The organism is Corynebacterium sp. PCR 32 (assembly GCF_037464985.1).
Lineage (GTDB): Bacteria > Actinomycetota > Actinomycetes > Mycobacteriales > Mycobacteriaceae > Corynebacterium > Corynebacterium kroppenstedtii_D.
Map to the genome: position 1 here is coordinate 57,672 of NZ_JBAHVL010000002.1, position 115,343 is coordinate 173,014.

Here is a 115,343-nt window from a genome sequence, read left to right on the forward strand (position 1 = left end):
CGAGTGCTTACCAGGTGTGGGTGAATCTGGAGCAACGGTGCCTTCTGGTTCGGAGAGTTCCGTCGTTGCCAGTGTTTGGCTCGGCGTCGTTACTTTATTCTGTGCAGCGAGAAGGTCGCGGATTTCGAGAAGGAGGTCTTTCTCTGTGACGGGGACCTCGTCCTCTTTGACGCCCATGTGTTTTTTCCTGACTTCTTCCAGTTTGTTCATGGGAACAACGAGGATGAAGTAGACCACGGCCGCAATAATGAGGAAGTTAATGACGGCAGTCAGGACAGAACCAAAGTCGAGGAAAGTTTTTTCATTTCCACTGATGAGCCGGAAGCCCCAACCGTCGGTGTTGGCTCCGCCGAAGCATGCGACGAGTGGGTTAATGATGTATTTAGTGAAAGCTGTCACGATGGCGGTGAACGCAGAACCGATCACAACGGCAATGGCGAGGTCAATGACATTGCCTCGCATAATGAAATCACGAAAACCTTTAAGCATTATTCCTCCTCAGAAGGACTTGTTTCTACAATATGGAACGAATTTTACAAGGCCACGTATTCTATCGTGCCATGTAACTAAGGGCGACTAGCACAATCGCTGCCGAAATTATCCAGCATAGTTGTCGTAGTCGTCGTGTTCGTCGCCATGGTGAACTGTAAAGATCGGCGATGAAATAGACCAACCATAGGCGGAGGCCCCGTAACGGGCGTTGGTGTGGTTCGGGGTGGCGCCGAATGAGTCGCTGAGGTTGTACATCGCGGGTACGAAATAGTGTCATTCTAGTATCGACGCAATGGACAGGTCATTGGTTCCCACCGCCCAATCGGATTCTGCTTCTGTGTCTCGTATGGTGCAATTATGGCGAATTATGTGCTCGGTAATTCATGACATCCGGACGCTGTGACGACGGTGTTTATTTGTGCGTCCCAATACTCATGGGGGACGGTGGGGAGGATTTCGTGCGGGTGCACAATACCAATTGTATGCAGCGGTGTGGCCCGGTGTTGTGGGGCGAGCGCCCGATCGTAGAAACCGCCACCTTGTCCTAGCCGGTGGCCACGAGTGTCATACGCGAGTGCCGGGACGAGCGCGATAGTGACGGTTTCGAAGGGGATGGGGGTTGAGTGTTCATCGGGTTCGATGAGACCGAACGATGTGGTCGTGAGGGCACGTGGGTTCCACGGATGCCATGAGAGTTTTCGTGCAGGTTCTCTGCGGGGAATGACAATCTGCGAGTGGACGTGGTCGTGTAGGGCAGAGAGAAGTTGAGGGATGAAACCGTGTGGGGTGTGTGCGCCAGGTTCATTGTTAATTGGGACGTAGGCCGCAATGCTTAGTGGGTGAGAAGAATTGCTGTCACTGTGTGATGCTTGAGCATGTCTCCACATAGCGGTGACAATTTCAGTAATGAGCTGTTGATCCCAGGTTGTGAGAGTATTTTCGGGTAGGTTACGGCGCTGACGTCGCAGTTGGCTGCGGTAGTTTTGTTTCTGGTCTGCAACGTTAATTTTCCCCGAATTGCTAAGGGATAGAGCATCGCTCTCCTGCATAGAATTGAGCGTAACAAAAAATTAACCAGATATGGGTCCACAAACCAATGGGAGACAGGGGGAGGTCATCGGCAGTGGTCGTGCTGGCTTTCGCGATCATGTATCACATGATTTATCTATGGGTATCGTGAGGCTTCATATGATGTGTCGGTGGATTACCGGTGTAGAAAGCGGCCTACGATACGAATCTCGGTTAGCATGGCTCATATGACTAAAAATGGTAATGGAGGTAATGGTCAGACTGTGCTCCGCACAGTCATTGTGCCGGCCGCTGGTTTGGGAACGCGGTTTCTTCCGGTAACAAAGACCGTCCCTAAAGAGCTTTTGCCAGTCGTCGATCGACCGGGGATTGAGTTGATCGCGGAGGAGGCTCACGAGGCGGGAGCATCTCGTCTCGCTGTTGTCACGTCGCCCCGTAAGAGTGGCTTGATGAAGCACTTCGACACTGATGAGGTGTTGGAAGAATCGCTAAAGAAGCCTGGTAAAGAGGAACGTCTGAAAAAAGTTCAGCGATCCAGTACGCTCATCGATGTTGTCTCAGTCACGCAAGACAAACCTTTGGGTCTTGGCCATGCCGTTGCGCAGGCTGAAGGTATCCTCGGGCCTGACGAAGATGTGGTCGCTGTCATGTTGCCGGATGACTTGGTCATGCCTTACGGGGTGATGAACAAGATGCTCGACGTGCGGGCGAAGCATGGGGGGTCTGTGCTTTGTGCAGTCGATGTTGCTCAAGAAGAAACCTCTGCTTACGGCGTGTTTGAAGTGAGCGATCAACCTGAGGACGACGTCTACACTGTCACAGGAATGGTGGAAAAGCCGGAGCCTGACGATGCGCCCTCAACGTTGGTGGCAACGGGTCGTTACCTGTTGGATCGAGAGATCTTCGATGCTCTGGGTAAGATTGAGCCCGGCAAGGGCGGCGAGTTGCAGTTGACTGATGCAATTGAGTTGCTCATTAGGTCGGATCACCCTGTCCATGTGGTGGTCCACCGTGGAACTCGTCATGATTTGGGTAACCCGGGCGGGTTCATTAAGGCGTGCGTTGACTTTGGTTTGAAGGATCCAGAGTGTGGCGACTCGCTGAGGGCGTATATGACGGAAAGGCTGGCGCAGGACAGCTAGCCTTAACGGGTGGTATACCCCGGCACTCCGGGGGCAGTGTCAGGTGGCAGCATCCGCTGCTGTGTAATCCGGGCGAAAGGACATGACGTGCGCTCAGTGGAAGAGCAGCTTGCGATTATCGCGGATGCTGCCGTAACGCCGGAGCCCGTTCGTGTTTCTATTTCGGATTCGTTGGGGTTGCGTAGTGCAGAGGAAGTCCGTGGTGACCGCCCGGTGCCCGGTTTTAACCAGGCAGCTATCGACGGATATGCGGTGCGGGCTGTTGATCTTGTTCCTCAGCAGATGCCTAGTGAGTCACCAGGTGATGCGGAGGATGCTCAGCGCCCATTGATGGATCAGGACAACCCCGGTGATCGTCCCAGTGATGGCCGTTCCCGGAGGTTTGAAGAGCTTCCAGTGGTAGGGGATGTTGGTGCGGGGTCGCACAAGCCTCTCCGGTTGCAGCCTAATCAGGCTGTGCGGGTAGAGACGGGTGCACCGGTACCCACTCTGTCTGATGCGATTGTGCCGGAAGCCTGGGTCGAGCGACGAGGTCGCCGCATTCGGCCGTTGTTTCCGGTCAAGTCAGGCGATTTTATCCATCGCGCGGGTACGGACGTGCTTGACGGTGACGTTATTGTCAGTGAGGGGACGGTTCTGGGTGCTGCGCATATTGGCTTGTTAGCTGCGGTGGGTCGTTCGAAGGTGCTTGTCTATCCACGCCCTCGAGTGTCGGTCATGTCAATTGGTCAGGAGCTGATTGCCTCAGATCGCCAGCCTGGTCGTGGCCAAGTGTTTGACGTAAATTCGTATTCTCTGGCTGCTGCTGCCGAGGAGGCGGGGGCGGATGCTCACCGCGTGGGGGTTATTGCGGGGGAACCGAAGCGGTTACAGGAAATCGTGGAAGGTCAGATCCTCCGTAGCGAGATCATCGTTATTGCTGGTGCTGTTGGGGGTTCGGCGGCGCGGCGAATGCGTGAGATTGTGAGCGGTTTGGGTGACATTGAGTATACCCGCGTTGCGATGCATCCTGGTTCGACCCAAGGGTTTGGGCTGTTGGGGCCGAATAAGGTACCAACGTTTTTGTTGCCCTCGAACCCTGTGGGCGCGTTAATTATTTTTGAGACGATGGTTCGTCCATTGATTCAATTTGAGGCTGGGCGGCGTCGTGGGCGGCGTCGGATTATCCAGGCGAGGGCGTTGCATGGTGTGAGTTCCATGCCGGGGAGGCGTGGTTTTATTCGCGGTCAGTTGATGCGGGATCGCGGTACGGATGAATATTTGGTGGATCCGTTGGGTGCATCAGCAGGTGCCCCGCAGCATTTGTTGGGTAGTTTTGCTGAGGCTAATTGTTTGATCCACGTGCCGGAAGACGTGGTCGGTATTGCACCGGGGGACGTTGTTGATGTCCTGTTCTTGTCGAACCGGGCGTAGTAGCGGGTACTCAGGTGCGGGTGTTCTCTCGTCTCATCGGCCGGTTTTGTGGTGGTAGTAGTGAGGATTGGGAGCTGTACCGACGCTATGGTGTCATGCCGGGCGTGCGGCATCCGGGGTGGCCGGAAGAAACGCAGACGTTGTGTGTTCCAGCAGGTGCGGTGAGACTTCGACCAGTGGTGAAGGATGATGGGCCAGAATGGGTGCGGCTTCGTCGCCATGATGAGGATGTATTGAGTGCTGTCGAGCCCACCGCGGAGGAGCCGTGGGATGAGGTGCACACCGTGCCTTCGTGGTTGAAGCTGGTGGCGTCATGGTATGCCTCAGCTAGCGAGGGAACAGTGGTTCCTTTTGCTATTGAGCTCGATGGGCGCTTTGTAGGACAAGTGACATTGGGCTCGATCCAGGGTGGTTCTTTGTCGACATGTTGGATTGGTTACTGGGTGGCTAGCCCGCTATGGGGGCAAGGAGTGGCGACAGCTGCGGTAGCTCTTGGTGTTGATGCGGCGATGCAGTCGGTGGGGGTTCACCGGGTGGAGGCGACCGTGTTGCCAGAGAATGTAGCGTCGAGAAAGGTGTTGGCCAAGGCTGGCTTTCATTATGAGGGTAAATTACTGCGCAATATCAATATTAATGGGCGGTGGCGTGACCATCTTTTATATGCTGTGACGGTGGAGGAATGTCCTGGTGGTGTGGTGCCACGCTTGAACAATGATGGCCGTCGTGGGTGCGGATACGGATGATGGTGAGGCAACGCAAATATTTTGGTATTCGTATCGTTGGGCGTGGCATGAGCATGTTACGGGTGTGACGGGTTAGTCTGTAGTGAGAATTATCGTTGCCCGTGTTCGATTCCCCGCGGCTGACATCAGTTAAGGAGATTCCGACGTGTCGAGTTCCCTCTTGATCGTTCTTATTGTGGTGTTGTGGCTTGCTGTCTTGGCACCACTCCTGTTGCGGAACCAGGGGCCAGTGCGTCGCACCTCGAAGGCGTTGCAGCAAACTCGTGTTCTCTACCGTGGAGGGTCAGGCTCCGTGTCCTCTTCGGCCCGCCCGACGCGTCGTCGATGGAAGCGGTCTGTATCTCCTGATATTGAGCCTGAGAAGGGGGATGATGTCTATCGTTTATTGGATGAAGATGACAGAGATCCCCGCGCAGATGATGACCTGACCACTTCTTCTGGAAATACTGCAAAGCCCGGGGACTGGGCTTTCGAGGATCACGGGGACACCCCTGGAACGACGACCATTCCGGCTGACGATGAACGCGAGAACGACGAGGGAGATGTTGTTGTCGCAGAGTTGGAACCCGAGGATTCTAACGAGTCGCTTCCTGAGTCTGCTGTTGTGGCCAACGAGATTGACGACGCCGTCACCGTCGCCGTCATTGATGATGACTCCGATGATGACACCGTGAGGAATGAGAAAACGAGCGTCTCTGTTGATGTTGTCGAGGGGGATATCGTCGTGGGTTCCTCAGGCTCCCTACCGAATGTCTCCCAGGTGAAAGTTGCGTCGTCCGATGAGGAGTCATCTGATGATATGCCTGCTTCTGTCACGTATACCGGTGTTTTTAGCGATGACGATGCCACGATGAAGGACCGTGAGAATTTCCCTGATGCCTATGATCGCCCAGAAGACGTGGCCGATTATCGTGATGGGGATCCCGCCTTCGCACGCGCCCACGACTTCGCTGATGAGTCTGCCGAACAGCGCGAAGAACGACGACATACTCAGCGACGATCGAGCGCAATGTTTTTCGATGATGGCCTGGATGCGCTGTTTGATGACGAGCTTGAGGAGCTCGCGCGCATGGATGACGATGCCTCCTTGACCGATGAAGATCGGGCATATGTGAACCGCCGACGTGGGCGAGGTGTGTATGACCCTGAGATCGCTCAGCGGAACGCACGTCGTCGTTTCACCCAGCGTAAACGCATACTCTTTGGCTTGGTTGCGGTGACAGCTACGCTGTTCATTCTCGGCTTTGTGGTGGCGGTAGCCTGGGCGGGCTGCGTCGTTGGTATTGCTGCGACTGGCCTGTACCTGACATTTTTGCGGAAGCAGGCTGTGGAGGAACAACGGCTGGCAGCTCGTCGTCTGCGGCGTATGCGCCGGGCACAGATGGGTGTTCGAAACGCTGCCGATGATGATGCGGAGCATGAGGCGCCATCGCGGTTGCGTCGTCCGGTGGGGACAGTCATTGAAACGAATGACACTGACCCGGAACTGGCGGAACTGGACTATGTCGATGCGGCAGACTACTTCACCCTCGGTGTGCCTGACGACGCCCAACGCCATGGCGACTACGTTAACGAACGGGAAGCTCGTGACTGGGCGGGTCACACAGACCATCGGGGTGGTCGCGATGGTGAACGTCGAGCAACAGTGACACACATCCGCCACGTCGGGTAAGTGATCAGGCCGTAGTTTTCTCGAGGAGAGAAAGTTAGACAGCCTGACTACCCGGCATGATAGAGAACAATTGATGACTGTGCTGTCTCGTCCAGCCCCGGTGAATCAAGACGAAGCAGCCTCGTCTTTTTTATCAAGTTTAAGAACTTTGATTTGATTCCACGACGTGAGTACGTGGTCAGCAATGCCGTAGTCGACGGCATCGTGAGCTCGGAACCAGCGATCCCGTTCGCTGTCGTGGTGAATAACGTCCAGCGGTTGACCGATATTAGCTGCTTGCTCTTCCTCAAAAACCTGGCGTGTGAGCCGGTGTTGTTCGACCTGAATACGGATATCCTCAGCAGAGCCACCGATGCCGGATGACGGTTGATGCATCATAATACGAGCGGATGGGAACACCCATCGGCGGCCTTTGGTTCCAGCGCTGAGAAGGAACTGCCCCATAGAGGCTGCTAAGCCCATAGCCACGGTATTAACGGGCGCTTCGATGGTTTTAATGAGGTCATAGACCATCATGCCAGCCATGAGGTTTCCGCCGGGGCTGTCGATCAGAATGGTAATAGGCTTGTGAGGGTCGTCTTCGACCATGGCTAGGATTTGTCCGCACATAGACTGGCACTGTTCGCTGGTGACCTCACCGAAAAGCGTGACTGTGCGGCCGCGGAAGAGCCCCTGTTGAATGAGTGCTTCAACGGGGGGGGGTGGGCATGTGAGCTGGTGTGGTGGATTTCTCGTCGTGCTCGTTAGAGCTCCTCGTATCTATGGACATGGTGAATAATCTACACGAGCAGACAGCGCGCCAGGGGCCACCGCGCGTGTCGAGCGTCCTCAAACCACCCCCAAGCTAAAGCATGAGTGACGCGGCGTTTCCTCTGGTCATTCAACGTTGGGTTCGCAACGAGAGACGCGGATTGTGATGGGAGAGAGGAAGGGAGGGTGTTGGCCCATCGATAAAAATAGTTCACAAAGGAGAGAATTGCACAAATGGTTCTTCTGTAAAAGAAAAATATTCTGTCTTATTGTTCTTTCATATGGCTGTGCGTTGGGGTAAAGAAGCGGATTGTTCAGTGAAATAACCACATCACTGAGAATCTTGTGATAGACGCTTGATGAAAGCACCAGAAGGGCGAAAAATCGTCTTATCTCTTGCGGATCATGATGTGATGGTCGGTATCGGTGGGTGCTTGTTTTTATTGGGTTGTAGGATGTGAATCATGACGGGGAAGGTAGATAGTGGGGGAGTATCTCGTGTACGGGCAATCGTTGCATAATGAACAGTGCAATCAGAAGGTGTGGCCTATTGTGTGCCAACGTGGATCATTGCGTGTGTGACGAGCATGTTTATGCGTTACAAAGTCAGCGGCTCTGACTATTTCTATTCAGCTACCGTGAAAGATTGCTTTCTAAATGATGGAAAGATAGATCTTGTACAAAGCATGGCCATTGGTGCAGGCAAAAAGGAGAGAAAAATGTTGGAGGAAAGATATATAAAGAATATAATTCGGGGAGATTTGATAAAGTTATAAAGGCGTCTGGGTCGACAATATGTGTTTCCTATCTTGAGACGACGATCGGAAGAATTGGATCAAGTTATATGGATGATGAAAAAACGATGTCTGAGGCGCAGTTGTGTGAAAAAGCACGTGAGAATCTGGCGAAAGTGAGTAAGTAAATGGGGGCCTCCGTTGGGTAATGTTGGTGTGATGCCCGGTAGGTGTGCGGGGTGCTGGTGTGGGCCCTGCGGGTGTGGGGTCATCTGGTGGTCAGCGTGGCCGGGGTCAGCGTGATCGGGAGCGTACGGGCAGCCACCAGCCGATTACCAGCCGGTGTGAGGCCGAGTACAACCTCCACCAACTACGCGGCGACATGGGCCCCCTCACCCCACCAGTGATCACCAAACAACTCCGCAACAACAACTAACACCACATAAACAACAGCCCCGACCGTCACACGGGCGGGGCTGTTGTTTATGTGGAGCATAGGAGTACCCAACTTCTAACTTTCCGCTATGCAGGTAGCAGTAGGTTTCATCAAAGGACATGTGAGGCTTATACGCAATTTGTGCGCAATCTCTCGCAAAACTTGGCCTTGAAGCCAATGAACACCGCCCCTCAAACACCGTCTCAGACAAGGACAAGAACAGCTATGGCACTACCGAACCAAGAACACGCTACGCAGACAGACCACGTGCCACGAAAGACCAAGCGTCCATTGGTGTTCCACTTCTACTACTACATCTCAGAGGACGGCGTACGCCACACGTTTTGCGGTAAGACAATCCAGCCAAGCCGCGTTGAGCATCGAAAGACCGCGATCCTCGCGCCCTGGGAGCAATGCACTGACTGTGAACTGGTTCATCAGATGGAAGTGCAACTAGATCAAGAGCACCCATAAGGCACCACTCCAGCCCCGCCCACACTCTCGTTGGGGGCTTTCTCCGTACTCTCGAATAACTCGGAATCAACAGTCTTTCGCTAGTGCTACTTCTGATTCTCTCGTCTTCTCCGACGTTCCCAACTTTTACGCTGTAATACAAATAGCGGAAGGATAAGTAAGTAGTAGCAGACGAAAATATAGATCATATAAACGGGGATATTTCCCCATTCAAAATGATGTTCCTGACTGCTGTCAGCACCTAATAGCTTTGTTGCTTCAAAAACTAATGAAAGGAGCACGGCACCTACGGGCACTACAACGAGCGAGTCTCTCCAACTAGGAACCCACGGAGCTCCATTATCATCCTTCAGTATCAGAGTTTGAAGCAAACTAAAAGGAACGATTCTCATTATCTGCACCCGTTCTTTTTAAATTCAGACTGTTTCACTTCTTAAAAGATCTGATTTCGATGGACTTTGCTCACCTGGAAAATCCCTATTTTGGCATTTTTTCACCAAGAGCACACGAACCTGCAGAAATCGCCAACTTGGCAGCTAAACCTACAGGCCCTCCAATAGCTCCGAATCCAAACTTCAATAGCGCAGCGGAACCATTTAGTGAAGCTACTGCAATCACCTTCCTAGCAGCATCATTCCAGCGTTTTTCCTTAAGCAGATTGCCGATAGCAACTGCGTCATCCGGCGACAACGGAAGCTCAATCGCGTCCACGGTGAGGCGTGACGTGCTTATCAACTCCCGCCGCCCGGCGCGCCTTATCCAGCTCATTGCGCAAATTCGTGTCCATGAGCACGTTGCCCCGCTTGGTCATGGTGAGATACTTACCGCCCTGATAGACCTCCTCGAGGTGAGTTTCTACGTAGCGTGAAAAGACCTCGAAGATCGGCACCGTGCGTTTACCGGCCTCTGTCTTTGTCGATTGTTCTGCCATGTAACTGTGGCCGTCGTCGTCCTGTAGACGCTGCATGTTCCGGCTCACTCTCACCTGCCACAGCCCCGTTTGTGGATCGCGGTTCACGTCGTCGCGCTTGAGTCCTAAGACCTCACCAATGCGCAGGCCGTGGAAGTAGCACAGCACCGCCGCTAGCTGGTAGTGCCGTGGTGTGTGGTCGACGATGGCCTGCAGTTCGTGCCGGGTGGGTAGTTCCTTGCTCTTTGGCTTTGGCCGCTTGCTCGCTTTCTTGATCTGCACGGGATTGGCTGTGATGAGTTCACGCTCTAGCGCTGCTGCCATTGCCGATTTCAGGAATCCATACGCGCGGTAGTTCGTCTGCTCCGTGGTGGAAAAGACCTCTTGAACACCGTCCCACCAATCGAACACGGCTTGACGGTCAACATGAACAAGTGGCACATCCTTGAGCTTTCCCGCCGCGCCGTCGACACCTGTAATTCGGTTGTTGATTGTTCGCTGATAGGACTGGAAAGTTGAGGGTTTCAAGCCCGTACGTTGGGACTCTAACCAGCGCTCCATCCACATACCCAGTGTGAGTTGTTCGCTCTGTGCTTTCTTTTCAGCTCGAAGCTTTTGCAGCTTGGGGTTTCCCACACTCCGAGCTGTATCAGCCGGTGTTGATCGTTGAGCCATGCGCTAGCCATGTTCTTGTTGGGGAAAGACCGCCCCGGCGTGTATCGCCCGCCGTCGTGCATGTAGGAGGCAGCCCACATGCCGCTAGGTAGTTTGCGGATACTACCAAAATCGTTCTTTGCCATGCCGTGCCCTTTGCCGTGAAGGTCGCTGGGTGATTGGGTTCACCGTCCGTGCGCAATCTGTGCGTAATGGGGTTCCAATTGATTCCCTTGGATTCCACTAGCGACCGATACTAACATGGTGCTTGACCTGCACAGGCAAAGAAAAAAAACCAGCTCCTCGCGGAACCGGGTAATATCGTTTGTGGAGCATAGGGGAATCGAACCCCTGACCTACTCGATGCGAACGAGTCGCGCTACCAACTGCGCCAATGCCCCGAAGACTGTCTAAATATTACTCCGGGGATTAGAGATCCTCAAAAAGAACAGGTCGCCCGCTACTGGTGACCTGAGAAATATCACCCCACTTTTATGACGACAACTCCTCAATAAGGGTTTTTGTAAACGCTGGGAGATCCTGCGGGTTGCGGGATGTGATCAGCACCCAACCATTCCCAGGACAACGAACCACCTCATCATCAACCCAGTTGGCGCCAGCATTCTCAAGGTCCACACGAATAGATTGATACGACGTCATCGTCTTACTCTCGGCTAAGCCAGCATCGATAAGAGCCCAGGGGGCATGGCAAATCGCGCCTACCGGCTTACCTGCAGAAGAGAACTCAGTGAGAATCCGCCGGGCGTCGGAATTAATGCGCAACGTGTCAGCGTTGACTGTCCCACCAGGGAGAATAACAAGATCAAAGTCGTCCGCATTAACCTCATTCAAGGACATATCGACGTCAATAGTTGATGCCCAATCCTTATCGCCGCTCACTGTCTGGATATGTGTGCCAGAGTTTGATGCGACGGTGACGTCAATACCTGCTGAACTTAACGCGTCGCGGGGTGAAACAATCTCTGGCTCTTCCACGCCAAAATCGGTCGCGATGATCACTGCTTTCCGTGCCATAATGACAACTCCTCTGAATGTGCAGGCTGTGTATCCTCCCATCTAGGCGCAACAGATATCACGGTCATATATTCCATGGTCGATATGTGCTTGCGTCGACGCCGGCTATCTGTTCCCTTCCTTTCCTTATGTGTGGGTGATGTGTGGGTGGATCGATATGCCTGACGGGCAGGTTGTGGGGCCTCGGTGGTAGGAGGGAACGATAATGAGGGGCAAGTGTGCGGGCGAGTGTTCCCCGACAAGTAGGGGGAGGTGATTGCTTGGCGTACGCCTGTGCTGTTGCTGTTCTGCGGGCGTTGTGTGCGGTGTGGGTGCGACACCGAGGTAACAAAATGATAACGATAGCTAAGCTAGCCTAACAGGCAGCCGCCTGATTCGCTATTGTGAATATATGACCGATGTGCAGCCATTTCCCTCACAGGATAACGAACAAGAATATAGCTCGACTCCAGAGGGAGCCTACTTTGGCCCTCACGACGCTCCAGATTTCGGTGGTGAGCCGCCATTGTCACAGCCGTACTATGGGGCCAGTCTCCCCGCAGCGGTCAGGAGGTTCTTTACCCGAGCGATCCGCTTCAAAGGACGTTCCTCACGCTCCGAGTTTTGGTGGGTAGCGCTCGTTATCTTTGTTATTGCCGTTATTCTCGATGCTGCTATAACCGCAACAGGAAACGCCAATAATATGTCCTTTGCGCTGGGCACCATTCAAACAGCATTTTTCCTGATACTCCTGGTCCCCCACGCTGCACTGACCTGGCGGCGTTTGCACGACGCGGGTTTCCCAGGCCCGTTCTGGTTCCTCAGTTTTGTTCCTATCATCGGTTGGATCGCTCTCCTCGTGATGACGGTTATGCCGTCACGCCCGGAGAAAATGAAAGTCGAATGGGACGACAAGGAAAACTCATCTCAAGGGTCGTAGCTATGCCCTAAGCTGGAGTGACCACGTCGTACGTCGCACCGCCTCAGCATCCGCTGAGGCTACTTGTTTGTTCAGCCAATCCAAAGGTCAGATGAGCCCCGAGGTTTCGGTTAAAAACTCTAAAATAGCCCGCACGCGGCGATTATCTTCTCCCGGCTCAAGGTTAAGCTTCATGAAAATATTGGAGACATGCTTAGCCACCGCAGCGCCAGAGAGGAACAAACACTGAGCAATTTGCGCGTTCGACTTCCCGCGTGCCATCAGTTCCAACACTTCCCGTTCCCGTGCAGTCAACAGGCCTAAACCAGACCGCCCGGATTTCATCAAGGCCGTGGCCACATCGGGGTCAATCACGACACCACCGTTCGCGACGACGTCGAGCGCCCCAAGAAAATCCTTCACCTGTCCCACACGGTCTTTCAACAAATACCCTGTGCCTCCACCATTGGACATACCTGGCGCGAAAAGTTCTCGCGCATAGGCTGGTGCAACATATTGGGAGAGCACCACAATGCTGAGCGATGGGAACCGCTGTCGGAGGGTAAGCGCTGCTCGTAGCCCATCCTCTCGCATCTCCGGGGGCATACGGACATCAGTGATCACGAGGTAGGGCAACTCACCCGAACCGTTATCGAGCGACGTCACCGTATCAACCAATTCTGTGGCCGAAGCAGGTTTAGCAATGACCTCGTAGCCCCGTTTTTCTACCAGCCCTGCGACGCCTTCACGCAACAGTGCAGAGTCATCGGCCACGACTATTTTCATGCTGTGCCTCCTCTCTTGACCTCGGCCCATCATCGATGGACGTGGCAGCGTCCACCCGCAGGGAATTGTCGGCTGAGGCTACGTTGCCTGGCCTCGCAATACCGCCTGTACCTGCACTGGTCGAGCCGGCACTACCTACTGTATAACCGTTGTTTGCATAGTTGCTGTCAGGAAGTGTACTAGCTCTCCGGTCGCTGTCCATGTAACTTCCCACAGATTCGTGTGATGGAGGATAACCACTCTGACCGCGGTTGAGCATCACAGGAATCCGTGCAACAACCTTCGTCGGCCCACCACTAGGCGAATGTAAAGACATCGACCCACCAAACGCAGCCAAACGCTCACGCATCCCAGTGAGACCTTGCCCAAAATGAGCACCACCATTACCCTCATCGACCACTGAGATCCGAAGATCCTGGTCTGATATCAACAGTACGGTGACAGGAACCCCCGGAGCGTATTTGGCAGCATTTGTCAAGCACTCAGCGCAGAAGAAGTACGCGGCGGCGAGGACACTGGGGTAGAGCGTGGGAAGGTCATATGGGCAGCGCACGATGACATTCGACCCGTAGGATTCCGCTATTTCCTGCACTGCCGCGTAGAGGCCTTGGTCGCGGAGAACCTGCGGATGAATGCCATGGACCGTTTCGCGCAGAGCGTGGAGTCCGTCGTCAAGATGGGACCGTGTCTCATCGAGCAGACGTCGGAGTTCCTCACTGCCGTCTTCCGCTTCAAGTTCTGCCTCTCCAAGTTTCAATGAGGCTGCGACAAAGTATTGCTGAGCCCCGTCGTGAAGGTCATTTTCTATTCGTCGGCGCTCGACCTCGTAGGCATCAGCAATGGCCCGACGCGATGCTGTTAATTCGGCAATCCGCGCAGCGGTTGCATCCTCATGCGATAAGAGGTCATTGTGGTCGTCTCGCGACCATACTCGATGAAATAACCGGCGCCAGCTCGATAATGCCATGACCTCCATGATAGGAATCCGACGCTGGAATGGTGGTGTGAGGCACGCTTCTGCGTACAGTATCTGATGGAGAATGGTACCCGTCTCCTCGGGAGGTACACCGTGCATACAAGGAACTAGTGTTTGTCGGTGGCTCATGTGGGGTAGTGGCAGCTCTACCACGATTCGGGTGTGAGGACTGTGGCGGCTCTGGCGGGGACCACGTGAGATAGGTGCTATGAGGAAACACAGTGAGCAGCACAACGGCCGAAACCACGGCAAGTTAGCATTGGCCGTCAACGACATCACACAATCATTCGGCGCCACACAGGTACTTATGGGTATCTCGTTAGATATTCACCGTGGCGAAAGTGTAGCCATTATGGGGCCCTCCGGGTCAGGTAAATCCACGCTTCTCCACTGCATGGCCGGGGTTCTTGTTCCTGATCACGGATCCGTGTACTGCGGTGATACAGAAGTCTCTCGGCTGAGCGATGCTCAACGGTCAGCACTCCGCCTCCGCGAATTCGGCTTCGTCTTCCAGGATGGTCAACTTCTCCCCGAATTGACTGCTCAAGAAAACGTTGCTCTTCCCGCAATTCTTCAGGGGACCTCCCGCAAACAAGCATTCGATGTCGCCACTGACATGCTGACACGCATGGGGTTAGAAAAACTGATCCGCCGACGACCAGGAAAAATGTCAGGTGGCCAGGCGCAGCGTGTCGCGATTGCGCGCGCTATCGCTGGTCGACCCTCCGTCATCGTTGCCGATGAGCCCACAGGTGCACTTGACCAGTCCACCGGGCATGAGGTCATGCAGCAACTGATCGCGATTACTGAACAATCGGGTTCAACCTTGGTCATGGTGACTCACGATGTGGCCGTGGCTAACTGGTGTCAGCGCCGGATCGAAATCCGCGATGGCATCATCCATGATGACCGCATCTTGTCGGGGACGGTGAATTAAATGGCGGTGTCAATGTCAACGCTGGCGAGCCTAGGTGTTCAATTGCAGAGAGCATCGCGCACGACGGGAACGGGAAACACCTGGCTCACCACCTGTGCAGTGTTCGCGTTTACAGTGAGCACGTGGATGGCAATGACTGTTGCGGGTGGAACCTGGATGTTTTACCAACGCGCCAAGCACCCGTGGACAGATTCTCTGAAAGACATCGATGAGGGCTATCGACAAATCTACGTGGGTCTTGCTGTCGTTGCCTGTGTGTTTGTTGTTCCAGCCATGATGTCCTTGGTGGCGCAATCAGCTGTGCTGGGCGCATCGGGTCGCGATCGCCGACTAGCAACATTACGATTACTGGGGTTATCCAATGGAGACATCACACGAGTCACCCTTGTAGAAACTGGTGCCCAGGCAATAACGGGCCTCGTGATCGGGACCGTTCTTTACGTTGCTCTCGTCCCTGCGTGGTCCCTGGTCAGCTTCGAAAACACTCCGATTGGGACATGGGAAGTACTCCTACCGTGGTGGGCCTACCCAGCATTATGGGCGCTCATCATCGCCCTTGCGGCGCTCGCTGCTGTGATCGGTCTCAAACGCGTTATGGTCTCCCCGCTCGGAGTATCCAAGCGGCAGATGCCTAAAGCGCTCAAATTCTGGCGCGTTCTGCTCTTCATTGCGATTATCCTTACCGGCCGCGCCCTGGCCACGAGTATCAATGTGAACCCGCAAAATCTGGGGGGTGCGATGGTGATCATGGCAATGATTCTCTTTGCCATGATCCTCGCCATTAACATCGTGGCCCCATTCCTCATTCAATGTGCTGCCTGGGCCTCACGTGCGTTTCCCGGGAACCATCATTTCTTAGCAACGCGGCGGGTCATGACAGATGGCCGTACTGCATGGAAACGTGTCAGTGCATTGACGTTTCTTGCTCTGCTGCTGGGTTACGTCGGCACGATTCCACGAGACCCGGTGGGTGATATTGGAAACCAAACGATCAGTACAGACACGTTCACTGGTGCCGTGATCACGTACTGCGTGGGACTCATTATCTCGGCCAGCGGGACGCTTCTCAACCAAGCATCCGCGGTGTTTGACGAACGAGAACTCACCCGAGCACTCGACTTCATCGGTGTCCCATCATCCCTACACAACAAGGTGGCCATGACACAGACCCTCTACCCACTGCTCATGACCAGTGGACTGAGTTTCCTCTTTGGTCTCTACATGGGAAAACTGTCATACGGACGGGTGACTAGTGACCATTCTGGGACTCACATCGGGTGGACAGTCATTGCCTTCCTCCTGAGTTTGGCACTGTCCGTGGGAGCGACATTCCTGGTCGACCCACTTCGCCACAAGCAACTCGGCACACGAGTGCGTCGCAATGACTAACCGTAGCCGGGGGAGTGTGGCACGCACGTAACCGTCCATCGCAGTACAAGGATAGTCGTGTCAGTTCCAGCTTCGCGTCACCCTCGGGTACGGTCATGTTTATGAATAAACCGGAGGTTCGTGACGCAGCCCTGCTCCTGCTGCGCATTGTCGTCGGTTTGATCTTTATTGCCCACGGCTGGGATAAAGCGATACTGACTGGCTTATCAACAACAGGAGGACAGTTTGATCAACTCGGCATTCCTCAGCCGGAACTCCTTGCCGCCCTAGTCTCATTCGTCGAAATGATCAGCGGCGCCATGATCGTTATCGGGATCCTAGCACCCGCCGCGGCCGCAGTTTTGATCATCGATATGATGACCGCCATGTGGCTTGTTCACCTCCATCATGGATTCTTTGTCGCCAACGGCGGGGTTGAATTTGCAGCACTCCTTGTGGTTACCCTAATAGCCATCGCCATCTTCGGAGCAGGAAGAGCCAGCTTGGACTACTTCTTCCAACGACGATCCTGAGCGGAGGGACACTGGGGCGCGCTCACCCGTGAGTCGGCCAGCATGAGGCTGCCACCGTGACGCGGCCCGCATCATACGAGGGCACCATCACACCACAAAGGGGACATATGGAGTGCAATGAGGTTCGCCACGCACTCTCAGCGCGCATCGACGGTGAACAACCACGCGCAAGCTGGGACGATGATGTCATTGACGCTCACCTCGCAGAATGTAGCGAATGTCAAAAATGGTACGCTCACGCGCTCACCTTAGGCAGAACTCTTCGCGTCACACCTGCCGCAGAAACCGACCCCATCCCGGATTTCTCAGAAACCCTCCTCGGTGCTGTTCCCGACTCACAACTGCCACAGCCACGATCATGGCGCATCATGTCGCTGTCGCTCTCACGAATTGCTCTTATCCTTCTGGGACTCATCTACGTGGGATGGGCTATCTATCTTCTGAGCAGTTCCACCACATTCGTCGGTGAGCCTGTCGTGGCAGGACGACCTCCAGAGGGTGCGGTAGGAAATTCCCGGAATCCTGACGTCGCCCGTCTGTTCATTGACGCAGCTGCCATGAGGCTGGCACTGGGGTTCTCGTTGCTCTGGTGCTCCTGGCGGCCACGAATGACCGCTGGGATGATTCCCTTTTTCGGCGCGCTCTGGGCCTTCTCTGCTGGATTTGTCTCCCGCGATATTGTGCTAGGTGTTGCTACATGTCAGCAGATCATGGCGCTTATTCTCTTCATCATAACAGTGGCCATCATGGTTGTATGCTGGTTCAGCCACTTCGGAGTAAGTCCAGGCGATGTGGGGGGCTCATTGAAATCGCTGAGTGCCCGCCCCGTCCGGTCCACGTTCGAGGACGCCAGGGAAACTGCTCGTCTCATAGACGAGATGAGTGACGATGTTCGCCGTCACGTCGGAGGCTAACGTCTGACCAGGGTCGTCCCAGCGGCCAGACTAGCCTGCGAGGCATGATGCTGTGAACCCATGGTGTTATCGCCAACTTGGTAGCCACATATGATCATCCCATTCCGCCGCTGATAAAGGCATGGCAACCATGAGTGGCAAAAAGTAGACAAACATGGCGACGACAGCACCAAGATAGACACACGCAAGGACGGAGCCCGTGTGATCAAACCACACAGCTTTCACCTGGGCCCAGCAGGATTCGATCGTCAGGCGTCGAGACTGAATAGCACCCTTGAGACGCGGCATGGTGATAGCACCCGTTCCCTGACTATCACTGCCCTGATTAGCACGGTGTCGAAGCGCCCACGGGTAGAGCTGCCCAAGAGACAACGCAATGGCCATAATAAGGAAAGGAATCATGTTCGTGGCATAGAAGAAATACATTTGACGGTCCACATTCGTCAACCACGGCAGGAAACCTGCAGTATAACCGACGACCGGTACAGCCCAGCGTCGATCCCGACCTATAACCCAACACCACGTCGCCCATGCCATAACAGGCACAGAAACCCACCAAATAATCGGAGTTCCCAACAACATTTGCGCGTAATGGGTGCCATCGTCGTGGACCGCATCGTAATACATCATCGGCCGAGTGGATGCTAACCATGACCACGGTTTGGATTCCCACGGATGGTGATGACCGTGAGAATTCGTCAACGTCGAATGGAACTCCAGGACCTGCTGCTGGTAATACAACCAATTGCTGATAGGGGCGGGGACACGGTGCAGAACGCTCCCGCTATCAATCATCCCCGACTCCTTCGCATGACGATAAACACTGGTTTCGCTGGCAAACCACGCCCGCCACGAAAACACATAGACAGCGATCGGAAGCACCACGAGGGATGCCACCGCGGGAGCGATATCTCGGCCCGCAGTGCCCCGCACAGGACGCTGAACAGAGAACCGACGCCGGCGAGCACAGTCTGCCATCACGGACAACAGGCCAAAAAAGACGAGGTAGAACAACCCTGACCATTTCACGCCACTAGCCAGGCCAATACTGACTCCCGCAGCGAAACGCCACCATCGATACCCCATGCGCGGGCCCCACGGGGAATCTGCTATTCGCCCCTGTCTGCGCACTGTGCACATTCGCGCATCCATCTGCTGCGCATCGCGAACCAACAGATACGCGGCTGCGACGACGAAAAAGCACTGAAATACATCAAGCATCGCTGTGCGCTGAGTAACCAAGAGAACCCCATCACACACCGCGATGATCCCTGCCATACAGGCCACCATGGTCGAATCCGCTAACCGCTTGACAGTGCTCATCAGCAGGGAAATGGTGACAACACCACTCAAGGCCGACGCGGCCCGCCATCCGAGCGCGCTATACCCAAACAACCACTCGGACACCATCTCTATTTGTTTCCCCACCGGCGGATGAACCACCAACCCATACCCCGGGTTGTCTTCAATACCACCAACAAAGGGGTTCTTCCACGACTGCACCATCTGCCACGCTTGTGGGGCATAGTGTTTTTCGTCGAAAACAGGTGTGCCACCATCTGTGGGGGACGTCAAACCGATGAACCGCGTAAGGAAAGCCACAATTCCAATCACTATGTGCGTCCACCGGTAGGGTGAGATCAGAGGCGTTGGTGAAGGATGTCGGGCAGTCACGGAGAACAGTATGCCAGCTGTGTGGGAAGCTAGACAGATGAATCAGAACAACACGACCCATGGTGGCGCCATTATCGTCGCAGGTACTCCACTGGGAAACAGTGATGATGCCTCGCCACGTTTGCGTCATGCCCTGGCCACAGCGGATGTCGTTGCCGCGGAAGATACTCGCCGGGCTCGATCATTGGCCGCCGCCATGGATGTTGATATTTCGGGGCGCGTTGTATCCAATTTTGATCACAACGAGGCTAGTCGTGTCGACACACTCATCGATGAGGCTAAACACGGCCGCACCGTTCTTGTAGTCTCTGATGCTGGCATGCCTGTGATCTCTGACCCAGGATTCCCTCTTGTCGAGCGGGCCCATGATGAAGGAATCCACGTGGGGTGTGTACCTGGTCCTTCAGCAGTGACAACGGCGTTAGCGATGTCGGGCCTCCACGTTGGAACGTTTTGCTTTGAAGGTTTCGCGCCGCGCAAGACAGGCGCGCGACGCGAATGGCTAGCATCATTAGTCTCCGAGCGGCGTGCGTGTGTCTTCTTCGAATCACCTCACCGCCTTGCTGAGACCCTCGCGGCAGCCGCAGAGATGATAGATGATCAACGGCGTGCGGCAGTATGTCGTGAACTCACCAAAGTGTACGAGGAAGTGCGCCGTGGAACGCTCGCGGAGCTCGCGGCGTGGGCTGCTGGCGGGGTTCGAGGTGAGATCACAGTTGTTATCGAGGGGGCCCGGAATAGGGTAGTGCACCCGCCCATTGACGACCTTGTCGACGATGTTGAGGCTCGAGTACGGGCCGACGGGCTCCGCCTGAAGGACGCATGCAAGGTTGTCGCTGAGCAGTGGGGAATGAAAAGACGGGAACTTTATGAAGCTGTCCTCGACACGCGAAAACGAAGTGAATAAGCAGAGCTTAGTAATTGCTGACATATCAGTAACAATTGAATAAAAAACTGGCCTGTTACATAGTTGAGTAATGGACCATAAAAATATCGATCCAGAAGTCATCCTTGGTGACCACGATCCCGAAGTGCTGACGGGGGAGGAACAGCTCGGCATGTCCGACGCTACCGACGATGCCCCCACCGACTGGAAAGTCGTCGGCCCCGCAGCAACTCTCGTGCTCGTTGTCATTCTCTGGGGCCTCATCACCCCCAACGGATTTGCCCAGTTCGCCTCCAACGCCTTGAGCTGGATCGTTAACAATTTAGGCTGGATGTTCGTCCTCTTCGGAACAGTCTTTGTCTTTTATATATTGTCCATCGCTTTCTCACGGTTCGGCGCAATCCGACTAGGACGTGATGACGAGGAACCAGAGTTCTCTACCCCCTCCTGGATTGCAATGATGTTCGCCGCTGGCATGGGGATCGGCCTCATGTTCTACGGAACAACCGAGCCCCTCACCTTCTATCGAGACGGCGTCCCCGGATCCACACCAAAGGACCTCAACTCTGCGTTCGCATCGACACTGTTTCACTGGACCCTCCACCCCTGGGCGATTTACGCCATCGTCGGACTCGCCATCGCCTACGCCACCTTCCGTATGGGACGGAAACAACTATTATCCTCAGCTTTTATCCCCCTCATCGGCGCGAAGCGCGCCGAAGGCTGGGTGGGCAAAGTCATCGATATCCTCGCCATTTTCGCCACCGTATTCGGTACTGCAGCCTCACTCGGTTTAGGTGCGCTGCAAATTGGTTCCGGCCTCGACGACACCGGCATCATCCACAATCCCGGAACACCAGTACTCGTTGGCGTCGTGATCGTCCTGTCGGTATGCTTCCTCGCCTCTGCGGCCTCAGGTGTCGGTAAAGGAATCCAGTATATTTCGAACGCAAACATGATCCTGGCCGCTATCTTGGGCCTTTTTGTGCTCATCGTTGGACCTACCGTCGTCATCTTGAACATGATCCCCACCGCATTTGGAAGCTACGTCCAACAGTTCTTCGAAATGGCGGCCCGCACCGCAGATACCGACAACGGTAAAGCGGGAAAATGGTTGGGCACATGGACAATCTTCTACTGGGCATGGTGGGTCTCGTGGTCACCTTTCGTTGGGATGTTCATTGCCCGAATCTCACGAGGCCGGACCATCCGCGAGTTCGTCGGTGTGGTGCTATTAGTGCCGTCAGCTATCACCGTATGCTGGTTCTCCATCTTCGGCGGAACAGCTGTTCACCTTGAAGGAAAAGGACACTCTATCTGGGGCGACGGTGATGCCACCCACCAACTCTTCTCACTGCTGACAACAATGCCAGCAGGCCAGGCTTTCTCCATCCTGGCAATGGTTCTCCTGGCAACCTTCTTTATTACGTCCGCCGACTCAGCATCGACCGTTATGGGATCCATGTCCCAGAGTGGACGTATCGTGGCTGACGTTCGTGTGACCTGCTTGTGGGGTGTCCTCACCGCCATCATCGGCATTGTCCTGCTTGTGTCGGGTGGTTCCGATGCGCTGAACAACCTGCAATCAGTGACGATCATTGCGGCATCCCCGTTCTTGCTCATCATCATCGGTTTAATGTTTGCCCTGGTGAAAGGATTTAGGGAAGACCCTGTATACCTAGACCACCGTGAACAACGACGCTTTGCCCTCAAACTTGCCCGAGAACGCCGTGTGGAAGCCGCCCACCTCGCCCGCCGCCGACGTCGGCGCGCGGAACGTGCACGAGGAAAAGAGCGTCGCTCCTCACCATCCAACGACACCTCGACGGCCGCTACGACCACAACCTAGACCCACCCCCACCACCGTTAGCCCACCTGGCTGTCCCCAGCACAATCCCCACCAGCACACCACGGCAGAAGCTGCTGGAGTGATGAAATGAATAGTGGTGGTGCCGACCACCACTTATCGACAAGCAGCACTACCCACGAAGCGTCGACGTTTTGGCAATGATCTCAGCCCATTCGTCATCAGCAGTGGAATCGATCGTGATTCCACCACCTGTACCCAGGAGCAATTCGCCATCCACCCACTCCGCCGTACGGATCGCGACGTTGGCAACGAGCCGCCCCCAATTCATCCCCACCGTGCCACAATGGATTCCACGTGAAACCGGCTCCCACTCCCTGAGATACTCACGGGCGCGCAATTTCGGTGTACCGGTCACTGAGGCTGGCGGAAAACAGGCGTCGATAAGCTGGGAATCCCGTGAGGACGACACCTCGGTGAGTCGACCGCGAACCGTTGACACCAAATGCCACACCCCCGGAGCCGGTACGACATCCAACAATGATGGCACCGCAATATCAGTACACACGTGACTGAGATCATTGCGAACCAAGTCGACAATCATGATGTTCTCCGCACTATCTTTCAAGCTCGCTGCAAGAACACTCGGATCCTGACCAATCGGGATTGTCCCTTTAATCGGCGATGACCACACCATGGAGCCGCGGCGTTCCAGAAACAATTCTGGGCTCAGGGACGCGATAGCACGGTCCTCAGTGGCGAGAAAAATTGCGTAGCGGGGACGAGTTCGTCGAACCGTCGAGAGCCACCACCGGGCAGCATCAGTTCGTGACTCCATCGGAGTGCGAAATTGCGCAGAGACACACGTTTGGTAGACCTCACCAGCGCGGATAGCCTCGAGACACCGGAGGACACCCCGGCGATGAGCCTCACGGTCACCCGCACTCCACGTCGTCGTCGGTACCAGATCCTCAGCATTACCGTGGCAGTGATGCTCAGCCGCCGCCAAAATATCGCGAGCCCACTGGGGATCACCATTCGTGAACCAATCACCGTCCCGCCGCCATAGGACATACCGTGCTGTGACACCTGCGGCGTACACCTCGGGGTCAGGATACGAGATAAAACCAAACCGCACTCCACCCGCAGGGCAGGGCGCATCCTCGTCACCACGTTGAACACCCGGAGATAACTCCGAGTTGTCCGAGTGGGTAGCGGGAATCGACCCCGCACACCAGCCACCACCTGACAGAGAAAACGATAACGCCTGGTCAGGGTGGCAATATGTGCATAGTGCGTCCGGGGCGATAACGGCTTCCACACCGCTCCACGTGCCGATAGCAATCGCTGGGAGCTCGCCCTGATCAATCAGTGACAAGCCTACGTCGACTGGGTCAATTGAAAACTCTGGAAGGTGGGTAACCTCAGAGGGCCTGTGAGGGAACACATCGTGGGCGCCGCGAAGCATGACAACACTCTAACCGCTGGCATCCTTCCGAACATCATCCGCGGCCGGTAGTTAGATTGCCCTTCATGCCGGGAAATCCGAGGGGGCGTTGTAGCCTAGACACTATGTCTGCACCCATACTTACGTCTGTTGCCTGGCCCTATGCCAACGGGCCCCGCCACATTGGACACGTCGCCGGATTCGGCGTCCCCTCCGACGTTTTCGCCCGCTATCAACGAATGCGGGGGCGTGAGGTGCTGATGGTGTCCGGCACTGACGAACATGGGACCCCGCTGCTGGTCCAGGCAGAAAAAGAAGGCGTCAGTGTGCAGGAACTGGCGGACACCTACAACAAACAGATCGTCGAGGACCTCGTCGGATTGGGTTTGTCCTATGACTTGTTCACCAGGACAACGACGCGGAACCACTACGCCATTGTGCAGGAACTCTTTACCACGTTGTACTCCAACGGCTACATGGTGAAGCAGACAACACTAGGCGCAATCAGCCCCTCTACTGGTCGAACATTGCCAGATCGCTACATTGAAGGAACCTGTCCACTGTGTGGCGCGGCCGGCGCGAGGGGGGATCAATGCGATCACTGTGGTCACCAACTAGATCCCTCTGACCTCATCAACCCGGTGTCGAAGATCAACGGGGAAACACCCAAGTTCATTGAAACCGAGCATTTTTTGCTCGATCTCCCCGCCCTGGCCGACGCGTTAGGGGAGTGGCTCACCACACGTGATGATTGGCGGCCGAACGTCCTCAAGTTCTCGTTGAACATTCTCAAAGACATCAAGCCCCGCGCAATGACACGTGACATTGATTGGGGTGTGCCCGTCCCCCTGGAAGGCTGGGCAGACAACAAATTCAAAAAACTCTACGTGTGGTTCGACGCCGTCGTCGGGTACCTCTCTGCCTCCATTGAATGGGCATACCGCACCGGTGACCCCGATGCTTGGCGCAAGTGGTGGACCGACCCTGACACCAGGTCCTACTACTTCATGGGCAAGGATAACATTACATTCCACTCCCAAATTTGGCCCGCTGAACTGCTGGGATACCGGGGTCTTGGCTCGAAAGGGGGGTCCGATGGTGACCTGGGGGAACTTCAACTCCCCACAGAAGTAGTATCCTCCGAATACTTGACGATGTCTGGATCGAAGTTCTCCTCCTCCAAGGGTGTCGTCATCTACGTCAAAGACTTCCTCCGTGATTTCGGCCCCGACCCCCTGCGCTACTTCATTGCTGTTGCCGGACCAGAAAACAACGACACCGATTTCACCTGGGACGAATTTGTTCGCCGCAACAACAACGAACTCGCCAATTCGTGGGGCAACCTCATCAACCGCACTGTCTCCATGGCAGCGAAGAATTTCGGCGAAGTCCCCGACATCGCCGGACTTGACCTCACCGATGAAGATAAAGCCCTGCTTGACCTCGCGGAACGCACCTTCGATGATATCGCGGAGAGCCTGGAACACTCCCGGTTCCGGGCTGGGATCACCGCGGCCATGCACGTTGTTGGTGAAGCTAATGCTTACATTGCGGCCCAGGAACCATGGAAACTTGCGAAGGATGACACTCAGCGGGATCGCCTGGCAGTCGTGTTGCATACCGCGCTGCAAGTGGTGTCCGATTGCAACGTCATGTTGACTCCGTACCTGCCGCATGCGGCGCAAAAAGTTCACGAAACCCTGGGGCGGACCGGTGAATGGGCAGCGATGCCGCGGATCGATGAAGTCGTTGACGATACCCCAGTATCGCTCATGGGTGTTGGCCTTCCGGAAGAAGGACGCACCTACTGCGTCATTACGGGTGAATACTCTGGTCAGCAGGCTGCCTGGAAGCGAATCCCTGTGGAAGCTGGAACCGTGTTGACAAAACCGCGCCCGATTTTCGCGAAATTAGACCCCGAACTAGCTGAAACCGGGCCTGAGTGGGCTCCTGTCATGGCCTAGGACCAGGCCCACGAGGGCCGTGGTGCGTGTCTCTGGGTTGAGGTGCCATGCCTTGTCGTTGGCGCGGTTTACACCTTCGCCAACACGGCGACGAGGAACGTACTGAGGTCATCGAACGGATCCGCGTTCCATGAGGAGAACAAATGCTGAGGCTTCAGGCCGGCGGCTTTGGCGTCAGCAAGGAAATGTTGAGCGGAGTATCCGCGGTCTGTACTGAACCCGATGACCACTCGGCCATCATCCGCCAGCCGGGACGCCACGTTGGTGACAGCCGTGGCGCGCTGATCGGGGTTGATGAAGGGGAAGACGTTTCCAGCGGAATAAATAATGTCGAATGGGCCGGCGGGGAAGTCCTCTTTGTCGGGGTCGTCGGCGCCTAAGTCTGCGACGTGCCACTCACCATCGGGAAGGCGGCTCTGCGCAACGGACACGAGATATGGATCGATATCCACACCAGTGACCGCATGTCCTTTCTTTAACAGATACGCCCCGACACGGCCAGTGCCGGCGCCGGCGTCGAGCATCCGGGACTCCCGCCCGGCTAAAGCATCAATAAGCCGTGCCTCACCGTCGATATCTTTCCCTTGTGCGACGAAAACATCCCACCGCTTCGCGTAGTGGTGGGAGTGATCGGGGTTGGCAGCAACAATGTCATTCCACGTAGGCATGCCATTGAGAATAGCCGTGATGGAATAACTGTGGCGATTATCCTCGAGCTAGCGAGCCCATAGGGTCCCATGCGGGAAGAACGTGGGGTTCTTTATTGATGGCATCACGATATTCTTTCGGCAACCGTGATAAGGGGACGGCGATTTCGTAGACGTTTTCGGAGAACCAGGAGTCATCCATCGTCCAGAAGCCCTTGTCTGCTTTGTCCGCGCCCCAGGAGTTTTCGACGCGCCACCGGCGGGCGTGAACTGTGTTGGGAAGTTTATCCGAGGAGGTCATCGCGGTGGGATCGAAATCCGGGTTGTCCTTGTCAACGAGGTCGACGCCGGTGAAGACCATGGCATGGGTCATCATGGAATCACCGGAGAGGAGACGGTCTTCCTTGGACAGGGAAAGATCAACACCGTAGATTCCTTCGTAGTCATAGAGGTCGAGTGACCAATAGCCATGGTCGCGGTTCGATTGTGCGAGCGTGTCACAGCCGAACCACACTGGGTGTCCATCCACCAGGGCTTCGATGGTGGCCTTCTTGAGCACTTCGATGGGGGCATTGAGGTAGGTGACGGGTTTCGCTCCGACGACGTTGCCGAGGTATTCCACTGTGAATGTGTCACCGTACGGGCTGGTTTGGCGTGGGTCGTTGACGACGCACACGTAGTCGCCAAGGTCATCGGGTAGGTAGGTGGTGGCGAAGTCTTGTGGTGTCAGGGTGCCTTTGCGGACGAATTCGTTGTCCTTGGTGCGGTACTGCCAGACGAATTTTTCTGGGGGCACGCCGAGGTGGATGGTGAGGATGCGGTAGATGCCGGTCAGGGTGTTGTTGTGAATGGTGTTGACGGTGTCGCAGTCGGTGGTGCCGTTGGAGTTCGCGATGGCGTCGCGGAGGCGGGTCGCGCCGGCGCGGAGGGCGGAGGCGAGGTCGCGGTTCATATGGCGAGTGTTGGAGCTCGACTGTGTTTCTGGCATGGCGTAGTGCGGAACGACACCATATTTGTTGATGAGTGCGACGAACATGTTCCATTGGCCGCCGTCGTCTATGGGGGAGTGGAGGAGGTGTTGAATGGTGCGGTCTTCAATCGGTCGATGAGCGAGTTCGCGCATGGCGGTAAGGAAGTAGTTCGCTTTTTCCAATTTGTCGTAAAAGGCGACGTAGTTTTGGGATAGCTCAAAGTCTGTGGTTCCTGTGGTGGCCATGATGCGGCCACGCAGGGAATTGAGGCCTGAGAAGATCCAGCATCGGCCGGATTTCTTTTGATTGGCGACAGCCCACGTGTCCGTTTTGTGTGAGACGGAGTGGTCGAGCGCGGTGACTCGCTGGCGGTTGAGGGCGACGTTGTCGACGTCGGTGGTGGTGACTGCATTGATTGCGATGCGGGCGGTGGGGTCGGTAATGATGGCGTTAGAGAGTGAGGCAACGGCTGTGGGGTCGAGGACGCCGGAGTTGCGTGTGGCGAGTTGTGGTGTTGATGTGGGTGTATTGGAGGAAGGCATGTCTGTCCTTTACGTGAGTGGTTGGTAGTGGAAACGTGGATTGTTTGCCGTGGTGGAAGGCCTATCGTGTCGGGCGGTGGGGCGATAACAATAGTGGCACCGCCGCGGTATGATGCCGTCGCATAGTGCGATTGTGGCCGCCGTGTAGTGGCTAGACCATGGCGTCCCAGATGGGGAGGAGTGTGGGGGGCTCATCGAGGCGTGCACGTAGATCGTTGGGTAGTTCGTCGCGGTGCACGACGATCTGGAAGACGTTGTCGTCGAACCAGGAGTCAGACATGGTGCCATAGTCTGCGCCGGCAATGTCGTCGTGCTCGTTGTGTGTGCGTGTGCCCCATGAGTTTTCGACGCGCCACCGGCGGGGTGTTTCTGTGTCGGGGAGGAAGTCGACGCCGGTGAAGACCATGGCGTGGGTGAGGCGGGATTCTGCGGTGAGCATGCGGTCGGCTTTCGTTGTTGTCGTGTCGGTGCCGTAGATCTGGTCAACCTGAATGAGGTTGGCGTCCCAGACGCCGAGATCGGCCCGGAATTGGCGGTTGACGTCGCAGGCGAAGAAGACGGGCTTGTTGGTGCGGAGGCGTTGGATGGCGAGTGCTTTCAATGTGGGGAGTTCGACGTTGAGGTAGGTGAAGTCGTCAGTGCCCCACATGTCGTTTTGGAATTGGGTTGTGTAGCGGTGTCCGAAGGGAATATCTGTGCGTGGATCGTGGGCAATATTGACGTACTGGTCAAGGTCGTTGGGTAGGAATTCCTGTGCGAATTGGTGAGGTGTGTAGGTGCCGCCGCGGTGGAAGTGGTTGTCTTTGTCGCGGTATTGCCATACGAATGTGGTGGGTGGTGTTCCCAGGTGAATGGAGAGCACGCGGTGAACGTCGCGGAGTGCGGCGGAAATAATGCCGTTGGGGTCAAACGTGGTGGTGGCGTGGCTGTCAGAGTTTGATGTGTCAGGTGTCTCTGTTGTGGTATCTGTTGGCCGTGTGGCATCGGTGGTCAGCGCAGCTTTGAGTTGTAGTGCGGCTTTGCGGACGATGGTGTTTAACGCGCGGTCCATGTGAGGGGTTGATGAACTCGATTGTGTTTCTGGCATGGCGTATTTGGGGACCGCACCGTATTTTTTCACCACATTGACGAGGTAATTCCATTGGCCGCCGTCGCTAATGGTGTTGGTGTAGAGGGTGTCGATGGAACGGTTGCGGAGTTCGTCGGCTGAACCGGTTGTTGACGGGTTGTCTGCGGGCGTGATGGTTCCGTCGTAGAGGCCTGCGATGGAGCGTAAGAAATAATTGGCTTTTTCGAATTTGTCGAAGAATTGAAGATAGGATTCGGAAAATTCAAAATCGTCGACGTTGAGTGAGCGTGCGATGTCGTGGCGGAATACATTCAGTGCTGCGAACATCCAGCATCGGCCGGATTGTTTTTGGTCGGTGACGTTGAGGGAATCAAGTTTGATTTCTGATGTTTCGTCGAGTGCGACGACAGCGCTGTGATGAAGGGCGACGTGGTCAACGTCGGTCGTGGTGATCGCGTTCATGGCTACACGGTGGGTGGGATCATCGTCGATAGCTGAGCGGAGCGTGGCGAGGCGGTGCTCGGATAGGGCTGTATCTAGTGGGGTTGATGATGAATCGTCCACGGGGTCTCCTTACAAGAACGTGAAATGGTATTGGTTTTCGATAGTGGAAAGAGTGGTGGTGAACATACTAGCGGTGGCCGCAGGAGGAGCGGGTATAACAAGGATTGTGTGGGGGTGGTGGGGCAGCGAGGTGAATGTTGTCGACGTTGACCCCTCCCGATCGAGCCGAGGTTGTGCGACGTGACTAGCCTGAGTCTATGAGTAAAAAGCGTCGACCAGAACCGATACCTCCTGAGTGCCTCCCACATCTCGTCGATGCCCATACTCATCTATGGGCGACTGGGGCTCATAATAAGGCGGAGATCATGCAGGTGATGAACCGTGCTTCTGAGTGCGGTGTGGAGTGGGTATGTACGGTGGGAGATGGTCTTGATGAGGCGGAAAAAGCCTTGGAAGCGGCGCGGCTTCATCCTGACGTCGTCGCAGCATGCGCCATTCATCCAACGCGCGCCGCAGAACTGACCGATGATGTGCGCATTCGCCTTGAGCAGATGGCGCAGGACCCGGCGTGTGTCGCCATTGGAGAGACGGGCCTGGATTACTATTGGTTGGGAAAAATGGATGAGTGTGCTGATGTGGCGACTCAGCGGGAAGCGTTGCAGTGGCATGCTGAGCTTGCTCGGTGTGTGAAAAAACCGCTCATGATTCACAATCGTGATGCTGACGAGGATGTGTTACGTATTCTGGCTCCGTATGATGACCTCGCCGTGATGCTCCATTGCTTTTCGTCGCCCGTTGACGTTGCTGATGAAGCGTTGGATCGCGGTTATATTTTGTCATTTTCTGGGAATTCGACGTTCAAACGTAATGGTCATCTTCGTGAAGCGGCGCGTCGCGCCCCGGTGGGGCAGATTGTTGTAGAAACGGATGCTCCATTTATGACGCCAGAACCATTCCGCGGTGCGAAGAATGAGCCTGCGTATGTTGGGTACACGGCTCGCCGATTGGCGGAGGTGAGAGGTGAGTCGCCTGAGGAATTTGCGATTCATACTAGTCGGACTGCTGCTCGTCTGTTTGCTGTGGAGCGGTAGATAGCGGGTGTGTGTTGCTGTTTCTCTGTGTTGTCCCTCACAAGAATAGATGCTCGTGGTGTCGGGGTTGAGGCTGTATTGTTCCAGTTCATGAGGGGGAATGGGGCCGGTGGGACCCTGTGAAAGTTGCGAAAAGGTAACGGCTTAAAGATACTTTGGTTACAAAATCGTTGCTTTGGTTTGATTCTGTTGCTACTCTGTCGAAGTTGTTATCTGATCGTGACATTGAGCAGGCTCCTCTATTCTGAGCCGGAGAGAAAGACGTGAGCACTCATAAGAAATCCCGCATCAACCACATCAACCATTCGTCTTCTAAGCCAGTACGCGTCGCTACCGGCGGCATGCTGGCTACGTTGGTTGTTGGTGGCGCTGTTGTCGTTGACGCTCAAAAAGATCTCATTCTAAATGTCAATGGCGAGACATCCCATGTCAGCGCGATGTCTGGCGATGTCAAGAGCATTCTTGCTTCCCACGATGTTGACCTCAAAGATGGCGACTTCGTCTCCCCAGCTCCGAATAGCTCCGTCAAAGACAAACAGGAAATCACGGTCCGCACCGCTCGACCCGTGACTTTGACTGTCGACGGCGACGCACGGACAATCCAGTCCACCGCGCTCACCGTTAAAGACTTCCTCACCCAGGTGGGCAACATCAACCCGGATGACTACGTGTCTGCCCAGGGCAGCACAAAGATTCCGGAAGAGGGTATGAAGCTCGATGTCGTCCCGCTCAAGGACATCACCCTCGATGACGGTGGCCAGATCGGCAATATGAAGGTCCCCGCCGTCACGGTGAAAGACTTCCTTGATCGCCGTGGCATCACGGTTGGCCCTGAGGATAAGGTGACCCCGGAACTTGGGAAGAAACTGGTCAATGGTGACAAGATCACCATTGAGCGGAACAAGACCGAGGATAAAACCGTCAAGGAAGCCGTAGAGCCTGTCGTCCGCTATGTGGATGATCCCAGCAAACCCAAGGGTTCTGAGACCGTTATCGCTCCGGGTAAGGCCGGCGAACGCGAGGTCACCTACACCATCAAATCCCACAATGGGAAAGAAGTTCAGCGGTGGGAGAAAGCCTCGAAGATTTTGACTGAGCCCGCCGAGAAAGTTGTTTCTCGGGGTACTAAGGCAGCATCGTCTGCCTCCGCACCCGCCGTCGGTGATGGTTCTGTGTGGGATACCATTGCTCAGTGTGAATCTGGTGGTAACTGGAGCATCAACACAGGGAACGGATTCTCAGGTGGGTTGCAGTTCACTGACCAGACGTGGCAAGCATTCGGCGGTGGCGCTTACGCTCCGACCGCAGCTGGCGCGAGCCGCGAGCAACAGATTGCTGTAGCGAAGAAGGTTCAGGCCGCCCAGGGTTGGGGCGCATGGCCGGCTTGTACGTCGAAGCTCGGAATCCGCTAATCTAACGGTGTGATTCAACCCCTCAACGTTCCATCAGCAACCAGCGTGAGTTCCCCAGAGGTTCAGCTTCTTGGCCCTCGAGAAATCAAGGAACTCGCCGGGACGGTGGGGGTATCACCCACTAAAAAACTAGGCCAGAACTTTGTCGTTGATCCCAATACGGTGCGACGAATCGTTACTGCTGCTGATCTCCGCGATGATGATCACGTCCTCGAAGTGGGTCCTGGGCTTGGCTCCTTAACCCTCGCTCTCCTCGACGTTGCACCGCGTGTGACCGCGGTTGAAATTGACCACACCCTCGCCAAACAACTTCCGCACACCGTTGCGACATATGCGCCGACCCGCGTGCAGAATCTCAGCATTATTCATTCTGATGCGCTAGCACTCACGCCTGAGACCAGTGACGAGCTTGCTGCGCATCCGCCCACAGCATTCGTGGCCAACCTGCCGTACAACGTCGCAGTTCCTATACTTCTGCATGTTCTCGAACTTTTCCCGACGATGACGCGTGTGCTCGTCATGGTTCAAGCTGAAGTTGCCGACCGATTAGCTGCTGAGCCGGGAAACCGAGTTTACGGTGTGCCCAGTGTGAAAGCTCGCTTTTATGGGTCGGTGAAACGTGCAGGCGCCATCGGGAAAAATGTATTTTGGCCAGCGCCGAACGTTGATTCAGGGCTTGTGCGCATTGATTGCGGAACGCGGCCGTGGACACCTGATTCCGCTGCCCGGTCTCGATTGTGGCCCCTGATAGATGCTGCTTTTGCGCAACGCCGGAAGACGCTCCGTGCTGCTCTTAAAGCTCATTGTGGTGGTGCGGCCGCCGCCGAGGAGATGCTCCGGGCAGCTGGAATTGACCCACAACGTCGCGGAGAAACCCTGTCGATTGATGAATTCATTACCCTTGCGGACATCTCCGAGGGCTCCAGTCGGTGACGCCATGGCCAATGACGATGGTGGTACATATATCACCAGTACGACGTGGGATCAGTACGTCGAAGGGTGGGCCGGTATTACGGCAACAGCTCCGGCGAGTTTGTCGGTCTATCTTCGGGCGCATTCGTCGGGCTTGTCGTCTGTTGTTCAGACAATTTCGTTGAAGAATGCTGTCAATATTTGTGCAAGCGAAGGGACGCAGAATCGTCGATACCATGGCCTGACAGACATATCTGCTGGTGGTGGTGCGACACTCACGACTGGGCGCGTGGTTCATCGACTTGGTGTTCACGGTACGGTTCCGATGAAAACGGTGCCTACTAACGGTGACAATATCGTGTGGCGAATCATTGAACGGGTTGCTGATGCGTACCGTGAGGTTCTCGCCCCATCGTTGGCGCTGCCGCGAGTTGATGTCACCGTGACCAAACGTATTCCCTTGTCTGCTGGCTTAGGGAGCAAAGCTGCGGATGCGGCAGCAGCACTCGTTGCTGCTGACCGGTTCTTTGGCTATCACTTCATTGTGCGTGCCATGGGCTTCTCAACGCCTGCTGGAGTCGACACGAGCGCTATTGGCTCACTACCTGCTGGTGTTCTCCGTCGAATTGGCCGCGAGGTGTGCCCTGACGAGAGCGCGGTGATTGACCTTGTGTTGGACGGTGGCACCAGCATTATGCGTCGTGATCATGATGATGGCGATGAATCGTCGGCCAATACATGTCGTCGGACCCCTCTGTTGACGAGGGGGCCGTATTGGTGGGTTGTGGCTGTCCCGATGGTGCTCTCTCCCGGGGTTGACTTGCCACCCAGTGGTGGTAGCGAGAGGCCGGGGACCAGCTTTGAGACCGAGGACATTGCTGTGACGCTGTGCGAGCGTGTCATGAATCGTCTCACTGACCAACGTGCGGAGATGGCCCTAGGGAAGAAAGCTCATCGTCGCGTTGGAAGGATGGAAGATCTTGAGCGAGCCCTGGTTTCCGGCGACCCCTCGGCGGTTGCCTGCACCATGGGTAGTGATCTTCAACCAGCGGCGATCAGTGTTGTACCGTCGCTTCGTCGAGTGATTCAGGCAGGCGATCGCGCTGGCGCTCTTGGCGCTCTTGTGGCTAATCAGGGGCCGGCGTGTGCGCTGCTCTGTATGGATGAAGCTCATGCGGAGAGTGTCCACAATGAGCTGATGGGAAGTGGAGCTGTTCGCATGGCGAGAATTGCGTCGAGCCATGCGCCCGGTGACGAGACCGGTACTCATATTGTGTCTCACGCACATGACGAGACACCCTGACTAAGGAGTTCTGAGAAAATAATGGCTGTAGTACGCCCACTGATCACCACAGATTCAGTCACCATGAGTCGAGGCATGAAAACTGTCCTTGATCAGGTGACGGTGGCAGTGAACGAGGGCGACCGGATCGGTGTCGTCGGACTCAATGGTGGTGGGAAGTCCACGCTACTTGGTGTGCTGACCCGTGAGGTCGAGCCGGATTCTGGTCGGGTCACGCATGGGCGCAATGTTCAGATTGCGACGGTGGCCCAGCGTGCGTCGAGTTCGTCGGACACAGTTATTCAGGCGATTGTGGGGGAGAAGGCGGCGCATGAGTGGGCTGCGGACCCTGAGGTACGGTCGATTATCGCAGGCCTTGAGCTCTCTGATCTGTTGGATGAACCGACCAATGCTATTTCGGGTGGACAGTTTCGGCGCACGATGTTGGCTGCTGCGTTGGTGCAGGATGTTGATGTGTTGATTCTTGATGAGCCGACAAACCATCTTGATATTGAGGGTGTCCAGTGGTTGGCGGATTTCTTGCGGCGTCGGAATTGTGCCCAAGTGATCGTTACTCACGATCGGTGGTTTTTGGACACGGTGGCGACCCGGACGTGGGAAGTTCACGACGGTGTCGTTGATACGTATGAGGGTGGGTATAACGATTGGATGTTTGCGCGTGCTGAGCGCCAGCGTCAGGCGGATGCGGCCGAGCAGCGTCGGCAGAATTTGGCGCGGAAAGAGTTGGCCTGGTTGCGCAGGGGGGCTCCGGCGCGGACGTCGAAGCCGCGGTATCGCGTTGAGGCTGCGGAGGCGTTGATCGCGGATGTGCCGGCGCCGCGTGATTCTGTGGAGCTCATGGCGTTTTCCGCGCAGCGTCAGGGGAAGATTGTGGTGGATGTGTGTGATGCCAGGATTGCGACGCCGGATGGTCGGGTGTTGGTGGATGATGTGACGTGGCGTTTGGGGCCAGGGGAGAGGATTGGCCTTGTTGGTGTGAATGGGTCGGGGAAGACGACGTTGTTACGCACGATTGCGGGGGAGTATCCGTTGGCGGCGGGTTACCGTCGTGAGGGAAAGACGTTGAGGTTGGGGTGGTTGCGTCAGGAGCTGGAGGATATCCCGGATGACCTTACGGTTCTTGAGGCAGTGACGGCGGTGGCTGAGTATGTGGTGCTGGGTACGCGGGAGATGTCGGCGTCGCAGGTGGCGGAGCGTTTGGGGTTTCCGGTGAAGCGTCAGCGTCAACCGGTGCGTGATTTGTCTGGTGGTGAGCGGCGTCGTTTGCAGTTGACCAGGATTTTAATGTCGGAGCCGAATGTTTTGCTTCTCGACGAGCCAACGAATGATTTGGATATTGATACGCTCCAGGAGTTGGAGTCGATGCTTGATGGTTGGCCGGGGACGTTGGTGGTGATTTCGCACGATCGGTATCTGGTGGAGCGCGTGTGTGATAGCACTTTTGCATTGTTTGGTGATGGGCGTGTGACACATCTACCTGGGGGTATTGATGAATACCTTGATCGCCGACGCTCGATGGTCGGGCATGCGGCGACGGGGAGTGGATTTGCGGCGGGGACGGAGGCAATCTCTGGCCCTGGCCATGCTCGGCCTGTGACCACTGGTGCGGTGGGGGGTGAGAACAGTGGCGCGAGTGCTGGTGGAGAAGGTGCCGTTTCTGGCCGGCCGGTGGGGCGGCCTGGGAGTGGGCAGTCCGCCGTGGAGGTTCTTTCTGCTGCAGAAAAGCACAAGATTTCCAAGGAGATGAATTCTCTTGAGCGGAAAATTGCGAAGATTCAATCGCGGGAAGAGATGATTGAGAGAGAGATGGCTGAGATTGCGAGTGACCCGGGTGGCATCGATACAGAGAAACTCACTGTGTTAGATACTAAGCTGTCTCAGGCTCGTGAGGAGAGGGAAGAGTTGGAGATGGCGTGGATGGAGTGTGGCGAAAAGATCGAGAATAATTAGTTAAACGTTGAAAGTGTATTGAGGCTTTTGGTCACTGTTCCATCCTTCGAGCCAGTGGAGTGGGCCACAAAGCAGGGCACAATGGGGCGGCACATCATCGTTGTTTTCGCAAAGGGGTGTGCTGGGGAGCCTGGTTCGTGCATGTCACATGTGGGGGAGTCGTGATGCCGCTAGGCTGGGGTGCATGATCTTTATTAATGTGAGGTTCCGCCCGAAGCAAGAGTTCCTTGAATCATTCCGTGAGCAGATGGATGAGTTTACCCAGGCATGCCGCCAGGAGCCGGGATGTGTGTTCTTCCAGTGGTATCGGAACACTGATGACCTCAACGAATACATCTTGGTTGAAGCCTACGAGGACGCCGAAGCTGGTAAGGCACACGCGGAGTCTGATCACTTTGCTGCTGGGATTGCTGCGATGAATGATCTGCTGGAGTCCACGCCGGCAATCATCAACACCACAATCGAGGGCCGTGTCGGTTGGGACGACATGTCCGAAGTCACGATTGACGACGATGCATCATAGGGTTGTGTCGGGGTGCATGAGCCCCGACATGGGAGCGTGATTCCTGTGGTGATGCTCGGGGGTTCTGCGCCGTCGGGATGCTGAATTTTCGTGGTGAGGGTGGCGCGTTATCCTCGTCGGTATGACTGTGAGCACATTTGAACTATTTCGCATTGGTGTGGGGCCGTCGAGTTCGCACACTGTGGGGCCAATGCGTGCCGGACTCGAATTTGCACGCAGCTTGAGGGAACAGCTGACAGGATCACGTGGGGGGGACGTTCCCGCCTCCAGCCACTCTGTCCTTGCCGATGACGAATATGTCGACTTGCGTGGAGATCATGATGGCGCTGATCCTGATCCAACGGTGTCCACTGGGCGGGAGTCAGTGGAGTTAGCGGGTGGCGCGGTGACGCAGGACCCAGAAAGCATTACGGTTATTCTCTATGGTTCATTGGCTGCGACGGGAGTTGGGCACGGGACGCTGGGGGCGTGTTTGCTCGGGCTTGATGGTGCAGATCCAGCCACTGTCGATCCTGATTTTATGGAGCTTCGTCTGGAGGAGATTCGCCGGACACGGACAATCAACCTGGCGGGTGATGAGTCCATGCCGGTCCAATGTGGTTTTGAAGATATTATTCTTCGCCCAACAGTGGTGCGCACGATTCATACCAATGCCGTGACATTCTCGGCAATTGTGCGTGGCCAGCGTTGTAAGCAAACGTTCTATTCCATCGGCGGCGGCTTTATCCGCACAAAGGATGAGGTGCCTGACCAGGATGCGCTGACAGGCCCGTGGTTGTTCACTTCAGCTAAGGAGTTGATCGCGAAAGCTGAGGAACTGGGTGGTTCCATCGCCGAGGTTCAGCGCAAGTGTGAACAATCCCGTCGTAGTGATGAGCGCATCAATGCCGGCCTTGATGCCATTGCAGAAGCGATGGCGGAGTGCGCTAAGCGCGGCGTCACCCAGGACGGTATTTTGCCTGGTGGGCTGGGTGTTCGTCGTCGTGCGAAGAAGTGGTACCGTGATTTGCTCGCCGATGATCCGCATCAAACTGCCGAGTTCTCAACTGACTGGATGAATCTCGTCGCCCTGGCGGTCAATGAGGAAAATGCGGCGGGGGGGCGTGTGGTGACAGCACCGACCAACGGCGCCGCCGGAATTATTCCCGCTGTGGGATTCTATGCTCTCACGTTCACGCCGGCAGGCAGGAAGGATCCGCAAGATGCGGCACGACGGTTTCTCTTGGCCGCGGCGGCAGTAGGTTCGCTCTATAAGGAGCGGGCGTCGATCTCGGGTGCAGAGGTTGGATGCCAGGGTGAGGTTGGGTCTGCAGCCTCGATGGCTGCTGCTGGTTTGGCCGAAGTGTTGGGGGGGACACCACAGCAAGTGGAGAATGCCGCTGAAATAGCGATGGAGCATTCACTGGGTCTGACCTGTGACCCCATTAGTGGCTTAGTTCAAGTCCCCTGCATTGAGAGAAACGCCATTTCTGCTGGTAAAGCTATTAATGCGGCCCGTATGTCTCTGCGTGGCGATGGAACTCACCGGGTGTCCCTCGATGAAGTGATTACCACGATGAAGGAAACTGGTGCGGATATGTCGGATCGTTACAAGGAGACTGCTGGCGGTGGGCTCGCTCTGCATGTTGCGGTGAATGTTCCAGAGTGTTAGCGACTCTTTGCGGTATTCGTGCCGAGCATGTGAGCCCCTGGCGCGGTCTGGTCGGTGGTATTTGTGTGCTGTCCGGGGGCAGGAAACGAGGGTGATTTGCCAAATTTTTGGCGAATCCCCTGTCATCTTGCGGTCGGGAGTGTAAGACTGCCTTCATGGCACACGCACTAAACAGTGACCAGCACAATGGCAGTGGTCAGCATCGCGTTTCGGCACCGGCGGGGAACTCTACGGTGGTGGCATCTCCGTCGGAGTGGGTTCATCTTTTTGTCGTGGGATCCGTGGGGCATATTGTTCTCGACCGTCCCGAAGCATTGAATTCGCTGACCACTGAGATGTGTGCGGCCATTGAGAAGGCATTGACTGTGTGGTCTGATGATGCCGCGGTTGATGTTGTTGTGGTGACGTCGACGTCGCCGAAAGCCTATTGTTCGGGCGGGGATGTTCGGCGTGTGCGTGAACTCCAGTTGGAGGGCACAGAGGAGGGGCATGCTGCTGCTGATGCGTTTTTCACGGACGAATACCGCATGAACACGCTGTTGGCGGAGTTCCCGAAGCCATGTGTTGCTGTGATGGATGGGCTTGTTATGGGTGGTGGCCTGGGAATTTCCTTGCACGGCTCACATCGCGTGATTACGGAGAAGACGTGGGCCTCGATGCCAGAGATGGCTATCGGCTATTCGACGGATGTTGGTGTGTCGTATGCGATGCAGCATGTCACACAGCCCTATGGAGATCCTGGTGGGACATCGTCGGTGGGGTTGGCGTTGTTCATGGGGTTGACGGGGTATCGGTTTACCCAGGCTGATTTGTTGTGGTCGGGTGTCGCGACGCACTTTGTTCCCTCAAGTGACATCGATAATTTCGTGACAGCGATTGATGCCGACGGCCTCGACGCTGCGTTAGAGTCGTATGCTCGTCCGCCCAAAGATGCTGGTCCATCCTATGTTGCTCGCCATATTGATGAGATTAATGACATTTTTGGCGAGGGGGATTGGTTCGATATTGAAGCGAAGCTAGACACAGGTGACTACGATAAGGAGTTTATTGCCGTCGTTGATAACCTGCTCAGCTTGGCTAATCCCACCTCGTTGGTGGCAACGACGCTACTTTTTCGTGCAAATGAGAAAGCTGTTGATCTGCGCCATGGCCTCCGCAACGAGTATGAGGTAGGTAAGGTTTTACGCCGTCAAGAAAATTTTGCGGAAGGCGTGCGGGCTGTTCTTGTGGACAAAGACAAGCGCCCAAGTTTTGACCCACACGTGACCGCCGAGGTCAGCGCAGAGCCTTTCGACGAGGCTCTGGACGGTGCTCACTGTGAGTAGTGGCTATTCCCGTGGAGTCGTGTCCACACGGTAAAGCCCCACACTACGAATCCTGCGTATATGATGTACAGCACGGCGGATGGGTAGTATCCCGCTGTGAGGAGGAGTGGAACACCAACAACGTCCACTCCGATCCAGATGAGCCAGAACTCGGTCCACCCCTTCGCCATTCCGTATGTGGCCAGCATGGAGCCAACGAAAATCCATGCGTCGGACCACGGGCCCCACGAACCTAGCCTGCTGAACACCCATGCGCACACCACCGTGCCAACGATGGCGACACCAACCATCATGAGGCGTTGCCGTGGTGACGCCCAATGGGGTTCGATGGCTGCGTCGGTGGGTTCTGAGACAATCGAGCGCGACGGATCAGCGGCATGGCTTTCACGAAGCCCCTTGTGGCGCGCTGTCCGCCACCGATACCAACCGTACGCGCTCACCACGAGAAACATCACTTGGCGACCAGCCTGGCCATAGAGATCAAGATTCTGTGGAGTATCAAACACACCCCCCAAAAACACGGTGAAGAGCAAAACATTGCCCACAATGCCGACGGGCCAGGCCCATACCACGCGTTTCATCCCGCCGATGGCGGAGGCAAGTCCAAAAAGATTGCCGATGATTTCCCGCCACAGAATAGGGTAGCCGGCGATGACGACGGAGGCGTCGAGACAATGGGATAAAGGATTCACGATGTTCTCCCTAGTAAGGCGACGTGATCCTCAGAGGCATACAGAAGAAGGCATACAAAAGTACATTCTCTTTCATCCGGACTATGACCGTCGGCTCCGGAATCACACCGGATCTGCTAGACCCCTCCCGCGACAGACTGCATGGACCTGGCACGTGAGGGCGCTCGCGGGCTTACCTCTTCGTCTCTGTCGGAAGTGGCTCACCGCCGGTGGGGAATTTCACCCCGCCCTGAGAATGACCTTAATGGTACTCATCGATTCCCCAGGCCGTGCCACAACCCACCACAAAGGGGCCGCCACGACCCCTGAGACAATAGGGTGGTTGCGGCCCCGCACGCGCTTGGCATGCGTGCGGTGCAGGATTAGCCGACGGGAGTGTCGATAAAACGATTCCGTATCGTTGCGAATGACTGGCGTAGGGTGCTCAGGAACTCATCTTTGGGAATACCCTGATCGGCAAGTGATTGTCCACGGCCTAGACCGAAACTACTCACTGTTGCGTTCATTGCTGCGACTGAGAGTTCATAGAGTAAGCACACATGCAATGACCGGGGGGAGTATGGCACCCCGCAGAGGATTGACTCGCGAGCAGCGATGGCTGCGTGCATCTTGTCAATATCCGCATGGTACTGATCAGCACATTCAGATTCTCCTGAACTGAGTAAATATAGCGCGATAGCTTCCGGGTTGATAGCAGCCCACCCCTTATCGAAGATGGTGTGTATCAACTGTTCAGCGGCGTGCTCAAAACAGGAGAGAATATCCCACTCGGCAGGTGCGCTCACCATAGTGGACGCGAACGCATCAAACAGGATCGAGCATTGATATTGCAATGCCTCACTGACCGAGGAGAAATAGTTGTGGAATGTCCGGACGGACACACCTGCCTCCTCAGCCACTGCGGCCACCGTGAATCCATCAATCCCGCGGTGCGTCATCACCGTCAGTGCAGCCTCGGCGATGGCGTGTCGCGTGGCTGTTTTCTTCGATTCACGACGTCCACTCATTAGTCAGCATCTACCTTTGTGCTCCCCGACGAGTGTTCATCATTGGAGATATCTGTGATCCCTTCACCTTCGACGTCGACGCGTGGCGTGATTCTATCCAGCCACTTGGGAATCCACCAGGCTTTCTCATCAAGGATGAACATTGTCGCTGGGATGAGCGTCATGCGCACGATAAATGCATCAATAAACACCGCGACCGCCAAGGCGAACCCCATCGTCTTAATAACCTGCAAATCCTGCAGTACGAATGCTGCGAAGACGGAGATCATAATTAAGGCTGCGGCTGTCACCACACGGGCACCGTGTTTGAAGCCATTGACAGCAGCATTCCCAGCGGCCTCTCCGTGATGCCACATCTCACGCATCCGTGACACCAAGAAGACCTCATAGTCCATGGCGAGACCAAAGACGATACCGATCAGGATGATCGGAAGGAACGATGTGATCGGCTGCGGATCAGAAATGATGCCCAACCATCCTTCCTGGAAGACACCCACTGTCAGGCCGAAGGTTGCACACACTGTCAGGCCGAATCCAAGTGCAGCCACAAGTGGCACAGGAATGGAACGGAACACCACCATCAGGATGAAGAACGCCAAGACAAGAACGATCGCAATGTAGGGAATTAAGACGTTATCGAGGCGGTCTGAAATATCCGTCTGAATCGCTGTAATCCCGGTGACACCGTAGGTTGCTTTAGTCTCGTTCGTGAACGAGGTTTCCTTATTGCGGATAGCCTGTAATGTCTCTTTAGTCTTCTCATCGACGCTGCCGGTCGTTGGTTCAATGAGAATCTGGGCGGTATCGCCAGCCTTATTAAGTTGGCCCACCATGGCATTCTTCACACCATCGACGGTGGTGAACTCCTGAGCAGCCTTCGCAAACACGAGTGGACGCTGGTCCTGTGGTACATCTTTCGCATCAACGACGGCAAGCAGTGGGGCATTCCGGCCGGGGCCGAAGGCGTCGTCAACCAGTTCGTAGGCATGGCGAGGTGACTTGGCTGGATCTGAGGTGGCATCCGTTGGTAAAGCGAGATCCAAACGGGTCATGGGGATAGCAATGAGAACAAGTGCAACGACGCCGACACCCACAAATGCCCACGGCTGCTTGCGCACGAGGCGAACCCAACGTAGGCCCATCGTCGGTTTGTCACGCTCAGGGTCAGGCGCTTCGATGAACGGAACGTTACCTTTGAAGAATGCGGTGCCGAACAAGCCCAGGACAGCGGGTAGTAGTGTCAGTGCAACTAACACAGCGATAGCTACCGTGGCAGCGGCCGTGAGAGCCATCGTCGACAAGAAAGGAATGTTGACGACGGTGAGGGCACACAACGCGACGATGACGGTGAGTCCAGCGAAGACCACCGATGACCCAGCGGTGCCGACAGCGCGTCCGGCAGCGTGAATCCTGTTATTAGTCTGAGTTAATTCATTCTTGTACCGCGAGGTAATAAACAGGGCGTAATCAATGCCCACAGCCAGACCCAACATAGAGGCCAACATCGGGGTCGAATTATTGACACTGTCGACCAAACCCGTCAATGCCACGACGCCCAGGTTGCCAATAGCCACACCGACGAGTGCTGTAATGATCGGCATACCTGCGGCAATCAGACTACCGAAGGTGATGATGAGGACAAGGAAACCAACAGCAATGCCGATGAGCTCGGACACACTGGAGCTCGGTGGCTGCATCGTGAAAGCTTGGCCTTCATATTCAATGGTGAGGTCGGACGATCGGGAGTGACTAATGATGTCCTCAAACTTGTCGATACTCGACGCGGGAACCGACGACACCGTCTTCGCATCAAACGTAATGCCAACGGTGCCCGTCTTCTGATCGTGAGACAGAGGCGAGGCCGATTGAATATTCTTGGCGATCTGCGGTTCCGGCAGCTGTTGCTGTTGTCCTGCTGCCGCAATCTTCTGACTGACCCCGGCCGCTGCGGTCGCTGGATCCACCAGGGCATCCGTATTTTTGAGAATGCCCGCATCCTTCAATGCGATCAGCGTGCTGTTGATTTTTTGTTGCATATCCGGGTCAGTGAGCGTTTTCCCGTTGTCAGCTCGGAAAACGACAGTCCCTGTGGGGGTGCTTGCTTGGTTTCCTACCCCAGGGAAACGCTCTTTCATCAGGTTTTGAGCTTTTTCGCTCTCAATGCCGGGAATGGAGAATGTGGAACTCGTACTTTCCGACAGGGATGTAGCAGCAGCGCCCATACCAATGAGGATGAGCAACCACACGGCGATGAATCGCCATTTGTGCCGGTAGGCAGAGGAACCTACCCGGTAGAGAAAACGTGCCATAGAAAAGCAGCCTTTCGTATCAAGGGGTGAGGTCTCCCGAGGCGCCACGTATACGTCATAGAGTGCGCAGAAGGGGATCACATCTACGTTAGAAAAACTTGCACGATGCGTGCAATATTTATCGAGCTTTGGTACACATTTGTTACAAACACACCCCTCTGAACACGACGATTCATCCCAGACACGTCCTGCACCCACACCCCTGCCCGCCCAGCAGGCATCTATGGTTAGGTGGACTCCATGGAATCCCACAATGGACATCACGCTGACGCCACCACCGGGCTCTACCCCACGACAACCCCATACCACGAAGGAACCATCGAACGACCTGCACACCCAGGCTCCGCGGCAAGCACACAGCACATAGCATTCGCAGAATACGGAAACCCCCACGGGGTGCCCGCCGTCTTCATACATGGCGGACCCGGCGGCGGAACAACCGCCAACGACGCCCGGTTCTTCGACCCAGAGCGATACCGAATCATCCTCATCGACCAGCGCGGATGCGGGAAGTCCACACCCCACATGGCAGACCCCAACACCAACATCGATGCCGAACTCTCCGCCAACACCACCGCGGAACTCATCGGCGATATTGAGGCCGTGCGCACAACCTTGGACATAGACAAGTGGGTAGTGTTCGGCGGATCATGGGGATCAACACTCTCCCTCGCGTACACCCAAGCACACCCACAACGAGCACTCGCCATTATTCTCCGCGGCATATTCATGCTGCGACGCACCGAACTCGATTGGTACTACAACGGTGGCGCAGCCTACCTATTCCCCGACAAATGGGAGCGGTACCTCTCTGTCATTCCCGACGACCAGAAACCCGATCCACTCAACCCGGCCGGAATGACACACCTACCCGATGTCAACCTCATGGAGATCTACCATGACCTCCTCAGGTCGGACGACCACGACACCGCCCTCGCAGCAGCACGCGCATGGAGCGTATGGGAAGGCTCAACCTCCTACCTGCGCGATCACTCCACAGACACCCACGAGGACGAACACTTCGCCCTCGCATTCGCCCGCATTGAAAACCACTACTTCGTCAACGGCGGATTCATGAAAGAAGGACAACTCCTCCGAGACGTCGACAAAATTCGACACATCCCCGCCATCATCGTCCAAGGACGCTACGACGTCGTCTGCCCACCCATCACAGCCTGGCAGCTCCACAAAGCCTGGCCCGAAGCTAAGTTCGTGTGGTCACCAACATCAGGACACGCCTCCTACGAGGCCGAAACAACCTCAGCACTCGTCACAGCAACCGACACCATCGCCGACCAATTGGGAGCACACCGGCGCTAGTCAGCCACCATCGGCTCAAGCGTACATTCAGGATGCTCCCGCTCAATGAACTGGAGCTTCCATTTATCACCAAAAAGCGCGATGAGCTCCCCGTCGTCACGAGTGAAAACCTCCACACCACGCTGCCGGTTCAACTCAGGCGCCGACTGTGCATCAGTACGACGCGCCACCGAGTACGGCACCGGAGTTGTTTCCGTCTCAACGTTGTACTCATTGTCCATTCGGCCCTGCATGACCTCAAACTGCATCGGGCCCACCGCAGCCATCACGGGGGCAGCATCACCACGTGCATCATTGCGCAAAATCTGCACCACCCCCTCCGACGACAACTGCTCCAACGCCTTACGAAACTGCTTATACTTCCCCAACGACCGCGCCCGCAACGTCCGGAAATTCTCCGGCGCAAACTGAGGCATCGGCGCAAATTGCACCCGCGTCCCATCATAAATGGTGTCACCAGGAGCCAAAGCGCCCGCATTCACCAATCCCACAATGTCACCGGGGTAGGCTGTCTCCACCGTGGAGCGCGTGCGACCGAACACCGTCAACGCGTACTTCGTTGAAAATGACCGGCCCGACTGCGCATGAGTCACCTGCATACCGCGATGAAACTCGCCGGAGACCACCCGCATAAACGCCAGCTTATCCCGGTGGTGAGCATCCATACCGGCCTGCACCTTAAACACCACACCAGAAAACGCATCCACGGGCCTGCGCACCGCATCAATCGCACCCGAGGATTTCCCCGTAGACTCCATTATCTTCGGATCCGACTCCCGCGGCCCCGGCTCAGGAGCAAGCTCACACAACACATCCAAAATCTGGTGAACACCAAAATTCAACATCGCTGACGCAAACACCACCGGCGACGTCGTACAGTCCAGAAAAAGCTCCTGATCATGGACAGCACCATCCATCGTGAGAAGCTCACACTCCTCAACAGCCGTATCCCACACATCGCCTTCCTTCGACGACGCATCCTCAGGGGAGTAATGCTCCTCAGGCGCAATGGTCGAGCCACCCGCCGTCCGCAAAAAGTGAATATATTCAGTGACCTCACCATCGTCGCCGCGCCGGGCTAGACCGTGAAAATCGCCAGCCATACCCACCGGCCAAAACAACGGGGTGGGTTGAAGCCCAATCTCATTGACGATCTCATCCATCAACTCAAGAGGCGCCCGGCCCGGACGATCCCACTTGTTAATCACCGTAATAATGGGAAGGCCCCGCGCCTTACACACACGGAACAGCTTGAGAGTCTGGGGCTCCAAGCCCTTGGCACCGTCAATTAGCATGACAGCAGCATCAACGGCGGTGAGCACACGATAAGTGTCCTCCGAGAAGTCCGCGTGGCCAGGAGTATCCACCAAATTAATAACGTAGGGGGCCGCACCCTGTGGTGCATCCTCCGGGAGGTACTCAAACTGCAACGCCGACGACGCAATGGAAATACCGCGGTCTTTTTCCATCTCCATCCAGTCCGACACTGTCGACTTCCGCCCCGCCTTACCATGGACAGCGCCAGCTTCGGCGATAACATGCGCGTGGAGGGCTAGGGCCTCAGTCAACGTGGACTTACCAGCGTCGGGGTGTGCAATCACTGCGAATGTCCGGCGCCGTGCGCTCTCCTCCGCGACCGTGCTCATCAAACTAATCCTTATCGTCTACTGTGATCTACCGTGTGCCATTAACGTATTGGAAGGCTAGCGGCGCCAGTAATTACTGTGGCCTTCAGCAACTCCTGCCCACCTTAAACATGTGCACCATCTAGCCGTGGCCCACACCTGGGCGTGGCAGCAACCCAACCGCTTCATGATAGCGGCATCTGAGCGAACCTCACGTTTTCGGTGAACAACTCACATGGCGGTGTACCGGTCGGTATCGTCTCCACTATGAACACGGCACCGAACTCACCCTCAGCAGTGCCCATAAAATCTACGGCCTGCCGTACCATCATTGCTGCTCCTATGGCTGGTGGCCCATCATGTCCAGCACTCGTTGACGCGGTAGCTGCGCATGGGGGATTAGGATTTCTCGCCGCCGGGTATAAAACGCCGGACGCGATCGATCGCGAATGTGACGAGGTTGCTCGCCGGGCGCGTGACCGTGGTGCGGAGCCCTTCTTCGGCCTCAATATATTCATACCCCAACCTAGTCCGAGCCGGCCCGAGCGTGACCGTGCTGAAGCCTACCGCGATACACTCCAACCGTACTATGAGAGTCTCGGGCTGGATACACCCGAGCTGACCTGGAACACTGACGATCATTGGGAAGGGAAACTCGCGATCATCCGCCGGCGTCTCTCCATGAGACGATCGCGCCAGAAGGAGACAGAAAAAGTCCTCACCGATGATCACGCCGCATGCCCCTCAGTGGTGAGCTTCACCTTTGGCCTCCCATCGACGGAATTAATCGACGAATTTCACACGCACGGAATTGAGGTATGGGCCACCGTGTCCACCGTTCGAGCAGCATGTGATGCTGCCAAACGAGGCGTCGCAGGAATCATTATTCAGGGGGTTGAAGCAGGCGGACACCGTGCAACACTGACACCTGGTGAAGAACCCAATTCTGAACCGCTTCTCACTCTCCTGCGCTCTGTCTCCGCAGTCCTTGCCGATACACCACAGGGCGAACCCAGACCTGCCATCATCGCCGCTGGCGGAATATCGACACGTGAAACGGTTGTCGCCGCATTGAGTAGCGGTGCCGATGCGATCGCCGCCGGCACCGTGTTCGCTGCCACTGAGGAGGCGGGAACGAATGAGCCGTACCGGCAAGCACTCATTTCTGCGACGACGGATGACACTGTTGTTACCCGCGCATACTCCGGCCGCCCCGCGCGTGGACGTCGAAACGAGTTCATCGACGCACATCCTGACGCGCCCGCCGTGTACCCAGCGGTGAACGGGCTGACCTCTCCGATCCGTAAAATCGCGACCACACAGGGAAATACCGAGTACATGTCACTCTGGGCAGGGCAGGGTGTTTCTGCTGTTCAGGGTGGACAAGTGGGCGATGTTGTTTACCAGTTGGATGTAGAGAGGAGGGGCCTTTCCTAGGGGGTGCTACGGTTTCACCTCAGAGTGCAACGAAAGGCAACCTGTGGGTAAGCGTACAAACGACCATTCCGCTATTGATCCCGCGATGAGGCGGCTGAGCCTGTTCCGTGACAAAGAAGCTGAATACGAAGCCCGCTATTACGCCCGCGTGGAGGCGCGCAAGAATGGTGCCCTTGGCCATGAGGTATCAACCTCATTAGGGCGATCGGCACTCCATGAGGAAGTGGAGAAATGCCTGTATAAGGGCCCCAAAGAGAGGTGTTGTCAGTCGTCGCCTCGGTGTATCCGGTGTCCGTACGTCGTGGCTCACTTGCGTCGAATGGACATAACAACACTTGACGACGACGCCCTTGGGATCATGATTAAAAAGTTGAGAAAACGTCACCACACACCTAGATGAGCACTTTCCGGGTCTAGTATTCCCGCATAGACCAGGGGAGTAGATGCTCTCTTGTCAGTGAACCTCGTTTTGCGCGTACTCCAGACCGTGTGCGATGAGGAGTTCGACGGCGTCCGCAGCATCAGCGCACATGATCTGCACGTCCGTAGCTTCCTTTACAGAGAACTTTGTGAGCACGAAGTCTGCGGGAGACATCCGCCCAGGTGGACGGCCAACCCCTACACGCACCCGGAGATAGTTCTTCGTTCCCAGCGCCTTAGTGATATCCCGCAGACCATTGTGACCACCTTCACCACCACCTCGCTTCAGACGTATCGTCCCGAACTCGAGGTCAAGATCATCATGAAGAACGATCACGTTGTCTGCTAGGACATGGAAATACCGCGCCAACGACGCGGTCGGCCCACCCGACAGGTTCATATAGGACCGCGGGCGGCCAAGAATAACCGGCACACACGAACCCCCAGGCCCGGGCAATGACATCTGGGCCACATCCGTGTTGGTCTTCTTATGCCGTGACAATGTCAATGGCGTGGGAAGCGCGCGCGACGCGAGCTCGTCCAGCGCCATCTGACCAATATTGTGTCGAGTGTTGTCATAGGAGGACCCCGGATTGCCTAGGCCAATCACAAGAAACGGGTCGGCACTGGAGGGACTATGGGAACCCGGCCGTGATGCACGACCACGACGCGATGCAGACGATGACAACACACCCACGAGAGATAAGCCTTACTCAGCGTTGCTCTCGGACTCAGCCTCAGTGGACTCGCCCTCAGCTTCGGCGTTGTCCTCATTGTCAGATTCGGTGTCCGCAACCTCAGGAACGACAACGTTGACAATCAGGGTGTCCGGATCAGAGACTAGGGTGGTGTTGGCCGGCATCCGGATGTCACCAGCGGTGATCTGGTCGCCAACCGCAAGGCCCTCAACACTGACGGTGATCTCTTCTGGAATGGAGAGAACATCAGACTCAACGTTAATAACATCAACGTCCTGCATGAGCATGCCACCAGGAGCAACTGTGCCTTCGGTAACAACTGGAACCTCAACCTCGACAGTTTCGCCACGGCGAATAGCTAGGAGGTCAGCATGGTCGGCGTCGAGAGTAAGAACATTCTGATCAACAGCCTTCACCATGGTGAGGTGCTTGTCGCCCTCGACGTCAATGTCGACAACGGCGTTTGAACCATGATTACGCAGGACAGCATGGAATTCAATGGAATCGACCGAGATATGGATCGGCTCGTCCAGCTCATTGCCGTAGATCACGGCGGGGATGCGGCCTGCGCGACGCAAGCGGCGGGATGCACCCTTGCCGAACTCGTGGCGGGCGGAAGCATCAAGGTTAGAAATGTGAGTAGCCACAATAATCTCCAATCATCAGCGATAAACGCGCAGATAACGGATTCCATGAAATGAATATCAGCGCGTCTGCCGCCCCGGAGAGATCGCGCAGAAAAAGGCGGAATAGTGACTTCATGAGGCCATAGCGCTCACTGTGCGCCCACACCGCTGGTGATTTTCATCGCGTCGATAACGGGGCCATGCATGGGACAGGGCCACCCTCGCCGAGACATACCCGGTAAGAATAACAATATCGGCCGGAGGAACCAAACGTTCCTCCGGCCGAGGAGACCACCAAGCAAACAGCTACTACTCAAAGAGCGTTGTGACAGACCCGTTTTCGAAAATCTCGTGGATCGTTTTAGCCAAGAGCGGAGCAATTGACAACACAGTCAGATTCTCCCAGTGGTCGGCGTTCTGGGGAAGCGTATCAGTGGTGATCACTTCACGGGCACCGCACGCGGAGAGACGCTCGCGGGCTGGATCCGAGAACACACCGTGTGTCGTGGCAATAATGACATCGTTGGCACCAGCTTCGCGAAGAACTTTGACAGCGCCGGCGATAGTTCCACCGGTATCAATCATGTCATCAAGCAGGACGCACGTGCGCCCGGAGACATCACCGACGACTCGATTCGACGTGATCTTGTTGGCAACATCAATGTCACGTGTCTTGTGGACGAACGCGAGGGGCGCATTCCCAAGTTCCTGCGCCCACTTTTCGGCGACCTTGACACGGCCAGCGTCGGGGGAGACCACAACAATGTTTGATGTGTCGTACTTGGATTTCACATAGTCCGTCAGGATCGGCATGGCGTGCATATGATCCACAGGCCCATCGAAGAAACCTTGGATTTGGTCGGTATGAAGATCGACAGACACGATCCGATCTGCGCCAGCCGTCTTCAAAAGGTCAGCCACCAGGCGGGCGGAAATCGGTTCGCGGCCGCGATGTTTCTTATCCTGACGGGCGTAGGGGTAGAACGGGAGAATAGCTGTGATGCGCTTCGCGGATCCACGCTTGAGCGCGTCGATCATAATGAGCTGTTCCATCAGCCATTTGTTGAGTGGCTGGGGGTGGGACTGCAACACGAAAGCGTCGCTACCGCGGACGGATTCTTCGAACCGGATGAACACTTCGCCGTTGGCAAAGTCGCGGGCGGTGGTGGGTGTGAGCTCGATACCTAGTTCTTTGGCGACGCGTTCTCCCAAAGCAGGGTGTGCGCGTCCGGAGAAGAGCATGAGGTTTTTCTGGTTTTCCGTCCAGTGTGAATTCACGGTATGCCTTTCTGTGGTGACCACGGTGATCACGCTTGTCGGCGGTCAGGTTAGGAACCACGTTGATTGTGCAGGCGTGGATTAGTGGGACTCATCAACAATACCTGGCACGTAGTGATACTACGTGCTGACGGCAGGGGTGTGATCGGGTGGTGCCATATTGCCAGACTCTTAGTGTGTGCCATCGGGGGAGGTGTCGTTGGTAGTGCCCCCTGCCTCGTTGGTACTACGCATAGCGGCTTCGGCTGCTTTCGCTGCGGCGCTACCCGGGCGTTTTGTGGACACCCACCCTTCGATGACTCGCTGGCGTGCGCCGGGAACGACGAGTGCTCCGGCTGGGACGTCATCGGTAATGACGGTTCCTGCGCCTGAATAAGCACCATCGCCAACGGTGACGGGGGCGACGAACGTGGTGTCAGATCCCGTCCGGACATGTGAGCCTACGGTCGTGCGGTGTTTGTTGACACCATCGTAGTTGGCGAACACAGATGAACAGCCAATATTGGAGTACTCGCCGATCGTGGCGTCACCAACGTAGGTGAGGTGGGGAACCTTAGTGCCACGTCCGATGGTGGAGTTCTTCGTTTCGACGTATGTTCCGATTTTGCCGTCGTCACCCAGGTGTGTTTCGGGTCTGATGTACGCGAAGGGGCCGACGGTGGTGTGTGCGCCGAGGGTGGAGTCTGATCCGTGGGATCGGATGACGCGCGCGCCTGTTCCGACGACGACGTTGGTGAGCGTGGTGTCGGGTCCGATTTCTGCTTGGTCGTCGATCTGTGTTCGTCCGTGGAGCTGTGTTCCCGGGTGGATGGTGACGTCACGGCCGATAGTGACGGTGACGTCGATCCACGTGGATTCGGGGTCGATGATGGTCACTCCGTTGCGCATGTGATGCTCGCACACCTTGCGGTTGAGGACTCGCCCGGCGTCGGCCAGTTGGACGCGATCATTGACGCCGGCGAGTTCTGCGGGATCGTGTGCCATGTGTCCGCGGGCAATGAGCCCCTCGTTTCGTGCGATGCCGAGGACGTCGGTGAGGTACATCTCGCCCTGTGCGTTGTTGGTGTCGAGTTTGCCTAGTGAGCGACGTAATACATCAGCGTCGAAGGCGAAGACCCCGGTGTTGACTTCTTTGATGCGTCGCTGTTCGTCCGTGGCGTCTTTTTCTTCGACGATGGCTGTGACTTCACCATCGGCGTTGCGGATGATGCGCCCGTATCCCGTGGGGGTGGGGGCATCTACGGTGAGTACGGTGACTGCGGCTGCGGGGGTGCGGGTGTGGGCGTCGACAAGGGATTCCAGAGTTGTCGACGACAGAAGAGGAACGTCAGCGTTGGTAACGACGACAGTGCCTGTGAACCCGTCAAGCTCGGGACTATCGATGCCGCACATGACAGCGTGGCCAGTGCCATTCTGCTGTTCCTGATGGGCTAGTGCGACGCTGGACGCTGGTGATGATTCCTTCTGCCAGTTATCAACAGCGTGGGCAACGAGTTCTTTTTGATGCCCCACGACGACAACGAGATGGTCGGGGCTGAGCCCTGTGGCTGCATATAACGAGTGGGAGAGAAGTGAGCGCCCCCCAATCTGATGCAGCATCTTGGGGGTATCTGACTTCATTCGGGTGCCAGCCCCTGCGGCCAAAACAATGACTGCAATTGGGGTAGTGCTCACGGACTCTCCCATCGGTTTAGCGGGTTCGGGTGATAGATCCGATCATATAGCTGTGCATATAGTTGTGGCTCTCCCGCCAGGACTCGAACCTAGAATGGCTGGACCAAAACCAGCTGTGTTGCCAATTACACCACGGGAGAAAATGCGGAAACGACGATTGCCCGTCGCTGCGGCGCTTAACTCTACCCGACGACCCGGAGAAAATCCCATTTCTCCTGAACAGACCCTTGCAACACGTGGCATGAAAGACAGTTGCTGTGCACCATGAGGTCATTTCCGGAACTGGGGCAACCGTGTCGTCAGTTCCAGATATTCTGTGGATATGACACGTCAACGTATGTCAGCCGAACAGCGTCGTTCCCAGCTGATTGCTATGAGCAGACCAGTTTTTGCTGAAAAAGGTATTGAAGGAACTAGCGTAGAGGAACTCGCGTCCCGGGCGGGGGTATCCAAACCCGTTATTTATGAGCACTTTGGCGGAAAAGAGGGGCTTTATCAGGCAGTTATTGATGAAGATATGGTTGCTCTTGACCGCACTATCGACGACGCTCTCGTCCAAGGGCGATCCCGGATCCGTATCGAGCGTGCCGTGTATGCAGTGTTAGATTTTGCGGAGACGAATGAGGATGCATTCCGGATTCTGGTTCGGGATGGTGCCGTGGTCGGCGCTGTGGGGCGGTCGTCCCAATCGACGGCGTCAACGTCGTATTACGGTGTCTCGACGGGGCACAATTCCCGGCCTGGTGGTGGGCATCAATCCACGTTGCTGGGGTTATCTGTGAACAGGGCGTCCCATATTCTTGCGCACGCATTTAAGAGGAATGGTTTAGATGAGCGTTTAGCAGAGCTATATGCCCAGGGGATGATGGGATGCGTGGCCATGGTGGCACAGTGGTGGACAGTGAACACGATGGGTACTGATACCAGCGCGCAGACTGGCCAGGGTGGTAGTAATGCCACGGCCCTCTTTAGTAAGGACGTTGTGGCAGCACACATCGTGAACCTCGTGTGGAACGGTCTCGCAGGTATGGAGAAGAACCCGATTCTCCACGAGGATGTGGAAGGCGAAGCAGGCCAACAGGGCGCACGCCTTGGCGCAGGTAAGGACGCGGATCCAGCGGAGGTATATAGGCAGACACGGAGCGCAGAGGTATTCCGCGGCGAAACCTAGATGGAAGGGCCGTTACAATCAGCGTCATGACAGACTCCTCTGCGACCACCCCTGCGCCCGTGCCCGACGCTGCATCTGAAACACCACGGTCATGTGATGCGGAGACAGTGCAGGCTCAGCCTAGGGATGGCGTGCAGGCACCGTTGACGGGGGTAGCGCAGCTGGCACTGCAGTCGCCGAAGCTCAGGGGAGTCACTGCCTCAGTGGGGGCACCGCGTCTCCACGTTTCCGCCATCGACGAGGCACGCCCGTGGGTCACCAGGGCAATTGCGGAGAAGTCGGTCGTGATTGTGGTCACGGCCACTGGCCGCGAAGCACAAGATCTCACCGCGGAACTGCGTGAGATGATGGGCGATGCAGTTGCCCTCTTCCCAGCATGGGAAACACTTCCGCATGAGCGTTTGTCTCCTAGTTCGGAAACCATCGGGGCGAGACTGCGCGTCCTTCGTCGTCTTACTCACCCCGACGATATTCCTGGCCAGAAGCCGATACGCATCATTGTTGCTCCCGCGCGATCCTTCATTCAACCGATCATGAAGGGGCTAGGGGAGCGCGAACCCATCCTCCTCGCCCCGGATACCGATGTCACGGGCATCGCCACACAGCTGGCCGCAATGGGGTATCAGCACGTGGACCTCGTCGGCAAGAGGGGCGAATTCGCTGTGCGTGGTGGGGTTATCGATGTTTTCCCCTCGACAGCAGACCTCCCCGTCCGCGTCGAATTGTGGGGCGACGAGATTTCGGATGTGCGGGCTTTTTCCGTGGGGGATCAGCGCACGATCGATCACGTTGATCCCGGCATTGTCCCTGTGTATCCGTGCCGTGAACTCCTCATCAACGACGCCGTCCGTGACCGCGCACAGGCCATGGCGCGCACCCACGCCTCGAATGCGACACTGGCAGATGCATTCATGAAGATTAGCGAGGGCATCGCTGTGGAGGGAATGGAATCCCTGATTCCCGTCCTTGTCGACGGGCCGATGGTGACCCTTCCCGAGGAAGTCGCGGCCGCAGACCCATCGTCGACACCGACGGTGCTGGTGATGTCACCAGAAAAAGTACAGCGCCGCGCAGAAGATCTCATCGCGACGGGTGAGGAGTTTATCAAGGCCGGATGGAACGCCGCCGCGATGGGCGCCGAGGCTCCAATTGATACCGCCGCACTCGCCGAAGGTCACGAGGACGACTACGAGCTCAATGTGGAACAAAGCGCCTACCGATCACTCGGGGCGATGGAGAAAACCGCGGAAAACAAGGGTCTTCCTTGGTGGACATGTGCCCCTCCCGGCTTCTTAGGCACCGCCGACCTATCATCCACGCTGGAGCTAGACTTCACCACCGGCCCGCAGCCGAAAGGCAAACCAGGTGATGTCGAGAAAGCCATGACGGATCTAGTTGACCACGTCACCGGTGGCGGCCGCCTGGTCTACACCGCCCTCACGCCGGCGTCCGCGAAACGCATGGCCACCCGTTTTAAAGAAGCAGGAATCGGCGTTGCCACCGACCCAGACCCGCAGGCCGCACCAACACGGGGACAAGCCACCATCATCCGCGCCCTCCTGCACGGCGGACTCATCATCCCCCACACCGAGGACACTGATACCTCCCGTCCGCTCCTCATCGTTGCCGAAACAGACTTCACAGGCAACCGCATCGCCGCCTATGGCGATGGGCGTCGCCGCCCACAACGCAAACGCAACCGCGTCGACCCATTGTCCTTAAGCCCAGGTGACTTCGTCGTCCATGAAACCCACGGCATCGGTCGCTTCGTGAAAATGCAAGAGCGCACCGTCGGCAAAGGGGAGGATGCAACCCGCCGGGAATACATGGTCCTTGAATACGCGCCGTCCAAACGCGGGGGAGCCTCCGACCATTTGTACGTACCCATGGACAGCTTGGATTTGCTCTCCCGGTACGTCGGTGGAGAGAACCCCTCGCTATCCAAGATGGGCGGCTCCGACTGGAAAAACACCAAGAAAAAAGCGCGTGCAGCTGTCCGCGATATTGCCGCTGACCTCGTACAACTCTATGCCAAACGCCAAGCCGCGCCGGGGCATGCATTCGCATCAGATAGCCCGTGGCAACGAGAGATGGAGGATAATTTCCCCTTCACGGAGACAGAGGACCAGTACAACGCGATTGAGTCCGTCAAAGCCGACATGGAGAAGCCTGTCCCCATGGACCGTGTGATCGTGGGCGATGTGGGGTATGGGAAGACAGAGGTTGCGGTTCGGGCGGCGTTCAAGGCGGTGCAGGATGGAAAGCAGGTTGTTGTTCTTGTGCCGACAACACTGCTAGCTCAACAGCACTTTGTCACGTTCAGCGAGCGAATGGAGGGTTTTCCTGTCACGATTCGCCAACTTTCCCGCTTTACGACCCACCAACACGCGCGTGAGATTCTCACCGGTTTGACGGAGGGTGAGGTCGACATTGTTATTGGTACGCACCGTTTGCTGCAGACGCAGGTGCAGTGGAAAAACCTGGGCCTTGTCATTGTTGATGAAGAGCAGCGTTTTGGTGTGGAGCATAAAGAACACATTAAGACGTTGCGATCCCATGTGGACATGTTGACGATGTCGGCGACACCGATTCCCCGCACGTTGGAGATGTCGATGGCGGGTATCCGTGATATGTCCACGATCCTGACGCCACCCGAGGACCGCCACCCGGTGTTGACGTATGTGGGGGTGCAGGAAGATAAGCAGATCGCGGCTGCGATTCGCAGAGAATTATTGCGCGATGGCCAGGTGTTTTATGTGCACAACCGTGTTCGGACGATTGAGCAGGTCGCGCAGCATATTCGTGAGCTTGTTCCGGAAGCACGCGTGGTCGTGGCGCATGGTCAGATGAGTGAGGATCAGCTCGAAAATACCGTCGCGGGGTTCTGGGACCGTGAGTATGACGTGTTGGTCTGTACGACGATTGTCGAAACTGGATTGGATATCTCTAACGCGAACACACTCATTGTGGAGAACGCCCACCATATGGGGTTGGCGCAGTTGCATCAGCTTCGTGGTCGTGTGGGGCGCTCCCGTGAGCGTGGTTACGCGTACTTTTTGTATCCTCCGTCGCAGACGTTGACAGAGACGTCCTATGACCGATTGTCGACGATTGCGCAGAATAATGATCTGGGTGCTGGTATGGCTGTCGCCATGAAGGATCTTGAGATGCGTGGCGCCGGTAACGTGCTGGGTGCGGAACAGTCGGGTCACATTGCGGGTGTTGGGTTTGACCTCTATGTCCGCTTGGTTGGGGAAGCCGTGGAAGCATTTAAAGCGATGGCTGATGGGAAGCCGATTGATGGCACTGATAAAGAGGTCAAAGAAACACGCATTGATATCAATGTGGATGCGCACATTCCGATCAGCTATGTCGCTTCCGAGCGCCTTCGTTTGGCCGCGTACCGTGATCTCGCTCAGGCGAAGAGTGAGCAGGCGCTAGAGAATGTTCGTGCTGAACTGGTCGACCGGTATGGGCAGCCGCCGGAGGAGATCGATCGGCTCCTCGTCGTTGCACGATTGCGAATGGTGTGTCGTGAGTGTGGTGTGACGGACGTCGTTGCGACGGGAGCGCATAAGGCAGCCATTTCGTTTTCCCCCATTGATTTGCCAGATTCCGGTCGCGTGCGCTTGGCCAGACTGTACCCTGGGGCGCAATATCGGGCTACCACGCATAATGTGGTTATTCCCGCGCCAAAGAAAGGTCGTGGTATCCGGGCGCAAGTATGTAGAGATGAGGAATTGCTGCAGTGGTGTGCGGACGTCATGACGTCACTGATGGGTAAGCCTCGGCACGATGTGTGTGGGTGCCGCGCGGCGGGTGTTCACGCTGCAGCGGGGGGTGAGCGTGGCCTGGGGTGAGGACCGTGGGGGTGGCGGCTGGTATGGGGGGAGTCACCATAAGTGGGGTAATCACCAAAAAAATTCCCCGATTAGTAAGTTCCGTTAATATAAAAATTATGTCTGTCATTGTCCTCGATCCCCGTTTTCCTGGCATGGTGCCCGTTGAAGCTGTTCCGCTGGTGGGCAATGATGTGTGTTACACCGAAGAAGTTCCTGTTCGCATCCGTTGGGTCATCGCTGATCTTGGTGGGCATGTGGTGGAGGATACTGCGACTCTCATTACCACCGATCCGTATAACGACGTGGTACGGGAGCGCCTCCACGACGGAGATAGACTTTTGGTCGCCCCGTCACTGTCGTGTCAACGACGTGAAACTCGGGCGTTGCCGGTGGGAGAGTCGGACAGTGGCCGCGATCGTGTGTCTGAGAGTTCGGCGTCACCCGCGGAATATGATTTTGCGCTGAAAGATATTCCGCAGCTCACCGCCGGTGATGGTGCAGGTGACGGAGCAGCGACGGTTATGCCTGGTGGTGATCAGCCCGTCGATGATCCGCTGAGTGCTGGCACCGTAGTTGAGGATGAGGTAGCCACGTCAGCGGGTTTATCGTCGGATGATGGTGGTGATAGTGGTGTTCCTGCCGCTGTTGTGGATGAGATTGAAGAAGCAATTGTGGTGATGTCTCGTGCGTTACGACAGGGGGAATGGGAGCAATCACAAAGTCACGAATCTCTTTTGGCATATATGCATGAAGAGGTTGGTGAGTTTGCAGATTCCGTCACCGCCTGGCAGCCCGGTGATGTAGCGGCTGAGAAGCGCCTGTGTGATGAGCTGTCAGACATTCTTTTGCAGGTTCTGTTCCATGCTGAGATTGCTAATCGGCGTGGCGCTTTTGACATTGGTCATGTGGCGGCGTCGTTTGTTCATAAGATGCGGTCGCGTGCTCCGTACCTCTTTGAGGACGTTGAGCGGCTGGTTTCTCAGGACGAGCAGAATCGTTTGTGGGAAGAAGGCAAACGGCGAGAGCAGTCGTATACGAAGACGTCTGAAAGTAGCGACGACGATGATAATGAAGAACAAAGTAAAGGGAGTCTCTGTTCCGGGTCATGAAGTTTGTGCGAACACTTTTTGCTGTCTTTGCAGTGTTGTCGCTGGTCATCGTCGCTATTGGTTGGTTGATTTCGCACGTTCACACTGATAATTCGTCGATGCGGAAGCCGATACCGCCGGGCGCCCCGCCTCCCAATGGTGTTGCGGCTCCGGCGGTTGATACGAGTAAAGATGCCCGCACGTCGATTGAATTCAGGTCGTGGGCACAGCCGATCTCGCAGAAAACAGGGATTTCGGTGGAGGCGTTGAGCGCTTATGCTAACGCGAATGTGATGGCTCGTCATACGAAGCCAGAATGTCATCTCGATTGGACGACGTTGGCTGGTTTGGGATGGGTGGAGACACGCCATGGGACTTATACTGGACACCATTTTGATTCTGCATCGATTGGGCCTTCTGGTGAGGTGAAGCCGCATATTCGGGGAATCCAACTTGATGGTTCTGAGGGGTTAGAGGATCTACCTGATAGTGATGGTGGGCAGTTGGATGGTGATAAGGAGAAGGACCGGGCGATGGGACCGTTGCAGTTTATTCCTCAGGCCTGGGACAAATATGGCCGTGATGCTACTGGTGATGGTAAGGCCGACCCGGACAATATTGATGACGCTGCGGTGGCTGCGGTGAACTTGTTGTGTGATTTTGATCGTGATCTGTCAACGTCGAGTGGGTGGGTATCGGCGGTGCGGTCATATAACAATTCTGAGCAGTATGTGGAGGATGTCCGGCGTGCAGCGGCGAATTATGCCCTTGAGCAGCGTCCTGCGTAAAACTGGGTTGTATGGCGTGGTGACTATATCGGCATGGTTGCATCGTGTATGCCATAACGGTGGGATCATGCCACAATGGAACGCGTAGGTCGCGCTGTGCCGTCACCATCATCTGCTGTGTTGTTTACGGACTCACCGGTGGCGCTGGTTGGTTGAGGCGAGACCACCGTTACATAGGTTGTAGTCGTATAAACAGGAGGCCATGGTGGCTCAGATTATCGATGTTCAGGCTCGTGAGATCCTTGACTCACGCGGCAACCCCACTGTTGAGGTTGAGGTGCTTCTTGACGATGCATCGTTTGGACGTGCAGGTGTCCCGTCCGGTGCGTCGACTGGTGTTCATGAGGCGCATGAGCTCCGTGACGGTGGTGATCGCTACCTGGGTAAGGGTGTTGAGCAGGCTGTTGAGAATGTTAATGAGAAGATTGCTCCTGCTGTGATTGGACTTGAGGCTGATGATCAGCGTCTTGTTGACAAAGTGATGTGTGACCTCGATGGGTCGGATACTAAGTCCAATCTGGGTGCTAACGCGATCCTTGGTGTGTCGTTAGCGACGGCTAAGGCTGCGGCGAGCTCGGCGAATTTGGAGCTGTTCCGTTACCTCGGTGGCCCGAATGCGCATGTACTTCCGGTGCCTATGATGAATATCGTCAATGGTGGTGCTCATGCGGATTCTGGCGTTGATGTTCAGGAATTCATGATTGCCCCCCTTGGTGCTGGTTCTTTCCGTGAGGCGCTGCGTATGGGGGCAGAGGTTTATCACCACCTGAAGTCGGTCATTAAGGATAAGGGCCTCTCTACTGGTCTTGGTGATGAGGGTGGTTTCGCTCCGTCGGTGGGCTCTACGAAGGAGGCTTTGGATCTCATCGTCGAGGCTGTGAAGAAGGCCGGTTACACGGTGGGCGAGGATATTGCCTTTGCTTTGGATGCCGCATCGTCTGAGTTCTACGACAAGGACAAGGGTGTCTATAGGTTCGAGGGTGGTGAGCACAGTGCTGAAGACATGATTAAGGTCTATGCCGAGCTCGTCGAGAATTATCCGATTGTGTCCATTGAGGATCCGCTTCAGGAGGATGATTGGGACGGCTACACTATGCTCACTGCAGAGATCGGTGACAAGGTCCAGATTGTTGGTGACGATTTCTTTGTTACTAACCCGGCCCGGTTGAAGGAAGGCATCGAGAAGAAGGCTGCGAATGCTCTGTTAGTCAAGGTGAATCAGATTGGTTCTCTCACCGAGAGTGCGGATGCTGTGCAGTTGGCTCAGAATAACAACTACCGTTGTATGATGTCGCACCGTTCTGGTGAGACGGAAGACACCACTATTGCTGACCTGTCTGTTGCGTACAGCTGCGGCCAAATTAAGACCGGTGCCCCGGCACGTTCGGAGCGTGTTGCTAAGTACAATCAGTTGTTGCGCATCGAGGAATTCCTTGGTGACGCTGCCGTGTACGCCGGCCGCTCAGCTTTTCCACGTTTTAACGGCTAGGATCACTGCCTATGGCACGCACACCTGATTCAGATTCGACGAGAGATTCCTATTCTCTCGTAGCAGGGAAGTCGCGCGATCATGTTGATGATCGTGTCGGCGCTGTGTCCGGAGACAGCGCACCTCACGGGGCGTCTCGATGGGATGGGGATTCTGATCAGGGTGTGTCGTCGGGGAAGGGGGCTTTACCGAAGCCGAAGCGTCAGTCACGCCGTCGTCAGGCGCAACGTCGTTTGCAGGAGCTCCGCATTGGGCGGGGGAGGAAGCAATGGGTGCTCACTGTTCCCAGCCAGCAGTCGGCGGTTCGGTTAACGATTCTGGCGGTTCTGGTGGTGGCGATGACGATGACTGTTGCATCCCCATTGAAGTCATATTTCCAGCAGCGTAGTGAATTGCAGCAACTTCATATTGATATTGTGCATCAAGAAAAAGAGAAGGCCGAGCTGCAAAAGCAGTTGGCTCTCTATAACGATGATGATTTTGTGAAAGAGCAGGCTCGGCTGCGTTTAGGCATGGTTGAGCGGGGGGAAACAGCGTGGCGGATTATTGATCCCTCGATTAAGTCCAGTACCCCGGAAGAATCATTGCGGCAGAAGGATAAACAGCAGGATCCGTGGTATACGCAGTTGTGGAGTTCGGTGCGGACGAAGCCAGCGGATAAGCATATGCAGGATGAGGATGCCCCGGCGTTGGGTGTTCCGACGGTGAAGGATCCAGATCCGAACCACGGGGAGTAGGCACTAGCGCATTAGAATGTGGGGTCATGACAACTTTCCCTGGAGTGTCTAGTGATGACATGGCCATTATGACCACTCAATTGGGTAGGCCCCCGCGTGGCGCCCTTGAGGTGGCGTACCGTACTCCTGATGGTCAGCCTGCTGTGGTGACGACGTCACCTCGGCTTGATGATGGAACTCCTTTTCCGACGCTGTACTACCTGACGGATTCACGATTGACGGCGGAGGCCTCACGCCTTGAAGTGGCTGGGGTCATGAAGACGATGACTGAACGCCTTCAGCATGATGTAGACCTTGCGGCGGATTACCGCGCGGCGCATGAGCACTATTTGAGTGTTCGCAACAGTATTGAGGATTTAGGAACGTCGTTTTCCGGTGGTGGTATGCCTGATCGAGTGAAGTGTCTTCATGTGTTAATGGCGTACGCACTGGCTGAAGGGGCTGAGAGGTTTCGGTTAGGAGCCGAGACTGTGGCGTTGGCTTTGGAACACAACCCGGGGTTGCGAGGTACAGCGTTGCCGGCGGACTGGCCGACTGTGGGTGAGTTGGGCATCAGCTTGGATGAGGCGACGGGATTCGTTGTTGCAGGCGAGGGTGGCGTGGATCCTGTGGGTCGACAGCGTGGGCCCGGCGTTGTCGTTGATGTGCGTGATGGTGTTTCTTCTGAGAGGGGGGCTGGGGACGGTCGTGGTGGGGGTCGTTCGTTAGCTGCGGTGGATTGTGGGACGAATTCGATTCGTCTTCTTATTGCTGATGTTGATGTGACCTCTGGTCAGGTTCAGCGTGAAGTGATTCGTCAGAACACGATTGTTCGGTTGGGTGAGGGGGTGGATGCTACTGGGCGGCTCACTCAGGCGGCGATGAACCGCACACGGAGTGCTCTGCGGGGTTATGTGGATCTGATGCTGGAGCATGGTGTGAGTGATGTTCGTATGGTGGCGACGTCGGCAACACGAGATGCTACTAACCGTGATGAGTTTTTCGACATGACAGCGAAGGAACTGGGCAGGGTGGTGCCGGGTGCTGTCGCTGAGGTTATTGATGGGACAGAAGAGGCGTGGTTGTCGTATCGTGGCGCGACGATGGATGTCGACGTGGCGGGTCCTGTTGTGGTTATTGATGTTGGTGGTGGCTCGACTGAGTTCGTGATGGGGCACAGTGATGGTGGTGTGATCGCAGCGGTGTCCACCCAAATGGGTAGTGTTCGATTGACTGAGCGTTTTCTCCACTCTGATCCTCCGACGGTGGTTGAACAGGACGCTGCTCGCGCGGTGATAGAGGGGAAACTCCGTGATGTTACGGAGGCGTTGCCGTTGGCGTCGGCGGCGGCCGTGGTGGGGTGTGCAGGCACGTTCACTACTGTTTCAGCCATTGTGCAGGATCTGCCGGAATACGACCCAGGCAAAATTCACCTTTCGACACTGCGGATTGCGGATATTCTGGCAGTATCGTCGGCGGTACGGGGTGAAACGGTGGCGGAGCGGACGAGGCGGCCTCAGGTGGTTCCGGGGCGTGCTGATGTCATTGGTGGGGGGACCCTCATTGTTGATACCATCGCGCAGTTTATTCGCCGTGAGATCGGCGTGGAGACGATCACTGTGAGTGAGAAGGATATTTTGGACGGGATTCTTGCTGAACTCGCAGTGCGATAGTGCGTGTTGTGGTGGGTGACCACGGGATTCTTTTCCCGTGGGGTGGAGGCGGTATGATGATGCACATCATTGCGTGTTCTGGCCCCTATAGCCCAACCGGCAGAGGCAGTGGACTTAAAATCCATTCAGTGTGGGTTCGAATCCCACTGGGGGCACACCCTATTTTTACCGCCTGACCAGGGGTTTTGCACCTTGGGAGGGCGGTTTTTGTGATCTAGGCCATAGTGGCCTGACCAGCAGTTTTATAATCGTTTAAAACGGATGTCAGCCAAAAGTCAGCCAAAAAATCAGACCGCCCGCAACCGGCCAACTCCTTCCACAAGCTCGTCCATCGCAGACGAAACAACATCCAAATCATCATCAAACAGAGCCGAATACGTATCCAACGTCATCGCCGCCGACGCATGTCCCAACTGACGCTGAACCACCTTCACATTCGCACCCGACGACACCAACAAACCCGCCGCAGCATGACGCAAACCATGCGGAGTCACCGACGGAAAACGGGCCTCCCCAGCGCGCCGCCGGCGATCCTCCGACCACCGCGCCTCACGCACCGCATCCTTCCCCTTCGGCGCTTGAAGGCGGGCAACGGCCTCATAAAACCAACTACCCGTGCTCGGCAACATCAACGGCTCCCCATTCTCCCGGCACCACACCCAATCACCAGGAGCCTTCCCCTCAATGATCGGGGCGAGCAATTCACACACAAAGCTGGGCATGGCCACACTCCGTCGCTCGTGTGTCTTCGGGGTCCCAATGTGAATCGATCCCGCGGCGGTCACCGCAGCCCGCTCAATGTGCAACCGGCGACGCGCAAGGTCAACATCTTCCACCTTCAACCCGGCCAGCTCGGAGAAGCGAATACCTGTAGTTGCAAGCACCCACACAATTTCCCCATAGTGTGAATACTTATCAGCCAATGCTCGTATCTGATCGGTCGTTGAGACCACTTTCCGGGCGGGTGTTTTGCGCGGCAAAGTAATATCACGAGCAGGATTATCCTTCAGGTGATCATTATGAAGTTCCTTGAGAATAGCCACTTTGTCACCATGTGATTTTGGGTCGGAGGCTCAACGTGGTTAGCCAAGGGTCTTATATGTGGTATGCGGATTGGGTGCGGTTATGTCAATGTATCTAGTTCTGTGGATGTTGAAGGGGTATTCCGTATTTGTGGCGTACGCGTGTATGTAGGGAGAGCTTAGATATAGAAAAACCGCCCTCGAAAGGGCGGTGATGTCAGCTCTTGTTACTTAGCTGCTTTCTTTGCTCCGGGGAGGCAACCTGCGAGGCCGCCGGTGATTCCTCCGCCGATGCCGCCGATGATCGCGCCAGCGATGTTACCGGGGCCAGGGCCGAAGACGGTTCCGGCAGTAGCGCCTGTGAGGATTCCGCTTAGGGTTCCTCCGATGGTGCTGAGTGCGCACTTGGCAACGTATGCTTTGTGCTCAGGGGAGTTCTTGGATGGGGTGGCTTTGTCAGCCGGCTTGACCTGCTGGACGGTTGCAGTTGCCGGGGTTGAAGGAGCCTCGGCGGCCTGAGCTGCCGGGGCTGCAACGGTAAGGGCACCAGCGAGAGCGAGGCCTCCGACGAGAGCCTTAGCGTTCTTCATGAGATTTCCTCTCTGAGGGATGGACAAATCACCTTATTTGTACCTCGCCGTCAGCTAAAATGCCAACTCGTGCAGCCTGTAAAAGTGTTAAAAAAATGTTAAAAATCATTGTTGCGGCCTGGTGGTGAAAGTAGTGCTAGGTCCACTGTGCACCCCGGCATGGTTAGTTAACCTCGCTATCGTAAGGTTAACAGTGACGAAGCCTGTTGTGGTGATCGTCAATTCCGCTGAAGGAGGCATCATGAACTATGCACTATCACCCTTGATTCTCGCAGGATCTGACAGCGACGCTTTCGGGCCGGCCATGGCGGTCGGCTTGGTCGCCCTGATCGCCATACCGTTGGTCATTTTTGTTGCCGCGTTTGTGTCCATTGTGGCCTCGAAACGCTATACCGCCTTCGGGAAAATCGTGTGGATTGTGGTGACCTTCACCTTCCCATTGCTCGGGCCTATTGTGTGGTTCTTGTGGGGGAAGAACGCGGAATCACTAGACCTTTTAAGGAAATAAGGGACCTTTATCTAGACGGATAAACACCACGGTTACCGGTCGCGTCTCGACGTGGTTGTCCCTCAGGCGTTTGTTGCCAAGCTGGCCAGGGGTGGTGTTGCCCAGTTCAGCGTTTTACCAGGGAATCCACACGGGGTTGTCGCTATCGGAACAGCGGAGTCGCTCACCCTGATCTGTTTGTCCTGTAGCGCCACGGAGCGTATCCGGGCCACAGGGAGAGTTCTTGACAACCGGATGTTTCACGGTGAAATTTTCCCACGGTTGAAGGTGGGGCTCGCTGGGTGGCGCTAGTGGTGCTGGCGCGGGTGCCGATGCTGGCGCGGGTGCAGGTTGGTCTGGGGGAGTAGGCGGCGTCGGCGCTTGGGGTCGTTGCTCTGGTTGCGGGTGAGGTTTGTTGCCGTTGCGCTGTATATCCTTCGGTCCTGCGTTGTGATCCGTGTCGTTGTTGTCGGTGTGTGCACGGTGGCCCGGGGCTTCCGCCGGTGGGGCGGGGTGGTCAGGTGAGGGGCCAGCCGAGGGGGACGATGGTGGCGCGATCGCAGAGGAGGGCACCACTGACGTCGATGATGACGGCGTTGTGTCATTTTTGTCGTTGTGCGTGCAGCCGGTGAGTGCAAGTGTTGCGACAATAATAGAGCTTAGGGCAACAGTGGAGCTGGGGAGGCGCATGGTGTGGGTTCCTATTCTATTCTGTTCCTGTCTTCACAATGTGGGTAGTCCAGCGTTAGTTAGTGTATCGAGGTGGCGGAGGCTATGGCGGCCGGTTACACATATTTTCTGGTTCGCAGCGACGCTGCCCCGGGGGAGTGTTGTGGGGTGGGAACAAACTTGCTACGTTGTCCGTTACTCTTGACGACGAGCAGTTAGCGCAAGCAAGGGCGACTATCAGCGGTTGCTATGGTTCAGTTAACTCATGAGTTCGGTGCACGATGAAAGGATTTACCCCACGTGCGTAGTTCAAATCCATACTTTAACTCCCTGACGGAAGAACGAAACCGGGGAGCGTCGGTAGCTCATGCCCAGCAGTTCGGGCAGCAAGCCATGCAACAGGCTTATGGCACCACCGCGGAACGGGAGCGCGGGATGACTATTGACGATGTCATTGTCAAGACTGGCATAACCCTCGGCGTGATCATCGTTGGTGCTGTCATCAATTACATGTTGTCCCTCTCGAACCCGGGACTGGCTAGCATGCTGACTATGGTTGGCGCGATCGGAGGCATCATCACGCTGGTGGTGTCGACCTTTGCCAAGAAGTTCGGTTCCCCGGTGGTCACGCTTCTTTACGCCACGTGTGAAGGATTTTTCGTCGGCGGCCTAACCAGTGTTTTCGCGAATGTGATGGTCAGTGGGGCCAGTGCTGGCGCAATCGTTGGCCAAGCTGTCCTGGGGACTATCGGTGTATTCATCGGTATGCTCATTGTCTACCGCACCGGTGCCATCCGTGTGACACCAAAATTCAACCGCATCATGGTGGGCGCAGTTGTTGGTGTCCTGGTCCTGGCCGTAGGCAATATGCTCTTGTCCATCTTCACCGGGAATAATCCTCTCACCAACGGTGGTCCGCTAGCGATTGGGTTCTCTCTTCTCTGTATTGTCTTGGCCGCGATGAGCTTCCTGCAGGACTTCGACACCGCCGATAAGTTGGTTCGTGCGGGTAGCCCGTCGACAATGGCGTGGGGTGTTGCCTTGGGTCTGGCTGTCACGCTGGTCTGGCTCTACACTGAGATTCTCCGGTTGCTCTCCTATCTGAATAGGGATTAACCCCGAGCCCACGCCTGCTGTGGGGTGTGTTTTCCGTTGCGGATAATCATCGTGGCGGAGTAGAAGAAACATTGAAGCATCATGAAAGCCTCCGTGACTAGTCACGGAGGCTTTCATGATGCCGGGTTCAGCGTAGGTTACTTCTTGGACTCGTCGTAGGGCTCCGCCTTGACGACGGTGACAGACACGGTTGCGCCGGCTGGTGTCTGGTACTCGCGGGTCTCACCCTCCTTAGCGCCGACAATAGCCGCCCCCAGGGGCGCATCCGTAGAGTATGTTTCCAGATCAGTGGTGGACGTCTGGACGCCACGGGTGCCGATCAGGAACGTTTCGGTGTCATTCTCATCACCGTCGTAGTAGACGTGGACAACTGAACCAACCAACGCGACACCGCTTTGGGATGGTGCCTCACCGATCGTGGCGGAATCTAGTAGCTCCTCCAGGTAGGCGATGCGGGCTTCTTCCTGGCCCTGCTGCTCGCGTGCCGCATGGTAGCCGCCATTTTCTTTGAGATCGCCCTCTTCGCGTCGCTCATTAATCTCGGCAGCAATGAGGGGCCGGTTAGCTTTGAGGCTATCCAGCTCCTCTTTCAGGCGGTCGTAGGCGTCCTGCGTCAGCCAACGGGTGTGGTCCTCAACCATGTTTGTCAAGCCTCTCCATTGTTGCGGTCTTCAGAGGTAAAACACTCGATTCGTATATCGCAGAGCATGGTACCACTGAGAAGAGGGATTCAAAGCCAACGAGGCGAGGTTATGTGTCGAGTGTTCTTATTTCCCGCCGGTCCTCACATCGTCGGTGTTGTCAAGATAGCTGGGGATCTCAGTGGAACACCCGTATTCTTTTCCAGCGACAGCACGTGCCCGGGTGGGGATGGGAACGGTGAATCGTTCTGTGCCTTCACCGCCAGCAGGAATAACAAATTCGCGACGTCCGACCTCGTTTTTGTCATAATCCAAGGCAGTGACAATGCAGTAGGCACCACGGGACGCTTGATCGCGCGTCACGTCGACTGTGAAGTTGAGAAGCGAATCATTCGGTCGGTCAAACCCCGCCGACGAAATAGAGACATCAGATGCAGATTCATGTCGCCACAGATTCCACATAGACAAGCCACTGACAACGAGGACAAGTGCGACGCCAATGACGATCACTTTGCCTGGTATCGATGATGACCGGGACGAACCATAGCGCGTCTCTTCCATGGCACGGGGTGATGGTGATGTGGAATCCTGGTCAGTCATGATCCCTATAGTAGGACAGCATATGGTGACGCGGATATGGTGATCCCCATATATCAGTACATTGGTAGCTATCCTGCTAGTCCGGATGGCGGGCCACACGTAATGACCTAAGACATGGACAAAACCGGAGGATACATGATGACAACGTTGAGGCTTTTATCAATTCACGCCCATCCAGACGACGAGTCCAGCAAAGGTGCCGCAACATTAGCTCGCTACGCTGACGAAGGCCATGATGTGATGGTGTTGACATGCACCGGTGGCGAACGCGGTTCCATTCTTAACCCAGCCATGGATCGCCCTGATGTTCGGGACAATATTATCGAGTTCCGCAAGAACGAGATGGCCAAGGCTGCAGAAATTCTGGGCATTACACAACGGTGGCTGGGGTATGTTGACTCTGGATTGCCTGAGGGGGATCCACTTCCGCCGCTGCCCGAAGGGTCATTTGCCTTGGCAGATACCGATGAAGCCACCGCTGACGTTGTGGGGGTCATCCGGGAGTTTCGTCCCCATGTCATCATTACCTACGACGAAAATGGTGGATACCCGCACCCTGATCACATTAAGACTCACGCAGTGTCGGTGCGCGCTTGGTTGCGGGCTGGGGACCCTAATTTTCATCCAGAGAAAGGTCAGCCGTGGGTACCTTCCAAGATGTATTACACCCACGGATTCATCAAAAGTCGCTTTCTAGCACTCCATGATGACTTTGTCCATCGTGGAGTGCCCAGTCCCTATCAGGACCATGTCGACAACGCTGATAAGTGGCCGGACTTGATGGAGCGCGTCACCACACGTGTCGATGCCGCTGATTTCTTTCACAAGCGTGATGACGCACTCCGTGCCCATGCAACACAAATTGATCCGAATAGCTGGTGGTTTGCCGTATCTCCCGAGGATCAACGGCGGATCTGGCCGACAGAGGAATTTGAATTGGCAGCAAGCCGTGTCGAGGTTTCTCTTCCTGAAGATGACCTTTTTGCAGGAATTGATCCTGACCATCAACCGGAAAATACCCCAGGCATGGTCTCAGACGCTGCTCGACAGGAATACGCACACAGCGACGAAGTCTACGGGACCGAGTAGGCGGAGTGATCCCGGTACCGAAGGGTGCCCTAAAGGACGTACACTGATAGGGAAAAGAAAACCATATTTTGTTGCGCGTGCCGCGGTCACACGCACATGCGGCAGACCGTACGAGACGATGTCCCGAGTATCCGGGCAGTCATGAATAGGAGCAGGAGCGGTGGCAGTATTAATTGGGCAGGGGGCAATAGGGGAGCACATGAGCCTGGTCACGGCTACTAGCTTCTCCGCGATGCAGCCCCGCATAGATGCGGCTGTGGGCACTATTCTGGCGCAACAAGGACAAGGCGGTCCCCTCGGACCAGAGTTCGGTAAGGCATCCCCGGTGGGTCTCCTTATCCTGATCTCCCTTCTTGTCGTCGTTATTATCCTCGGGCGCTCTGTCACTAAGCGGATCAAGAATCTCAATATCCGCCGAACTTTTGCGGAGGAAGAGGGCATTGATGTCTTCGACTCCGAGGAGCTGAATCGTCGCATGGCGGACAAAGGAATACACACCGTCGAAGCGAAATCGATTTTTCCCGACATTCGATTCAAAGGCCGGTCACGTCAGGTGCACCCTGACAACGACCAATAATCGCTATATCGTTAGCCGCCGACATCCCGCCGAGAAAGCCACTACGACACCGAATATAAAGCTATGTGCCCTACACCTGGATCCCCCACTATCACACCCGATATCGCGGCTAGCGCCCCAGCATCGGTTACCAATCACCTGGCCACTCGACTCCTGCCGACCCCACATGAACTGCGGCGGCACAGTCCACTGGAGGACACCGCCCGTCATGTCGTCATGATGAGCCGCCGCGACATTGCCACCATCATTCATGGTCGAGATGACCGATTGCTTGTCATTGTTGGCCCCTGTTCCATCCATGATCCCGTTGCGGCGCATGACTATGCCGTTAGGCTCGCTGACCAGATACAGCGATTCAGTGATGACCTGTACATCGTCATGCGAGTCTACGGTGAAAAACCGCGGACCACGGTGGGGTGGAAGGGGCTCGTCAACGACCCCGACCTCGACGGGAGCGGAGACATTGAACGAGGTTTGCGCATTCAGCGCGACGTTTTCCGTGACGTGCTCTCATTAGGTGTGCCCACGGCCACCGAATTCGTCGAACCGATCACAACAACGTACATCCACGACGTCGTGGCGTGGGGCTGCGTTGGAGCACGGACAGTGGAGAGCCCTGTCCACCGCCAGATGACCTCTTCACTATCGATGCCCATCGGGTTTAAAAACGCCACAGATGGTGGCATCCAACAAGCCATTGACGCTATTCAGGCTGCGTCATCCCCGCATCACTTTGTGGGTACTGATCAGGATGGTCGTGTTGGCGTTATCACCTCACCGGGCAACCCCGACGGCCATGTGATTCTCCGCGGTGGCGCATCGGGCCCAAACTATGACACGAACAGCGTTCTCACGGCCAACGAGCGGCTCACCGCTGCCGGCCTGCACGCCGCGGTCACTATCGATGCATCACACGGAAATTCGGGTAAAGACCACATACGTCAGCGGGCCGTCGTCAGCGATATTGCCGAACGTATTGCAGAGGGCGAGCCCGGTATTAGTGGCATCATGATGGAATCCTTCCTGGTTCCAGGACAACAATCACATGATGAAGCTATGATTCGGCAGCACGGTAGAGAAGCATTGACCTACGGACAATCCATCACTGATGGTTGCATGGGTTGGGAAACGACAGTCAGTGCGTTGGAAGAACTTGCGCGTGCTGTGCACGCGAGAGGACATAAGGCATAGGCGTACCATAGGAGTGTGACTACTCCGCCCACACCCCGGCATCATGATGGCTATGTGGCTGGCAGCCGTGTGTTGTCGTTACTGCGTCATTTTGGGAAGCGTATTCGCTCCGCGGTGAAACGCCTTGCCCTCATCCCGACATATCCGTTGTATGAAGCCAGCCTGGTGAGGGCGCTGGAGGGCAAGCCAGTACCGCGGCATATCGCCGTCATGTGTGATGGGAACCGTCGGTGGGCGCGAGAAGCTGGTTTTATTGACGTCAGTCATGGGCACCGGGTAGGAGCAAAAAAGATCAGCGAGCTTGTCCAGTGGTCTGGCGAGCGCGGGATTGAACTTGTCACTATTTACCTGCTGAGCACCGAGAACCTCCACCGCGACAAAAACGAGCTGGACCTTTTATGCAGGATTATCGGGGACGTGTCTGACGAACTGGCGAAAGGGAAGTTGAATGCGCGTGTTCGTGTCGTTGGGCATCGCGATATCCTTCCCGGAGTTCTCACCGACCGTCTCGCCGCAAATGAAAAAGCAACCGCGGACCACACTGGAGTCTGCGTAAACATGGCGGTGGGCTACGGTGGCCGACAAGAAATAGTCGATGCCGTGAGATCCCTGGTGAAAGCACGTCTCAACGATCAGGGTGGGGAGCAACTGTCCTCGGACGATATCACTGGTGCTATCACTGTGCAGGGTATCTCTGATCACCTCTATACATCAGGTCAACCTGATCCCGACCTCGTTATCCGAACATCCGGGGAACAGCGGCTTTCCGGATTCCTCCTGTGGCAATCGGCGTATTCCGAGATCTGGTTTACCGACACGTACTGGCCGGCCTTTCGTCGCGTCGACTTCCTTCGCGCGTTGCGTGACTTTTCACGCCGTACCCGCCGATTCGGCAGGTAAATGACGGTACAACAAAAGCTGCACGGTTGGGTAGACGTGAACCTTCGTCGCCGCTCATACTGTAGAGAACAGAGGTGAGGGGCCGTTGGATTGTGCTGAGGTAGTTCTTCTCAGCCAGGCACCATGTCAACAGAATGACTATGGGGCAGCGGCGATCGACCGAGAATCACACTCCCACACTCCGTCGAGATATGAGTGTGAGGGAATGTGATGATGGCTACTTCTACGCTGTGGATCTTAAGCGTTTTGCTGGCACGTTGGGTATAGCAGTCGGAAACTTAAGGAAGTTCGAGGTAGAGGGTCTCATTACTGACCTTAGAAATGATCCAGCGCACCGCGACATGACCAACGACGAGATCCAACAGGCGTCGCAGTGGCTGAAAAACAGCCTGGCCCTAAAACGTATGCGGAGTATAAAACTAAGAGACTGGATTGACGCTCATCTCCACATGATTCAAGCACAACCGTAGAGTTCGACAACAGGAGGGTTGAGGGCTGTCGGAGCAGCAACTGTCGTTGGAGGATGGGTGGACGTCCCCCGGGATACTTCCGGGGGACTACACGGGTGCGTGACCGTTGAACAGTAACAATGGTGAGGACAGGTTCAGCGACCGCGCAGACCCTACAGCTTCCGCATGCGGACCCGCTCGACAGCGTGATCCCGACCTTTCATGAGCACCAATGAGGCACGCGGTCGCGTGGGCAGCACATTCTCCGTCAAGTTCGGCAGATTCACCCGCTGCCAGATTTCACGAGCCTCCCGGACAGCAGCCTCGTCATCAAGATTGGCGAAGTGATGGAAATGCGCATTCGGAGCAGAAAAAGAAATACTCCGCAATTCCAAGAATCGCTCCACATACCAGCGCTCGATATCGGCCGAATGTGCATCCACATACACACTGAACTCAAAGAAATCAGACACCATCAACGTTGCCCCAGTCTGAAGAACATTCAATCCTTCAACGATCAAAATATCGGGGCGATCAACAGTGATGAATTCATCGGGAACAATGTTGTATAACTCATGGGAATACACGGGAACCTGAACATTTCGACACCCTGCTTTGACGTCGGTAATAAAACGCAACAAAGCACGACGATTGAAACTCTCCGGGTACCCTTTTCGATCCAGGATTCCGCGCCGGGTGAGCTCCTCGGTGGGGTAGAGGAATCCATCGGTGGTGACAAGGTCGACTTTCGGATGAGAATCCCACCGTTGGAGCAGCCTTTGGAGTAAACGTGCAGTCGTTGATTTGCCGACAGCGACAGAACCGGCAATGCCGATAATGAATGGGATATGCGGAACATCTTCGCCCATGAACGTTGCTGTTGCTTGTCCCAAACGCCGATGTGCCTCAACCTGAAGATGGATCAGGCGTGACAGTGGTAAGTACACTTCTGTGACTTCATCCAACGCAATGTTCTCGCCAATGCCACGAAGCTCTTTCACCTCATCTTCGGTCAGTACTTGAGGCTGCGACATGCGCAAGCGTTTCCATTGGTCTCTGTTGAATTCCAGGTATGGGCTGGATTCAGTCGCGCGTGACATGTGTTTCATTGTGCCCCTCGGAATGGTGTAGGCCATAAGTGGGGTGCATAATCCGTACTCCAGTTAAGCTAATAGGGTAGTTTTTACACATCTACCGTGTAGTGCTCGCATCAATGACACGTACCCCAGTGCATTACTGGTGTTGGCACTGTAGCGATAACACTCCAGCCAGGGAGGGCCCTTATGAGTCATTCATCATCAAGCACGTCCCCGTCCACCGACGATGCGTCCGTGACGCTCCTTAACCAGCCGTTATCTGAGTTTGACCCGGATGTGGCGACCGCCATTGCTGGAGAAGTGAACCGGCAGCGCACCACACTTGAGATGATTGCCAGCGAGAACTTTGTTCCACGTGCGGTACTTCAAGCTCAGGGCTCGGTACTGACGAACAAATACGCAGAAGGCTATCCGGGTCGTCGATACTACGGTGGCTGTGACAATGTTGACGTCATTGAGAACCTTGCGAGGCAGCGGGCGCAAAAACTCTTCGGCGCAACATACGCGAATGTACAGCCACATTCGGGTGCACAGGCGAATGCTGCCGTACTCATGGCGATCGCGAAGCCGGGGGACACGATCCTGGGGCTATCGTTGGCACACGGTGGACATTTGACTCACGGAATGAAGTTGAATTTTTCGGGGAAGCTCTATAACGCAGTGGCCTATGAGGTGGACCCCGCGACCATGACTATCAACATGGATAAGGTTCGTGAGCAAGCACTCGCTGAGAAGCCTGCGGTTATTATTGCTGGGTGGTCTGCCTATCCACGGCATGAGGATTTCGCAGCATTCCGTGAGATTGCTGATGAAGTGGGGGCCAAGCTGTGGGTTGATATGGCGCACTTCGCTGGATTGGTGGCTGCGGGTGTGCATCCGTCGCCTGTGCCCCATGCCCACGTGGTATCGACCACGATCCACAAGACGCTGGGCGGGCCCCGGTCGGGAATGATCCTGACCAATGACGCGGATCTGTATAAAAAGATCAACTCGGCGGTATTTCCAGGACAGCAGGGTGGCCCATTGATGCACGCCATTGCGGGGAAAGCTGTTGCGATGAAGGTTGCTGGAACGGAGGAATTCCGGGAGCGGCAACGTGAAACCATTGCTGGTGCGCACATCCTTGCCAACCGTCTGACGCAGGACGATGCCAGCGAGGCTGGCATCGATGTCCTCACGGGTGGTACTGACGTTCACCTCGTCCTCGTCGACCTGCGTAATTCTTCGCTGAACGGGCAAGAAGCTGAAGATGCACTCCATGGTGTGGGTATCACTGTGAATCGCAACGCGGTGCCTTTTGATCCGCGCCCGCCGATGGTGACATCCGGGCTCCGTATTGGTACGTCGGCATTGGCGACGCGAGGCTTTAACAAGGAAGCATTTGGTGAAGTGGCTGACATCATTGCAGAGACTTTGATCAGCGGACATGAGGGGATGTCTGATGATGTTCGAGAGAACCTCCGTGATCGCGTGAAAGCATTGGCGGCTCAATTCCCGTTGTATGACGGCCTGGAAGACTGGACATTGATGTAATCATGTGGAATGGGCGGGAGTTTCGGCACGCTGGCAGTATCGTGAGTGATGGTGGCGGTGCATATGGCCAGGCGAAACGTTGTCTGCTCATCGTTGATGTTCAAAACGACTTCTGTCCGGGTGGCGCCTTGCCCTGCGAAGGTGGTGATGTTATCGCCAGAGATATTTCTGCGTATGCGCAGACTCCTCATGTGCGTCGCCAGTACGATGTGATTGTGGGGACCAAAGATTGGCATATTGATCCAGGTTCTCACTTTGCTCCTGATGGTGTTAACCCTGATTTTTTGGATACCTGGCCAGTTCATTGCCAGGCGGGAAGCGTTGGGGCTCAAGCTCATCCATCTCTCGATCCAGCTGTTGTTGACCACTGGTTTCTCAAAGGGGAATATGAAGCGGCTTACAGTGGGTTCGAGGGGCACTATGAGCGAACTGGTCCGTCTGGTTCTGGTCGGTCAGAGAGACTTGGTCCTTGGCTTCGTCAGCGGGGGATTGAGTTTCTTGACGTGTGCGGGATTGCGACGGATTTTTGTGTGAAAGCAACGGTGTTGGATGGAATCATGGAAGGGTTCTCGGTGTCGGTGTTTCCGGATCTGTGTGCCGGTGTGGCGCGTGAATCCAGTGTGCAGGCGATTGATGATATGAGGCGCGCAGGTGCTGTGGTAAAAAGTCGTACTGCGATGGCTAGAGAAAGTTGTTGAAACGGCACTGCGATAGTTGACGAGGCTATCGCAGTGCCGTTTCTATTCCGGAGGTCGATATTGGTGACGACAGTGCTGGCTCCTCGGCGTCTAGAGGAGGTGACGAGCGCTGAGGGAAGGCCGATCAGGAAGGGAAGAAGAGGAATGATCCCTCTCATGATCGAGCCAGCACAACCAGTATCGATTTTCATCACTGCGCACCACTCTGAGATGTTCCGACTACCTAGGGGACCCCTGATGCCCCCGGGTGGTAGAGCGATGTCGAACATCTCGCTGCGGCACGTTCTTCAATTTAGCCTTACCTAAAGCGCGGCGTCAATGATTTAGGCAACTTATTTGTATCAATAACTTAAACCTCCTGGTCAGCGAAATGTCGATACTCAAAATATGGGGGTGGAATTCACCCCCGTACACCTCACTATGCTGCATAGATATCGCCAAGTCCCATTCGGGCGTCTGCGGCATAGGTTACGATCACAGGGAATTTAAGACATGCTACTAACGACAGTGACCGCGTTAGGCTAGCCATAGGACCACAATGAACAAGGAGTATCCGTCTCATGAGAGAGTTTTTGCCTCGTACTATCTTCGATGACGAGCATAAGATGTTCCGTGAAACCGCTCGCGACTTCGTTGCGAAGGAAGTAACTCCTAATGTTGATCGGTGGCATGAGCAGGGGTACTGCGACCGAGAAATGTACAAAAAAGCCGGTGAACTGGGTCTATTGGGCATTACTGCTGATGAAAAATTCGGTGGAGGGGGTATGGATGACTGGCGCTTCAATGCGATCCTTTCTGAGGAACTAGCACAGTCCGACTGCGGATCGGTCATTGTGTCCGTACAAACGATCAACGACCTGGTTGTTCCCTACCTTGAGCGTTTTGCTAATGATGAGCAGAAAGAGCGTTTCCTCCGCCCTCTTTGTGCGGGTGAGAAAATTGCCGCTATTGCTATGACGGAACCAGGTGCCGGGGCTGATCTGGCTGGAATTCGCACTCTTGCCAAGAAAGACGCTGATGGCAACTACATTGTGAATGGCGCGAAAACGTTCATTTCTAATGGTGTTCAAGCAGATTTCACCATCATTGTGGCTATTACTGACCCTGAAAAGGGGCGGGCAGGCGTTTCCCTTCTTATCGTCGAGGACGGTATGGAGGGCTACACCAAGGCTGGCCCCTTGAAGAAAGTGGGACTCAAAGCGCAAGACACAGCGGAGCTGTCCTTTGAGAACGTCAAGGTTCCAGCGGACAACCTCCTCGGTGAAGAGGGGGCAGGTTTTGGCTATCTTCGACGCAACCTCGCCCAGGAGCGCCTGTCCATCGCCGTTGGCTCTGTGGCAACCTCACGTCGTGCTTTCGATCTTGTCTACCAACACAGCCAAGACCGTAAAACCTTCGGTAAACGCTTGGTTGACCACCAGGCTTACGGATGGATGCTGGCCGAATTAGCAACCAAGATCCAAGCGGCACAGTCGTTTGTCGATGCCTGCATCGAAGCCAAGGTTAAAGGCGAACTCGACGAAACAACGGCTGCCATGGCCAAGTACTGGACTACTGATCTACAGGTTGAAGTCGTCAACAACGCCGTTCAGATGCATGGTGGCTACGGCTTCATGCTCGAATACCCCATCGCGACGCACTATCTGGATACCCGTGTGCAACCCATCTACGGTGGCCCCAATGAGATCATGAAAGAAATCATCGCCCGCCGTCTCGGCAAAGGCGCAGGAAAGTAATGCTTGACTGGCACGTAGCGTGATGGGCGATCAGCGTGAATTCGAGTGGTATTGCAGGGCAGTGCCGGGTAAGCGTAACCATCCTCGCGACACGCCAGGCAGATGTATCGCGCATAATGGAACCGAGAAAGGGCTCTGATGTCTAAGGACCATGATGTGGTCATCGAGAACCTAGACGTGTCGACGGGAACATCGACTGACCCAGTTGCTGCCCCCCATGGCATAGTCCGCGTCATCACGCTGAATCGTCCTGAGAGCTACAATGCGGTGAATAAGGACCTGCGGCTGCACCTGCGGGATGCGTTCCGTGCAGCAGCTGATGAGGCGGCGGTCCGTGCGGTCCTTGTCACCGCAACAGGGCCGTCATTCTGCGTGGGACAAGACCTCAATGAGCATCTCCATGACCTCACCACCGGCGAAGGCATGGGCAAAGTTGTTGATGAATACAACCCCATGGTGGAGGCACTGCTCTCTATTCGTGTACCTGTCGTGGCTGCGATTTCCGGCCCCGCCGCTGGAGCAGGATGGTCCTTGGCGCTGAACTGTGACTTCCGCGTCGCATCCCGGAAAGCATCATTTTCCGGTTCTTTTACTGGTGTGGGGCTAGCCTCTGATTGTGGGTTGTCACACACACTGACCTCACTTGTTGGCCCGGCGAAAGCTCTGGACATCCTCTTTCGTGATGAGCGGTTGACCGCTAAGCATGCCCTCGAACTGGGGCTCGTTACCGACGTCGTCGACGATGACCGTGCTGACGATGCAGCGACTACTCTCGCACTCACACTAGGCAATGGGCCGACGGCAGCGCTTAGTGAAATCAAAGCACTGGTCAAGGATCAATCTGCTGTGATGTCTGCCGCAGCTGCCGAAGCAGCTGCCCAAGCACGCCTTGCTGCGACCGCGGACCACCGCGAGGCAGTCCGAGCGTTCGTTGACAAGAGGAAACCGGAGTTCACGGGGAAGTAGAACCCCTGAGTCGTGCGACGGCTCGATGCCCTGTCCTTCAGAACAGAGGAAGTTTCAGAAGATAGGGGTCCCAATGGCAGTCTAAGAGAACCCACGGAGCAGAGCACTATGCGCGGCGCTCATTCGCCGTATGACGACGTTCGCGCTCCTGGGCCAATGAAGTACGCGCCTCCCGGAGCCATTGCGGTTGGTTGGCTAAGAGTTCTTTAATCTCAGCCGTCGTTAGCGCTTTATCCATGTCATTCCGCTTCAGCGCCGCAGCGGTGACCCCCAATTTTCGAGCAACCTCGGCGCGCGGGTGGGGCCCATGGGCTCGCAGATCCTGCAGCCACTGGGGAGGATTGTTCTGCAACTCCACGAACTCGACGTGCGTGAGCGCCGCTTGTTGAAAATCTTCGGGCGCCGCCGGGAGGAAGATATTTAACTTCTTCGCGGCCGTCGTAGGCTTCATACGGAGACTCGACGGCTGTTGCGCAGAGGAAGCAGCAGGGGAGCGGTGCGTTGTCGGGGTGTGGTCTGTATCTGCAGGTTCAGCGTTCATGCGAACCAGCGTAACGCATAACAGACCAATCGCTGTCAATCATGAACACCACATTGGTTCGCCCCGAACAATTCGCATTGTATGGTGCGCTACGATCTGCTCATGACCGAATATCTCAAAGTAGTCTTCGTCCCGGGATTACTTCCGGATAAATGGTTCCGACGTTTTGACGAACGCCACGGCGAACGACCTCGTGGTCGCACGCGACGCCAGATAGCCACCTCTCGTGACCAGCAGGACACCCCCTACACCGTTCGCATTGCCTCTGCCGTCGTCGATGATCCTCTGCCATACGTCTTACGTGAACACGCGGACGTGGCATTTATCCGCATGGACGGTCGCGGACGAGACGGGGTTGTCAGTGATGCTGAAGCGAGAGGGAAGAGGATCCACCTTATCGAGCTCTACGAGGAACAGCCAGGCGTTGCAGTCCCGAAGGATCATCCGATGTCACTTTTTCCGGCTGTCGGTATGCGCGACCTTGAGGATGAAAAGATCATGTGGCAACCCGCCATGCCCCACGGCGCAGTCAGCATTCCCGATGTTCGCGCAGCACTTGATGTGGTTGCTGCCAACGTTGGCATCGTGATTGCCCCGCGACCGTTGCTTAAAGTGATGAACAAGCGAGGTGTCGTCGACGTGGCTCTGGATGATGGGCACCCGACCCAGCTCGCCATGGTATGGCTGCAAGCCCGGGATAACGAGGATATACAGAACCTTGTCGGGATCGTGCGTGGGCGTACGCCACGGTCCTCGCGGTAGTTCGCTGACCATCGCACGGTCACCACCGTATATTCTACGTCGCCGGGAAAAATTGCAGCGTAAATGGCACAATGGGCGTTTATGGCAGCAATGTTCACAGGAACCATCCGCCCCATGACCTCCGACGACTATCCAGAAGTAGCGCGCATTCACCAAGCCGGGCTAGACACCGGCAATGGGGCCTACGAATCCGCTCCTGTGACTTGGGAAGAGTTCACCGACAAGAAAATTAGAGAACTATGCTTTGTTGCCGAAGCTGACGGACGCATCCTCGGATGGGTTTCCCTCATGCCCTTTTACCACCGCCCCTCACTAGGTGGTTTTTTAGAAGACTCGATCTACATTGATCCTGATGCAGCTGGTCGCGGAGTCGGGACGGCCCTGTTGGCGCACTGTACCGCGAAAGCGAAAGAATGGGGCGCATGGACAATAACAGCATGGATCTACGATGAAAACTCAGCATCACAAGCTCTTCATGCAAAAGCAGGGTTTAGAAAAGTGGGAACACTCCATCGCCACGGATGGATGGAACATGGGCCGTGGGCTGACCAATATCGACGGTGCACCATATACGAAAAACTACTGTAAAAACTGCCACACCCACCGGTGGACTCTCACCGAGACGGGTGCGGTCAACCAGTCCCTATACTGAGGTTCGCAGCGTCTCTTCCCGAATGAGAGTGAACAATACCAACGCGAGAATAGCGAACGGAATCACCACTAGGAACACTGGAGTCAAAGCATCGTTGTACGCTCCCATAAACATTGTTTTGAGAGGGGTAGGCAGGGACCCAACGATATCCGGAGTGAGGCTACTGGCATTGAGACTGCTCGACTTGTGGGAGAATTTTTGCTGAATATCCGGGGGTAATTGAGCCATCGCGGCCGGCATACGGTGCGCTACTAAGTCTGTGATCCGATTCGTGAAAATACCACCAACCAATGCCGCGCCCAACGACGAACCGATCTGGCGGAAGAAGTTGTTACTCCCCGTTGCAACGCCTACTTTCTGGATCGAAAACGAGTTTTGAACCACCAAGATCAAAACCTGCATCGTCATGCCCAGACCCACACCGAACACGAAAAGGCAGAAACCGAGGTACCACAGGGACGAGTCAGTCGTGATCCGGTGAAAAAGAAGGCATGCGACAACAACGATAGCCATACCGATAGGTGGATAGATTCGATATTTACCTGTTCGCGTCACCACATTGCCCACGCTGATCGACGTGCCCATCAACCCGACCATCATGGAAATCATCATGAAACCGGAGGTCGTGGGATTCATATTGTGAACCATTTGGAAGTATGTCGGCATATAGACCATCACGCCGAACATGACGATCCCCACACATAAACCACCTACCGTGACGAGATTAAAATTCCTGTTTTTAAACAATGACATGGGGATCAGTGGATCTGTAGCACGCAGCTCAATGAAGACAAAAATGATGGCAGCGACGACAGCGCCGATCTCTAAACCGATGATCGTCGGGGAGCCCCACGCGTATTCATTGCCACCCCAAGAGGTGAAAAGAATCAGGCACGACGCAGCCGTTGCCATGACAACAATGCCGAAATAATCCAGTGAGAAACCGTTACCACGCTTGGGTAATTTCAACGCAACAACGGCGATCGCAACTGCGAGGAAACCAATAGGGAGGTTAATCCAGAAAGCCCATCGCCAACCAGGGCCGTCGGTAAACCAGCCACCCAACACGGGGCCAAGAACAGACGATACGCCAAAGACAGAACCGATCCAGCCCGCGTATTTCCCTCGTGAACGTGGAGGAACGACGTCGGCCATGATGGCCTGCGACAGAATCATGAGGCCACCGCCGCCGATGCCCTGGATACCACGACCGATAATCAGTTGCATCATCGATTGTGAGAGCCCACCAATGACTGAACCCACCAGAAAGATAACGATTGCGCCGATAAAGACCGGTTTGCGGCCCACTTGGTCGCCGAGTTTGCCGTAAATCGGCATCATAATCGTCTGGCACAACAGATACGAGGTTATGACCCATGACATATGCTCCACACCGCCGAGGTCGCCGACGATGGTCGGAAGGGCGGTGGAAAACAGCATTTGATCCAAACTGGCGAGCAACATTGCCGACAAGATGGCTACCATCACGGCGGGAATGTGACTCTGGTTCGTCGTTGGGGCATTCACAGCTGTGGAGCTCACTGTGCCTCCTCCTCTCGTTCGTTGTGATCGTGGATGTGTGATGTGCGGGTCGCTAGGCATTCCGGCGGCGGTGCTCCTAAAACGCTGTAAAATAGGGATAATGCTCCGAGGCAACAGTGTCGGAGGCGACGCTGCCCATGGGGGCCATCTGGTTGCTGAGTCCACCGTAGGGTTCCCACCTTGACGGCGTCCTGGCACAAAATTGTGAGAGCGACGGCTTCCTCGGAGGCGCCATCAGCAGGATCGGCGTCCGGTGTGGCGTCAGGGAACACCGCTTTCGGTAGTGACCGGACATGGGGGTGGAGGGTGAAGAATTCATCAACGAGCTCCACAATGTTGTGGAACCTTTGAATGATGAGCCCGAACTGGGGGGCTGCGATGTTAGGGTTCGCGCGGAAGATTTTTTTCCGACGTTTGAGTAACAACGCGGAGAATTCATCGTTGCGACCTCGTGATGCAACGCTGGTCTCAAGAATGAGATCCATCAAGTTCACAATCAAATGGCGAGGGTCACCAGTGAGGAATTTTTCGCGGATGTCGTCAGGAATATCCACGATGGGATGCCCTACAACGGCGGTTTCTTTGGAATCAACGTAGTTGAAATATGTACGCTTCGAGATATTAGCTGCGTCGACGATGTCCTCGACGGTGACGGCTTCGTATCCCTTCTCTAGGACTAGCCGCGTGGCGTGATCCTCGATGGCACATAGTGTTTCTAGGCGCTTGCGTTCCCGAAGGCCGCGGGGTGCGTCGTCCCCGTCGGCGGTGAGATAAGTGATGGCGGTGTCCACAGCTGTTCACTATACGCAATAATGCACTATGTGCAACTTTACAATGTGTGTAACTCTGCATCGAGTGAAGAAAACCAGCGTTGGTAGAGTACACCTGACCACACATATAAAAAAGGGCCACCAGACACGGCGGCCCACTGCGAACGCAGACGGCACCTGATCATCACTACAACACCAGGCCACCGCCCATCACGATCACGTCATCACTGCCACGACGAAACCTGACACCTACTGATCACGATCAGTGTTCGCCATAGCGAGGACATCAAGGCGCTTATCCAGTTCCTCCTCTGTAAGCTTCTCGCCATCGACAAATCCAAGATCAATCACCGTCTGGCGGATCGTCTTGCCTTCCTTCAACGCAGTCTTCGCAACCTTCGCAGCAGCCTCATAGCCGATCGCACTATTCAACGGCGTCACAATCGACGGTGACGACTCCGCCAACGTACGCATGTGCTCAGTGTTCGGCTTAATGCCATCCACCATCTTCTCAGCAAAAATCACCGCGGTGGAAGACAGTAAACGAATCGACTCCAGCACATTGCGCGCCATCATCGGAATGAACACATTCAACTCAAACGCACCCTGCATACCACCAGCAGCGATAGCCGCATCATTACCAATCACCTGGCACGCGACCTGCGTCGCCGTCTCACAGATCACCGGATTAACCTTGCCCGGCATGATCGACGAACCCGGCTGCAAATCAGGCAAATGAATCTCACCCAGACCCGTCAGCGGGCCAGAGCCCATCCAGCGAATATCATTGGCAATCTTGTTCAATGACACTGCAATCGTGCGCAACGCACCAGAGATCTCCACCAGTCCATCACGGTTCGCCTGAGCCTCAAAATGGTTCACGCACGGACGAAGCTCCTCCACGCCAGTGAGCCTCACTAACTCAGCGGTCACCTTCTCACCGAAATCAGCCGTCGTATTCAACCCGGTACCCACCGCCGTACCACCAATCGGAAGCTCACCCACACGGGGCAGTGTAGCCTTCACACGCTCAATGCCCGCCTCAATCTGACGAGCATAACCCGAAAACTCCTGACCCAACGTCACCGGCACCGCATCCATCAAATGCGTACGACCCGACTTAACGACCTCGCCCCACTCCTTCGCCTTCGCAGCCAACGAGGAATACAGCGTCGACAACGACGGAAGAAGGTCCTTCACCGCCGCCTCCGTTGTCGCCACATGCGTCGCCGTAGGGAACGTATCATTCGATGACTGCCCCATATTGACATCATCATTCGGATGAACCTCAACCCCATTGTTCTGACAAATCGACGCAATAACCTCATTCGTGTTCATATTCGACGACGTCCCAGAACCCGTCTGAAAAACATCAATCGGGAACTCGTTGTCATGCTCCCCTTCGGCAATCTCAGTAGCCGCCGCAATAATGGCCTGACCCTTCTCCTCAGAAAGAAGACCACGATCCACATTGACCTGCGCACACGCGGCCTTCAACAAACCCATCGCGCGTATCTGTGCATGTTCAAGACCGCGTCCCGACACCGGGAAATTTTCCACCGCACGCTGCGTCTGTGCACGCCACAACGCTGCCGCCGGAACCTTGACCTCACCCATGGTGTCGTGTTCGATGCGGAATTCCTGATCGCTCATGTTATGTATGTCCCACCTTCATCATTGCTATGAGGATTATCTGCACAGTGACAGAATCACATGCCGCTTTACAGTATGGCTCATCACGAGACGAAATGTGTGATCACCGTAGACGAAAAGATGTAGATCACACGGATCAATATGGAATACGAAAAAGGGCCCTCATCACCGAGGGCCCACAACAACTATTCGAAACAACAACGATAGAACAGCCTGCTAGCTGTAATCAACAACAGCGTATTCTTCCAGTTTCGACAACTGATGATGCGACTCAATCATACGGACAGTACCAGACTTCGAACGCATCACCAGGGAACGCGTAATAGCACCGCGCTGTGAATAGGTGACACCACGAAGCATATCCCCATTCGTCACACCCGTCGCAACGAAGAAACAGTTCTCCGAACGAACCAAATCCTCAGTGGTCAAGACCTTACCCAAATCATGGCCAGCATCCAGCGCCTTCTGCTTCTCTTCATCGTTGCGCGGAGCGAGCACACCCTGGATCTCACCCTCCATACATCGCATTGCACAGGCCGAAATAATGCCTTCGGGAGTGCCCCCAATCCCCATCATGATGTCAATACTGTTTTGAGACTGGTCTTGAGCAGCAGCCACTGCACCAGCAACGTCACCATCATGAATCAAACGAACCTTCGCACCAGCACCCCGAATCTCATGGATAAGACGTTCATGACGGGGTCGATCCAGCACAACAACCGTGATATCCGAGGGGCGCTTACCCTTCGCATGAGCAACAGCGCGAATATTATCCTTCACCGGAGCGTTAACATCAACGACACCGCGCGCTTCCGCACCAACCGCAATCTTCTTCATATAGAACACAGCCGACGGGTCATACATAGTCCCGCGCTCAGCAGCGGCAAGAACAGAAATAGCATTCTGACGACCCTCAGCCATCAAGGTCGTGCCATCAACAGGGTCAACAGCGATGTCAATATCAGGCCCTTCACCAGTTCCCACCTCCTCACCATTGAAGAGCATCGGAGCTTCATCTTTCTCACCCTCGCCGATGACGACAACACCATTCATCTCGACAGTGTTGATCATCTGCCGCATAGCATCGACAGCAGCGCCATCGCCTTCATTCTTCTGTCCACGGCCAACCCACCGCCCAGAGGCAAGGGCAGCAGCTTCCGTCACTCGGACCAATTCCATTGCAAGGTTACGATCGGGTGGGGTTTGATTATTTTTACTCATGGGTGGCACATGCCTCCTGTACGGCGTTAGTGATGAGGTCGATCATCAATGATGTGGTCGATCATCCCCATTGTTTCACCTCTGAGCCTATTAACTGAGTACCCTCCCGCCCAAATAGGGGCAAAAACAGCAACATTTTTGAAAAACTCCGAAGACCACCACACGATTTCACCACGAAGCAGTGTGGACCCCACCGTCATGTTGTGATCACCAACTCACAACCGCCATAATCATTCGCGTGCGCACGAAAAAGGTCGAGAAGCCAAGGATCTTCCAAGATAGCCGCGACATGATCATCTCACTCGGAGTCATGCTCATCGTGATGTTCATCGTCGTCGGAGGAACAGGCCTATGCCACTACCAGCCGGGAAACCCCAAAGAAGGCACGGTCACACGCGTCGACTACACCACCTTCTTGAGAACCGAAGCACGATCAGCACACTATCCCATCCGGATACCTGCATCTCCCGACACCTGGATCCCGAACTCAGCGCTCCGCATTAACCTCAACGGACACTCAAGTTCGTCAGTTGGATGGGTCCATGACAAAAATTGGATTCGACTTGTTCAAACCGACGCCACCGTCGAGGACATTGCCCACACACTCGACGGACAAGCGCGCACCGAACATGAAACAAAGAACATTGACGGAACAACCTGGCATATCTTCACCGGGCCGGACGATGATATCCGGCCAGCATGGATCGCCGATGACACCAACGTGAGATGGGCCGTGTCCGGAACCGGCACTCCCACAGAATTCTCAACAATGGCGAAAGCTATTCAAAACGCCACACCAGCACAAGCCTCCCACTAAGAAGAAAACTCATCGGAGGAATCATCGTCGCCCCTCACATCGCCACCCGCCGACTGAGCATCCACAACTATCAGTTTCTCAACACGCTGACGCGCACCGTCAAGATAATCCTCACACCTACGAGCCAACGCTTCACCACGTTCCCAGTACATCAGCGATTCATCGAGGCTCATGTGACCTAACTCCAGGATACGCACCACCTCAACAAGCTCCTGCCGCGCATCCTCATACGACAGCTCGTCAATCGGGGCGAAAGTCGGATGCGCAGTCCCCGAGCCGATGGTGAAGGAATCAGGGGTGTTGTGATCAGATGCCATGAGTCAATTCTTTCGTAGTTGAGTAGCCATAGCCTGCAATACTGTCGTCTACCAGCGTTCACACCTATGTGGCAGGTGACGTAGACATTGTCGCCGCCACGATGGACCCGTCAGTAAGTCGGATACGCAACTGAGAGCCCGGCGGAGTGTGCTCAATCGACGTAGCAACGTCCAAAGTTCCACCAGGTCTGTGCACCTGCACAATCGAGTAGCCACGAGCCAGTGTGGCCGACGGGCCCAAGGCTGACACTTGCCCACGCAGACGGGCAACGTCAGCATGCGCCCTCTCCAGGAGCACAGTGATGTTTCGCCTCATCGACGCCACATCCCTCGCCATATCGTCGGTGTGACGGCGGATCACGGTCATCGGGTCCGCGATGACCGGCCGCTGACGGACATCATCGAGCCGATCGCGCTCATAATCCAGCCACCGAATGATTGCCCGCCGTCCGCGCTCCCGGAGCACCTGGAGACCGTCACGCTCGGCAGTCATATCAATGACCACACGTTTCGCCGCATCCGTCGGGGTAGCGGCCCGGAGATCTGCCACGTCATCAAGAACAGGATTGTCTGTTTCGTGGCCGATCGCACTCACCACCGGCGTCCTCAGAGTCGTCACATGGCGCACAAGGCTTTCGTCGGAAAAAGGAAGAAGATCTTCAACGGAACCGCCGCCACGTGCAACGATGATCACATCGACAGCAGGATCGTTGTCAAGAACAGTAAGAGCCTCTGTAATCTCAGCAACAGCCTGTGCCCCCTGAACCGGCGGATGTAGTGTCCGGATGTTCACCGCAGGCCACCTCTCATGAGCAATCGATATGACATCTCGCTCCGCTGCCGAACCCTGGCCAGTAATAAGGCCGATACGGCGAGGAAGAAACGGAAGCGGCTTTTTTCGCTCAGGTGCAAGCAAACCCTCAGCGGCCAGAATAGCGCGGAGCTGTTCAATACGAGCAAGCAACTCACCAACCCCCACCGCGCGAATATCAGTAATAGATAGCTTGAGCTGGCCACGACCCAACGAATACGTGGGCTTACCTAGAACAACAATTCGGTCGCCATGTGACAAAGGAGCAGAAAACGATTCGATAAGAGCATTTTTCGAAATCAGCTCAATCGACATTTCCGCCTCAATGTCGCGCAGAGTAAGAAATGTCCAGTACCGCGTCCGCTTCATCTGAGTGAGCTGGCCTTCCACCCACACAGAACCGAGCCGGGAAATCCAGTCTCCGATCTTCCGATTGACGATGCGTACAGGCCATGGCGCCTCCGGAGAGGTGGGCCCCCCGCCACACGCAGAGGGCACAGAAACACTCGGATCCTGATTCGCGGTCATATCTCCTACTGTAATGGTGGTCAGCCCCGACGCGTATGCCGTGGCCGCGTCGTACGCGGAGGCAAAGTCGAGGCATTGTCTTCTGGCCGGTATGTTCGCGGAGTAAACCTCCTCGACGGATATGGCGGGGGTTCAGGGTTGACGTAGTCCGGAGAAGGATGCCGGTACGACTCGCGATTCCCCTGACGGCGACTCCGTTCCTCGGGTTCATCCCGCCGTCGGCGAACATCGTAGTCCCGTGCCTGTTGGCTCCGCGACGGTCGAACTGACCGCGTAGAATCCCGACGTGTCGGCTCTGTGTGCGTATAGATGCCCCCAGAACCACGCTCATCGGAGCGGCGAGAGCGCGGAGAACGACTACTGTTGCGTTGCGACTGGATTGTCTCGCGGCGCACACGACTTGTCGTTACACAATGATGCGCATCACTATGTGACGAATGGCGTTGAGACAACCAGATGCGTACAACGGCGATGATGGTGCTGAGAATGACGGTCCATAAGAGCGCAAAGAAATGTTGAACGACGGGAAAAAAGCTGGCCAACAGAGACGTCTTGGAAAATATCCCGACAGCATCGGAATGCCCGCTGAGCTTTCCTGCAAGAATCGAAAACACTGGTGTGAGGACGGTAAAAAGGATCGGCTGAGCACATACCGTGAAAAAAAGCCCATGGACAGCGACGAACAGAGTGGTCGCGATGGACGACACGATGAAGAAGATGAAATACCACCGGTTAAGGAGGCCTTCGCCGGCCGAACTGATGAGCATGCCTGTCGCCATCGAGGCAGCGATGATCGCCAGAGGTGCCCACAAGGGCATACCCCAGGTCCGATTGTCGTTGCTGTTGGAGCGCCCCGAAGAGTTCTTCGAGGAGGCAGCAGGAGTTCGATATTCTGACACAGGCAAATAGGGTACCCGTTTGAGGCCTATTTATTGGTAGACAGACCGGTGGCGGGCGTTGTTGGTTTCATCTCGTGGTCCTGGTGCACAGGACCAGAGTGGTGATGATTGCTTAGCTCTTTCTTCCGATCAGTAACGTCGTTATCGATAAGTTCACTAAAGTATCGTAACCATACTGCAATAGTAGCTATTACTGGTACAGCCAAGAATGCGCCGATAATTCCGTATAGATCACTACCGACAGTAACCGACAAGAGAACAATAACTGGGTGAAGGTTCATTGCCTTCGACTGCAGCATGGGGGAGAGCACATTTCCTTCAAGCTGCTGGACAGCGAGAATAATGGCCAACACGATCAGCGCAGTAGTCAACCCGTTAGACACCAAGGCAATAAGCACAGCGACGGCACCGGCCACAATCGCACCAACGATGGGGATGAAGCCACCCATGAACGTCATGATGGCCAAAGGTAGAGCGAGTGGAACCTTGAGGATAACAAGCCCAAGCCCGATAAAGAACGCATCGATGAGGGACACCACTGCTTGAGCACGAATAAACCCGCCCAGCGTTGTCCACGAACGCTGGAGAAGCTCAACAATATGACCTTCACCCCGTGTACCAGAGATTTTCCCCAACCACGGGAGGAACCGGTCGCCGTCCTTGAGGAAGAAGAACGTAATCATCAAGACAATGCCCAGCATGACGGCGAGGTCCGAAGCCTTGTTCACACCAGTCACCACTCCGGTGATGATCTTGTCAGAGCTGGATTGGATCTTAGAGATTCCCTCGGCGAGATAGTTGTTGATCTGCTGGTCATTCAGATTAAAAGGAGGACCTTGAACATAGTTATGAACCTTCTCTAATCCTTTGATGGATTGATCCGCTAGTTGGGACGACTGATCGACAGCGCTGGGCGCGACGAGACTAAAGAGGCCAACAATAACCGCCAAAGCCCCAAGGACCGAGACCAGCGCAGCAAGCCACCGCGGACAATGCGCCTTACGCATCCAACTGGTCGGAACCCACAGCAACGTACAGATAATTAACGCGATCAAGATCGGGAGAACACCACGCCACAGCAAGCCAATCGCTCTCCATCCGACGATCCCACCCGCAATGAGGAGAACAAGTCGAATTGACCACGCTGCGGACACCGAGACCATGTCACCAATGACAGCGAGGCGATCGTGAGGGGCATCGGACGGATTCACTACCGGGCGGTGTTCAACCTGGTGTTCAGCATCGGCGTGCTCGGCGCGGTCTCCGTGTTTTTTTCTCCGTGTGAACAGTGCCATTACTTGTTCTCCTCCTTGCGCTCTGCAGGAGCGACGGTGTCAGGATCGACGACTGGTGCCACAGGATCAACAACATGACAATCTATTTGTTCGTTGGCATACCGTAAGAAAACAGCTGCGACGGCTGCACACGGCACGGCGAGGAACGCGCCGATGACCCCATAGACGCTTCCTCCAATAGCAACAGAGGCCAAAATAATGACGGGGTGGAGGTTCATTGCTCGTGACTGCAGGATGGGGGAGAGGACATTGCCTTCAATTTGGTGAACCAACACAATGAGCAACGCAGTAAGAAGCGCAGATATCCAGCCATTAGCGACGAAAGCGATGACAACAGCAACAGCCCCGGCCACAAACGCGCCGAAAATTGGGATGAAACCGCAGAAAAAGTTGAGCACCGCGAGAGCAAGGGCGAGTGGTACATGAAGAATCGATAACCCGACAGCGATAAAGATCGAGTTGAGGAATGAAATGATCGCCTGTGCCCGAATAAACCCACCGAGAGCTTTCCATGACCGAGCGAGCACCTCGTGAAGATGTGTACCGATCGAACCGGAGAATTGGCGGTCAACCCACGGCAGAAATTTGTGCCCATCATTGAGAAAGAAGAAGGTCAACATAAGAACGATGCCCAGCGTCACTGTTACTGATGACGCGGTGGACGCGCCGGACAAGACCGAACTAAACAGCGAGCCCGAATGCTCCTGAAGATGAGAGGAAGCTTGATCAAACGCTTGATTGAGCTGGTTATCTTTAATGTTTAGCGGAGGGCCGTTGAGCGCCTCTTTAGTTTCTCGCAAGGAATGGGACGCACGGTGAGCCAATTCTTCTGACTGGTTGATAGCACTAGTGGTCACAAGGGTAAGGGTGCCGATGACAACGATAGCCGAGCCAAGAATGATCACGATGGCCGACAGGGAATGAGGAACACCGCGTGTGGTGAGCCAGTTAACGGGCGGCCACAAAAGAGTACAGACAATGATGGAGATCACCACGGGAAGAATCGCACTCCACATGAGGCCCAACCCATACCAGAGAACAACAGCAGCCAGTGCGATAGCCAGGAAACGTAAACACCACACCGCTAAGCGCTTGACATTCACGGCGATGGAGGCCGACCGGCTTGCCTCTGTGAGCGGCGCATGAGCGTAGTACGGCACACCCATCACATGATCAGCCGTATCACGGTTAGCTAATTGCGTCGTACGCTCTCGACTGAGCGGAGCGGTCGAATCGGAGGCGCGCAGTGGTTCTGGATTGGAAGAAGAGTTCATCATTACGACCCATTGTGCACTATTCAGACGAAGAAATGTGGCCTCTTCTTCCAGGTGAAACAAACGTGGTGCTAATAACCCTGATCGTAGAGCTTCTCGTCGGTAGCATTGGGGTCGTCACCGAGCCTCCCCGAGGTCTCATCGGGGTTCTTCATCAGCGAATACGTGCTGGCAGCAAGCCCCCCCCAAATTACCAGCATAAAGAGAGTCATCATCATGACAGCGGTTCCGCTCATTGATCTGCATCCTTTCCCTGAGGTGCACCCACACTCGTTGCCCCATCTGCAGCTGTTGTGCCCTCTGCATCGTGCACACAGTGGGGATCATCTGAGCCTTCCCGAGCAAAAACGACAGGTTCGACATGGTTGTGATGACGTATGCGTTGCTCGGCAGCAAACCCGGCTTGACGATCCTCATGTTTTTGTGGAGTCACAATTCGCTGCTGGACATTAAATTCGACGCCGAAATCAGTACCGGGAGGACCAGAAAGTGACGGATTACCACGCCACGGCGCGACGGACATCATGAACGCAACAACAACGATCAGACCAATGACACCCCACCCATACACATCAATCTGTTGATTAGAATAACCACCATAGTTGGAGGTGAAAAGGTTCTGAAGTTCCTGGATAAGCGTGTAACCAAGGATGATGGGCGTGACATTCGTGACACAGATCCGCCAGAAATTATTCACCTGGAACGACGACACCGCGTTGAGGTGAAGGGAAAATTCGTCGAGTCGACGCAAAATCCAATCAATGCACAGGATGGAAATCAACGAAATACAGATAATGCCGACATTATTTGTGTACTTATCAATGATGTCCAGAGTGGATAGTCCTGATGTCGTGGAAAACAGGGCCAGAGAAATAACACCCATGACAAAGCCAGTACCGATGGCAGCACTCTTACGATCGAGGTCCAGCTTATCCTTCACCGCAGACACAACAACCTCAAGCAGGGAAAATAGTGACGTGAACCCGGCGATAGCCAGTGACCCGAAGAAAAGAACGCCGAAAATAGCGCCACCAGGCATGGAATTGATGATCGTCGGGAAGGCCACGAATGCCAGACCAATGCCATTGGAGACAACCTTGTCCACAGGTACGCCCTCCTGAGTCGCCATATACCCCAACGCGGCAAACACGCCGATACCGGCAAGGAGTTCAAAACCCGAATTGGCAAAGCCAGTGACCAAGCCAGTGCCCGTGAGATTCGTACGTGGCTTCAAGTAGGATGAGTAAGTCAGCATGATGCCGAATCCGACTGACAACGAAAAGAAAATCTGACCGTAGGCAGCTACCCACACCTCAGTGTCCGCCAGAGCCGACCATTTCGGCGTGAAGAGAGCGTCCAACCCTTTCGATGCACCATCCATGAACAGCGCATAGATCACCACGACCAGGAATAACACCGTCAGCAAGGGCATGAAAAGCTTAGATACCTTGCCAATGCCTTCATCGACCCCCATCGCCAACACAATGATGGTAGCCACCCACACGAGAGCCAATGCGATCGCAATGTGCCACACAATTGACGTCGAAAAGGTCTGTGTCGCATCGGAATGGAGAAACTGATGGGAGAAATAGGAATCGGGCTTGTTGCCCCACCCACGGGTGAAAGATTTGATGGTATACAGCCCAGCCCACCCAATAATGGCCGCATAATAAATGGAAATAAAGAATGCGATGCCAACCTGGATCCAGCCGATCGGCTCCGTCCACCCACTGACACGCTTGAAGACGAGAGGGGCAGATCCGCGGAAACGATGCCCCATCGTGTAATCCAGAAACAACAAAGGAATACCCGCAGTGAGCAAAGCGATGATGTAGGGAATGAGAAACGCGCCGCCACCATTGGAATACGCCACGTACGGGAAGCGCCAAATATTGCCTAAGCCAACAGCCGAGCCAATAGCAGCTAAAAGGAAGGCCGAGCGGGACGAAAACGTTTCACGCGTCGTGGCCGACGCGCCGCTCTCTGAGGAGGAGTGGGACATATAAAAATGCCTTTCCACTGGGGCGTACCACCAACCGAGTCGTCAGGCGGCGTACATGCACGTGCGCGCTGCTCGATAGGGATTGCCGTAATGGGAAATGGGTCTGTCCTCAAGGGTGGGGGACGCAAGCCGATTCCGCACCGGGGTGGTGGTGCGATCAGCCGTGAAAATAATAGCACCACGCGATATCCACCCCGATGGGGTGAATCACCCTTATTCTCCGGCATGGTGCCACACCCGTCGATATTGTGCCCCGCTTCGGTTGTGTCACTGGCTGCACGTAGGATGTGGGGCATGAGTCTTACCCTCGGAATTGTCGGCCTCCCTAACGTGGGAAAATCCACCCTCTTCAATGCTCTGACCCGCAACGATGTCCTGGCCGCGAACTACCCTTTCGCGACGATTGAGCCGAACGTTGGTGTGGTGGAACTTCCTGACCCACGGTTGATGCGTTTGGCGGAGATTTTTGGTTCTGCCGCGGTCCTCCCGGCGACGGTGTCGTTTGTTGATATTGCCGGCATTGTGAAGGGTGCATCTGAAGGAGAAGGCCTGGGCAACCAGTTCCTCGCTAATATTCGCGAGGCCGATGCGATCTGTCAGGTTGTTCGCGCTTTTACTGACGAGGACGTCGTGCATGTGGATGGCAAGGTGGACCCATCCAGTGACATTGAGGTCATTGAGACAGAACTCATCGTGGCGGATCTGCAAACGGTGGAGAAAGCCATTCCACGTTTGGAAAAGGAAGCGAAGAAAGATAAGGACAAGGCAGCGCAATTGGATGCTGTCCGTGAAGCGCTCACGGTCCTGGAGGACGGGCGGACCTTATTCTCTGCGCAGGATTCGATTGACCGTGGGGCGTTGGCCGAGCTGAACCTCCTCACTGCGAAGCCGTTCCTCTATGTCTTCAACGCTGACGAAGCTGTCCTGAACGACGAGGCGAAGAAGAAGCAATTGGCGGAGCTGGTAGCCCCAGCGCAGGCGGTCTTCCTGGACGCAGCGACGGAGGCTGAGCTCCTCGAACTGGATGACGACGAAGCCGCAGAGTTGTTGGCATCGGTGGGGCAAGACGAGCCAGGTTTGGATAAGCTGGCCCGCGCCGGATTTGCCACCTTGGGGTTGCAGACCTATCTCACGGCGGGGCCGAAGGAAGCGCGTGCGTGGACTATTCACCAGGGTGATACGGCGCCTCAGGCTGCTGGGGTGATCCACTCTGATTTCGAGCGAGGATTCATCAAGGCAGAAATCGCCTCCTTCGACGACCTCAGTGAGTGTGGATCCATGACGGAAGCCCGAGCGCGCGGCAAAGTCCGCCAAGAAGGCAAAGACTACGTTATGCACGATGGTGACGTGGTGGAGTTCAAGTTCAACGTGTAAATGGTGAACCGGCGACAACCAAAAGACGACCGATAACACCCGCGCCAAGAATCTTCACTGTAGGCGCGCTCACGACTGAACCTCCACTCTACTGAATGTGATAAAGAACATGGAAGGTATCCTGCAGGCTGTATCACACCCAGATACGGAGGCAGCGTCATGCACGCGAGCGGGTGAAAGATTAGCCTCGTGCACCTGTAGGGTGATGGGAATTACCCCGTCGTTGCTGCCTCCTGGTGGTTGTGCCGCACTGCGATACGCGCAAAGTCCGTTGCGCTCCACAATGCGGCACCGATCATGATGGCATCTTTGATCACCAGCCTGCCAGGACCTGCCAGAAGGGGAAAACCGCCCTCGCCCCCTCCTTGATCAGAGACCCACACCTCTGGTGTTGTCACCAGAAAAGAAAGGGTGACAACACTCATGGCCACTAAAAGGAGAGACCCAAGGACTCCCACTTTGGGCCATATCCAGCCCAGAGCAATGAGGAGACCGATGAGCACGATAGTCCCGCCGATAAGAAGGGCAACAGTGTACGTGCCATGAGATTCATGCCAGGCATGGGCAACGCTGTTGGCCTTCCCTTCCGGAATCTTGTTCGCGGCATAGCTGTTCGGATCGCGGAGGAGCCAGGACAGGAACGGGCTATTGGCGACAAAAGGCACAATTCCCTGGGCTTCATAATCGAAAATTTTGAGAGCCCCGATCCACACGGTGACGATCACGAGGCCAATCCTGGTCAGGGCCGCGCCCCAGCGATCCAGGTTGGCGATCTTGGTCAAGATAGTGTTCATTGTACGTTGAAACTCCCCTTAGGTGACGTCTATGACGGTCGGACGGCGGCCGTGACTGCGGACTAATCTCGCCCAGGACAAAGCCGACTTCGTACCAGAGTCGCTACTGTACCGAGTGGCCGACGAGCCACAACGATGCGCCCCAACCTTCCTTGACGACGGCGCCCCCATCCGAGGTTGTGGGAGGTGCAGATGAGCCTCGTAGTCACAATCATGGTGCTTTTTCTTCCGGCTTTCAGGGCTGGATAATAAGCAATTGACTAATGTCTCGTTCCCAGTTTAGACACGATTGCGAGGTTCACGATGCCATTCGTGAAAGACCTGAGAGATGCGCCGCCAGTGGGGAGAGCGGTGGCAATAACTGCAGCAACCTTAGGAATTACCTACGGTTACGACATTTCCAACATTGCAGCAGCATTACTGTTTTTGGAAAAAGACTTCGGTCTGGGAACCAACGCTCAAGCATCGATGGCCACCTCAGTGGTCATAGGCCAGATCGTAGGAGCATTATGCGGCGGCGCCGTGGCAAATACCATCGGCAGAAGGAAGACGATGCTCGCCGTCGCCGGAGGGTACGTGCTTTTTGCCGTACTCAGCGGTTTCGCACATGATCCGACATCGCTAATTGTCCTGCGCACACTGCTTGGCGTCACCATCGGCGTCTCGATAACTGTTGTTCCGGTATTCATTGCAGAAGCATCACCCACTACGATCCGCGGCGGCCTATTGGCGTCCTACCAAGTTGCGACGGTGATCGGAATCACCATGGGATATATCATTGGGTGGGGGCTTTCCTATAGTGAAAGCTGGCGATGGATGCTAGGGGCAGCGGCAATTCCTGCAGCGATTGTCTTCGTTGCACTGTTGCGCATCCCCGAAACCCCACAATGGTTGATGATGAAAGGCCGGGATAACCAAGGAAAAGAGGTCCTCGCCCGCATCGCTCAACCAGACGAATATGAGTCTGAGCTGGCATCGTTGGTGGCATCTCTGGAAGAATCCACCGGACATAGCCCCCTTCAGAATGTCAAGGACATGTTCCGCGGATACCTTCTACGCGCGACCATCTTCATCATTGCCTTAGGAATTTTAATTCAGGTCACGGGTATTAACGCGACTATTTACTATGCGCCAAAGATATTCGCACACATGGGCTTCGACGGGACTACACCGCAACTTTTGCTCCCCGCTCTTGTTCAGGTGTTTTCTCTCATTGCCGTCATAATCTCAATGGTGGTGATTGATTCCTATGGGCGGCGTCGGGTCCTCCTCGGCGGAATAGGAACCATGATCGTAGCTAACCTGCTGCTTATAGTTGTCTATTCGGTGGGTGACGAACAAGCCACAGGCCTTGAGATACTTGGATTCATCGGAATTGTTCTCTTCACAATGGGCTTCACCGGTGGTTTCGGCGCCATAGTCTGGGTATTCGCTGGTGAGCTCTTTCCCACCCGATATCGAGCGGTCGGATCATCCATCCTATTAACAGCAGACTTAATCGCGAACGCTGTCGTCGCGCAAATCTTTCCCTCAATGCTGGACTCCATCGGAGGCGTGGGGGTGTTCTCCGTCTTCGGGATCTTCGCAATTCTCGCGTTCGCCATGGTATTCCGCTGGGCGCCTGAGACGAAGGAACGTCGACTCGACGAGATACAAAAATATTGGGAAAACGGGGCCCGGTGGGAAGCCGCCGCGCCATCGCCACGGTCAGCGTGACAGGTTGGAGCGTGCGGCGGTTCCCCCTTCTGGGGAATACCTCATAAACCGGTCCTCACTGTGGTGATGTCCATTAAGCTGGCCGGCACATGCTTGACTTCAACCCAGAAAGGGAGACCATGGACGTCAACACCACCGTCGATGAGCGCTACCAGCAGATACTCAAGCGGAACCCGGGTGAACCAGAATTTCACCAAGCTGCACAAGAGATTCTCGGCAGCCTTAAATATGTCCTTCGCAACGATGAGCACTACGCGAAACAGGGGCTCATCCAGCGCCTCGTTGAACCCGAACGCCAGGTCATCTTCCGCGTCCCATGGATTGATGATCAAGGAAACGTTCAGGTTAACCGAGGATTTCGCGTGCAGTTTAACTCCGCTCTTGGCCCCTACAAGGGTGGACTCCGCTTCCATCCATCCGTCAATCTGGGAATTATCAAATTCCTCGGCTTCGAGCAGATCTTCAAAAATTCACTGACAGGATTGCCGATTGGTGGTGGCAAAGGAGGCTCTGACTTTGACCCGAAAGGAAAGTCAGAGCATGAAATTATGCGTTTTTGTCAATCATTCATGGTGGAACTCCAGCGTCACATTGGCAACGATATCGATGTTCCAGCCGGGGATATCGGCGTGGGCGGCCGTGAAATCGGCTATCTTTTCGGCCAGTATCGCCGCATCACCGGGCGTTACGAGTCTGGCACCCTGACCGGCAAAGGGCTGGCCTGGGGTGGGTCACTCGTCCGCACAGAAGCAACTGGCTACGGTGTTGTCTATTTCGTGCAAGAAATGATGGCAGCACATAAAGAACGCCTCCACGGCGCCACAGTGATCGTATCTGGTTCCGGTAACGTCGCCATATATGCCATCCAAAAAGCTCAAGAACTTGGTGCGACGGTGGTTGCGTTCTCTGATTCTTCCGGCTATGTGTCAACCCCAGACGGCGTCGATGTCGAACTCCTGAAAGACGTCAAGGAAGTTCGTCGTGCCCGTGTATCGGATTACGCGAATGAGATCGACGGAGCAACATTCCACGAGAATGGCAACATTTGGGAAGTGAAAGCCGACGTCGCGCTTCCCTGCGCAACACAGAATGAACTCGGCGAGGACGACGCAAAAATGCTCGCCGACAATGGGTGCAAGTACGTTGCTGAGGGTGCGAATATGCCATGTACTCCTGACGCCGTTGAGGTGTTCAAGACACGCCAGACTTTGTTCGCCCCGGGGAAAGCGGCGAACGCTGGTGGCGTTGCCACCTCCGCCCTGGAGATGCAACAAAACGCCTCCCGCGATTCGTGGTCATTCACCTACACGGATCAGCGCCTCCGTGACATCATGCACAATATCTTCCGGACCTGCAACGACACAGCCAATGACTATGACGTCCCCGGCGATTACGTCGTTGGCGCGAATATCGCAGGTTTCAAGAAAGTTGCAGATGCAATGCTTGCCCAGGGGGTGATCTAGTCTCTGCAGTCGACGTGCCGTCCCGGCTGATCCACTATTCTGTGCTGCGACGGCATCGATGCGTACCGCTACGCTAAAGGGTTATAAAGCTGGGTATGAGTGACCAGAACTTCACGGTCACCCACGGGGGAGTGCAGTTCCCTATTGAGCTCAGCCATAACGGCTTGTCGTGCATCATCATAATCATCAAAGAAACCAAGGACAGTACTGTCCGACTTTTTCTCACCATCATTTCTGACAACGACGTAGGTGGCAGAGTCGGGAGCATCAACCTGATGTTTAGTGTGGGTAAAAGGGTCTCGATAAATAAATGACGTTGACACGGATCTTCTCCTGAACTGTGGACACGAGATCTTTACGGCTGTCACTGGTCGCCAGTGTACAAGCGGACTACCTATCGACGTAAGAATTCTTCCCACTGAGGCCACTCTCGGGCGACCTGATTCACGCCCATCTGGTATGAACGCTGCAATTTTTCCACATTTCTTTCTTTATTATGAACAGGCATCTGATCAGGGTAAAAAACCATTGCTGTACCCTCTTCTTCCCAGCGTGCGATCTTTTCTTTCGATCTATTATATCGTTCTGCTCGTTGAAGAAGTGCTTCCGCAATGGCGGGTTCTTTCCGAAAATAACTCCGAATCAACCGTGGCTGTGGCATGGGTTCCCTCCGAAATGACCGAGGCCGTGTCAAGATAAAAAGGAACTTTGAAAATCCATCCTCGATAGCCGCGTCGTAAGCAAATCCACCTGTTGGGCCCATCGCACCGTCGTAGTAGGACTGTCCATCGACTTTAGCAACGGGCATGAAAAATGGAATCGTCGACGACGCCCGCGTATACGCCGAAAGCTCCTCCAACGTGTGGACATTCTCTCGACGCCACCATGTCATTGTCCCTGTATCTGCCCGCAATGCACCAAGTGCGAACTGGGGTGTACTGGCCATGAAGGCATCGAAATCCATCTCAGCAATTTCACCCGGCATAACAGCATCGGAATAGATAAATTGTGTATTAAAATATCCTTGACCTCGAGCAAAAGTTTTCCACCCGCCAAAGCGTGGATCCTCTACAAAATCAACAAAGGATGATCGCGCCCGAGTGCGATCTTTAATAAGGAAATTGACCACATGTGTTGTTCCCGCTGATACTCCGCCCACCCATCCGGGGTTCACCTTGTGATCAATCAATGCTTGCACCGCACCGGCGGTGTAGCTATTCCGCATGCCCCCGCCTTCAAAAATGATCGCGACATGCGGACAGTCCAGGGGTGAATCAGACGTTCCCCATGGCGCACTCGAAGGATGCTCGACAGATGAGGTCATAAAATCAGCATAACCTGAGTGTTATCCTCATATCCGTACTTCGCGGGAGCCCACGATATCGGGCTGAGAGGACATTTCTGCCACCGCCGATGATTAATCGGCCTGTGAGTGGAAATGTCGACCGTATGAACCTGATCCGGATCACGCCGGCGATAGGGAGTAAAGCTGTTCATGATCAATCACAAGTCGGCTGACAAGGACACATCGACATCAGTTTCAGCGCGGCGAGCCCGCCGCGACATCACGAGGTGGCGCGTGGTGGATATCATCACCGCGGCTGTGCTAGGCGTTGCAACAGGCTTAATTTTCTGGGCCTGGAACGGTATTGGTGGCGCCTGGTACACCGCAATGGATTCTCTCCTTCCTGGCATTGGTGGACTAGTGACGGGGATCTGGCTCCTTGGCGGCGTCTTGGGTGGCACCATTATTCGTAAGCCGGGGGCGGCGATCATGGTGGAAGTTATCGCAGCGATAATATCTGCGGTGTTGGGCAACCAGTGGGGCATCACTACGGTGTATTCCGGTCTGGCGCAGGGGGTTGGTGCAGAGTTAGTATTCGTGGCGTTTCTCTACGCGCGCTATTCGCTGGTAGTCGCGGTCCTGTCTGGTATAGGGGCGTCAGCCGTTGAATGGTGTTATGAGTGGGCGTCGGGTAACTATGCACGGTCGATGGACTACAACATGATTTATCTCGCGTCATTGTCCATATCTGGTGCTGTTTTAGCTGGTGTACTCGGTTTCTACCTCGTTCGAGCGTTGGCCACCGCGGGAGCGTTGGATCGCTTTGCTGCTGGCCGAGAAAGCGCTGAGTTGGTCTAATGGCATCCGCAGACGATCCCGCCTGTACCCCTGCGTGTGTTGTTGCGGAGGGTTTTGGATGGCGGCACGCCGGACGCCGCCGCCCAGTGTTGGCGAATGTCAATTTTCGAGTTAATCCCGGCGACAAAGTCTTGTTGTTAGGTGCCTCAGGGTCAGGGAAGTCGACCTTGATGTCCGCGATGGCTGGTGTGTTGGGTGATTCCGATGACGGGGATTACGCGGGCCACCTGCTCATCAATGGCGAGGATGCGCGCAGGGTGCGTGGCCAGGTTGGCTTGGTGTTGCAGGATCCTGATTCGCAGGTCATTGCCTCGCGGGTGGGGGACGATATTGCATTCGGCTGCGAAAATCTGGGCTTCCCGCGTGAGGACATTTGGGAGCGCGTGGACTGGGCACGTGATCTAGTTGGGCTAACCGTGCCGAATAATCATCCGACGGAGAAACTTTCCGGTGGGCAGAAGCAGCGCTTGGCGCTGGCTGGTGTGGTGGCGATGGGCGCCGGTTTGATCCTCTTAGATGAGCCGACTGCGAATATCGACCCCGAGGGCGTCCACGATATTCGCCACGCTGTTGTCTCCGCTGCCGAGCGCACTGGTGCCACAGTAGTCATTGTGGAACACCGTGTGGACGTGTGGTGGGATGTCATTGATCGGATCATGGTCGTGGGGGATTCCACTATTGTTGCCGACGGACACCCTGATGAGATTACCCACACGATGGGGCCACAGCTGGCGCAGGATGGCGTATGGATTCCTGACGTGCCGATGCCCATCGATTCGACATGGCGGCGAGAACGCGAACAGTGCGCACCACGGGACGTATCACCAGGCGCCGCGTTGCTGCGCGCACGTGATGTGGCCGTGGGGTGGGGTGGTGTCGCGGTCAACGACGGGATCACTATGGATGTGACGACGACCCCAACAGTTATGACCGGCCGCAATGGAGCAGGTAAATCGACTGTTGCGTCGACTCTGGCAGGGTTACTCGCGCCGGTTGACGGTGATGTTGATGCCGTGGGATGGGGGCCCTCGGGTGATGGAACCGGCTCGTGGACCGTATGCCAGTCTTCCCGGCATCCCCGTGATGACCATGGGGGACGTCGGACATTTTCGCAGTTTGTCAGGAGGCGTCGAAAGACAGCACGCAGGTACGATGCGAGCGTGAATCCAATGGACTGGTCCTCGAGAGCGTTGGCACAGCGTATCGGCATGGTTTTTCAAGATCCGGAGCACCAATTCGTCGCGCGAACGGTGCGTGATGAGTTGCTTGTCGGCCCGCGGGTGTGCGGGCTTGATGCAGAGGCCGCTGACCGCCGGGCCGATGAGCTTCTCGACCGCCTGCAATTATCCTCTGTGGCACGGGCAAACCCATTCACGTTGTCCGGAGGGCAGAAACGCCGTCTATCGGTGGCTACTGTGTTGTCCACACGCCCCGACGTCGTCATCCTGGATGAGCCCACGTTTGGCCAGGATAGAACAACATTTATCCAGATCATTGAGCTCTTGCGTGAGATGAGCGACGATGGGGTGGGGGTACTGGCCATTACTCATGATCCATTGGTCGTCGATCTCTTTGGTGTGCGCCACGCCCGGCTTGAGGCAGGCGGAATTGAGATGCAGCGGTGAATGAGACGAGAGAGAAACCCCATGGTTGTCACGGCCACGATGGGGCGACGAGAACGCGGCGGGTGACTTTTAACCCGGTAGCGCGTATTGCTGCTATGGCATTACTTACCACTCCGCTTCTGATCTCGGTAGATATTGTCTCCGCGGGAATCGCATTAGTGTGCGAAATCCTTGCAGCTCCAGTGCTAGGAATGAAGTGGGGGCGGATGATTCGTCGCGGGTGGCCCATCGTGTTTTTGGCTCTCCTCACCGGAATATCCATGGTGCTGTATGGGCGGCCAGGGGGACACGAGTACGTGACAGTCGTCTTCGCGCGTATCACGGATAACTCAGTGTCATTGGCGACGGCAATCATCATCCGTGTGATTGCGATTGCATTGCCTGCAGTGATCCTTTCGGCCGATACAGATCCGACCGACCTTGGTGATGGCCTGGCCCGCATCTGGCATATGCCGGAGCGGTTTGTCATCGGATCCGTAGCCGGAGCTCGACTGGTGAGCCTATTCCACCGCGATTTTTCCGCCATGCATCGAGCACGTCGAGCTCGTGGTTTGGCCGATTCCGGACGTATCCGATATACGGCGACAATACTCTTCGCACTTCTCGTGCTGGCGTTGCGACGTGGCGGAAAATTGGCGACGGCGATGGAAGCACGTGGTTTCGGCTCGCCGGGCGCCCGGACATGGGCGCGCGAATCCCAGCTGCGGCGAGCAGATTGGGTCCTGATGGCCGGTGCATTCGTGGTTGCTCTTGTCGCCGTGACGACGTCCTGGGGGACCGGATATCTGCGATTCTTAGGAGCATGACGTGTGTGTGAATCAGCGGAACAATGTGGTGGACCTGTTCCACGCATCGGGTGCGATGCCATCCCGCCTGACTACCGCGACCGGTGTGCGAGTATCGCACATCCAGGATGCCATCACGGCGATATGGTGCCCCCGTGCTGACCGCGTTAATTCTGCACGTTTGACGATGAAGAACGCGCACAGTCACCATCCGCCCTCGACTCTCGAGGATAAACTATTGATGCTCGAGTCCGGCATGCACACGCTTGCCCCGGGGGAATGCATCCTCATCGATGGATTGTCAGGGGCAGGGAAAACAACCCTAGCGGAACTTCTCGGCACGATCACCGGGGCGAGGATTGTCCACCTGGATGACGTGTATCCGGGGTGGTCCGGCTTAGCGGCGGCGTCCCATATGGTCGCGGAAAGCGTGCTTGCCACCACGGATGCTGGGTACCGCCGCTGGGAGTGGGCTACTGATTCCCCAGGAGATTGGGTACAGATTGATCCCACAGAGCCCCTTATCGTCGAGGGAGTGGGCGCAGTGACTCCTGCCGCACAGGCTGCGGCCCACCAGCGCTGGCTGCACGCGCAGGGTTTGTCGCAGTCCTATCATAAAACGGTAGCTATTGAGGTTCGGGCCGACGCTGATCGACGGCGACACCGAGCACTTCACCGCGATCCCGGTTTTAGAGAACATTGGGCAATGTGGGCAGCGCAAGAGGAAACCTACGAAGCCTCCCGCGGCCGTCCCACAATCGCCCTGTGGAATGACCTCATGGTGACCAACCAGCACGAATAGCATGAACCCCGGGTAGGTGAGGACGTGTTCTATGCGTTACCCAGTGGCGTCACATGCATGGTTGAGACAGTCCCTGAACACGCTTCAATAGGGGCGTCGACAAAGAGTGCGTCCTCCTCGTCGGGCGGGTACACACGCAGGCCGCGAGCGTTCTCAGGTGTGCACGATCGCGGTGAAAAGTGCTCTGGTCGTGTGACCTGAACCTGGGCACTGGCTGTATGGCCGGGAATGAGAGTGACCAACGACGGTGTTGGTTTCGCAGTTTTTTCTGCTGGTTTCCCTATTTGGTGCCCATCGTCCCCTCCGACGGCGCTCACCCCTGGGTAACCATACAACGTGCAGGGATGGTCGGACTTATTGATGAGGGTGACGGTGAGGTACGTCGAACCAGCAGCAGAATTCTTATTGTCCGCCGACGCCGCAAGGTCTCCCGTGTGACACCGGTCGTTACGCCCCCCGGTCGACTCTACTCGACCACGGTGTGCTGTGGATCCCCCATCCTTGTCCTCAGTGGCGGATGGTGAGGGCGAGAGGCTAGGTGATGGTGCACCACCTGGCTGTGGTGATGTGGTGGCACTGGACAGGGATTCGGAACTGGTAGATGACGAATGTCCGCCGCACGCTGTGAGCACACATGCGCTTGCGATGAGTGCGGCTAAGGCCGTTGTACGTCGGTTCATGCCAGGGAAACCTCCGACGCGCGTGAGAATCGGTGGGTGGTTCATATTTCTGAGTATAGGCGTCTCATGACACGACTGGGTCTCATCACGAGGGACGATCATTATAGAATCGCAGGAGTCTACCGTCACTCAGTGGCGTGCATAATCCTGATTTCGAATGTGTGAGAGGACCCGTTGTGGCTCTGAACCCTGATTTTGATCTTTACCAGCTTCCGGAGGAATACCAGGGGGTGCGTGATGCCATTCGCGAGATCGCTGAAAAAAGCATTGCCCCCCATGCAGCCGATGTTGATGAGAATGAGCGGTTTCCACACGAGGCCTTGGATGCCCTGGTAGAGACCGGTTTCAACGCTGTTCACATTCCTGAGGAGTACGGTGGAGCCGGCGGAGACTCAGTGATGGCGTGCATCGTTATTGAGGAAGTCGCACGTGTGTGCGCGTCGTCGTCGTTGATCCCAGCGGTGAACAAGCTTGGCACGATGGGGCTCATCCTGAAGGGATCGGACGAGCTGAAAAAGCAGGTCCTTCCCGATATCGCAGCTGGAAAGATGGCCTCCTACGCGTTGTCAGAGCGCGGTGCCGGGTCAGATGCGGTGTCGATGAAGACACGCGCCCGCAAAGAGGGAGACACCTGGGTACTCAACGGTTCCAAGTGCTGGATCACCAACGGTGGGCAATCCACCTGGTACACAGTTATGGCGGTCACTGATCCGGATAAAGGTGCCAACGGGATCTCCGCGTTCATGGTTCATGCTGATGACGATGGTTTCGTCGTTGGCCCTAAGGAAAAGAAGTTGGGTATTAAAGGGTCCCCGACCGCAGAGTTGTATTTTGAGGATTGTCGTATCCCCGCCGACCGCATTATTGGCGACGAAGGCACTGGTTTCAAAACTGCCCTGGAAACGCTAGACCATACACGGCCAACGATTGGTGCGCAGGCACTGGGCATCGCGCAGGGTGCTTTCGACCAGGCTGTGACGTATGTGAAAGAGCGTGAACAGTTCGGCCGCCGCATCGCCGACTTCCAAAACACGCAGTTCATGCTGGCCAACATGAAAATGAAGATTGATGCGGCACGCCTCATGGTGTACACCGCTGCCTCCAACGCAGAACGCGGCCATGCCGAAGGCGGCGAGCGCTTAGGACTACTCGCAGCAGGTTCGAAGGCATTTGCTTCAGACGTCGCTATGCAGGTAACAACGGACGCCGTGCAGTTGTTCGGTGGCTACGGCTTCACCCGTGATTTCCCTGTAGAGCGGATGATGCGTGATGCGAAGATCACCCAGATCTACGAGGGAACCAACCAGATTTGCCGCATGGTGATGGGGCGACAGATCCTGAAGTAGCTGTTCAAACACTATATTTGACAGTCATTAAGTAACTTAACTAAGTCGCTTGGTGGCCGTCTTTTTTCTTGTATCCCGCAAAAATCCCGCATCAGATTGAATGGCTTTACTGAAGAGTGTGGCGATGCTTGGAGCTTCGATCTATGAAATTGGGATAGAAAAGAGCGAGGGCATGTGTGCTGTGCGCGGAGCTTCTGTATCTATAGACAATTGAAGTTGAAAACGATAATCTATTGAACAGCGTTCAAAAGACGCAACTCCTACTACAGTCGAAAGGACTCTTCGCATGAAAAAAGCGCATATTCGCCTTTTGACGTTAGCTGTAACCGCAGCAACCCCCTTTGCCTCCGTAACAACCACAGCGAACGCAGAACCAGTTCACGCCACAAACAAGGTTGACTCAAAACAGGAAAAAGTTGAAAGCAAATTTGACCTGATCGGAACCCCTCAGTGGAATCACGACATTCAGAAACTTAAGTCTGAGGGAAAGCTGAAGCAAACCAAGCAGGTAAAAAATGGTAACTTCGAAGTCACGAGCTACCATGTGATCGACCCTAAGACTGGCGACAAAGTCGGAGAATTCAGCGTCAAGAAACCTCTAACCGCAGAACGAATTGGCGGCAAGTTTGACGGCATGAAACCAGCCATCGTGTTCAATCAGACAGATCAAAAGGCCCTGAAGTCCGGTGGTGGAGCAGCGGTTGCTGGCATGGCGGCAGCTTGGGCAGCCATCCTATCCGAAACGGTCGTAGGGTCTGTTCTTTCTGCGGGCGCTATATCCTTCATTGGCGGAGTTGCTGCTGTGTATCTTGCTCAGAATGGAGTTTGCAGCGACAATAAAGACCTCGTTGTAAACGTCGCAAAGCAGGCGCATTGCGAATAGAGGGAGCCTATTTTGAGTAGCCTAAGCAAAAAACGGTCGCTGTTTTTTACTATCGGTCTGGCTGTTTTGATCGTGCTGATGCTCTTTCTGGAGTGGATAGTTATCTCATCGCTTTTCGACGATAACAAGCTACCTATTTTCGTAGCTTTTGGTGTTGTAAGCGCTGTAGTTTTCGGAACTGTGGCGGGTACAGTTCTCAAAAAGAAGCTTCGGAAGCCTTCAGCTTAGATTCTCACCCCTGCGACGTGTCTTTCCATGTTGTGGGGGCCTTTTCTCAGTGTTAGATCTTCCATCGCCGGATAAATCCCGCACTAGATCGCCTGCTGCTTCACGCACTAAATCCCACTCGTCACTCCAAAGATGCGTGTAGGTATTGAGTGTCGTCGCTGCTGAAGCATGCCCCAGCATTTCCTGAACAGCTTTCACCCCACGCCCCTGTCGAATCAGGTGTGACGCATAGAGGTGCCGTAAATCATGGAAGCGTAGACCTAGTGCCCGCATCGCTGCCGAGATCCCATCGGAGCGAAACATTTTCCCACCGGGTGTGAGAAACATTGGCTCATTCGGATCTGAGGGGTGTTTTAACCTGTGTTCCGCGAGTCGCTTAATTGTGGCATTGGATAGTGGAATTAACCGGCGAGACTGCTTTGTTTTCAGCGGTGCCCACCTGCTTTCGCCAATATGCTCGCTTTTGTCATGCATAGATGCGGCTTGCTCCACGACGTGAACTACTTTCGCTTTCGTGTCCACGTTCCTCCAACGTAAGCCAGCAACTTCACTTGACCTCATACCTGTTGATGCGGCCAAAATGATCATGGTGGCTAGAGTGTCGCGCCCTGTACTGTCAGCGGTTTCAATAGCTTCTTTCACTTGTTCAATCGTGGGCAGTTTTGACGTGTCGGTAGCGAATACACCACTTGGGCTTTTCACTTTTGACGTTGGTGAAACAAGTAGATGTCCATCTTCTACGGCCATGCGTAGGCAGCCTGATAGTTGAGTCCAGAAGCTTGTTTGGGTGTTAATGGCTAAGCCTTTGCACCCTTCTACCCACGGCCTGCCTGTGCGTAGGTGAGATAACCATGTTCTTAGGTGTTCTGGCGTGATTTTGGTGACTGGTAGGTTCTCTAGTTCCCCTAGGTTTTGTCTTACTCGTTCCCGTGTTCGTTTAGTCCCTGGGGATACTGCGACTTGTTCCCAGCGTGTCCACATTTCGGCTAGTGTTGGTGCGGCTTTTTCGTCTATCCATTCGCTTCTACGTATCGCGCGTGTTTGTTCGGATAGGTAGGCTTTGGCTTCGCGTTGTGTGGTGAATGTTCGTGAGTGTTCTTTGCCTGTTGGGTCGCGGTATCGTGCTACCCAACGGGGTTTACCTGCCCTTGTTGTGCGTTTCTGAATACTCACTTCTTGTTTCCGTTATCGTCGTAGCCTTGACTGTTCCACTGTTGTTTGTATTGGGTGTTTTCTTCATCGGTGCAAGGTTCGCCTTTAGCGATTGCGCAGCGTAGGTAGATGGGCGTGTTGTCTGGGATGTTTGCGATGCCTTGTTCGTCGCATCCGTAGGGGCGTATTTCCCTAGATCAGGGTCGCAGCCTTCTGGTTTGTGGGGTGGGTATTCTTGCTTGTTTGTCTCACCATGTGAGACAGATTCTTCCGCGTGCTGAGTTGTCGCATGCTGTTCTTGCTGTAGATTGTCGCTATTCCCGCACCCTGTGAGTAGGAGAGCTGACAAGAAGAGAGATAATGCGCGTTTCATGCTGCTAAGCCTTTCAAGGCGTAGGGGTGTAGTTCGAGGAAGGTTTTGAGGAGTTTAGGGGTGACTTCAAGGTCTAAAGCGAGACCTATTTTGTCGTGACCGTGCCACGGCGCTAAATAACGTAGCGTGTCCGTGTCGATGAGGAGATTTGCCGCGAACTCGTCAGCGCGGCGTTCTTGTCGTTCGTCGAAGTAGAGGTGACCGTTTCTCTTGTCGTGGTAGTGAGCGTGTCCTAGCTCGTGAGCAAGAACGCTTTTATAATCCCACACCGCCATACCTTTTCGTGTGGAAATGACGCGATATTTTTCGAGGTAAAAACCTGGGGTGTCGTGTGTGTGGTGTTTGAGCGTTATGTGCATGTCATGGGCTATTTCGTGTAGCTCATGGATCGAGATCGTCAAGCGAGCCTCCTAGTTCTTTGTGTGGGTACGCTACTGCGTCTTCGGGTATCTCGTCACTATAGAAGTCGTGTGCGACATCGTTACTCGGCAGTTGAACGACATTGTTTTGTTCTGCTGGCTTTTCTTCTTTGGGGTGGGCTTGAACTGCGAGTTTTTTAGCTAGGTAGCTGATTGTTTCGGCAATACGCTCGGGAGATTCAGGCTCCATGTCTCCATCTCCGATGATTCCAGTTTCCTGAAGTGCCTGAACAATTGGAATTTCGAAGGCTCTAGCTATCTGGATGATGTGGTCTGTAGTGAGTCCTCTTCTTACTTTCTTTGAGAAGTTGGAGGGATCTTCATTTAGCTCTAGCGCTACTGCATGAACCGACTTGCCTAGCCTGTTTTCAATCCATTCTTTGTGGTCTTTCATGCTTCACATGGTACCTAGTTACCATGTTTTTACAACTATAAAGTAGTAGTTCAAGCCCTATAGTGGGGGTGATTTTCGGGGGTATTCTTGTAATTCCATAGTTGTGAGCTACCCCCTCACAGGGTAACTTTCTACCTAGCGGTTTGGAAAGAACGAAACCGGATCGCTCGCCACCTGGAACGAAAGTTCAAGGCAGGGGTGTTAGCCACAGCGAGAGGTTTCAGCAAATGAGCATGTCTCTAGACCTAACAATCAGCGCTAAGCGATTCTGCCAAGCGAACAAAATCCAAATCGGTCACACAAGGCTTCGACGGATCATTCAAAAAGTGATTCGACGCATGGAGCATGAGCAGCGACGGTTAGAGCAAGTCGAGATCACAACACCAGACGGTTACAGCTTCATCGACTACCAAGACCCAACCGGGGAATCAGCGGTACGCAACATCATGCGGGAAATCATCACGCCACGGGCTAACACTCCAAAGGTGGCGTAACACCCCCTGAATCAACAACAGGCACCCTACGGGGTGCCTTTTCTTTTGGAGACATTTTGGCATGAATGCAGAACATTTGATGCACCGTACCCCGTTGGGGCAGATCAGCGATCGTGAGTACAGCGGTAAAGACTGTGTGATCCGCGCTTCTAAGAGGGCTCGTACTAGTCGCTTGCATCCATTGACAGATGAGACACGTCAGACATTGATTGAGCGAATCCGCAAAGAGATGCACCACATTGACATGATGCGCCGTACTGAACCTACTTACATGTGGTCACGCTGCAAAGCGCTACGTGCTGAGTTGTCTGCTCTTGAATCCGCGCGGGTGGAGGTGCTGGCATGAGCAAGCAAGTTCTCGATAAGCAAGTTTCTTTGTTCAACTTCTGCGGTACTGACATTCGAGTGGTTGACCGCGATGGCGAACCGTGGTTCATCTTGTCTGAGGTTTGCAAGCTAATTGGTATTAAAAGTTCGGTTACAGACGTAAGAAAACGCCTTGACCTGCAAGATGTCGATACAACCGACCTTTTAGATAACCGTGGACATAGCCGCAAAAACTACATCGTTAACGAGTCCGGCCTTTACAACGTGATCTTCATGTCACGTAAACCCGAAGCTCAAGACTTCAAACGCTGGGTAACGAGCGAGGTACTACCCACCATCCGCAAACACGGGGCGTACATGACACCCCAAAAGATCGAGGATGTCCTCACCAACCCTGACACCATCATCCAACTAGCCCAGAACCTCAAAGCTGAGCAGGAAGCGCGGATCGTTGCCGAAGCCGAACGGGCAGCAGCGCAGGCGCTCACAGTAGAGCTGGAACCCAAGGCTGAAGCTTATGACAGGTGGATGGATTCAGATGGAACCGCTGACTACAACACTGTCGCCAGGATTCTAGGCATTGGGCGTAACACCATGCTCAAGCAGTTGCGTGAAGCCGGTGTGTTGATGAGTAACGGGAATAAACGGAATGTTCCGTATCAGCGGTTCGCTTAGCATTTCAAGGTTGTTCATTACGAATACGCAACATCGTATGGGGATGTGAAGGATTGCTATATCGTTCGCGTTTTGCCTACGGGGGTTGAGTTGATCGCTAAGAAGTTGGGGCTTTAGGGAGTTTTTGATGTCTGAGTTTATGAGGAATTGCTTGTTTGAGACTTTGTATGAGGCTGAGCAGGCGTTTCGGGATGCTGTTAATCATAGTGAGCAGTATGCGGCTGCTGAGGCGTGGCTAGCTATCGCTGACATTTTGCAAAAGCGTGGGGATATGGAAGTGCACATATGAAGCAGTTCTACACGGTAGCGGAGGTAGCTGAGATTTTTGCCCTCCCTAAATCATCACTGTACGACGCGGTACGCGAAAACCGCGTGAACTATCTAGCCCCTACCCGTATTGGCGGGTCGATTCGCTTTCTGAAGAAGGCGGTTGATGGGCATATTCAGCAGATCGGAGCTGCAGCATGAGACACGATTGTTCGCATCTTATGAACCGGGTGCATAAGCCTTGTTTTGAGTCGATTCAGGATACTTACACGCACCGTCCGCAACCTGAAGAGAATAGCCGTGATTGGCAGTGGTTGTGGGCGGTTTTGTTTGTCCTAGTTCTTGTTGGTTCGACTTTCCTAGGAGCATGAATTGACGGTTGAGCAATACAGCTTTGATAGCGAGCAAGAGTGGCTACTTTCCCGGAAAAAGTACGTTACCGCTACGGAGATCGGGAAGCTCGCACGCGGTAGCAAGAAGGTGTGGCAGAAGCTACGCGCTGAGAAAGCAGGGGAACAACAGGCTGCTGATATTTCCAACCTGCCTGCGGTTATACATGGTAAAACACGTGAACCTGAGATCGCTGAGTGGGTCGCAAAGAAGGCTGAACCTGACACGCTTGTTCACAACACATCTATGTTTGTCCGTGACGGGAAATATGCTGCCACGCCTGACATGATCAGCCCTGATTGGGTTGTTGTAGGTGAGATCAAGACTATTTCCGAGAACAGGCTTGCTTCTTTGAAGCGTTGGCCTACCCCTGACTATTACGACCAGATCCAGTGGCAGTTGTTTGTTACTGGTGCTGAGTTTTGCCATTTCGCGTGGGAGCCATATTTCTCCGAAGATTCAGATTTGGTGCCGTGGACTGTTGACCGTGGCGTGAAGATCGTAACCCGCGATGAACAGCGCATTGGTGAGTTGAAGGCTATCGCTGATCGTTTCCTCGATGGCTACGACTCTATGGAAGTAGAGGATGAAGTTCACCTACTTTTCTCAGAGCTGCGCGACATTTGCAAGCAGGAAGCTGAGTTGAAGCCACTGTTAGCGCGAAAAGCAGAGATTGAGGACGAACTGCGCATGTTGGCGGGCGGTAGTTCGAAGTCTTGGGAAGCGGGGGATCTGCGCGTCACTGTTTCAGCCCCTGCTACGTCTAAGCGGTTCGATAAGAAGAAGCTTTTTTCTGAGCATCCTGATCTAAAAGAATCGGATTTCACTGTTGAGAGCACATCTAAGGCAAGGGTGAGGGTTAGCTATGGAGAGTAAATCGTTACTTGGGTCGTTATTCGATGAAATGGATGCTGCGGGTGTTGAAGAGAATGATATTACGCATGTTCAAACTCTTGACGGTAGCTATTCCGGTGATTTCAGTGAGTTTAAGCGGATCATCAAGGATTCGCTGATTAATTTCGGGGATTCTCACAACATTTTATGCCAGGTTATTGCTGTTATGTCTGATGATTGTTATTTCAGCTTTAACCGTTTTGACGGTAGGTGGGAAACATTTGATTTACCTTATCCTATCGCTGATTATTCGCGTTCATTGGAGTCTTTTTCGAATTCTAATACTAAGGGGTTGTTTTAATGGCTAAGTTTAAACTAGAGGATTACGAATCCGTCGATGAACGTATTCAGCGGTTCTACCGCGACAATAAAAACGGGCGCATTGAAACGGATCTGATCGCGTTTGACGGGAAACACAAGGCTACACGGTGGATTGTTAAGGCTAGCGTGTTTAAAGCTCCTGAAGAGCCTGTTAGTGGCGTTGGGCACGCCTTTGAGATCGACGGCACGGGCATGGCTAACAACACTAGCGCTTTGGAGAATGCTGAAACGTCCGCTGTTGGCCGCGCGCTCGCACAAGCGGGTTATTCCGGCTCCAGGCGCACCACCCGCGAGGAAATGGCAAAGGTTTTATTGCCTGAATTGCGTGAACGGATCGCTAAGGCGACAAGCAAGGATGAAACGCGGGAAATCTGGAATGAAGCGAATAAGAATGGTTTGTTGAATGAGGTGAAGCAGGCTATTCTAGATCGCAATGAAAAGATTGTTAATGGTGAGAAGTGACTGCGCTTAATCCGACACAAATTGAGCAAAAAATCCTCGATATTACAAATCGCATAGCTAAAGGAATCGGCGTTTTCACGAAACGATATGACGAATTTTTAGCTACTGATCGTGATTTTGATCTTGCTTTCGCCCGCGTTTATTTGGAAGCGGAGGGGAGCATTGAAGATAAGAAGAAGCAGGCAACGATTAAAACACATGAGTTACGGACTGAGCGTGATGTTGCTGAGGTTGCTTTTAAACAAGCAGACAAGCTTTTACGTGCGTTGGAGCTAGAGTTGCGCGCTTTGCAGTCCGTAGGCGCTTCAGTACGTCAACAGTATGGAGTTGCTGGGAGGGGTGAATATTGAGCCTGCCTTTAGTGATTCTATGCATGGCGGTTCTAATTTTCTGGTGGAACTTGGATCACGATGACTAAACGAATGACAGACAGGCAGTACCGCGCGGTTGTGGAACGGGCTGAATCAGATGCCGGTTATGCCGCGTGTGAAGCGATGATCCCAGGTGTGTGTACTGGTGCTATGCAGCACTGGCACCATAGAAAGCTACGTTCGCAGGGTGGTGGGCATAGTGCGGTTAATGGTTTAGGTCTTTGCAGCAATTGCCATAACGCGATACACGCTGACCCTAAGCGCGCTTACGACAACGGTTGGTTAGTACGTGGATTCCATGAACCGGAGGATAAGCCAGTACTACGCAGGGGTATTTGGGTTGAACTAACAGAGGAAGGAGGAATAGTGCATGACTACAAATGATGAACTTGAATATGAAACTTGGCAGTTTCAGCGGGTTCGGGAACTGTCGGAACAGATCGCTGAAGAATGCCTGTGGATGTGGAGAATCGCAGACGGCATGGGCGGATTTATCTTCAATGAAATAAAGGCTGCTTACGCACGCCGTGGATATGAAGTTTTTAATGAAGACTCAGATCTGTGGGGAAACAAAAGAAAAGCTATCCCGTCATCAATAAGAGCAGAAATTTTTAAACGCGATAAGCACTCTTGTCTTAGTTACGGCGCAACAAGTGATCTGTCTATCGATCATATTGTCCCGGTATCTAAAGGTGGAGGGAACAAGATCGGCAATCTTCAAACTCTTTGCATGCCATGCAATCTTGCTAAGGGTACAAGAATATTGTCATATCTAGGAAGCGAGCTAGTCAGTGAGAGTTGAAGTTCACGATTTTGTTGAGAGCCAATCACTCAGTGTTCCTCTATCGTTTGCACTAGATAAAAACATCACAGGTAGAGCTATAAAGGTTTACTTGTATTTAGCTTCATGCGAAGACGGTTCTGAAAGTAGCGCGGAAGAAATCAGTAAAGCTGTAGGGCTAGGGAAAGATACTGTCTATAAGGCGCTGAAGGAGCTATATAGCACGGGATGGGTTGAGAAAACGACCCTGAAAGATGAAAACGGGCGATATGCTGGATCATTTTTTGAGGTATATGCTCCCAGTTCAATCAG

115 protein-coding genes, 3 tRNA genes, 2 pseudogenes and 2 riboswitches (2 of these 122 cut by a window edge) are annotated in these 115,343 nt (G+C 55.1%); of the genes and pseudogenes, 69 read left to right on the forward strand and 51 right to left on the reverse strand.

The window, feature by feature from the left end:
- The 3 genes from mscL to V5S80_RS04155 form a co-directional block, all read right to left on the reverse strand.
- On the reverse strand, positions 1-489 hold the 5' portion of the coding sequence (mscL, locus tag V5S80_RS04145) for a large-conductance mechanosensitive channel protein MscL (RefSeq protein WP_395169515.1). Its footprint begins 6 nt before the window's first position; only the first 489 of its 495 coding nucleotides appear in the window; it begins with the start codon at positions 487-489; its stop codon lies off the left edge, out of view.
- Positions 490-597: 108 nt separating this feature from the next.
- Entirely contained in the window at positions 598-747 is a 150-nt protein-coding gene (locus V5S80_RS04150) for a hypothetical protein (RefSeq protein ID WP_395169516.1), read from the reverse strand.
- 110 nt (positions 748-857) lie between these two features.
- Positions 858-1,541, reverse strand: a complete 684-nt coding sequence (locus V5S80_RS04155; RefSeq protein ID WP_395169517.1) for a 5-formyltetrahydrofolate cyclo-ligase — start codon at positions 1,539-1,541, stop codon at positions 858-860.
- Positions 1,542-1,739: 198 nt separating this feature from the next.
- On the opposite strand from V5S80_RS04155, the gene V5S80_RS04160 reads away from it, so the two are divergent.
- The 4 genes from V5S80_RS04160 to glpR all read left to right on the forward strand — a co-directional run bounded on the left by V5S80_RS04160 (position 1,740) and on the right by glpR (position 6,491).
- Complete coding sequence (locus V5S80_RS04160; protein ID WP_395169518.1) at positions 1,740-2,663, forward strand: UTP--glucose-1-phosphate uridylyltransferase; 924 nt, start codon at positions 1,740-1,742, stop codon at positions 2,661-2,663.
- An 87-nt stretch (positions 2,664-2,750) separates the two neighbouring features.
- A complete protein-coding gene (gene glp, locus V5S80_RS04165) occupies positions 2,751-4,076 on the forward strand; it encodes a gephyrin-like molybdotransferase Glp (RefSeq protein ID WP_395169519.1) in 1,326 nt (441 codons plus the stop codon).
- 20 nt (positions 4,077-4,096) lie between these two features.
- Positions 4,097-4,819, forward strand: a complete 723-nt coding sequence (locus tag V5S80_RS04170) for a GNAT family N-acetyltransferase (RefSeq protein WP_395169520.1) — start codon at positions 4,097-4,099, stop codon at positions 4,817-4,819.
- 145 nt (positions 4,820-4,964) lie between these two features.
- The gene (glpR, locus tag V5S80_RS04175) at positions 4,965-6,491 is read left to right on the forward strand and encodes a gephyrin-like molybdotransferase receptor GlpR (protein ID WP_395169521.1); all 1,527 of its coding nucleotides are present in this window, start codon (positions 4,965-4,967) and stop codon (positions 6,489-6,491) included.
- 105 nt (positions 6,492-6,596) lie between these two features.
- On the opposite strand, the gene V5S80_RS04180 is transcribed toward glpR, so the two are convergent.
- Positions 6,597-7,172 (reverse strand): ClpP family protease, encoded by a 576-nt coding sequence (locus V5S80_RS04180; RefSeq protein ID WP_395169679.1) that lies wholly within the window; start codon positions 7,170-7,172, stop codon positions 6,597-6,599.
- Positions 7,173-8,222: 1,050 nt separating this feature from the next.
- Here V5S80_RS04180 and V5S80_RS04185 point away from each other — a divergent pair.
- Together V5S80_RS04185 and V5S80_RS04190 are read left to right on the forward strand one after the other, a co-directional pair.
- The gene (locus tag V5S80_RS04185; protein WP_395169522.1) at positions 8,223-8,411 is read left to right on the forward strand and encodes a hypothetical protein; all 189 of its coding nucleotides are present in this window, start codon (positions 8,223-8,225) and stop codon (positions 8,409-8,411) included.
- 225 nt (positions 8,412-8,636) lie between these two features.
- Positions 8,637-8,885: a hypothetical protein gene (locus V5S80_RS04190; RefSeq protein WP_395169523.1), complete on the forward strand. Its 249-nt coding sequence runs from the start codon at positions 8,637-8,639 to the stop codon at positions 8,883-8,885.
- A 477-nt stretch (positions 8,886-9,362) separates the two neighbouring features.
- Here the strand turns inward: V5S80_RS04190 and V5S80_RS04195 are convergent, their stop codons facing one another.
- The 4 genes from V5S80_RS04195 to V5S80_RS04210 all read right to left on the reverse strand — a co-directional run bounded on the left by V5S80_RS04195 (position 9,363) and on the right by V5S80_RS04210 (position 11,484).
- Positions 9,363-9,596: a hypothetical protein gene (locus V5S80_RS04195; RefSeq protein WP_395169524.1), complete on the reverse strand. Its 234-nt coding sequence runs from the start codon at positions 9,594-9,596 to the stop codon at positions 9,363-9,365.
- Positions 9,583-10,431: a tyrosine-type recombinase/integrase gene (locus V5S80_RS04200; protein ID WP_395169525.1), complete on the reverse strand. Its 849-nt coding sequence runs from the start codon at positions 10,429-10,431 to the stop codon at positions 9,583-9,585. Before V5S80_RS04200 ends, V5S80_RS04195 begins: the two co-directional genes overlap by 14 nt.
- Before the next feature lie 346 nt (positions 10,432-10,777).
- Positions 10,778-10,850 (reverse strand) — tRNA-Ala (locus V5S80_RS04205).
- Positions 10,851-10,941: 91 nt separating this feature from the next.
- Positions 10,942-11,484, reverse strand: coding sequence for a DJ-1/PfpI/YhbO family deglycase/protease (locus V5S80_RS04210; protein WP_395169526.1), 543 nt, complete (start codon positions 11,482-11,484; stop codon positions 10,942-10,944).
- Positions 11,485-11,875: 391 nt separating this feature from the next.
- Here V5S80_RS04210 and V5S80_RS04215 point away from each other — a divergent pair, with 391 nt between their 5' ends.
- Positions 11,876-12,403, forward strand: coding sequence for a DUF805 domain-containing protein (locus V5S80_RS04215; protein WP_395169527.1), 528 nt, complete (start codon positions 11,876-11,878; stop codon positions 12,401-12,403).
- Between the two features lie 87 nt (positions 12,404-12,490).
- Here the strand turns inward: V5S80_RS04215 and V5S80_RS04220 are convergent, their stop codons facing one another.
- On the reverse strand, positions 12,491-13,168 hold the full coding sequence (locus V5S80_RS04220; protein ID WP_395169528.1) for a LuxR C-terminal-related transcriptional regulator: 678 nt from the start codon (positions 13,166-13,168) through the stop codon (positions 12,491-12,493).
- Positions 13,146-14,135 (reverse strand): sensor histidine kinase, encoded by a 990-nt coding sequence (locus tag V5S80_RS04225; protein ID WP_395169529.1) that lies wholly within the window; start codon positions 14,133-14,135, stop codon positions 13,146-13,148. The genes V5S80_RS04220 and V5S80_RS04225 overlap by 23 nt, the downstream gene beginning before the upstream one ends.
- 217 nt (positions 14,136-14,352) lie before the next feature.
- Between V5S80_RS04225 and V5S80_RS04230 the strand changes: the two genes are divergently transcribed.
- The 4 genes from V5S80_RS04230 to V5S80_RS04245 all read left to right on the forward strand — a co-directional run bounded on the left by V5S80_RS04230 (position 14,353) and on the right by V5S80_RS04245 (position 17,896).
- A complete protein-coding gene (locus V5S80_RS04230) occupies positions 14,353-15,081 on the forward strand; it encodes an ABC transporter ATP-binding protein (protein WP_395169530.1) in 729 nt (242 codons plus the stop codon).
- A gap of 42 nt (positions 15,082-15,123) precedes the next feature.
- The gene (locus tag V5S80_RS04235) at positions 15,124-16,470 is read left to right on the forward strand and encodes an FtsX-like permease family protein (protein WP_395169531.1); all 1,347 of its coding nucleotides are present in this window, start codon (positions 15,124-15,126) and stop codon (positions 16,468-16,470) included.
- Between the two features lie 101 nt (positions 16,471-16,571).
- On the forward strand, positions 16,572-16,982 hold the full coding sequence (locus V5S80_RS04240) for a DoxX family protein (protein ID WP_395169532.1): 411 nt from the start codon (positions 16,572-16,574) through the stop codon (positions 16,980-16,982).
- A gap of 107 nt (positions 16,983-17,089) precedes the next feature.
- Complete coding sequence (locus V5S80_RS04245; protein WP_395169533.1) at positions 17,090-17,896, forward strand: zf-HC2 domain-containing protein; 807 nt, start codon at positions 17,090-17,092, stop codon at positions 17,894-17,896.
- A 66-nt stretch (positions 17,897-17,962) separates the two neighbouring features.
- Here V5S80_RS04245 and V5S80_RS04250 read toward each other — a convergent pair whose 3' ends face one another.
- Positions 17,963-19,570 (reverse strand): dolichyl-phosphate-mannose--protein mannosyltransferase, encoded by a 1,608-nt coding sequence (locus tag V5S80_RS04250; RefSeq protein WP_395169534.1) that lies wholly within the window; start codon positions 19,568-19,570, stop codon positions 17,963-17,965.
- Positions 19,571-19,607: 37 nt separating this feature from the next.
- Between V5S80_RS04250 and rsmI the strand changes: the two genes are divergently transcribed.
- Together rsmI and V5S80_RS04260 are read left to right on the forward strand one after the other, a co-directional pair.
- Positions 19,608-20,477: a 16S rRNA (cytidine(1402)-2'-O)-methyltransferase gene (gene rsmI / locus V5S80_RS04255; RefSeq protein ID WP_395169535.1), complete on the forward strand. Its 870-nt coding sequence runs from the start codon at positions 19,608-19,610 to the stop codon at positions 20,475-20,477.
- A gap of 151 nt (positions 20,478-20,628) precedes the next feature.
- A complete protein-coding gene (locus V5S80_RS04260) occupies positions 20,629-22,305 on the forward strand; it encodes a BCCT family transporter (RefSeq protein ID WP_395169680.1) in 1,677 nt (558 codons plus the stop codon).
- Positions 22,306-22,435: 130 nt separating this feature from the next.
- Here the strand turns inward: V5S80_RS04260 and V5S80_RS04265 are convergent, their stop codons facing one another.
- Complete coding sequence (locus V5S80_RS04265; protein WP_395169536.1) at positions 22,436-23,731, reverse strand: aminodeoxychorismate synthase component I; 1,296 nt, start codon at positions 23,729-23,731, stop codon at positions 22,436-22,438.
- Between the two features lie 104 nt (positions 23,732-23,835).
- Between V5S80_RS04265 and metG the strand changes: the two genes are divergently transcribed.
- Complete coding sequence (metG, locus tag V5S80_RS04270) at positions 23,836-25,674, forward strand: methionine--tRNA ligase (protein WP_395169537.1); 1,839 nt, start codon at positions 23,836-23,838, stop codon at positions 25,672-25,674.
- A gap of 68 nt (positions 25,675-25,742) precedes the next feature.
- Here the strand turns inward: metG and V5S80_RS04275 are convergent, their stop codons facing one another.
- From V5S80_RS04275 to V5S80_RS04285, 3 genes are all read right to left on the reverse strand, one after another.
- Positions 25,743-26,342, reverse strand: coding sequence for a class I SAM-dependent DNA methyltransferase (locus tag V5S80_RS04275; protein WP_395169538.1), 600 nt, complete (start codon positions 26,340-26,342; stop codon positions 25,743-25,745).
- A gap of 37 nt (positions 26,343-26,379) precedes the next feature.
- Positions 26,380-27,834, reverse strand: coding sequence for an aminopeptidase C (locus tag V5S80_RS04280; RefSeq protein ID WP_395169539.1), 1,455 nt, complete (start codon positions 27,832-27,834; stop codon positions 26,380-26,382).
- A 151-nt stretch (positions 27,835-27,985) separates the two neighbouring features.
- Positions 27,986-29,467 (reverse strand): aminopeptidase C, encoded by a 1,482-nt coding sequence (locus V5S80_RS04285; protein WP_395169540.1) that lies wholly within the window; start codon positions 29,465-29,467, stop codon positions 27,986-27,988.
- A 197-nt stretch (positions 29,468-29,664) separates the two neighbouring features.
- Between V5S80_RS04285 and V5S80_RS04290 the strand changes: the two genes are divergently transcribed.
- From V5S80_RS04290 to V5S80_RS04325, 8 genes are all read left to right on the forward strand, one after another.
- A complete protein-coding gene (locus V5S80_RS04290) occupies positions 29,665-30,498 on the forward strand; it encodes a TatD family hydrolase (protein WP_395169541.1) in 834 nt (277 codons plus the stop codon).
- Between the two features lie 263 nt (positions 30,499-30,761).
- A complete protein-coding gene (locus V5S80_RS04295) occupies positions 30,762-31,910 on the forward strand; it encodes a transglycosylase family protein (RefSeq protein ID WP_395169542.1) in 1,149 nt (382 codons plus the stop codon).
- Between the two features lie 45 nt (positions 31,911-31,955).
- Positions 31,956-32,843, forward strand: coding sequence for a 16S rRNA (adenine(1518)-N(6)/adenine(1519)-N(6))-dimethyltransferase RsmA (gene rsmA, locus V5S80_RS04300; RefSeq protein ID WP_395169681.1), 888 nt, complete (start codon positions 31,956-31,958; stop codon positions 32,841-32,843).
- Positions 32,797-34,125: a hypothetical protein gene (locus V5S80_RS04305; RefSeq protein ID WP_395169543.1), complete on the forward strand. Its 1,329-nt coding sequence runs from the start codon at positions 32,797-32,799 to the stop codon at positions 34,123-34,125. Before rsmA ends, V5S80_RS04305 begins: the two co-directional genes overlap by 47 nt.
- A gap of 21 nt (positions 34,126-34,146) precedes the next feature.
- Positions 34,147-36,075 (forward strand): ABC-F family ATP-binding cassette domain-containing protein, encoded by a 1,929-nt coding sequence (locus tag V5S80_RS04310; RefSeq protein WP_395169544.1) that lies wholly within the window; start codon positions 34,147-34,149, stop codon positions 36,073-36,075.
- Between the two features lie 184 nt (positions 36,076-36,259).
- Positions 36,260-36,598, forward strand: a complete 339-nt coding sequence (locus tag V5S80_RS04315) for a putative quinol monooxygenase (RefSeq protein ID WP_395169545.1) — start codon at positions 36,260-36,262, stop codon at positions 36,596-36,598.
- A 121-nt stretch (positions 36,599-36,719) separates the two neighbouring features.
- Positions 36,720-38,249 carry an L-serine ammonia-lyase gene (locus V5S80_RS04320; protein ID WP_395169546.1) on the forward strand — a complete coding sequence of 510 codons (1,530 nt, stop codon included), beginning with the start codon at positions 36,720-36,722 and terminating at the stop codon, positions 38,247-38,249.
- Positions 38,250-38,404: 155 nt separating this feature from the next.
- Positions 38,405-39,574, forward strand: coding sequence for a 3-hydroxyisobutyryl-CoA hydrolase (locus V5S80_RS04325; protein WP_395169547.1), 1,170 nt, complete (start codon positions 38,405-38,407; stop codon positions 39,572-39,574).
- Here the strand turns inward: V5S80_RS04325 and V5S80_RS04330 are convergent.
- The 3 genes from V5S80_RS04330 to V5S80_RS04340 form a co-directional block, all read right to left on the reverse strand.
- The gene (locus V5S80_RS04330) at positions 39,562-40,266 is read right to left on the reverse strand and encodes a nicotinamide riboside transporter PnuC (protein WP_395169548.1); all 705 of its coding nucleotides are present in this window, start codon (positions 40,264-40,266) and stop codon (positions 39,562-39,564) included. The genes V5S80_RS04325 and V5S80_RS04330 overlap by 13 nt on opposite strands.
- Positions 40,267-40,326: 60 nt before the next feature.
- A riboswitch (FMN riboswitch) is annotated at positions 40,327-40,507 on the reverse strand.
- A 121-nt stretch (positions 40,508-40,628) separates the two neighbouring features.
- Positions 40,629-41,273: a TetR/AcrR family transcriptional regulator gene (locus V5S80_RS04335; RefSeq protein ID WP_395169549.1), complete on the reverse strand. Its 645-nt coding sequence runs from the start codon at positions 41,271-41,273 to the stop codon at positions 40,629-40,631.
- Positions 41,273-43,582, reverse strand: a complete 2,310-nt coding sequence (locus V5S80_RS04340) for an MMPL family transporter (RefSeq protein ID WP_395169550.1) — start codon at positions 43,580-43,582, stop codon at positions 41,273-41,275. The genes V5S80_RS04335 and V5S80_RS04340 overlap by 1 nt, the downstream gene beginning before the upstream one ends.
- 240 nt (positions 43,583-43,822) lie before the next feature.
- Here V5S80_RS04340 and pip point away from each other — a divergent pair, with 240 nt between their 5' ends.
- Positions 43,823-44,902 (forward strand): prolyl aminopeptidase, encoded by a 1,080-nt coding sequence (gene pip, locus V5S80_RS04345; RefSeq protein ID WP_395169551.1) that lies wholly within the window; start codon positions 43,823-43,825, stop codon positions 44,900-44,902.
- Here pip and V5S80_RS04350 read toward each other — a convergent pair.
- Positions 44,899-46,503 carry a peptide chain release factor 3 gene (locus tag V5S80_RS04350; protein ID WP_395169682.1) on the reverse strand — a complete coding sequence of 535 codons (1,605 nt, stop codon included), beginning with the start codon at positions 46,501-46,503 and terminating at the stop codon, positions 44,899-44,901. The genes pip and V5S80_RS04350 overlap by 4 nt on opposite strands.
- On the opposite strand from V5S80_RS04350, the gene V5S80_RS04355 reads away from it, so the two are divergent.
- From V5S80_RS04355 to V5S80_RS04365, 3 genes are all read left to right on the forward strand, one after another.
- On the forward strand, positions 46,492-46,575 hold the full coding sequence (locus V5S80_RS04355; RefSeq protein WP_395169683.1) for a hypothetical protein: 84 nt from the start codon (positions 46,492-46,494) through the stop codon (positions 46,573-46,575). The two genes, V5S80_RS04350 and V5S80_RS04355, sit on opposite strands and share 12 nt — an antisense overlap.
- A 219-nt stretch (positions 46,576-46,794) precedes the next feature.
- Positions 46,795-47,964 carry an NAD(P)H-dependent flavin oxidoreductase gene (locus tag V5S80_RS04360; protein ID WP_395169552.1) on the forward strand — a complete coding sequence of 390 codons (1,170 nt, stop codon included), beginning with the start codon at positions 46,795-46,797 and terminating at the stop codon, positions 47,962-47,964.
- A gap of 43 nt (positions 47,965-48,007) precedes the next feature.
- Positions 48,008-48,364: a hypothetical protein gene (locus tag V5S80_RS04365; RefSeq protein ID WP_395169553.1), complete on the forward strand. Its 357-nt coding sequence runs from the start codon at positions 48,008-48,010 to the stop codon at positions 48,362-48,364.
- Positions 48,365-48,418: 54 nt separating this feature from the next.
- Here V5S80_RS04365 and pth read toward each other — a convergent pair whose 3' ends face one another.
- The 5 genes from pth to V5S80_RS04390 all read right to left on the reverse strand — a co-directional run bounded on the left by pth (position 48,419) and on the right by V5S80_RS04390 (position 52,800).
- Positions 48,419-49,075 (reverse strand): aminoacyl-tRNA hydrolase, encoded by a 657-nt coding sequence (gene pth, locus V5S80_RS04370; RefSeq protein WP_395169554.1) that lies wholly within the window; start codon positions 49,073-49,075, stop codon positions 48,419-48,421.
- A gap of 18 nt (positions 49,076-49,093) precedes the next feature.
- Positions 49,094-49,729: a 50S ribosomal protein L25/general stress protein Ctc gene (locus tag V5S80_RS04375; RefSeq protein ID WP_395169555.1), complete on the reverse strand. Its 636-nt coding sequence runs from the start codon at positions 49,727-49,729 to the stop codon at positions 49,094-49,096.
- Between the two features lie 288 nt (positions 49,730-50,017).
- Positions 50,018-50,986, reverse strand: coding sequence for a ribose-phosphate diphosphokinase (locus V5S80_RS04380; RefSeq protein WP_395169556.1), 969 nt, complete (start codon positions 50,984-50,986; stop codon positions 50,018-50,020).
- 171 nt (positions 50,987-51,157) lie between these two features.
- Positions 51,158-52,672, reverse strand: a complete 1,515-nt coding sequence (gene glmU, locus V5S80_RS04385; RefSeq protein ID WP_395169557.1) for a bifunctional UDP-N-acetylglucosamine diphosphorylase/glucosamine-1-phosphate N-acetyltransferase GlmU — start codon at positions 52,670-52,672, stop codon at positions 51,158-51,160.
- A gap of 53 nt (positions 52,673-52,725) precedes the next feature.
- Positions 52,726-52,800 (reverse strand) — tRNA-Gln (locus V5S80_RS04390).
- A gap of 182 nt (positions 52,801-52,982) precedes the next feature.
- Between V5S80_RS04390 and V5S80_RS04395 the strand changes: the two genes are divergently transcribed.
- The 9 genes and pseudogenes from V5S80_RS04395 to V5S80_RS04435 all read left to right on the forward strand — a co-directional run bounded on the left by V5S80_RS04395 (position 52,983) and on the right by V5S80_RS04435 (position 63,582).
- Complete coding sequence (locus V5S80_RS04395; protein WP_395169558.1) at positions 52,983-53,831, forward strand: TetR/AcrR family transcriptional regulator; 849 nt, start codon at positions 52,983-52,985, stop codon at positions 53,829-53,831.
- 26 nt (positions 53,832-53,857) lie between these two features.
- Entirely contained in the window at positions 53,858-57,691 is a 3,834-nt protein-coding gene (gene mfd, locus V5S80_RS04400; RefSeq protein ID WP_395169559.1) for a transcription-repair coupling factor, read from the forward strand.
- Positions 57,692-57,789: 98 nt separating this feature from the next.
- Positions 57,790-58,782 carry a MazG nucleotide pyrophosphohydrolase domain-containing protein gene (locus tag V5S80_RS04405; protein ID WP_395169560.1) on the forward strand — a complete coding sequence of 331 codons (993 nt, stop codon included), beginning with the start codon at positions 57,790-57,792 and terminating at the stop codon, positions 58,780-58,782.
- Positions 58,779-59,549, forward strand: a complete 771-nt coding sequence (locus V5S80_RS04410; RefSeq protein ID WP_395169561.1) for a lytic transglycosylase domain-containing protein — start codon at positions 58,779-58,781, stop codon at positions 59,547-59,549. Before V5S80_RS04405 ends, V5S80_RS04410 begins: the two co-directional genes overlap by 4 nt.
- Positions 59,550-59,754: 205 nt before the next feature.
- The gene (eno, locus tag V5S80_RS04415) at positions 59,755-61,038 is read left to right on the forward strand and encodes a phosphopyruvate hydratase (RefSeq protein ID WP_395169562.1); all 1,284 of its coding nucleotides are present in this window, start codon (positions 59,755-59,757) and stop codon (positions 61,036-61,038) included.
- 11 nt (positions 61,039-61,049) lie between these two features.
- Positions 61,050-61,775, forward strand: a complete 726-nt coding sequence (locus V5S80_RS04420) for a septum formation initiator family protein (RefSeq protein ID WP_395169563.1) — start codon at positions 61,050-61,052, stop codon at positions 61,773-61,775.
- A 68-nt stretch (positions 61,776-61,843) separates the two neighbouring features.
- Positions 61,844-62,155, forward strand: a pseudogene (locus V5S80_RS04425) (DUF501 domain-containing protein); the annotation flags it as partial.
- Between the two features lie 264 nt (positions 62,156-62,419).
- Complete coding sequence (locus V5S80_RS04430; protein WP_395169684.1) at positions 62,420-63,427, forward strand: exopolyphosphatase; 1,008 nt, start codon at positions 62,420-62,422, stop codon at positions 63,425-63,427.
- Between the two features lie 81 nt (positions 63,428-63,508).
- Positions 63,509-63,582 (forward strand) — tRNA-Leu (locus V5S80_RS04435).
- A 132-nt stretch (positions 63,583-63,714) separates the two neighbouring features.
- On the opposite strand, the gene V5S80_RS04440 is transcribed toward V5S80_RS04435, so the two are convergent.
- Both V5S80_RS04440 and V5S80_RS04445 read right to left on the reverse strand, forming a co-directional pair.
- On the reverse strand, positions 63,715-64,470 hold the full coding sequence (locus V5S80_RS04440) for a tyrosine-type recombinase/integrase (RefSeq protein ID WP_395169564.1): 756 nt from the start codon (positions 64,468-64,470) through the stop codon (positions 63,715-63,717).
- A 206-nt stretch (positions 64,471-64,676) separates the two neighbouring features.
- Positions 64,677-65,039, reverse strand: a complete 363-nt coding sequence (locus tag V5S80_RS04445) for a hypothetical protein (protein ID WP_395169565.1) — start codon at positions 65,037-65,039, stop codon at positions 64,677-64,679.
- 193 nt (positions 65,040-65,232) lie between these two features.
- Between V5S80_RS04445 and V5S80_RS04450 the strand changes: the two genes are divergently transcribed.
- Positions 65,233-65,547, forward strand: coding sequence for a PLDc N-terminal domain-containing protein (locus tag V5S80_RS04450; RefSeq protein ID WP_395169566.1), 315 nt, complete (start codon positions 65,233-65,235; stop codon positions 65,545-65,547).
- Positions 65,548-65,661: 114 nt separating this feature from the next.
- Here V5S80_RS04450 and V5S80_RS04455 read toward each other — a convergent pair whose 3' ends face one another.
- Positions 65,662-66,216 carry a hypothetical protein gene (locus tag V5S80_RS04455; RefSeq protein ID WP_395169567.1) on the reverse strand — a complete coding sequence of 185 codons (555 nt, stop codon included), beginning with the start codon at positions 66,214-66,216 and terminating at the stop codon, positions 65,662-65,664.
- 279 nt (positions 66,217-66,495) lie between these two features.
- Between V5S80_RS04455 and V5S80_RS04460 the strand changes: the two genes are divergently transcribed.
- On the forward strand, positions 66,496-67,311 hold the full coding sequence (locus tag V5S80_RS04460) for a Bax inhibitor-1/YccA family protein (RefSeq protein ID WP_395169568.1): 816 nt from the start codon (positions 66,496-66,498) through the stop codon (positions 67,309-67,311).
- 137 nt (positions 67,312-67,448) lie between these two features.
- Here the strand turns inward: V5S80_RS04460 and greA are convergent, their stop codons facing one another.
- Positions 67,449-67,952 carry a transcription elongation factor GreA gene (gene greA, locus V5S80_RS04465; RefSeq protein WP_395169685.1) on the reverse strand — a complete coding sequence of 168 codons (504 nt, stop codon included), beginning with the start codon at positions 67,950-67,952 and terminating at the stop codon, positions 67,449-67,451.
- A 126-nt stretch (positions 67,953-68,078) separates the two neighbouring features.
- Positions 68,079-68,552 (reverse strand): DUF4307 domain-containing protein, encoded by a 474-nt coding sequence (locus V5S80_RS04470; protein WP_395169569.1) that lies wholly within the window; start codon positions 68,550-68,552, stop codon positions 68,079-68,081.
- A gap of 138 nt (positions 68,553-68,690) precedes the next feature.
- Here V5S80_RS04470 and mca point away from each other — a divergent pair, with 138 nt between their 5' ends.
- The 5 genes from mca (at position 68,691) to V5S80_RS04495 (ending at position 72,779) form a co-directional block, all read left to right on the forward strand.
- Positions 68,691-69,641 carry a mycothiol conjugate amidase Mca gene (mca, locus tag V5S80_RS04475; RefSeq protein ID WP_395169686.1) on the forward strand — a complete coding sequence of 317 codons (951 nt, stop codon included), beginning with the start codon at positions 68,691-68,693 and terminating at the stop codon, positions 69,639-69,641.
- 160 nt (positions 69,642-69,801) lie between these two features.
- Positions 69,802-70,218, forward strand: coding sequence for a hypothetical protein (locus tag V5S80_RS04480; RefSeq protein ID WP_395169570.1), 417 nt, complete (start codon positions 69,802-69,804; stop codon positions 70,216-70,218).
- A 63-nt stretch (positions 70,219-70,281) separates the two neighbouring features.
- The gene (locus tag V5S80_RS04485; RefSeq protein WP_395169571.1) at positions 70,282-71,409 is read left to right on the forward strand and encodes a 3-deoxy-7-phosphoheptulonate synthase; all 1,128 of its coding nucleotides are present in this window, start codon (positions 70,282-70,284) and stop codon (positions 71,407-71,409) included.
- 102 nt (positions 71,410-71,511) lie between these two features.
- Entirely contained in the window at positions 71,512-72,309 is a 798-nt protein-coding gene (locus V5S80_RS04490; protein WP_395169687.1) for an isoprenyl transferase, read from the forward strand.
- 191 nt (positions 72,310-72,500) lie between these two features.
- On the forward strand, positions 72,501-72,779 hold the full coding sequence (locus tag V5S80_RS04495; RefSeq protein ID WP_395169572.1) for a hypothetical protein: 279 nt from the start codon (positions 72,501-72,503) through the stop codon (positions 72,777-72,779).
- A gap of 152 nt (positions 72,780-72,931) precedes the next feature.
- Here V5S80_RS04495 and coaA read toward each other — a convergent pair whose 3' ends face one another.
- Entirely contained in the window at positions 72,932-73,858 is a 927-nt protein-coding gene (gene coaA / locus V5S80_RS04500) for a type I pantothenate kinase (protein ID WP_395169573.1), read from the reverse strand.
- A gap of 183 nt (positions 73,859-74,041) precedes the next feature.
- Here coaA and glyA point away from each other — a divergent pair, with 183 nt between their 5' ends.
- From glyA to V5S80_RS04520, 4 genes are all read left to right on the forward strand, one after another.
- The gene (gene glyA, locus V5S80_RS04505; protein WP_395169574.1) at positions 74,042-75,388 is read left to right on the forward strand and encodes a serine hydroxymethyltransferase; all 1,347 of its coding nucleotides are present in this window, start codon (positions 74,042-74,044) and stop codon (positions 75,386-75,388) included.
- A 2-nt stretch (positions 75,389-75,390) separates the two neighbouring features.
- Entirely contained in the window at positions 75,391-76,086 is a 696-nt protein-coding gene (locus tag V5S80_RS04510) for an isochorismatase family protein (protein WP_395169575.1), read from the forward strand.
- A gap of 560 nt (positions 76,087-76,646) precedes the next feature.
- Positions 76,647-77,822 carry an acyl-CoA dehydrogenase family protein gene (locus V5S80_RS04515; protein WP_395169576.1) on the forward strand — a complete coding sequence of 392 codons (1,176 nt, stop codon included), beginning with the start codon at positions 76,647-76,649 and terminating at the stop codon, positions 77,820-77,822.
- 138 nt (positions 77,823-77,960) lie between these two features.
- A complete protein-coding gene (locus tag V5S80_RS04520) occupies positions 77,961-78,788 on the forward strand; it encodes an enoyl-CoA hydratase-related protein (protein WP_395169577.1) in 828 nt (275 codons plus the stop codon).
- 106 nt (positions 78,789-78,894) lie between these two features.
- Here V5S80_RS04520 and V5S80_RS04525 read toward each other — a convergent pair whose 3' ends face one another.
- Positions 78,895-79,239: a DUF5997 family protein gene (locus V5S80_RS04525; RefSeq protein WP_395169688.1), complete on the reverse strand. Its 345-nt coding sequence runs from the start codon at positions 79,237-79,239 to the stop codon at positions 78,895-78,897.
- A 192-nt stretch (positions 79,240-79,431) separates the two neighbouring features.
- Here V5S80_RS04525 and V5S80_RS04530 point away from each other — a divergent pair, with 192 nt between their 5' ends.
- The gene (locus tag V5S80_RS04530; protein WP_395169578.1) at positions 79,432-80,091 is read left to right on the forward strand and encodes a LysR family transcriptional regulator substrate-binding protein; all 660 of its coding nucleotides are present in this window, start codon (positions 79,432-79,434) and stop codon (positions 80,089-80,091) included.
- An 81-nt stretch (positions 80,092-80,172) separates the two neighbouring features.
- Positions 80,173-80,679 (forward strand): GNAT family N-acetyltransferase, encoded by a 507-nt coding sequence (locus V5S80_RS04535; protein WP_395169579.1) that lies wholly within the window; start codon positions 80,173-80,175, stop codon positions 80,677-80,679.
- A 55-nt stretch (positions 80,680-80,734) separates the two neighbouring features.
- On the opposite strand, the gene V5S80_RS04540 is transcribed toward V5S80_RS04535, so the two are convergent.
- The 4 genes from V5S80_RS04540 to glpX form a co-directional block, all read right to left on the reverse strand.
- A complete protein-coding gene (locus V5S80_RS04540; RefSeq protein WP_395169580.1) occupies positions 80,735-82,345 on the reverse strand; it encodes an MDR family MFS transporter in 1,611 nt (536 codons plus the stop codon).
- On the reverse strand, positions 82,282-83,076 hold the full coding sequence (locus V5S80_RS04545) for a TetR/AcrR family transcriptional regulator (RefSeq protein ID WP_395169581.1): 795 nt from the start codon (positions 83,074-83,076) through the stop codon (positions 82,282-82,284). Before V5S80_RS04545 ends, V5S80_RS04540 begins: the two co-directional genes overlap by 64 nt.
- A gap of 228 nt (positions 83,077-83,304) precedes the next feature.
- Complete coding sequence (locus V5S80_RS04550) at positions 83,305-84,708, reverse strand: class II fumarate hydratase (protein ID WP_395169582.1); 1,404 nt, start codon at positions 84,706-84,708, stop codon at positions 83,305-83,307.
- A 216-nt stretch (positions 84,709-84,924) separates the two neighbouring features.
- On the reverse strand, positions 84,925-85,929 hold the full coding sequence (gene glpX / locus V5S80_RS04555; RefSeq protein WP_395169583.1) for a class II fructose-bisphosphatase: 1,005 nt from the start codon (positions 85,927-85,929) through the stop codon (positions 84,925-84,927).
- A gap of 238 nt (positions 85,930-86,167) precedes the next feature.
- Between glpX and V5S80_RS04560 the strand changes: the two genes are divergently transcribed.
- The gene (locus V5S80_RS04560; protein WP_395169584.1) at positions 86,168-86,746 is read left to right on the forward strand and encodes a DUF4245 domain-containing protein; all 579 of its coding nucleotides are present in this window, start codon (positions 86,168-86,170) and stop codon (positions 86,744-86,746) included.
- On the opposite strand, the gene V5S80_RS04565 is transcribed toward V5S80_RS04560, so the two are convergent.
- The 7 genes from V5S80_RS04565 to V5S80_RS04595 all read right to left on the reverse strand — a co-directional run bounded on the left by V5S80_RS04565 (position 86,743) and on the right by V5S80_RS04595 (position 93,872).
- A complete protein-coding gene (locus tag V5S80_RS04565; protein ID WP_395169585.1) occupies positions 86,743-87,063 on the reverse strand; it encodes an exodeoxyribonuclease VII small subunit in 321 nt (106 codons plus the stop codon). The genes V5S80_RS04560 and V5S80_RS04565 overlap by 4 nt on opposite strands.
- A 64-nt stretch (positions 87,064-87,127) precedes the next feature.
- Complete coding sequence (xseA, locus tag V5S80_RS04570) at positions 87,128-88,402, reverse strand: exodeoxyribonuclease VII large subunit (protein WP_395169586.1); 1,275 nt, start codon at positions 88,400-88,402, stop codon at positions 87,128-87,130.
- Positions 88,403-88,422: 20 nt separating this feature from the next.
- A complete protein-coding gene (locus tag V5S80_RS04575) occupies positions 88,423-89,301 on the reverse strand; it encodes a DUF6542 domain-containing protein (RefSeq protein WP_395169587.1) in 879 nt (292 codons plus the stop codon).
- Positions 89,302-89,327: 26 nt separating this feature from the next.
- Positions 89,328-90,596 carry an AI-2E family transporter gene (locus tag V5S80_RS04580; RefSeq protein WP_395169588.1) on the reverse strand — a complete coding sequence of 423 codons (1,269 nt, stop codon included), beginning with the start codon at positions 90,594-90,596 and terminating at the stop codon, positions 89,328-89,330.
- Positions 90,596-91,873, reverse strand: coding sequence for an AI-2E family transporter (locus tag V5S80_RS04585; protein ID WP_395169589.1), 1,278 nt, complete (start codon positions 91,871-91,873; stop codon positions 90,596-90,598). Before V5S80_RS04585 ends, V5S80_RS04580 begins: the two co-directional genes overlap by 1 nt.
- Before the next feature lie 68 nt (positions 91,874-91,941).
- Complete coding sequence (metS, locus tag V5S80_RS04590; protein WP_395169590.1) at positions 91,942-92,106, reverse strand: methionine/alanine import NSS transporter subunit MetS; 165 nt, start codon at positions 92,104-92,106, stop codon at positions 91,942-91,944.
- Positions 92,103-93,872 (reverse strand): sodium-dependent transporter, encoded by a 1,770-nt coding sequence (locus tag V5S80_RS04595; protein WP_395169591.1) that lies wholly within the window; start codon positions 93,870-93,872, stop codon positions 92,103-92,105. The genes metS and V5S80_RS04595 overlap by 4 nt, the downstream gene beginning before the upstream one ends.
- A gap of 294 nt (positions 93,873-94,166) precedes the next feature.
- On the opposite strand from V5S80_RS04595, the gene ychF reads away from it, so the two are divergent.
- Positions 94,167-95,246 (forward strand): redox-regulated ATPase YchF, encoded by a 1,080-nt coding sequence (ychF, locus tag V5S80_RS04600; RefSeq protein ID WP_395169592.1) that lies wholly within the window; start codon positions 94,167-94,169, stop codon positions 95,244-95,246.
- A 212-nt stretch (positions 95,247-95,458) separates the two neighbouring features.
- Here the strand turns inward: ychF and V5S80_RS04605 are convergent, their stop codons facing one another.
- Complete coding sequence (locus V5S80_RS04605; protein ID WP_395169593.1) at positions 95,459-96,040, reverse strand: DUF417 family protein; 582 nt, start codon at positions 96,038-96,040, stop codon at positions 95,459-95,461.
- Between the two features lie 303 nt (positions 96,041-96,343).
- Between V5S80_RS04605 and V5S80_RS04610 the strand changes: the two genes are divergently transcribed.
- Positions 96,344-97,756 carry a sugar porter family MFS transporter gene (locus V5S80_RS04610; protein ID WP_395169594.1) on the forward strand — a complete coding sequence of 471 codons (1,413 nt, stop codon included), beginning with the start codon at positions 96,344-96,346 and terminating at the stop codon, positions 97,754-97,756.
- A 119-nt stretch (positions 97,757-97,875) separates the two neighbouring features.
- On the forward strand, positions 97,876-99,219 hold the full coding sequence (gene gdhA / locus V5S80_RS04615) for an NADP-specific glutamate dehydrogenase (RefSeq protein ID WP_395169595.1): 1,344 nt from the start codon (positions 97,876-97,878) through the stop codon (positions 99,217-99,219).
- A 68-nt stretch (positions 99,220-99,287) separates the two neighbouring features.
- Here the strand turns inward: gdhA and V5S80_RS04620 are convergent, their stop codons facing one another.
- On the reverse strand, positions 99,288-99,542 hold the full coding sequence (locus tag V5S80_RS04620; RefSeq protein WP_395169596.1) for a hypothetical protein: 255 nt from the start codon (positions 99,540-99,542) through the stop codon (positions 99,288-99,290).
- 71 nt (positions 99,543-99,613) lie between these two features.
- Positions 99,614-100,543: a patatin family protein gene (locus tag V5S80_RS04625; RefSeq protein WP_395169597.1), complete on the reverse strand. Its 930-nt coding sequence runs from the start codon at positions 100,541-100,543 to the stop codon at positions 99,614-99,616.
- 32 nt (positions 100,544-100,575) lie between these two features.
- A riboswitch (TPP riboswitch) is annotated at positions 100,576-100,721 on the forward strand.
- On the opposite strand from V5S80_RS04625, the gene V5S80_RS04630 reads away from it, so the two are divergent.
- From V5S80_RS04630 to V5S80_RS04645, 4 genes are all read left to right on the forward strand, one after another.
- Positions 100,715-101,362, forward strand: coding sequence for an ECF transporter S component (locus V5S80_RS04630; protein ID WP_395169598.1), 648 nt, complete (start codon positions 100,715-100,717; stop codon positions 101,360-101,362). It overlaps the preceding riboswitch by 7 nt.
- Positions 101,362-102,987 (forward strand): ABC transporter ATP-binding protein, encoded by a 1,626-nt coding sequence (locus V5S80_RS04635; RefSeq protein ID WP_395169599.1) that lies wholly within the window; start codon positions 101,362-101,364, stop codon positions 102,985-102,987. The genes V5S80_RS04630 and V5S80_RS04635 overlap by 1 nt, the downstream gene beginning before the upstream one ends.
- A 95-nt stretch (positions 102,988-103,082) precedes the next feature.
- Complete coding sequence (locus V5S80_RS04640) at positions 103,083-103,793, forward strand: energy-coupling factor transporter transmembrane component T family protein (protein WP_395169689.1); 711 nt, start codon at positions 103,083-103,085, stop codon at positions 103,791-103,793.
- 7 nt (positions 103,794-103,800) lie between these two features.
- The gene (locus V5S80_RS04645) at positions 103,801-104,574 is read left to right on the forward strand and encodes a hypothetical protein (RefSeq protein ID WP_395169600.1); all 774 of its coding nucleotides are present in this window, start codon (positions 103,801-103,803) and stop codon (positions 104,572-104,574) included.
- A gap of 29 nt (positions 104,575-104,603) precedes the next feature.
- Here the strand turns inward: V5S80_RS04645 and V5S80_RS04650 are convergent, their stop codons facing one another.
- Entirely contained in the window at positions 104,604-105,299 is a 696-nt protein-coding gene (locus tag V5S80_RS04650) for a DUF4232 domain-containing protein (RefSeq protein ID WP_395169601.1), read from the reverse strand.
- Between the two features lie 131 nt (positions 105,300-105,430).
- Between V5S80_RS04650 and V5S80_RS04655 the strand changes: the two genes are divergently transcribed.
- Positions 105,431-106,600: an acyl-CoA dehydrogenase gene (locus V5S80_RS04655; RefSeq protein WP_395169602.1), complete on the forward strand. Its 1,170-nt coding sequence runs from the start codon at positions 105,431-105,433 to the stop codon at positions 106,598-106,600.
- Between the two features lie 286 nt (positions 106,601-106,886).
- Complete coding sequence (locus V5S80_RS04660) at positions 106,887-107,483, forward strand: hypothetical protein (protein ID WP_395169603.1); 597 nt, start codon at positions 106,887-106,889, stop codon at positions 107,481-107,483.
- A gap of 219 nt (positions 107,484-107,702) precedes the next feature.
- Here V5S80_RS04660 and V5S80_RS04665 read toward each other — a convergent pair whose 3' ends face one another.
- The 5 genes and pseudogenes from V5S80_RS04665 to V5S80_RS04685 form a co-directional block, all read right to left on the reverse strand.
- A complete protein-coding gene (locus V5S80_RS04665) occupies positions 107,703-108,458 on the reverse strand; it encodes a tyrosine-type recombinase/integrase (protein WP_395169690.1) in 756 nt (251 codons plus the stop codon).
- Positions 108,459-108,560: 102 nt separating this feature from the next.
- Positions 108,561-108,692, reverse strand: a pseudogene (locus V5S80_RS04670) (hypothetical protein); the annotation flags it as partial.
- Between the two features lie 157 nt (positions 108,693-108,849).
- Positions 108,850-109,236, reverse strand: coding sequence for a hypothetical protein (locus tag V5S80_RS04675; protein WP_395169604.1), 387 nt, complete (start codon positions 109,234-109,236; stop codon positions 108,850-108,852).
- The gene (locus tag V5S80_RS04680) at positions 109,233-109,637 is read right to left on the reverse strand and encodes an ImmA/IrrE family metallo-endopeptidase (RefSeq protein ID WP_395169605.1); all 405 of its coding nucleotides are present in this window, start codon (positions 109,635-109,637) and stop codon (positions 109,233-109,235) included. The genes V5S80_RS04675 and V5S80_RS04680 overlap by 4 nt, the downstream gene beginning before the upstream one ends.
- The gene (locus V5S80_RS04685; RefSeq protein ID WP_395169606.1) at positions 109,618-110,049 is read right to left on the reverse strand and encodes a hypothetical protein; all 432 of its coding nucleotides are present in this window, start codon (positions 110,047-110,049) and stop codon (positions 109,618-109,620) included. The genes V5S80_RS04680 and V5S80_RS04685 overlap by 20 nt, the downstream gene beginning before the upstream one ends.
- Before the next feature lie 227 nt (positions 110,050-110,276).
- Here V5S80_RS04685 and V5S80_RS04690 point away from each other — a divergent pair, with 227 nt between their 5' ends.
- The 11 genes from V5S80_RS04690 to V5S80_RS04740 form a co-directional block, all read left to right on the forward strand.
- Positions 110,277-110,543 (forward strand): hypothetical protein, encoded by a 267-nt coding sequence (locus V5S80_RS04690; RefSeq protein WP_395169607.1) that lies wholly within the window; start codon positions 110,277-110,279, stop codon positions 110,541-110,543.
- 61 nt (positions 110,544-110,604) lie between these two features.
- Entirely contained in the window at positions 110,605-110,889 is a 285-nt protein-coding gene (locus V5S80_RS04695; RefSeq protein ID WP_395169608.1) for a hypothetical protein, read from the forward strand.
- Positions 110,886-111,545: a phage antirepressor gene (locus V5S80_RS04700; RefSeq protein WP_395169609.1), complete on the forward strand. Its 660-nt coding sequence runs from the start codon at positions 110,886-110,888 to the stop codon at positions 111,543-111,545. Before V5S80_RS04695 ends, V5S80_RS04700 begins: the two co-directional genes overlap by 4 nt.
- A 127-nt stretch (positions 111,546-111,672) precedes the next feature.
- Complete coding sequence (locus V5S80_RS04705) at positions 111,673-111,834, forward strand: hypothetical protein (RefSeq protein ID WP_395169610.1); 162 nt, start codon at positions 111,673-111,675, stop codon at positions 111,832-111,834.
- Positions 111,831-112,013 (forward strand): helix-turn-helix domain-containing protein, encoded by a 183-nt coding sequence (locus V5S80_RS04710; protein ID WP_395169611.1) that lies wholly within the window; start codon positions 111,831-111,833, stop codon positions 112,011-112,013. Before V5S80_RS04705 ends, V5S80_RS04710 begins: the two co-directional genes overlap by 4 nt.
- 171 nt (positions 112,014-112,184) lie before the next feature.
- A complete protein-coding gene (locus tag V5S80_RS04715; RefSeq protein WP_395169612.1) occupies positions 112,185-113,078 on the forward strand; it encodes a YqaJ viral recombinase family protein in 894 nt (297 codons plus the stop codon).
- The gene (locus V5S80_RS04720) at positions 113,068-113,397 is read left to right on the forward strand and encodes a hypothetical protein (RefSeq protein ID WP_395169613.1); all 330 of its coding nucleotides are present in this window, start codon (positions 113,068-113,070) and stop codon (positions 113,395-113,397) included. The genes V5S80_RS04715 and V5S80_RS04720 overlap by 11 nt, the downstream gene beginning before the upstream one ends.
- Complete coding sequence (locus tag V5S80_RS04725; RefSeq protein WP_395169614.1) at positions 113,397-113,879, forward strand: hypothetical protein; 483 nt, start codon at positions 113,397-113,399, stop codon at positions 113,877-113,879. Before V5S80_RS04720 ends, V5S80_RS04725 begins: the two co-directional genes overlap by 1 nt.
- A complete protein-coding gene (locus tag V5S80_RS04730; protein WP_395169615.1) occupies positions 113,876-114,229 on the forward strand; it encodes a hypothetical protein in 354 nt (117 codons plus the stop codon). The genes V5S80_RS04725 and V5S80_RS04730 overlap by 4 nt, the downstream gene beginning before the upstream one ends.
- 391 nt (positions 114,230-114,620) lie before the next feature.
- Complete coding sequence (locus V5S80_RS04735; RefSeq protein ID WP_395169616.1) at positions 114,621-115,052, forward strand: HNH endonuclease; 432 nt, start codon at positions 114,621-114,623, stop codon at positions 115,050-115,052.
- A protein-coding gene (locus V5S80_RS04740; RefSeq protein WP_395169617.1) for a helix-turn-helix domain-containing protein crosses the window boundary here: on the forward strand, positions 115,042-115,343 show its 5' portion. 13 nt of this gene lie beyond the right edge of the window; the window shows 302 of its 315 coding nt (coding positions 1-302); it begins with the start codon at positions 115,042-115,044; its stop codon lies off the right edge, out of view. Before V5S80_RS04735 ends, V5S80_RS04740 begins: the two co-directional genes overlap by 11 nt.

Coding starts and splice junctions, on each gene's coding strand:
- V5S80_RS04150 (WP_395169516.1), bottom strand. CDS start 747: ATGTACAACCTCAGCGACTCATTCGGCGCCACCCCGAACCACACCAAC.
- V5S80_RS04155 (WP_395169517.1), bottom strand. CDS start 1,541: ATGCAGGAGAGCGATGCTCTATCCCTTAGCAATTCGGGGAAAATTAAC.
- V5S80_RS04160 (WP_395169518.1), top strand. CDS start 1,740: ATGGCTCATATGACTAAAAATGGTAATGGAGGTAATGGTCAGACTGTG.
- V5S80_RS04190 (WP_395169523.1), top strand. CDS start 8,637: ATGGCACTACCGAACCAAGAACACGCTACGCAGACAGACCACGTGCCA.
- V5S80_RS04210 (WP_395169526.1), bottom strand. CDS start 11,484: ATGGCACGGAAAGCAGTGATCATCGCGACCGATTTTGGCGTGGAAGAG.
- V5S80_RS04215 (WP_395169527.1), top strand. CDS start 11,876: ATGACCGATGTGCAGCCATTTCCCTCACAGGATAACGAACAAGAATAT.
- V5S80_RS04220 (WP_395169528.1), bottom strand. CDS start 13,168: ATGAAAATAGTCGTGGCCGATGACTCTGCACTGTTGCGTGAAGGCGTC.
- V5S80_RS04225 (WP_395169529.1), bottom strand. CDS start 14,135: ATGGCATTATCGAGCTGGCGCCGGTTATTTCATCGAGTATGGTCGCGA.
- V5S80_RS04230 (WP_395169530.1), top strand. CDS start 14,353: ATGAGGAAACACAGTGAGCAGCACAACGGCCGAAACCACGGCAAGTTA.
- V5S80_RS04240 (WP_395169532.1), top strand. CDS start 16,572: ATGAATAAACCGGAGGTTCGTGACGCAGCCCTGCTCCTGCTGCGCATT.
- V5S80_RS04245 (WP_395169533.1), top strand. CDS start 17,090: ATGGAGTGCAATGAGGTTCGCCACGCACTCTCAGCGCGCATCGACGGT.
- rsmI (WP_395169535.1), top strand. CDS start 19,608: ATGAATCAGAACAACACGACCCATGGTGGCGCCATTATCGTCGCAGGT.
- V5S80_RS04260 (WP_395169680.1), top strand. CDS start 20,629: ATGTCCGACGCTACCGACGATGCCCCCACCGACTGGAAAGTCGTCGGC.
- V5S80_RS04265 (WP_395169536.1), bottom strand. CDS start 23,731: ATGCTTCGCGGCGCCCACGATGTGTTCCCTCACAGGCCCTCTGAGGTT.
- metG (WP_395169537.1), top strand. CDS start 23,836: ATGTCTGCACCCATACTTACGTCTGTTGCCTGGCCCTATGCCAACGGG.
- V5S80_RS04275 (WP_395169538.1), bottom strand. CDS start 26,342: ATGCCTACGTGGAATGACATTGTTGCTGCCAACCCCGATCACTCCCAC.
- V5S80_RS04280 (WP_395169539.1), bottom strand. CDS start 27,834: ATGCCTTCCTCCAATACACCCACATCAACACCACAACTCGCCACACGC.
- V5S80_RS04290 (WP_395169541.1), top strand. CDS start 29,665: ATGAGTAAAAAGCGTCGACCAGAACCGATACCTCCTGAGTGCCTCCCA.
- V5S80_RS04305 (WP_395169543.1), top strand. CDS start 32,797: ATGAATTCATTACCCTTGCGGACATCTCCGAGGGCTCCAGTCGGTGAC.
- V5S80_RS04310 (WP_395169544.1), top strand. CDS start 34,147: ATGGCTGTAGTACGCCCACTGATCACCACAGATTCAGTCACCATGAGT.
- V5S80_RS04315 (WP_395169545.1), top strand. CDS start 36,260: ATGATCTTTATTAATGTGAGGTTCCGCCCGAAGCAAGAGTTCCTTGAA.
- V5S80_RS04320 (WP_395169546.1), top strand. CDS start 36,720: ATGACTGTGAGCACATTTGAACTATTTCGCATTGGTGTGGGGCCGTCG.
- V5S80_RS04325 (WP_395169547.1), top strand. CDS start 38,405: ATGGCACACGCACTAAACAGTGACCAGCACAATGGCAGTGGTCAGCAT.
- V5S80_RS04335 (WP_395169549.1), bottom strand. CDS start 41,273: ATGAGTGGACGTCGTGAATCGAAGAAAACAGCCACGCGACACGCCATC.
- V5S80_RS04340 (WP_395169550.1), bottom strand. CDS start 43,582: ATGGCACGTTTTCTCTACCGGGTAGGTTCCTCTGCCTACCGGCACAAA.
- pip (WP_395169551.1), top strand. CDS start 43,823: ATGGAATCCCACAATGGACATCACGCTGACGCCACCACCGGGCTCTAC.
- V5S80_RS04360 (WP_395169552.1), top strand. CDS start 46,795: ATGAACACGGCACCGAACTCACCCTCAGCAGTGCCCATAAAATCTACG.
- glmU (WP_395169557.1), bottom strand. CDS start 52,672: ATGGGAGAGTCCGTGAGCACTACCCCAATTGCAGTCATTGTTTTGGCC.
- V5S80_RS04395 (WP_395169558.1), top strand. CDS start 52,983: ATGACACGTCAACGTATGTCAGCCGAACAGCGTCGTTCCCAGCTGATT.
- mfd (WP_395169559.1), top strand. CDS start 53,858: ATGACAGACTCCTCTGCGACCACCCCTGCGCCCGTGCCCGACGCTGCA.
- V5S80_RS04405 (WP_395169560.1), top strand. CDS start 57,790: ATGTCTGTCATTGTCCTCGATCCCCGTTTTCCTGGCATGGTGCCCGTT.
- V5S80_RS04410 (WP_395169561.1), top strand. CDS start 58,779: ATGAAGTTTGTGCGAACACTTTTTGCTGTCTTTGCAGTGTTGTCGCTG.
- V5S80_RS04420 (WP_395169563.1), top strand. CDS start 61,050: ATGGCACGCACACCTGATTCAGATTCGACGAGAGATTCCTATTCTCTC.
- V5S80_RS04445 (WP_395169565.1), bottom strand. CDS start 65,039: ATGAAGAACGCTAAGGCTCTCGTCGGAGGCCTCGCTCTCGCTGGTGCC.
- V5S80_RS04455 (WP_395169567.1), bottom strand. CDS start 66,216: ATGCGCCTCCCCAGCTCCACTGTTGCCCTAAGCTCTATTATTGTCGCA.
- greA (WP_395169685.1), bottom strand. CDS start 67,952: ATGGTTGAGGACCACACCCGTTGGCTGACGCAGGACGCCTACGACCGC.
- V5S80_RS04470 (WP_395169569.1), bottom strand. CDS start 68,552: ATGACTGACCAGGATTCCACATCACCATCACCCCGTGCCATGGAAGAG.
- mca (WP_395169686.1), top strand. CDS start 68,691: ATGACAACGTTGAGGCTTTTATCAATTCACGCCCATCCAGACGACGAG.
- V5S80_RS04485 (WP_395169571.1), top strand. CDS start 70,282: ATGTGCCCTACACCTGGATCCCCCACTATCACACCCGATATCGCGGCT.
- V5S80_RS04495 (WP_395169572.1), top strand. CDS start 72,501: ATGAGTGTGAGGGAATGTGATGATGGCTACTTCTACGCTGTGGATCTT.
- coaA (WP_395169573.1), bottom strand. CDS start 73,858: ATGTCACGCGCGACTGAATCCAGCCCATACCTGGAATTCAACAGAGAC.
- glyA (WP_395169574.1), top strand. CDS start 74,042: ATGAGTCATTCATCATCAAGCACGTCCCCGTCCACCGACGATGCGTCC.
- V5S80_RS04510 (WP_395169575.1), top strand. CDS start 75,391: ATGTGGAATGGGCGGGAGTTTCGGCACGCTGGCAGTATCGTGAGTGAT.
- V5S80_RS04515 (WP_395169576.1), top strand. CDS start 76,647: ATGAGAGAGTTTTTGCCTCGTACTATCTTCGATGACGAGCATAAGATG.
- V5S80_RS04520 (WP_395169577.1), top strand. CDS start 77,961: ATGTCTAAGGACCATGATGTGGTCATCGAGAACCTAGACGTGTCGACG.
- V5S80_RS04525 (WP_395169688.1), bottom strand. CDS start 79,239: ATGAAGCCTACGACGGCCGCGAAGAAGTTAAATATCTTCCTCCCGGCG.
- V5S80_RS04530 (WP_395169578.1), top strand. CDS start 79,432: ATGACCGAATATCTCAAAGTAGTCTTCGTCCCGGGATTACTTCCGGAT.
- V5S80_RS04535 (WP_395169579.1), top strand. CDS start 80,173: ATGGCAGCAATGTTCACAGGAACCATCCGCCCCATGACCTCCGACGAC.
- V5S80_RS04540 (WP_395169580.1), bottom strand. CDS start 82,345: ATGCCTAGCGACCCGCACATCACACATCCACGATCACAACGAACGAGA.
- V5S80_RS04550 (WP_395169582.1), bottom strand. CDS start 84,708: ATGAGCGATCAGGAATTCCGCATCGAACACGACACCATGGGTGAGGTC.
- glpX (WP_395169583.1), bottom strand. CDS start 85,929: ATGAGTAAAAATAATCAAACCCCACCCGATCGTAACCTTGCAATGGAA.
- V5S80_RS04565 (WP_395169585.1), bottom strand. CDS start 87,063: ATGGCATCTGATCACAACACCCCTGATTCCTTCACCATCGGCTCGGGG.
- xseA (WP_395169586.1), bottom strand. CDS start 88,402: ATGACCGCGAATCAGGATCCGAGTGTTTCTGTGCCCTCTGCGTGTGGC.
- V5S80_RS04580 (WP_395169588.1), bottom strand. CDS start 90,596: ATGGCACTGTTCACACGGAGAAAAAAACACGGAGACCGCGCCGAGCAC.
- V5S80_RS04585 (WP_395169589.1), bottom strand. CDS start 91,873: ATGATGAACTCTTCTTCCAATCCAGAACCACTGCGCGCCTCCGATTCG.
- metS (WP_395169590.1), bottom strand. CDS start 92,106: ATGAGCGGAACCGCTGTCATGATGATGACTCTCTTTATGCTGGTAATT.
- V5S80_RS04595 (WP_395169591.1), bottom strand. CDS start 93,872: ATGTCCCACTCCTCCTCAGAGAGCGGCGCGTCGGCCACGACGCGTGAA.
- ychF (WP_395169592.1), top strand. CDS start 94,167: ATGAGTCTTACCCTCGGAATTGTCGGCCTCCCTAACGTGGGAAAATCC.
- V5S80_RS04605 (WP_395169593.1), bottom strand. CDS start 96,040: ATGAACACTATCTTGACCAAGATCGCCAACCTGGATCGCTGGGGCGCG.
- V5S80_RS04610 (WP_395169594.1), top strand. CDS start 96,344: ATGCCATTCGTGAAAGACCTGAGAGATGCGCCGCCAGTGGGGAGAGCG.
- gdhA (WP_395169595.1), top strand. CDS start 97,876: ATGGACGTCAACACCACCGTCGATGAGCGCTACCAGCAGATACTCAAG.
- V5S80_RS04625 (WP_395169597.1), bottom strand. CDS start 100,543: ATGACCTCATCTGTCGAGCATCCTTCGAGTGCGCCATGGGGAACGTCT.
- V5S80_RS04630 (WP_395169598.1), top strand. CDS start 100,715: ATGATCAATCACAAGTCGGCTGACAAGGACACATCGACATCAGTTTCA.
- V5S80_RS04635 (WP_395169599.1), top strand. CDS start 101,362: ATGGCATCCGCAGACGATCCCGCCTGTACCCCTGCGTGTGTTGTTGCG.
- V5S80_RS04640 (WP_395169689.1), top strand. CDS start 103,083: ATGGCATTACTTACCACTCCGCTTCTGATCTCGGTAGATATTGTCTCC.
- V5S80_RS04650 (WP_395169601.1), bottom strand. CDS start 105,299: ATGAACCACCCACCGATTCTCACGCGCGTCGGAGGTTTCCCTGGCATG.
- V5S80_RS04660 (WP_395169603.1), top strand. CDS start 106,887: ATGAAAAAAGCGCATATTCGCCTTTTGACGTTAGCTGTAACCGCAGCA.
- V5S80_RS04665 (WP_395169690.1), bottom strand. CDS start 108,458: ATGGCCGTAGAAGATGGACATCTACTTGTTTCACCAACGTCAAAAGTG.
- V5S80_RS04675 (WP_395169604.1), bottom strand. CDS start 109,236: ATGAAACGCGCATTATCTCTCTTCTTGTCAGCTCTCCTACTCACAGGG.
- V5S80_RS04685 (WP_395169606.1), bottom strand. CDS start 110,049: ATGAAAGACCACAAAGAATGGATTGAAAACAGGCTAGGCAAGTCGGTT.
- V5S80_RS04690 (WP_395169607.1), top strand. CDS start 110,277: ATGAGCATGTCTCTAGACCTAACAATCAGCGCTAAGCGATTCTGCCAA.
- V5S80_RS04695 (WP_395169608.1), top strand. CDS start 110,605: ATGAATGCAGAACATTTGATGCACCGTACCCCGTTGGGGCAGATCAGC.
- V5S80_RS04700 (WP_395169609.1), top strand. CDS start 110,886: ATGAGCAAGCAAGTTCTCGATAAGCAAGTTTCTTTGTTCAACTTCTGC.
- V5S80_RS04705 (WP_395169610.1), top strand. CDS start 111,673: ATGTCTGAGTTTATGAGGAATTGCTTGTTTGAGACTTTGTATGAGGCT.
- V5S80_RS04710 (WP_395169611.1), top strand. CDS start 111,831: ATGAAGCAGTTCTACACGGTAGCGGAGGTAGCTGAGATTTTTGCCCTC.
- V5S80_RS04720 (WP_395169613.1), top strand. CDS start 113,068: ATGGAGAGTAAATCGTTACTTGGGTCGTTATTCGATGAAATGGATGCT.
- V5S80_RS04725 (WP_395169614.1), top strand. CDS start 113,397: ATGGCTAAGTTTAAACTAGAGGATTACGAATCCGTCGATGAACGTATT.
- V5S80_RS04735 (WP_395169616.1), top strand. CDS start 114,621: ATGACTACAAATGATGAACTTGAATATGAAACTTGGCAGTTTCAGCGG.